The sequence below is a fragment of the Brachybacterium sp. AG952 genome (assembly GCF_004362645.1).
Classification (GTDB): Bacteria; Actinomycetota; Actinomycetes; order Actinomycetales; family Dermabacteraceae; genus Brachybacterium; species Brachybacterium conglomeratum.
Genome location: NZ_SNXV01000001.1, coordinates 57,234 through 168,067 on the forward strand (window position 1 = coordinate 57,234; position 110,834 = coordinate 168,067).

Here is a 110,834-nt window from a genome sequence, read left to right on the forward strand (position 1 = left end):
GCACCCTCGCCCGCGCCTACGACGAGCTCGAGGCCCGCATCGACCACCTCGCCGAGCAGGAGGAGATCGGGCGGATCCGTCCCGACCTCGACGGCAACCGGATCATGGAGATCCTCGACCTGCCGCCCGGCCGCGAGGTGGGCGAGGCGTACAAGCATCTGCTCGAGCTGCGGATGGAGCACGGTCCGCTCGGCGAGGAGCGCGCCGAGCAGGAGCTGCGTGCCTGGTGGGAGGCCCGGACCGAGGGGTAGGGGCCCTCGGCGCGTCGCTCGGGGACGGTGTGAGCGAGGCCGCACGGCTCGTGCACACCCTGTGTGTTTCGCCGCCGGATCGTTCCGTCGGGACCGGGGGCGTGCTCATACTGGGGAGCTGGACGCTGCGGCGCCCTCATCCGTCCATGCCCCCGAAGGACCAGGAGCAGCCATGAGCGAGTCCCGACGCCCGTCGAGCGGCGGCGGCAACCGCCGCGCCGCGGGTGTGCGCCGCACGCCCTCCGGGAAGTCCGCGAAGGGCGGCGCCGCCAAGGGCAGCAGTCGCAGCGGCTCCTCGAAGAGCACCGGCAGCGCCAAGGGCACCAGCCGCACTGCGTCGAAGGGGACCTCCGGCGCGAGGACAGGCGCCGCCGCCACCACGTCGGCCGCCTCCGCGAGCTCCGCGAAGCGCCCCACCTCCCGCACCTCCGTGAGCGCCCGCCACGCCGGCGCCGCCCCGAAGGGCGCGGGGACGGGCCGCGGGAAGAAGGTCGCGGCGACGAACTTCCTGAACTACCCCCGCGCCGGGCGGAAGAACCCCTGGCGCTGGATCCCCTCGCTGCGCATGATCGTCGGCGCCATGGCGCTGTTCGTGCTGGCCGGGCTCGGCTTCGCGGTGTGGCTGTACAACGACACCGAGGTGCCCGAGCCCTCCGACTTCGCCCTCGCCCAGACCTCCCGCGTCTACTTCGCCGACGGCGAGACAGAGATGGGGCAGTTCAGCGAGATCAACCGCACCGAGCTCCCGGCCGAGGAGATCCCCGACAACATCAAGCAGGCCGTCGTCGCGAGCGAGGACTCGAGCTTCTACGAGAACCGCGGCGTCTCCCCGCGCGGCATCGTCCGCGCCTTCGTCAACAACCTCCAGGGCGGGGCCCGCCAGGGCGGCTCCACCATCACCATGCAGTACGTCGAGCGGTACTACACCGGCACCGAGACCTCCTACGTCGGCAAGGCGAAGGAGGCGATCATGGCGCTGAAGGCGGACCAGGAGCTCTCCAAGGACGAGATCCTCTCCCGCTACCTCAACACCATCTACTTCGGCCGCGGCGCGTACGGCGTGCAGGAGGCCTCCCAGGCCTACTTCGACAAGGACGCCTCCGAGCTCACCGACGCGGAGGCCGCGCTGCTGGTCGCCGTGATCCCGAGCCCCTCGACCTACGACCCGGCGAACGATCCGGAGAAGTCCACGCAGCTGTGGGACCGGGTGATCACCCGACAGGTCGCCGAGGAGCAGATGACCCCCGCCGAGGCGGACGCCCTCGAGTTCCCCCAGACGGTCGAGCCGAACTCCGAGAACTCCCTCGGCGGCACCAACGGCTATCTCCTGTCGCAGGTGCGGGGCGAGCTGATCGCCGAGGGCTTCACCGAGGACGAGATCAACACCGGCGGCTTCACCATCGTCTCCACGATCGATCCGGCGATCCAGGAGAACACCGTGCAGGCCGTCGAGAACCTGCCCGAGGACCGGCCCGAGAACAACCGCGTGGGCACCGTGACGATGGACCCCTCCACCGGCGCGATCCGCGGCATGTACGGCGGCGCGGACTACGTCACCCAGGCGCAGAACGACGCGACCCAGTCCCGGATGCAGGCCGGCTCGATCTTCAAGACCTTCACCCTCATCGCCGCGCTCGAGGACGGCTACCCGCTGGACTCCCGCTGGGACGGCGACTCGCCGAAGACCTTCCGCGGCGGCTGGACGGTGAAGAACTTCAACGACGTCGACTACGGCCGGGTCACCCTCGAGAAGGCGACCACCAACTCGATCAACACCGCCTACGCGGAGGCGAACCTCGAGGTCGGCCCCGAGCGCACCATGGAGACGGCGATCTCCCTGGGCCTGCCGGAGAAGACCCCGGGCCTGTTCCCCGACGCCTCGAACGTGCTCGGCTCCGCCTCCCCGACGGTCGCGGAGATGGCCGAGGTGTACGGCTCGATCGCCTCCGGCGGCGTGCACCGCGACAGCTACGTCGTGCAGTCCGTGACCCGGCCCGACGGCTCCTCGCGCTACGAGCACGAGACCACGGACACCCAGGGCATGGACGAGGAGGTCGCGATCAACGCGACCGTCGCCCTGCAGGGCCCGCCCACCCAGGGCTCCGCACGCGACCTCCAGAACGTCATGGGCGGCCGCCCGGTCGCCGGCAAGACCGGCACCTCGGAGAGCTTCCGCTCGGCCTGGTTCGTGGGCTTCACCCCGCAGCTGGTCACCGCCGTGGGCATGTTCCAGCCCTCGGCCGACGGCACCTCCGAGGAGACCCTGACCCCCTTCGGCGGGGAGCAGAACATCACCGGCGGCACCTTCCCCACCCAGATCTGGGGCGACATCATGTCGACCTCCCTGGAGGGCGAGGAGTACCTCGAGTTCCCCGAGGAGGTGCAGCTGGACAACGAGACGCAGGAGCGCAGCTACGTCCCGCCGCCCACGCAGGAGCCCGAGCCGACCCGCGCCCCGGAGCCGACGCAGGAGGAGCCCAGCGAGGAGCCCACCACGGAGGAGCCGACCACCGAGGAGCCGACGACGGAGGAGCCGACGACGGAGGAGCCCGAGCCCACGGAGGAGCCGACGACGGAGGAGCCCGAGCCCACCGAGCAGCCCCCGTCGGAGGAGCCGCCCGCGGACGAGGAGCCTCCCGCGGACCAGCCCACCGAGGAGCCGCCGGCCGACGAGCAGGGCGGCGAGGAGGAGGCCGACGCGGGTCTCCCCGAGGTCGAGGACCTGCTGCCCGGCGAGGGCCAGGGGCTCGGCGGCGGCCGTGAGGGCCGCGGCGGCGGCCGAGGAGGGGACTGACCATGGCCGCCCGCTGCGAGCAGTGCCGCAACCGGATCCGCGGGACGGTGCATCGCTCGTTCACGGGACGCCGGCTGTGCGAGAGCTGCCACACCCGCCTGATGGGGCAGACCGCCGGCTTCATGGCCGGTGGCGGGGTCCCGAACGCGATCTCGACCGGCGGCTGGTTCGCCCGCGCCAAGCGCGCCATGCGCGGGAACCGGTCGGAGGGCTGATCTGGAGCCGGCCAGGGAGCGCCCCTACGCGGAGGCGGATCTCGAGGTCGGCCCCGAGCGCACGATGGAGACCGCGATCTCGCTCGGCCTGCCGGAGAGGACCCCAGGCCTGGCTGCGGACGCCTCGAACGTCCTCGGCTCCGCCTCTCCGACGGTCGCGGAGATGGCCGAGGTGTACGGCTCGACCGCTTCCGGCGGCGTGCACCGCGACAGCTACGTCGTGCAGTCCGTGACCCGGCCCGACGGCTCCCGTGGCGCTGCAGGGCCCGCCCACCCAGGGCTCCGCGCGCGATCTGCAGAACGTCATGGGCGGCCGCCTGGTCGCCGGCAGGACCGGCACCACCGAGGAGCCCGCCGCCGAGGAGGAGAACGGCGAGGACGCCGAGCAGCCCACCGAGGAGTCCGTGGCCGAGGAGCAGGGCGACGGGGAGGCCGACGCCGCAGGACCGCCGACGGGCGACGGCGAGCAGGGCGCGGCCGGGCAGGGAGCCGCCATCGGGCGCGAGGGGAACCGCCGCGGCTGACCGCCGGAGCCGACCGGTCGACCCGTGACCCGGGGTCGACCCCGCGCGTAGCCTCCCTGCACCCGAGCAAGGAGGACGAATGCTCACCCCTGATGTGGCCCCCGGCGTCCATCGTCTCGCCCATGCGCACGTCAACTGCTATCTGATCGAGAGCAAGGACGGGCTGACGCTCGTCGACGCCGGCCTCCCCGGCCTCTGGCACGAGCTCGGGATGGCGCTGCGCCACCTCGGGCACCGCCCCGAGGACGTCCGAGCGCTCGTGCTCACCCACGCCCACTTCGACCACGTAGGCGTCGCCCGACGGCTCGTCGAGCGGCTCGGCATCCCGGTGCTCGTCCACCCGCTCGACGCCGAGCTGGCCGCCCACCCCTACCGCTACGCGCATGAGAACCCGCGAGCGCTCTACCCCCTGCGGCACCCGCGCGCCCTCCCCGTCCTGGCACGGATGCTCGGGGCCGGCGCGGCATGGGTGAAGGGGGTGGAGCACACGGGCGCGCTCACCCCCGGCGAGACCGTCGACGTGCCGGGCTCCCCCCGCGTGATCTCGACCCCCGGCCACACCTTCGGGCACGTCGCCCTGCACCTGCCGCAGCGGGATGCCGTGCTCTCCGGCGACGCGCTGGTCACCCTCGACCCGTACACCGGGCGCACGGGACCGCGGATCATCGCCGGGGCCGCCACGGCCGACAGCGCGCTGGCCCTGCGCTCCCTGGACCCGATCGCCGACACCGGTGCCTCGACGGTGTTGCCCGGCCACGGGGACGTGTGGACGCGCGGTGCCGGCGAGGCCGCCGAGCTCGCCCGTGGGGAGGGCCCCTCCTGATCTCCTCGGACCGCTCGGACGGTTTGGTTGCCGCCTCGGGGCACGCGATCTAGCTTGCGATCAGGAGCGGGACGGAGTCGTCGTGACCAGCGTCGACCGTCCGCTGCGGAAGGAGACCATCATGCTGAGCCGACGACGCGCCCTGCAGGCCGGGGCCGCGGCCACCGTCATGGGACTGGCAGCCTGCGACCGCGGCGGCGAGACCCCCGGCGCGGGAGGCGGTCAGGAGCAGCACGAGTTCGCCGACGCCGCGACCGGGCAGCTCGCGACGATGGGTTTCAACCCCTCGGACGAGGTGGGTCAGTCGCGCGCGGACCACGCCGCTGCGCAGCTGCCGGACCTCCAGGTCTCGATGGACACCGCGAACTTCGACTCCCAGAAGTTCACCGCCCAGGCCGCCGCCGGACAGGTCCCCGATCTCATCCAGCTCGATCGCTCCCTGGTCGCGACCTTCGCTGCGAACGGCCTCATTATGCCGCTGGACCAGGGCTTCGAGGTGCACGGCGTCGACCCGGCGACGCAGTACTACGAGGCCGCCCTGGGTGATGTCACCCAGGCCGGGGCGGCCTACGCCGTCCCCCAGTTCTTCCAGCCCAGCGCGCTCCTGATCAACGTGCGGACCGCCGAGGCCGCGGGGATCGCCCCGGAGGACTTCGACACCTCTGTCCCCGACGCGCTGCTGCAGGTCGCCGAGAAGGGCACCTCCATGGAGGGCTCCGCCCCCACCGCCCTCGGCCTCGACGGCGACATCCCCGGCTCGGCGGAGATGTGGCTCCAGGTGTTCGGCGGCGGCAGCATCGGCGAGGACGGCGCACCCACGCTCGACAGCTCCGAGAACGTGGACGCCCTGACCTGGATGAAGGAGCTGATGGACCTCCAGGGCGGCTACGCGGAGGTCACCTCGCTGAAGAACGCCATGGACGTCTTCGGAGAGCAGAACCAGTACGTCAGCGACCAGGTCGTCGCACAGTCCTGGGCGCAGTGGTACCTCAACGTCCTCACGGACTTCGCCGACGGCGTGGACCTCCATGCCGTGCCGATCCTCGGCCTCGACGGCGCCCCGATCGGCTTCGCCGGGGGGTCGGCCTTCGCGGTCCCCGCCGGTGCCGCGAACCCGGACGGCGCCCTCGCCTGGGCGCTCGCCGCGACCTCCACCGAGGCGTGGCTCGAGGCCGGCAAGGCCCGGGCGGCCACCGTCGCGGAGGGCAGCGGGATCAACACCGGGCTCTTCACCGGGTCGCCCGAGGCCGACCAGCAGGTGCGCGAGCAGTACGTCGAGGAGTCCGGGGACGCGGACTTCGACCAGTCGATCTCCGTCTACTACGACGTCCTGTCCGCTCCGCGGTCCACGGGCCCCTCGCCCGTCGGGGAGCAGGTCAAGCAGGCCCTGCTCGACGCCGTCACGGCCGCGCTCAACGGGGAGAAGGAACCCGCCCAGGCGCTGGGCGACGCGCAGGAGAGCGCGCAGCGGGAGTTCGACAGCGCCTCGTGAGCGCGGCGGGCGCCCCGTGCCCTGCTGGGCGCCCCTCTCAGCCCTTGACGCCGACCCCGGCGAGGCCGCCGACGAAGTACCGCTGCCCCACCGCGAACAGCAGCAGCATCGGCAGGGTCACGACGACGGAGGCGACCATGACGTACTGGTAGTCGCCGTGTCCGCCCGCGGTCGGGGAGAACAGGGTCATCGCGTAGTTGATCCCGAGCGGCACCGTGTACTCCTCGGGGGTGCCGAAGTTCAGGTAGATCAGCGCCCCCTGGAAGTTGTTCCACGACGCCTGGAACTCGAACAGCCAGACGATCACGGCCGAGGGCAGCGCCAGGGGGAACGCGATGCGGCGGAAGAGGCCGAGATAGGTGCAGCCGTCCACGCGGGCGGCCTCGAACAGCTCGCGCGGGATGCCGCGGTAGAACTGGCGCATGAGGAAGATGTAGAACGCCGAGCCGAACAGGGCCGCGCCCCACAGGGGAACGGTGGTCCCCAGGAACCCCAGGTGCTTCCAGATCAGGTAGTTGGGCACCAGGGTCACGGCGCCGGGAAGCATCATCGTCGCCAGGACCAGCCCGAACAGCAGGTTCCGGCCCGGGAAGCGGAAGTAGGCGAAGCCGAAGGCGACCATCGAGCTCGACAGGGTCATGAGCGTGGCCCCGGCCACGGCGATGAACACGGAGTTCATGAACCAGCTCGCCAGCGGCAGCTGCGCCCACACCTCGGTGTAGTTCTCCAGGGACCAGGTCCGCGGGATCAGGCGGTTGTCGAACACCTCGCCGCGCGGCTTGAGGCTCGCCGCCAGCAGCCACACCAGCGGGTAGAGGAACATCCCGCCGATGGCGAGGATCAGCGCCCAGCGCAGCGCGGTGCCCACCCGTCGCAGCGCGCGGCGGGGGCCGTCCGCATGACCGGTGACCGCGCCCGCGAGCGCGCCCGTGCGGCCGGTGCCGGTCGGCGCGATGCGGGACGCGACAGCGCCGGTGCCGGTCTGCTCGAGGGTCTGCTTCGCGGTGCTCATCGGGGCTCCCCCTGGTAGTGCACGAGACGCTTCGAGACCTGGACCTGGATCACGGTGATCACCATGATGATCATGAAGAGCACCCAGGCCATCGCGGCGGCGAGGCCGAAGTTGAACTGCTGGAACGCCTGCTGGTAGAGGTGGATGCCGTAGAACAGCGAGGCGGAGGGCGCCGAGCTGCTCGCGTCGCGGTAGAAGAGCAGGTACGCCTGGTCGAACACCTGCAGCGACGAGATGGTGTTGGTGACCACCAGGAAGAACGTGGTCGGCGAGATCAGGGGGACGGTGATCCGCCAGAACCTGCGGATCGGTCCCGCGCCGTCCAGCGCCGCCGCCTCGTAGAGATCCACCGGGACGCCCTGCAGCGCCGCCATGTAGATGATCATCGAGCCCGCCACCGCCCACGCGGACATCAGCACGATCGAGGGGATGATCCAGTCCGGATCGATCAGCCATTGCGGACCCTGGATGCCGAGGACGCCGAGGAACTGGTTGACCGCGCCACGGTTGCCGTTGAGCAGGAGCAGGAACACCGCGGCGGTCGCGACGGCAGGGGTCATCTTGGGCAGGTAGTAGAGCACCCGGAAGAAGCCCTGCCCTCGCGGGATCGACGTCAGCAGAAGGGCCAGCAGCAGCGCGAACGCCGTCTCCAGCGGCACCGACATCAGCGCGTAGGTGAACGTGTTCCCGAGGGACTGCAGGACCTTCGGGTCCTCGACGAGCTCTGCGTAGTTCGCGCCGCCCACCCACGGAGCCGTGTTCGTGGCCAGGTCGTAGTCGGTGGCCGAGAGATACGCGCTGTAGCCCATCGAGATCACGGTGAAAACGAGGAACCCGAGGATCCAGGGCGAGATGAAGGCGTAGCCGGCGAGCGCCTCCCGGTCGAGCCGTCGCCGCCGGCGTCGGCGCACGGGCGCCGTCGTCGGCGCCGACGCGGTGCGATCAGCAACAGTCATCCCGACTCCTCCCGAGCGGCGGCCCCGCCGTCGGGTGCCTCTCGGCGAACACTAGGAGCGCTTCCGCGCAACGCCAACCTGCACGACCGATCGGTCAAGGCCGGGAGCGGCTCCCGAGGCCGGTCCGTAGGGTGGGCGGACGGCCCCGAGATCGCCGGGGGCGCTGCGAGACGCGTGGAGGTCCCCTGATGCGTTCGTTCTGGCTCGACACCCATGACCCCGCGCGGATCCCCACCGCGGAGCTCCCCGTCGGCATCTCCTACGACGTCGCGATCGCCGGCGCGGGACTGACGGGGCTGGCGACCGCCGTGATGCTCGCCCGAGCCGGGAAGCGGGTGATCGTGCTGGAAGCACGGTCCGCAGGGGCGGTCGCGACCGGCCACACCACGGCGAAGGTCACGCTCCTGCAGGGGACCCGGCTCTCCGAGCTGCGCTCCCGCCATTCCCTCGGGACCGCCCGCGCCCATCTCGCGTCCCACACGGAGGCACGGCGCTGGCTGCTCGAGGCGTGCGCGCTCCACGAGGTGCCCGTCCAGCAGCGACCCGCGACCACCTTCGCCACCACGGCCGAGGGCGCCGAGTCGGTGCGCGAGGAATGGCTGACGGCCCGCGAGCTCGGGCTCGCGGTCACGCACTCCGCGACCACCGAGCTGCCCTTCCCGGTGACCGGTGCGGTCACCCTCGAGGGCCAGACCCAGTTCCATCCGCTCGAGGTCCTCACCGCCCTCGCCCGCGAGCTGCACGCGCTCGGCGGGATCCTGGTCGAGGGCGCCCGCGTGACAAGGGTGGGCCGCGCCGGCCCCCTCACCCTCCGCACCACGCGCGGCGAGGTCCGTGCGGAGCGGCTCGTCCTCGCCACCGGCAGCACCGTCCTGGACCGCAGCGGGCACGCCGAGCGCGTCACGGCGCGCCGTTCCTACGCGATGACCTACCGGCTGCCGCCCGGCGCCTGGCGGCCCCGCGGCATGCACATCTCGGCCGACGCCCCGGACCGGACCCTGCGCTCCGTGCCGCTCGGGGACGAGGAGCTGCTGCTGGTGGGCGGCGGAGACCACGTCACGGGCCGCGCCGAGTCACCGCGCCGGATCCTCCGGGAGATCGACGACTGGACCCGGGGCCTCGTCCCCGGCGCCGAGCGCACCCACAGCTGGGCCGCGCAGGACTACCACAGCGCCTCGGGCCTGCCGCTCGTCGGCGCGCTCCCCGGCAGCGGGGGCACGATCCTCGCCGCGACCGGGTTCGCGAAGTGGGGGATGACGGGCGGTGTCGCCGCCGCCCTGGCCATGAGCGGTCTGCTCGAGGAGGCGCCGCCCGCGTGGTACCCCGCGCTGCGGCGCGGCGCGGGGGCGAGTGCGCTCGCCGCCGGGATCTCGATGACGGCGCAGGTCGGTGCGCACCTCGCCGCCGGGTGGGCGCAGGCGGAGCTGCACGCGCTGCCCGAGCGGGCCCCGGGCGAGGGCGAGGGCGTCGTCGGCCGGTCGGGCGGCGCCCCGGTCGCCGTGTCCACGGTCGGGGGCCGCACCTGCGCGGTCTCCGGGGTGTGCACCCATCTGGGCGGTGCGCTGCGATGGAACGATGCGGAGCGCTCCTGGGACTGCCCGCTGCACGGCTCCCGCTTCGCGCCGGACGGCACGCTGCTCGAGGGGCCCGCCGTGAGGGACCTGGAGCGGCGCCGGCCGTCCTGAGAGCGGTTCAGCGGTCGTCCTCGCCCTGCGGGCGCCGCGCGATCTCCCGCTGCCCATGGGTGAGCCGGCGCAGGTCCGTCGACCCGTCGAAGCTCGTGCCGAGTCCGCCCGCGACCACCCCCATCGCCGCGCTGAGCCAGGCGATGTCCATGTAGCTGGAGAGCTCCGTCGGCTTCTCCACGATCTGCTCCATGAAGTCCGGATCGATCACCACCAGGCCGGCGGCGAGGATGAGCACGAACAGTGCGAGGTACAGCGCGAGTACGCACAGGAACAGCGTGAGCACGGTGGAGAGGTTGTAGTACACGAGGACCTCGGCGGGCTCCGTATGGCGTGCGCGCTCCCAGAGCCCGTTGCTCAGCAGCAGCCACAGCACCATCAGCGTGATCGCGAGCAGCCCGGTCATCATCAGCCGGCCTGTCGACAGCGCGGCGGACATCTGCCAGATGGAATTGTAGAAGACGCCGAACGCCCCGGCCGCGGAGGCGGCGGCAAGTGCCGAGGAGAGCTGGGGCGCCGTGCGCCAGGGGGCGTTCGTCGCCACCATCCCGAGCACGGTGCGGGGGACGCCGGTGAGCGTGTGCGCGTGCAGGTACCGGGGGGCGTCCTCCGCGGCATCCGGCTCCGACCAGCGGTTCCACCGCAGGTCGTACCGCTCCCGCTCCTCCTCGGGCGCGCCGTCCACGAGCCGGAGCACGCAGGACATGAACAGCGCGACCAGCCGCCGCCTCCCGGCGAGGACGCCGAGCGTGGGATAGGAGAGCGAGGCGGCGCGCTCGTCGGGGAACAGCTTCGCGATCTCCGGCCTGCCGTGGGAGAGGCGCGGCATCTCGGTCAGCAGCAGCACGGCGTCGACGCGGGTGAACTCCTCGCGCAGCGAGTCGATGGGGCGGAAGTCGAGCGTACGGGTGTCGCTGACCCCGAAGAACTGAGGGCGCACCTCCACGGTCGCACTGCCGAAGACGCGCGACAGCTCCTGCTCGAAGAGCTCTTGCACGGCGATGGCGCGGTCTGTGCACTGCCCGGGATCGCTGAGCACGAGCACGCAGATCCCGCGGTCCTCGACGGACGGTTCGGTCATGGTCGCTCCTCCGGGTGCGGATCACCGCCACCGTAGGCGCGGCCCGCGACGAGGGCACCATGCCGGACCGATCGGCCCGGCCGCACGGACCGATCGTTCTGCGCAATGCCCTGCACGGACGGTCGGGAGACTGTCGGTCCGCCGCCCGCGCGCCTACCGTGACCGGTGTCAGCGACGACCCGCGCAAATCCCCGAGGAGACACGTCATGACCCCTCCGAAGAAGACCCCCACCCCCGCTCCCGGCCGGCCCGGCAGCCGCCCGCCCCAGCTCGAGGAGCCGACCACACCGGACGGGCCCCTCCCGCCGAAGCCCGATCAGCAGGGTGCGCAGCCGCGCACGCCCACCGGCGCCGAGCCGGGCCCGGAGCACAGCAAGAACGCCCAGCAGGGCGCCTTCCTGACCACCTCGCAGGGAGCGCGGCTGCGCGACACCGACCACTCGCTGAAGGCGGGTCGCCGCGGCCCCGTGCTGCTCCAGGACCACCACCTGCGCGAGAAGATCACCCACTTCGACCACGAGCGGATCCCGGAACGGGTGGTCCACGCCCGCGGCGCCGCCGCCCACGGCGTCTTCGAGGGATACGGCACCGCGGAACCCGTGTGCCGGGCCGGATTCCTCGCCAAGGGGAAGCGCACCGAGGTGTTCACCCGCTTCTCCACCGTCGTCGGCTCGCGCGGCTCGATGGACACCGCCCGCGACACCCGCGGCTTCGCCACGAAGTTCTACACCGACGAGGGCACCTTCGACCTGGTCGCCAACAACATCCCGGTGTTCTTCATCCAGGACGGGATCAAGTTCCCCGACGTCGTCCACGCCGCCAAGCCCCATCCCGATCGGGAGATCCCCCAGGCCCAGAGCGCGCACGACACCTTCTGGGACTTCGTCTCCCTGCACACCGAGGCCCAGCATCACACCCTGTGGTTCATGGGCGACCGCGGCATCCCGCGGTCCTACCGGATGATGGAGGGCTTCGGGATCCACACCTTCCGGCTCGCGAACGCTGCCGGGGAGACCTCGCTGGTGAAGTTCCACTGGAAGCCTCAGCTCGGCGTGCACTCGCTGACCTGGGAGGAGGCGCAGCTCCTGGGCGGCAACGACCCGGATTTCCATCGCCGCGACCTCGCCGATGCGATCGAGTCCGGGGCCCACCCCAGCTGGGAGCTCGGGATTCAGGTGTTCCCCGACGACGAGGAGCAGAGCTTCGAGGGGATCGACCTGCTGGACCCCACGAAGTTCGTGCCCGAGGAGCTGGCGCCGGTGCAGCCCATCGGCCGGCTCACCCTGGATCGCAACCCCAGCAACTACTTCGCCGAGACCGAGCAGGTCGCCTTCAACCCCGGGCATCTGGTGCCGGGCATCGACGTCACCGATGATCCGCTGCTGCAGGTGCGGCTGTTCTCCTACGTCGACACCCAGCTCACCCGGCTCGGTGGGCCGAACTTCGCGCAGCTGCCGATCAACCGTGCGCACGCCCCGGTCAACGACATGCTCCGGGACGGCTACGGTCAGCAGGGCGACCACGCCGGTGTCGCGCCCTATCAGCCGAACTCCCTGGACGGGGGCTGCCCGTTCATGGCGGGCGAGATGGACGGCGCCTTCGAGGACCTGCCGGTCCGGGTGCCGGAGGGGGTGAAGGAGCGGGAGCTCTCGGCCACCTTCGAGGACCACTTCAGCCAGGCCCGCCTGTTCTGGCGCAGCATGACGCCGGTCGAGAGGGACCACATCGTCGACGCGTACTCCTTCGAGCTCGGCAAGTGTTACGAGAACACGATCAAGGAGCGCCAGCTGCAGAGCCTGGCGAACATCGACGGCGAGCTCTGCGCGCGGGTCGCCTCGGCCCTCGGCCTGCCCGCCCCGGAGCCGACGGTCCCGGCCGACGGGTCCGAGGAGGGGCCGGCCACCAGCGCACCGCTGTCCCAGCTCGGCGGCAGCTGGCCCGTCGACGGCAGGAAGATCGGCATCGTCGTCGACCCCGAGGCGGACAACGCGGACCTGCTGGAGCTGCACGAGGCGATCGTCGCCGCCTCGATGACCCCGTTGGTCATCGCACCGCGCGGCGGCGAGGTCGCCGGGGTGCCGGTGGCTCGCACGCTCGGCACCGCCGCCTCCGTCGAGGTGGACGCCCTGCTGCTCGCCGGCAATCCGCTCCTGGCCCCGGACTCCCGCCCCTCGGTGGACTCGAAGGCCGGCGCGCCCGGGAACGGCGAGGTCGAGCCGCGGGTGGGCAAGCTGATCGACGAGTGCTGGCGCCACGCGAAGGCGATCGGCGCCTGGGGCCCGGGCCGCGAGGCGCTCGAGGAGCGCACCGCCCCTGGCGGCGCAGGGCTCGTCGTCGGCGAGGACGGCGAGAGCGTGCTCGGCGAGATCATCGCCCTGCTCGGGAGCCACCGCGTCTGGGAGCGGTTCCCCGCGGGGGCCTGAGCCTCAGGCGGCGCCGGCGCCGGTGTGCTCACCGGCCCGGCGCCGCCGCCATGCGGCGAGGCCCGCGAGCAGCGCCGCCACGGCGAGGAACGGGAGCCCCAGCCGCCACACCGCCCACTCCACCTGCGTCATCAGCAGCAGGCACGAGACCAGGCCCCCGACCGGGAGCACGGCCGGGACGCGGAAGTGGCGGTGCTCCGGCCGGTCGCGGCGCAGCACCAGCACGGCCGCGTTCACGGAGAGGAAGACCACCAGCAGGAGCAGCACCATGGTGCCCGCGAGCACGTCGATGGTCCCGGTGAGGGCGAGGAGGATCGACAGCGCCGTGGTCACGAGGATCGCGACCCATGGGGTGCGGCGCCCGGGGAGGACCCGTGCGAGCACCCGCGGCAGCAGTCCGTCGGACGCCATGCCGTAGGCGAGGCGGGAGCTCATGATGCCCGTCAGCAGCGCCCCGTTCGCCACCGCGATCAGCGCGATCGCGCTGAACACGACCGGCGGCACGATGCCCGCCGCTTCGACCACGAGGGCCAGCGGTGCGGAGGAGCCCGCGAGCTCCTCGGTGGGCACGACGGCGGAGGCGACCACCCCGATCAGCGCATAGACCACACCGGTGACGATCAGCGCCCCGAACAGGGCGCGAGGGTAGGAGCGCGAGGGGTCCTTCGTCTCCTCGGCGATGTTCACGCTGGTCTCGAAGCCGACGTAGGAGTAGAACGCGAGGACGGTGCCGGCGAGCACCGCCGCGACAGGTCCGTTCTCGGGGGTCCCGAGCTCCGTGAGCCGGCCCAGGTCGCCCTCGCCCCGGCCGATCACGATCGCGCCCAGCACGATCACCAGCAGCAGGCCGCCCACCTCGATCAGGGTGGCCACGCGGTTCGCACCCAGCGACTCGGAGATGCCGCGGGTGTTCAGCGCCGCGAGCAGGACGAGGAACACGACCACCACGAGCACGGCGGGCAGGCTGACGAAGGCACCGAGATAGTCACCGGCGAAGCCCAGCGCGAGCGCGCCGACGGACACGATGCCGGCCGAGAGCATGCAGAACCCGACGAGGAACCCCGCGAAGGGGCCGAACGCGCGCGTGGCGTAGTGGGAGGAGCCTCCCGCACGGGGGTACTTGGTCGCGAGCTCGGCGTAGGAGCCGGCGGTCAGCAGGGCCAACAGCAGCGCCACCACGAGCGGCACCCACAGGGCGCCGCCGGCGATGCCTGCGATCTCCCCGGCCAGCACGTACACCCCCGCTCCGAGCACGTCCCCGAGGATGAACAGGAAGAGCCCGGTGGTGGTGACGGTGCGGCGCAGCGTGGGGCGCTCATCGGTGCTGGTCATCCCCCTACGGTAGGGCGAGGACGATCGCGCGGGCGGACCGATCGGTCGTGCCGCGCAGCCCGGCTCCGACGCCCCTGCCCTGTGATGCGCCGCGCACCGGCGGGTACTCCCTGGCCGATGCTCCTGGGCCCGGGTAGGCTGTTGCGGTCCGTGACGTGCATCGCCGATGCCCGCACGGGCGGCATGAACCCTCCTGCCACGGAGAGACCGTGGCCGCAGAGACCACAGGAGGTGGGTACCAGAACATGCGCAAGTACGAAATGGTCGTGATCCTCGACCCGTCCGTCGATGAGCGGACCGTCACCGGAACCTTCGAGAAGCTCGTCCAGGTCGTCCCGACCGAGGGCGGCACCATCGACAACGTCGACGTCTGGGGCAAGCGGAAGTTCGCCTACGAGATCGACAAGAAGTCCGAGGGCATCTACATCGTCCTGCAGTTCACCGCGAAGTCGTCGACCGCGCAGGAGCTGGACCGTCAGCTCGGGCTCAACGAGTCGGTCATGCGCACCAAGCTCATGCGTCTCGACGCCGAGTGACCTGCCGTCTCTGACCCCCGCACGATCCACCACACCCCCGGAGCAGAGGAGCACCCATGGCGAATGACACCGTCATCACGGTGATCGGCAACCTCACCGCGGACCCCGAGCTGCGCTTCACGCAGTCCGGCGTCGCGGTCGCGTCGTTCACCATCGCGTCCACCCCCCGCACCTTCGACCGCCAGTCGAACGAGTGGAAGGACGGCGAGGCGCTGTTCCTCCGCTGCTCCATCTGGCGCGACGCCGCGGAGAACGTGGCCGAGTCGCTCGAGAAGGGCTCCCGCGTGGTCGCACAGGGCCGCCTCAAGCAGCGCTCCTTCACCGACCGCGAGGGCAACAACCGCACCAGCATCGAGCTGGACGTCGACGAGATCGGCCCCTCCCTCCGCTACGCGACCGCGAAGGCCACCAAGGTCCAGCGCGGCGGCGGTGGCGGCGGCCGAGGCGGCTTCGGCGGCGGCCCGCAGGGCGGCGGCCAGGGCGGCTTCGGCGGCCAGGGCGGATACGGCAACCAGGGCGGTCAGGGCGGCTACAGCGCGCCCCAGGGCGCTCCCAACGCCGACCCGTGGGCCGGCGGAGGCAACCAGGGCGGGTACGACGACCCGCCCTTCTGATCGGCGCGCCGGATCCCGGCACCCCGCGCAGAGAACCCCACAGAACAACCCCATCCCGGGTGCATGCCCGGGCTCCCCTCAGAAAGAAGGAGCACCACGATGGCCAAGCCTGTTCTTCGCAAGCCGAAGAAGAAGCAGAACCCGCTGAAGGCCGCCGGTCTCGAGACCGTCGACTACAAGGACGCCGCGCTGCTGCGCAAGTTCATCTCCGACCGCGGAAAGATCCGCGCCCGTCGGGTCACCGGCGTCTCCGTCCAGGAGCAGCGCAAGATCGCGAAGGCCGTGAAGAACGCCCGCGAGATCGCCCTGCTGCCGTACTCGACCTCCGGTCGCTGAGCGAGGAAGGGAAGCACATGACCAGCAAGCTCATCCTCACCAACGAGGTCACCGGCCTCGGTGCCGCCGGCGATGTCGTCGAGGTCAAGGACGGCTACGCCCGCAACTTCCTCCTGCCCCGCGGTCTCGCGACCCCGTGGACCAAGGGCGGTCAGCGTCAGCTCGACCAGATCCGTGCGGCCCGCGGCAAGCGCGCCATCGCGAACATCGAGGAGGCGCAGGCCCTGAAGGCGTCGCTCGAGTCGAAGCCCGTCGTCATCGCCGAGCGCGCCGGCCAGAACGGCCGTCTGTTCGGTGCGGTCTCCTCCAAGGAGGTCGCCGAGGGCGTCAAGGCGATGTTCGACAAGGACATCGACCGTCGCACCGTCGAGTTCGCCACCCCGATCCGCTCGCTCGGCGAGCACAAGGCGACCGTGCGCCTGCACGACGAGATCTTCGCGAACCTCGTCGTCCAGGTCGTCGCCGCCAAGGGTGCCGCCAAGGCCTGATCCGGCCTGATCGACCCCGCAGCGCCCCGCACCCTCATGGTGCGGGGCGCTGCTGCGTTCCCGAGACCTTCGTCGAAGGCTCCTCGGGCCGCCTGCCGGATAGGTTGTCGCCATGTTCGGACGCACCAGGCAGCAGCAGACCATGTTCGAGAACCTCCAGGCGCAGAACGCACGGCTCGAGGGCCTCGTCGGCCTGCTCGCCGAGCGGGCCGGCGTCGGCGAGGCGGAGCTCGAGCGGCTCCGCGAGGAGTCGGGCGCTCCGCGCGTGCCGGAGGAGTGCCGTCGGCTCGTCGCGGAGGGGAAGGTCATCGAGGCGATCAAGGTGTACCGCGAGCGCACCGGCGCGAGCCTGAAGGACGCCAAGGACGCGATCGACCGGTTCCGCGGCATCGCCTGAGGGAGCCCGGGGGATCGCCCCCACGACCATCGTCGGACCGTCGCCCGACCATCCCCGCCGCCGGCTCCTCCCATCGCAGGATGTGCCCGTCGCCGGGATCCGGAAGAGTCAGGACATGACGACCTTCCAGAAGCCCACCCGCCCTCCGACCCGCCGCCCCCGCGACCCCCGCCCCCGCGGACCCTACGCGATGTGGCTCGTCGCCCTCGCCGTGCTCCTGCTCTCGGCCGGCTACGGCCTCACCCTCGTCCCCGAGATCGCCGACATCGGCCTTCTCGTCCTCGTCCCGGCCGGCGTGCTGCTGCTCGTCGGACTGAACGCCACCGTGCGCGACGACCTCGACACCGAGGGCTGACAGGTCCCGACCCCGGCCGCAGGTCGGGGCTACCCTCGACGGGTGACCACCCAGACCCCCTCCTCCGACGAGCGCGCCGACGGGCAGCTCGCCCGCTCGCTCGGCCACGGCCAGATGGCGATGATCGCCATGGGCTCCGCGCTCGGCACCGGCCTGTTCCTCGGCTCCGGCGAGGCGATCGGCATCGCCGGCCCCGCCGTGATCATCTCCTTCGCGCTCGGCGCCTTGATCGCCGCGACGATCGCGCTCGCGATGGGCGAGATGGCCTCCCGCCACCCCGTGCGCGGCGGCTTCGGCACCCTCGCCGCCCGCTACCTCTCCCCGTTCTGGGGCTATCTCAGCCGCTGGCTGTACTGGATCGTCACCGTCTGCGTGACCGGCGCGGAGCTGGTCGCCTGCGCCGCCTATCTCGCCTACTGGGTGCCCGCGGTGCCGATCTGGGCCGGGATCCTGCTGTTCGCGGCGCTGATCATCGCGATCAACCTCTCCAGCGTCGGCTCCTTCGGCGTGATCGAGTTCTTCCTGTCCTCGATCAAGGTGATCGCGGTGTTCGTGTTCATCCTGATCGGCGCCGTGCTGGTGTTCTTCGGGATGCCTGGCCAGGAGGCGCCCGGCTTCGTCGAGCTCACGGCCGACGGGGGCTTCGCCCCGATGGGCTGGTCCGCGGTGTGGGTCGCCCTGTCGGTGGTGATGTTCTCCTTCGGCGGCATCGAGCTGCTGTCGATCACGGCCGCGGAGGCGAAGGATCCCGCCCGCTCGATCCGCACCGCCGCCCGCACCACGATCGTGCGCCTGGCCTTCTTCTACGTGCTGTGCATCGGGATCGTGGTGTGCCTGGTGCCGTGGCAGCAGGCCGCCGGCACCGGCGAGGACGTCGCCACCTCACCCTTCGTCATGGTCTTCGACCGGATCGGCATCCCCGGCGCCGCGCACATCACGAACCTGCTGGTGCTGATCGCGGCGCTGTCGGCCGCGAACGCGAACCTCTACGCCGGCAGCCGGATCCTGCACTCCCTCGCCTCCGACGGGCTCGCGCCGCGCTTCGCCGCGCACGTCACGGCCCGCCGCGTCCCCGCCGTCGGCATCGCCCTGAGCTCGATCGGCCTGATCGGCGCGGCGCTGCTGGCCTTCAGCGGCGTGGGCGGGGTGTTCGGCTACATGATGAGCCTCGTGGTGTTCTCGGTGATCATGGTGTGGGCGCTGATCCTCGCGACCTACATCGCCTTCCGCCGACGCGGCGAGCGGGGCGGCACCTTCCGCATGCCGGGCGGCGTGGTCACCGCGGGCGTCGGCCTGGTGGGCCTCGCCGCCGTCTTCGCGACCGTGTTCGTGCGGCCCAGCATGCAGGTCGCCGCGATGGTCGGCATCCCCGCGGTGATCGTCGCGACCGTCCTCTACGTGGTGGTGGGCCGACGCCGCATCGATCCGGCCGACATCGACTCCGCCTTCGAGGAGGCCGAGTCGATGCGCTGAGCGTCGAGGCGTCGAACCGGCCCGGAGTGGCGTTCGTTACTGTGCAGGATGTCGGCTTGGGCTCAGGGTTCGGCGGGGGTAACCTAAGGGAACCTTCGGCCTCGGCGCCACGAGACCCGGTGCCGGAGATACGCGCAAGTGGCGGAATTGGTAGACGCGCACGGTTCAGGTCCGTGTGCTGGCAACAGCGTGGGGGTTCAAGTCCCCCCTTGCGCACCGCGAGAGATCCCCTCTGACCAGCAGGTCAGAGGGGATTCTTCATGTCCGGGTGCTGCGGCGGGCGGCGCGGCCCGCAGCGGCGGGCCGCGCCCCGTCTCAGTGCCCCGGCGCCGCCAGCAGCAGCTCGACGTTGCGGTCCCGACCCTCGCCCTCCTGCGCCCGCTCGGCGTGGAGGTCGTTGAAGGACAGCTCCCGGTACAGGCTCGCCAGGCCCTCGCCCTGGTACGGGGCCTTCGCCTCGATCAGGGTGCTGAGCAGAGAGAGCGTCCCGTCGCGGTTGTCGACCACCTCGAGCACCCGCGCCTGCTGCGGGAAGTCCACGTGCGAGGCGGTGGTGATCTTCCAGTAGCGGCGCTCGGCGACGTCGTCGCCGTGCAGCGCGATCGTGTTGGTGTGCGTGTGCCCGTTGACCCAGGCGAGCACGTTCGGGAAGCGGCCCAGCAGGTTCTCCACGTCCCAGCCGGCATGGCGCAGCTCGCCGACGCCGGGCTCGAGCAGCAGGTTGTTCATCGTGTCCGGGGTGTGGTGGCTGAAGACCACGAAGTACGTGTCCTCGGACTGCGTGCGCTGGAGGCGCCCGATCCCGTCGTAGTACCGGCTGGAGCCCTCCTCGAGGGTCTCCTCGAGCCAGCGGTACTGGGCGTGGCCCAGCGATCCCTGCGTGAAGCCGGCGCGGTTCGTGGAGTCCAGCGCGATGCCGACCACGCCCGGCGCGATCTCGAAGGTGTAGTAGCCGGTCGACTCCACCGCGTTCTCCTCGGTGAAGCCGTGCCCGGGGGCGCCGACGCGCGGGGTCTGGCCCAGATGGGCGCGGATGTACTCCTCGGGGGTGAAGGGCTCGCGGCGCTCGTCGGGGGTGACCTCGTACCGGCGCTCGGGGTCGAGGGAGCTGGAGAGGGTCTGGCGCTGCGCCTCGCCGGTGCCGCCGGCCTCCGCGGTGCGCACCTGCGCCTCGAGCTGCCGGTTCGCAGTCTCCGAGGCGAAGCCGGTGAACTTCCACGAGCCGGTGTACATCTCCCGCAGGACGTCCCAGTCCGTGGGGAGGGTGCCGCTGATCGAGTCGTCGTGGTTGCCGAAGACGCTGTACCAGGGGATGTCCAGGCCTGGGCTCGTGTGGGTGGTCATGGCACCGGCGAGCAGCTCGGGCAGCTGCGGGAACCCGGCCTCGGCGTAGCGGTCCTCGACCTCGCCGCCGGGATGCCAGTAGTGGGTCGAGCCGCCCGTCTGCACGCCCTCCCAGGTCCCGTCGGCCCCGGTGTTCGCGGTGATCTCCCCGCCGTTCATGAGGGCGAGGAACCAGTCGAGCTCCACGTGCTCGTGGTTGTCGGTGTTGTCGCCGGTGGTGACCACGCAGTCGAGGTCGCGCCCGGTGTGGGGGCCGCGGCGCAGATCGTTGACCCGTTCGATGAGGGAGACGGCGCCCTGGGTGGTCAGCGACTCCTGCGGGCGGAACGCCGAGCCGGTGATGTCGTGGAGGAACTCGAAGCGCATCGGGGACTGCGCGTCGAGCACGTGCAGGTCCGTGAACTGGACGAACGAGGCGAGTGGCACGCGGGTGTCCGCCCGGGAGGCCTGCGCGGCGTGGTCCAGCGCGTCCTCGCGCACCTCGAAGGCGTAGCCGGGCCCGGCGGTGAGGCGGCGGTAGGTGCCGCTCTCCCCGGCCTCGGGCACCGCGACCGCCTCGAGGGTGGTCCCGGTGGGGTCCAGCCCCGCGTCCTCCGCGAAGGCGCGCTGGGCGGGGAGGGTCGAGGCGGCGGTGCCGCCGAGCGCGAGGCCCGCCCCGATCAGGAGGGTGCGTCGGCCGAGGGGCGGGAGGGCGAGCGAGGAGTCGCGGCGGCGGGCGGGGGTCCGGGGTGCGTGGGACATGCGCTCCACCCCAGCACCGACAAGTGACCAGCGGGTGACGACGGGCTGAGCACTTGCCGTCGATCGCCGCGGAGCGCGTCCCCGGCCCTGCTCAGCGCACGGCGGTGCGGCGCAGGCGGACGTTGACGAACTCGCCCATGCCCCAGCGGCCGAGCTCGCGGCCGTAGCCGGAGCGCTTCACCCCGCCGAAGGGCAGCCCGGGCAGCGTCGTCCCGTGCTCGTTGACGTACGCCATCCCCACGTCCAGGCGGTCGGCGACCTCCTGCGCCCGGGCCAGGTCCTCGCTCCAGACGGAGCCGCTCAGCCCGAACGACACGTCGTTCGCCAGCTCCACGGCGTGATCGACGGACTCCGCACCGTAGATGACCGCCACCGGGCCGAAGATCTCCTCGGAGTAGGCGTCCATGTCGGGGGTGACGCCGGTCAGCACGGCGGGCCGCATGAATGCGCCCTCCCGGTCCAGCGCGTCGCCTCCCGTGTGCAGAGTCGCTCCCTGCTCGACGGCGCGGGCGACCTGCTCGACGACGCCGTCGCGCGCGCCGAGCGAGGAGAGCGGACCGACGTCGACGCTCTCGTCCAGCGGGTCCCCGAGCGTCGCGCCCTCGAACTCCTCGACGATCGCCGCGACGAACTCGTCGAGCCGTGCGCTCGGGACGATCATGCGCTTGGGGGAGTTGCAGGCCTGGCCCGCGTTCGACAGCCGCGCGGTGGCCGCCGCGCGGGCGACCCGGGCGATGTCGGCGTCCTCGAGCACGATCAGCGGGTCCGAGCCGCCCAGCTCCAGCACGGACTTCTTGAGGTGCTCCGCCGCGGTCCGGGCGACGGCGGCTCCTGCTCGCTCGCTGCCGGTGAGGGACACGCCGCGCACGCGCGGATCGGCGATCATCTCGGCGATCTGGTCGTGATCGGCGAAGACATTGACGTAGGCGTCGTCGGGGACCCCGGCGTCGTGCAGGATCTCGGCCATCACCTCGGCGGAGCCGGCGCAGATCTCCGCGTGCTTGAGGATGATCGTGTTGCCGGTCATCAGGTTGGGGGCCACGAAGCGGGCCACCTGGTAGTACGGGAAGTTCCAGGGCATGACGCCGACCAGCGGGCCGATCGGCTCGGTCTGCACGAGCGACTCCTGCGCTCCCTGCGGGTCCAGCAGCTCGTCCTGGAGCAGCTCGGGGCCGTGCGTCGCGTACCACCGGTAGATCGATCCGGCCAGCTCGGCCTCGCCGATCCCCTGCGCCAGGGGCTTGCCCATCTCGATGGCGATCAGTCGTCCCAGCTCCTCCGAGCGGGAGTCGTAGGCGTCGGCGACGCGCTCGAGGATCTCGGCGCGTCGCTCCGGAGGCGTCCCCCGCCAGTCCGGGAAGGCGGCGTGCGTCCGTCGGAGCACGTCCTCCACGCCCGCGGAGTCCAGAGCCGGGAACTGCTTGTCGGTTCGTCCCGTGGTCGGGTTGGTCGTGGTGTATCCAGCCATGCCCTCACCCTGGGCACCCACCCCGAGGTGTGTACAGTCCGACGACCGATCGGTCGTCGGCCAGTCAGAGGATGAACTCCAGCGGGTCGAACTCGTCGATGTCGATGATCCGCACGCGCGGCAGACGGCTCGTGAAGGCGTGCACGTCGTACTCGAGGTCGTGGAACTCGATCCCCGGGATGTCCTGCAGGTCCGTGGCCATGAACTCGCGGAACCCGACCAGCGCGGTGCGCCGGTCCGGCGTCGCCGCGAGGTCCGTCATCTGCGGGACGAAGTCCTTGTCGTGGCTGACCAGCATGACGTCCGCCGGGCGGTCCTGCAGCGCCTCGGCGGTGCGCTGGATCGCGATGTCCACGACCTTGCCCTCGCCGCGCAGCGGGATCGCCTTGTACCCCAGCGCGATCAGGGCCTGCACGAACCCGGAGGGGAGGCTGTCGCCGACGGCGAGGAAGAACAGGCCCCGCACCGGCTGGTGCCAGGCGTGCTCGGCGTGCTGGAGCAGCTTGTTCCAGCGGGGGCGCTCGTCGGACTGGGGTCGTCGGCCGAGCACCGAGACGCCGAGGGTGGCGTCGATGTTCTCACCGTCCACCAGGAGGTACGTGGTGCGTGCGGTCATGGGGATGACACTACTCGGTGCCGGGCGCGCGGTCGCCGGTGCGGGTGGTGCGTGCGGGCGCCCGCCGCGTGCGTCGATGAGCTCCGCACGACGCCGCCGTCGCCGCGAGAATCAATTCCGACGGCTCTTCCCAAGTCGCGCTTTTCCACATTCTTGAGCGTGCACTTGACAATTCGCAAAGAGCGGGGATGGCGACGATCTCGGTGTTCTCGGGTAAGGCCCTGTCCCGCGCCCGTCCTCTCCGGTGCCGTCACCGTTCGGGACCCGTTCCCGTCGGGCACGTGCTCCCGTCCCCGCGGCACCCCTGCTCGCGCCCACGCTCCGGCCCTCGGAGCACCCTGCTCCCATCCCCGCCCCTCCTCCCACCCCCACAGCGTGATGCTCCTGTCCCTGCCTCCGCTCCCACCTCCGCAGCGCCCTGCCCCTCCCTCGAGTGGCCGTCGCATAACGCGCCGGCCGCGACCTCTCCTCCCCACAGGTGGGTTACCCACAAATTCATCCCCACTACGCCTGAGCCCTTCTGGAATGTCCGTTTCGACGGTATTGTTTGAGGTGTTGGGAGTCTTGAAAGAGATTCTCTGTCGCGACAGCGGACGGCACCGAGGCCGTCCCGTCCACGGATCGGGGAAGGAGGGCGTGATGGGTGAGTTCGACGAGGGGTCGGGGGCCCCGCTCGAGTCCGAGTCCGACGCCGGCACGGGAACCGGCGCCGGCAGCGCTGTAGACGCGGCGACCGCCGACGAAGCCACCCAGGGCAGCATCGCCACAGCCGGGACACCCGCCGTGACCGACGGCGCGACGCAGTCTCCCGCCCCGCGCTGGAGAGTGCGAGCCCGTCGGCCGCTGGACCAGGAGCAGCTGCTCGCCGAGGTGGAGCCCGGCACGATCGAGGCGTCGCGGGTGCTCGCACTGCATCGCACCATGCAGACGAGGGCGCGGCTCTACGCTCACCAGCTGCGTCAGCTGGCGGTGTTCTTCCGCGAGGACCCCGAGACCGGCGGCATCCCCGAGAACGCGGACATGACCGGCGTGAAGGTCGCCGTGGGCCTGCGCACCTCCGCCGCCCGCGCCTGGTCGATGGTGCTGGACGCGCGCACCTCCGTGGATCTCATGCCGGCGACCTTCGTCCACCTCGCGCGCGGCGACATGCCCGAGGACTTCCACCGCTATCTGCTGCGCCAGGTGCGGAGGCTGGACGATGCGCAGAAGGAGGCCGTGGACCGCCACCTCGCCGGGGTGGAGATCCCCGCGGTCTCCAAGGCCACCTTCGAGGCGCAGGTCCGCCTCGCCGTGCGGCTCGCGACCGCGGGCACCGTCCCCGAGCCGCCGCGAGCCTCCCGCTCCGTCGAGCTGCTCGACGTCGACACGAAGGCCGGCACCGCCTCGCTCTACGTCACCGGCCCGATCCCCGAGATCCAGGGTCTCGCGCACCGGCTCGACGTCGCCGCGCGCACCGTCCAGAAGGCGCAGCGCGCCGCCCTGCGCGACGGCGAGGAGGGGCCGCTGCCCTTCGACATCGACGGCGACCTCGCCGAGCGGGGCCGCGCCCTCTCCCTCGCGACCCTGCGCTACGCGATCCTCACCCACTCCGTGCTGGACATCGACCCGGTCCAGGAGACCCGCAGCCCCTACAAGATCCTCGTCACCGTGCCGGTCACGACCCTGATGGGACTCGAGAACACCCCCGCGATGCTCGACGGGCTCACGCCGATCCCGGCCGAGCTCGCCCGGGACCTCGCCGCCGGGGAGCCGACCTGGCTGCGGATCCTCACCGACCCGATCATCGGGGCGCCCTGCGACGCGGTCGCCGAGACCTACCACCCCACCGCCCAGGCGAGGCTCCAGCTGCGGCTGCGCCATCCGCTCTGCGCGGTGCCGGGATGCGAACGGCCCACCCGCCTCGCCGCGGAGGACGACCACATCGTCGCGTACGACCACGACCACCCCGACGAGGGCGGCCCGACGTCACTCCAGAACCTGCACCGGCTGTGCTGGAGGCACCACCAGCTCAAGACCGCCGGGCTCCTCGACCCCACCCGCGAGCCCGACGACGCACCCGGCCCCGTCACCACCGACTGGGAGATCGACGGCGGCGTCCGTGCCCGTACCGTCGAGCACACCGACCTCGTCACCCCCGTCACCGCAGAGGCCCTCGAGGCCGCGTGGCGGATCCACCAGCGCCTCCACGCCGAGGCGGAGCGCCACGTCGCCGCGGAGAAGTCCAGGCCACGACGAGAACGGGTCGACGAGCAGCGTCGCGAGGCGATGGCCATCGCCCACCCCCACCTGCGCAGCCGGCTCCGGCCGCCGGACCCCGATGCGATCGCCGCGCTCGGCGACCCGCCGTTCTAGCTCACCGGCCCTCGCCGGCGACCTTCACCGTCATCCGCGCCGTCTCGCCGTTCACCGTGACCGTCACGGTCGCGGCGCCGCGGCGCAGCCCGGTCATCTCGCCGGTGCGCGGATCGACGCGGACGACGTCACGCCGGTCCGGCTGCTCGTCGCCCGCTCCGCCGGTCGCGATATGCACCCCGGTGCCGCCCCACTGGGCGGTGACCGGCCACGCGACCGGCACCTCCCGGCCGTCCTGCGTGAGCGTCGCCGAGACCTCCCCGACCTCGCCCACCGCCAGCTGGTCCCGGCCCCCGACCACGAGGGAGTCGACCCACGGGCGAGTCTCCGCCGCGAGCCAGTCGACCCGATCCTGCGTGGCGGGATTCCGGCCCACCACGCCCGAGGCCGGATCGATGCCCAGCATCGTCCAACCCGTGAAGCCGCCCGTCGCCGGCGTGCCCGCCGGGGACTTGCCCGAGTTGCCGTTCACCAGCGTGGTCACGCCCTCGACCGCGGCGCCGTGGAACACGCCCGCATGGGCGTTCACCAGCGCGACGGACTTGCCCGTCGTGCGCCGGAACTCGGCGAGCTGCTCCTCGATCGCCCGGGCCTCCCGCTGGTCGGACAGCTGGCTCGACTCGCTCGGCAGCGGATCGTCGGTCGGGTGGTGGAAGAACACGACCGCGCCAGTCAGCGCATCGGACTCCGCCACCGCGCCCAGCTGCTCCTCGAGCATCTCGAGCTGGCCCAGGCCGTCCCCGGCGAGCGTGCCGGGGGCGCTGTTCATCGTGATGACCTTCGTCGCGCCGAGATCCTGCGCGGTCGACGTCGGCCCGAACGCCTCCTCGAAGTTCGCGATGTCCCCGCCCATCACCTCGTGGTTGCCGGGCACGTAGACGTACGGGATGTCGCTCGTCCACTCCTCCTCGAGGATCCGCTGGGCCAGGGCGAAATCCTCCGGCGAGGCCTCGTCGACCAGGTCGCCGTTGATGACCAGCAGGTCCGGGGACGCCTCCCGGATCTCCCGCAGGGTGCGGCGCGCGCCCTCGACGGCGTCCGAGTCCGGGGAGGCGGCGACGAACTGGGCATCGCTCATCACCGCGATCCGCTGCGCACGGTCCGAGACGTCGCCGTTCGCCAGCAGCGCCGCGTCATGGATCCCCGGCTCCTCGGGCAGCTCGGCCTGCGGGGTGGTGGTCGCGCGGAGGTTCGCGACGGTGATGTCGCCCGTGTACTGCGCCTCCGGGCGGGTCTCCATGATCCGCAGGCGCTCGACGGTCAGCGGCTGCGGCAGCCCCTCCGGCACCGTGAAGCGCACGCTCTGCCAGCCCTCGCCGTCCAGGTTCTCGCCGTCGAGGTTCGTCACCGTGCCCTCGCCGTCGCGCACCTGCAGCCGGGGCCAGGCACCGCTGCCGTCGGAGAGCACGTCCATCGTCAGCGCCTGCGTCGAGCCGTCCACCGTCACCGGCTCGTCCGCGACCAGGTAGTAGCCGCGGGTCGCCGAGGAGGTGGTGAAGTCGTAGGTCATGCGCACGCCGGGCGTCGGCTCGCCGTCCTCGCCGGCCGGCCCCTCGGCCGCCTCGAAGGAGCCGGTCGCCCGAGCCGCGTCGTCGCTGAAGGCGGAGAGGTCCGAGAAGTCGAGGACCTGCTGCTCCTCGGTGCCGTGGGTGAGGGGGACCGTGGTCGACAGGCCCGCGGCGCGGAGGGTGAGCGTGCCGGTGGCGGCCTCGCCGGTCGCGCGCACGCTCCAGCTCCCCAGGCCGTCGTCGGTGACCTCGAAGCCGTCGGATACCGTGGCCTCGACATCCGCCGTCTCGATCCGGGCGCGACGTCCGTCGGCGTCGTAGCCGGTCAGGGCCACGGTGCGGGAGGTCTCGGCGTCCGGGAGGTTCAGCGAGCGCTCCGAGGCCTGCAGGCCGACGGGCTCGCCGAGCACGCGCAGCTCCTGCCGTGCCTCATGGCCTGCGGCGGTGTAGGTGACGGCGCCGCCGCCGGGACCTGTGCCGCGCACGGCGGCGCCGGCCTGGTCGGACTGCTCGAGCTCCACCGCGCCCTCCGCGGTGAAGGCGCCGTCGGCCATCACCGGGGAGAGGTCGGCGGCGAGACCGGTCGCCTCGAGAGATCGCTGCAGGCCGGGGAAGACGGCGTCCTCGCCCTCGAGGGCGAGGGAGGTCTGCACGTCGGCGAGCTCCTCGGCGGGGGCGTCGGAGTAGAACACCAGCGCATTGGGCACCTCGCGCACGACCCCGTCCGACGGGCTGTTCCAGATCGCCTCGCTCTCGCTGCCGGCGGTGCGGGCGGCCAGCGCCGAGGAGCCGCCGCCGTCGAGGTTGACGGCGTTGTGCGCGCCCATGTTCTCGAGGATCTGCCCCAGCTCCGGCAGGGTCATCCCCGTGGACGCGGTGCTGCGGCCGTCCAGGACCAGCACGAACAGCTCGCTGCCGTCCCGGCTGACGCCCACGGCGGTGCGGGGATGGGAGGTCGTGACCAGGGAGTCCTCGCCCATGTCCGGCACCTCGCCGCCCTCGAGGATCTGATGGCTGCCGGCGATGCCGAGGTCGACGTCCTGGTCGGGGCCGATCTCGATGTCGACCTCATCGCCCACCTCGAGGTCCGCGACCATGTCGGCGCCGTCCTCCCGGCCCAGCAGCACCTGTCCGTCCTCGGGGATCGCCGGGTCACCGGCGGAGCCCTGCACCTCCGTGACCTCGGTGACCGTGCCGTCGACGACGGTCGCCAGCGCGATCTCCTCGGACATCGCCTCGGGCGCGCCGACGGGCCGGTCCAGGGTGTAGTCGCCCCACGCCGGGGTGTACACCCCGATCCCGTCCTCGGGCAGGGAGGGGTTGTTGATCCCCTCGAGCTCGTGGACGGCGCCGTCGGCCGTGGTGAGCTCGCCGGAGGCGGAGAGGGCCTGGATCGCGGCCTTCCCGTCGGCGAGCGTGAGGGCGGGCATCGCCTCGGAGGTGCCCATGCGCACGCCGGCGGAGCTCATCGAGGTGCGCAGCGGCGCATCGGAGTGGTTGATGTCGAAGAAGGTGCCGTTGACCGCGGCGACGGCGCGGTCGCCGCGCTCGCCGGTGTGCATCACATCGGTCAGCGGGGAGCGGCCCGTGACGGTGCCGTCGTCGGTGACGTCGACCGAGAGGGTCGACTCGGTGAGGTCGGCGGTGAGGACGCTGCCCTCCTTCCAGCCGCCCTCCTCGAGGCGGGAGAAGGTAGTCAGGTCCAGGCCCGGCGCGACGCGGTAGTCCTGCGAGTCGCGCAGCACCCCGCCCTCGGCGAGCTGCTCGTCGGTGACCTCCGCCGCGGCGGGAGCGGCCGGCCAGGTCGGGAGCGCGGGGAGGAGTAGGGCGAAGGCCGCGAGGAGCGCGAGCCAGCGGGTCTGCGTGAGGGCGGGGGCGCGGGGCACGGAGGGCATCGAGGATCCTGCTCGCTGGAGGGGAGGGCCTCGAGCACCGTATGTGACCTGGGAGACACCTGGGTGGTGTCGGGGTGAACGTCGGGTGACCTGACATCCGTGTGAGGACTGCTCGTCCTCACACCGATGTCAGGTGTCGTGCCAGGTCAGGCTGCCTGGACCTTGCCGGTCACGCCGTGCGGGTCGATGACGTACTTCTTGGCGACGCCGGAGTCGAACTCGGCGTAGCCCTTCGGGGCGTCATCCAGCGAGATCGCGGTGGCGTTGACGGCGTCGGCGATCTGGACACGGTCGTGGAGGATCGCCTCCATGAGCTGGCGGTGGTAGCGCATCACCGGGCACTGGCCTGTGGTGAAGCTGAGCGCCTTCGCCCAGCCGAGCCCGAGTCGCATCGAGAGCGAGCCGACCTTCGCGTTCTCGTCGACGCCGCCCGGATCACCCGTGACGTACAGGCCCGGGATGCCGAGCGCACCGCCCGCGCGGGTGATATCCATGAGCGTGTTCAGCACCGTCGCCGGAGCCTCGGCCGCGTCCTTGCCGTGCCCGCGGGCCTCGAAGCCCACGGCGTCCACGCCCGCGTCGACCTCCTCGCGGCCGAGGATCCGGGCGATGCCCTCGCGCGGGTCCTCCTTCGAGACGTCGATCGTCTCGCAGCCGAACGTCGCGGCGTTCGCGAGGCGGTCCGCGTTCATGTCGGCCATGATCACGACCGACGCGCCGAGCAGCTGCGCTCCCACGGCGGCGGCGGTGCCGACGGGGCCTGCGCCCGCGATGTACACCGACTTGCCCGGGCCGACGCCCGCGGAGACCGCGCCGTGGAAGCCGGTGGGGAAGATGTCCGAGAGCATGGTCAGGTCCAGGATCTTCTCCATGGCCTGGTCCTTGTCCGGGAACCTCAGCAGGTTCCAGTCGGCATAGGGGACCACCACGTACTCGGCCTGCCCGCCCACCCAGCCGCCCATGTCGACATAGCCGTAGGCGCTGCCGGGACGGTCCGGGTTCACGTTCAGACAGATCTCGGTGCGGCCCGTCTTGCACATCTCGCAGCGGCCGCAGGAGATGTTGAAGGGGACCGAGACCAGGTCGCCTTCCTTGATGAACTCCACGCCCGGCCCGGTCTCGACGACCTCGCCGGTGATCTCGTGTCCGAGCACGAGGTCCTCGGGGGCGGTGGTGCGGCCGCGGACCATGTGCTGGTCCGAGCCGCAGATGTTGGTGGTGGGTAAGGCCCGACGGCGTAGCCTGGTGGGGAAGAGGTGAGCCGTGCCCGAGATCCATCAGACCTATGCCGCCGAGCTGCCCGAGCTCTCGACGCCGTGGCGGGCCGACGTCCCGCCGCGTCCGGAGCTCGTCTGGCTCGACGAGGAGCTCGCCCGCGAGCTGGGGCTGGATCCCGAGTGGCTGCAGGGCGAGGACGGGATGGCGCTGCTGACCGGGCAGATCGAGGGCACCGTCGCGCAGGCCTACGCCGGCCACCAGTTCGGCACCGCGAACCCGCAGCTCGGCGACGGGCGGGCGGTGCTGCTGGGGGAGATCGTCGACGCCCGGGGCAGAAGACGGGACCTGCACCTGAAGGGGGCGGGCAGGACGCCCTTCGCGCGGGGCGGGGACGGGAAGGCGCCGCTCGGTCCGATGCTGCGCGAGGCCGTGATCGGGCGCTGGCTGCACGCCTGCGGCGCCCCCACCACGCGCGCCCTCGCCGTGCTCACCACCGGGGAGAGGATCGCGCCGCGCCAGGGGGTCACCGACGAGCCGGGTGCGCTGCTGGTGCGGGTCGCCGCGAGCCACCTGCGGGTGGGGACCGTCGAGTACGCCTCCTGGCACCTGGGGCCCGAGGTGACGGGGCGGCTCGTCGACCACGCGATCGTCCGGCACCACCCGTCGGCCGACGGGCCGCTGGGACTGCTGCAGGCCGTGTCCGAGGCGCAGGCGGACCTGGTGGCGCAGTGGATGCTGCTCGGGTTCGTGCACGGGGTGATGAACACCGACAACATGACGCTGTCCGGCGAGGGCATCGACTACGGGCCCTGCGCCGTGCTGGACGTGCACCGCCGCGGCGCCGTGTTCAGCTCGATCGACCGCGGCGGCCGCTACGCCTACGGCAACCAGCCCGGCATCGCGCTGTGGAACCTCTCCCGCTTCGCCGAGGCGCTGCTGCCGGTGATCGAAGGGGAGCCGAATGCTGCGGTGACCAGGGCGACGGCGGTCCTCGAGGGGTTCGAGAGCAGGTATCTCGACGCGTACGCCGACGGGCTCGCGGCGAAGCTCGGCGTCCGCGGGGAGCGGGGCGAGGTGCGGGAGCTCGGGGAGGAGCTGTTCACCCTCCTCGAGGAGCAGCGGGTGGACCACACGGGGTTCTTCCGGGCGCTCGGCGGGGGCACGGCGGCGGGGCTGTTCGCGGAGCCGGCACCGTTCGAGGACTGGTCGCGGCGCTGGGAAACGCTGCGGGGCGACGGGGACTCGGCCGACGAGGCCCGTGCGGCGATGCGCCGCGCGAACCCCCTGTACGTCCCCCGCAACGTCCATCTCGAGGCGGCGCTGCGGGCCGCGCACCTGGGGGACATGGCACCGGTGCTGAGGTTGCTCGACGCCGTGGGGTCGCCCTTCGAGCGGCGGGAGGGGCTCGAGGATCTCGAGGGGCCGGGCGACGGGGGCGATGCCTTCATGACCTTCTGCGGCACCTGAGGGGCACCCCCGAACGGTCGGTCGAACGGGAGGGCGCGGCCCGCTCCGCGGTGCTAGCGTCGCAGGTGTCACCGACGGAAGGAGAGCCCCATGGCTGCCCTGAACGATCGACGCATCCTGGTCCTGACCACCAACTTCGGCACCGAGTCCGATGAGCTGACGAAGCCGATCGCCGCGCTGCGTGAGGCGGGAGCGACCGTGACGGTCGCGGCGACGGAGCCCGGTGTCGTCAAGACCCTCGCGGGCGACAGGGACCCCGGCCCCGAGGTCCCCGTGGACACCACCTACGAGCAGGTCAGGGCCGTCGACTTCGACGCCCTCGTGATCCCGGGCGGCACGCTCAACGCCGACCAGCTGCGCACCGACGAGGCCGCCCAGCAGCTCGTGCGGGCCTTCGGCGCCGACGGCAAGGTCGTCGCCGCGATCTGCCACGCTCCCTGGATGCTGGTCGAGACCGGGTTCGCCGCCGACCGCGACCTGACCTCCGTCCCCGCCATCCGCACCGACCTCGTCAACGCGGGTGCCCGCTGGGCGGACCGGGAGGTGGTCATCGACGACGAGGCCGGGTTCCGCCTCATCACCTCCCGCACACCCGATGATCTCGACGCCTTCAACGCGGCGATCATCGACGCCCTGAGCTGACCGCCCGAGCACCCTCCGGAGGAAAGACACATGACCGAGAGCTTCGACCCCGAGAGCACGACCCAGGGCGAGGACGGGCCGCTGGGAGAGGACCAGTGGCAGGACGTGGACCAGGTCCAGGGGCAGGATCCGGCGCCGGACTCCGACGAGGTCAGCATCGACGACACCCTGGAGTTCGATCGCGCCGCCGCCGAGGGCCCCGAGGAGCGCCTCGTGGACGCCCACGGCATCGACACGGACATGGCGCGTGGCGCCGACGGCGCGACCGCCGCCGAGCAGGGCAACCGCGACGAGGACCGCATGGAGGCCGACGTCGACGACGAGCAGCTTGACGAGATCGCCCGCGAGGACGGGGGACTGGACGAGATCCTCCCCGAGGAGGAACCGCCCCTGCCCTGACCTGCGGCGACGCCGTCCCCGTTTAATCCGTTGCTCGCGGGTGACGACGGGCCTACGGTGTGAGCACACAGGGAAGGAGGTGATCCGAGAAGTGATCTCTGATCGGACATGTGAGGTGGCTCGCCGCTGAGGCGACCGTTCCTACGGACGCGCAGCGAATACCACCGAGCTGCCGGGGCCCCCAGGGGTCGGACCTCGTCCTTCCGACCAGCGCACCGCGCGACCTGGGGGTTCTTCCCTGCCCTGACGCCTGCGGGTCGATAGCCTCGTGCCATGACGACCTCGCCCCAGTACGGCCCCGTGGAGCTGATCTCCCCGCACCTCGACCCCAGCGCCGTGGTGCGCGGCGGCGCGCAGGACGCCCCGATCGTGCTGCTGATGCACGGGCTCGGCAGCGACGAGCGCGACCTCGCGAGCCTCGTGGCCTTCCTCCCGCCCGTCTTCGAGTACGTCTCCGTGCGCGGGATCTTCCGGTACGTGCAGGGCTTCGCCTGGTTCGACATGCCCGTGGCCCCGGACCGGCCCGAGGCGATCGAGGCCTCCTCCGCGGCCGTCGAGGAGTGGATCGCCGCGCAGGACCGCCCCGTCGTCGGCGCGATCGGGTTCTCCCAGGGCGGCGCCGTCGCCCTCCAGCTGCTGCGCCGCGATCCGCATGCGCTCCGGTTCGTCGTGAACCTCTCCGGCTTCCCGTTCCCCGCTGCGATGCAGGGCGATGCCGCGCTCGCGGAGGTGCGTCCGCCTGCGCTGTGGGGCCACGGCGGGATGGACCCCCTCTACGATCCCGAGCGGGAGCAGGCGGTGCGCGAATTCATGGGCGCGCACACCGCGCTCGAGGAGGAGCGTCGCCCGCAGCTCGGCCACGCGGTCGACGAGATCGAGCTCCGGGCCGTCGCCGCCTTCCTGCAGCGTCGGGCCGCCGACGCGGACGGGCGCTGAGCGCTCCCCCGCGTTCCCTCCCGCCGTCCAGGGGGCGGGCTGTAGCATTCCTGCATTCCCCGCCGAGAGACGGCGCGGTTCCCTAGGAGCACCAGGAGATCATGAGCGCCGCCAGCGACGCCCCCAGTGACAGTCCCAGGCCTTCGGGCCTGCACTCATTCACTTCCCACGGGGGGATCCGTCCATGGATCTGATCGGCCCCCTCGTCTCGCTGGCGATCGGGCTCCTGCTCGTGCTGGCCTGCGGCGCCTTCGTCGCCGCGGAGTTCTCCCTGATCACGGTCAACCGCAATGACGTGGAGGCCGCCGCCGAGAGCGGCGACAAGCGCGCCGGCGGTGTCCTGCGGGGCATGAAGACGCTCTCCACGCAGCTCTCCGGAGCGCAGCTGGGGATCACGGTCACCAACCTCGGCATCGGCTTCCTCGCCGAGCCCGCGATCGCGGCCCTCGTCGGCCCCCCGCTCGTGGACGCCGGGCTCAGCGAGGTCGCGGCCCGCTCCGCGTCCGTCGCGCTCGCTCTAGTCCTCGCCACCGGCATGACCATGATCTTCGGCGAGCTGGTCCCCAAGAACATGGCGATCGCGCAGCCCCTGCGCACCGCGAAGCTGGTCGTCGGCTTCCAGCGCCTGTTCAGCACGATCTTCGGCCTCCCGATCCGCCTGTTCAACGGCAACGCGAACGCGGTCGTGCGTGCGCTCGGCGTCGAGCCGCAGGAGGAGCTGAGCTCCGCCCGCAGCGCCGACGAGCTGTCCGTCCTGGTCAAGCGCTCGGCCGACGAGGGCGCCCTCGCCGAGGAGACCGCCTCGCTGGTGCAGCGCACCCTCGCCTTCGGCGACCGGCGCGCGCACGACGCGATGGTGCCCCGCGGCCGGGTCGACTCCCTGGAGGTCGACCAGACCGTCGCCGACCTGCTGGAGCTCGCCCGCGAGACCGGGCACTCCCGCTTCCCCGTGCAGGACGACGAGAACGAGATCGCGGGCGTCGCGCACATCCGCCACGGCCTCGCCGTCCCCTTCGACGAGCGGCCCACCACGAGGGTGGACGCCGTGATGGGGCCGGCGACGTTCGTGCCCGACACGGTGCCGCTGGACGACCTGATGGACACCCTCCGCGCCGGTGGCCTGCAGATGGCCGTCGTCGTCGACGAGTTCGGCGACCACGCCGGCCTCATCACCCTCGAGGATCTCGTCGAGGAGATCGTCGGCGAGGTCCGCGACGAGCACGACGAGGAGACGGACGACACCCCCGAGCCCGACGGCTCCTGGGATCTCGATGCGCGCATGCGCCCCGACGAGGCGACCGAGCGGCTCGGCGTCACCGTGCCCGAGCACGAGGACTACGACACCCTCGGCGGCCTGGTCACGATGGAGCTCGGCCGTCTGGCCGAGGTCGGCGACGAGATCGTCGTGGACACCGACCCGGCGCCCGGCGAGGAGCCGGCGCGCCTGCGGATCGTCGTCGTCGAGATCGACGGGATGCGGATCGAGACCGTGCACGTGATCGTCGAGGCGGCGCCCGACGAGACGGATGTGCGGGCCGAGGACGAGGAGGTGTCCCGATGAGCGACTACGTCGGCCTGCTGGCCACCCTGGTCCTGCTGCTCCTGAACGCCTTCTTCGTCGGCGCGGAGTTCGCGCTGATCTCCGCGAGGCGCTCTGTCATCGAGCCGAAGGCGCTCGAGGGGAACTGGGCCGCGAAGGTGACGATCTCCGCGATGGAGCAGGTCTCCCTCATGATGGCGGGCGCCCAGATGGGCATCACCGTCTGCTCCCTCGCGCTCGGCGCGATCAGCGAGCCCGCGATCGCGCACCTGCTCGAGGGCCCCTTCGAGGCGATCGGCGTGCCGGGCGCGCTCACCCACCCGATCAGCTTCGTGATCGCGCTGTCCCTGGTCACCTACCTCCACGTCGTCTTCGGCGAGATGGTGCCCAAGAACATCGCGCTCGCCGGCCCCGAGCGGATGGCGCTGATCCTGGCGCCGGTGCTGATGGGCATCGTCACCGTGCTGCGGCCGCTGCTGTGGCTGCTGAACTCCATCGGCAACCTCGTGCTGCGGATGATGGGGATCGAGCCGAAGGACGAGGTCACCAGCGCCTTCACCCGCAACGAGGTCGCGGCGATGGTGAGCGAGTCCCGCGAGGGCGGGCTGCTCGAGGACAACGACGAGGCGCTGCTGCTGGGTGCCCTGCGCTTCGAGGCCCGCTCGGTCGCGAACCTGGTCATCCCGCTCGAGCAGGTCTCGACCCTGCCCGAGGGCGCCACCGCCGCACAGGCGGAGGCCGCGGCCGTCGAGGGCTACTCCCGCTTCCCCGTGAAGGCGGCCGACGGGCGCTTGACCGGCTACGTCCACATCAAGGACCTGCTCGACGCCGTCCAGGCCACGCGCGACGAGCCGATCCCCGCGGAGCGGATCCGGGCGCTGCCCCGGATCGGCGGCGACCAGCCGCTGCGCGACGCGCTCGCCGAGATGCAGGGCTCCGGCGCGCACCTCGGCGCCGCGACCGGTCCCGGCGGCGAGGTGATCGGCGTGGTCACCCTCGAGGACATGCTCGAGGAGCTCGTGGGCCAGATCCGGGACGACTCGCGCGCGTACGCCTGAGGACGGGCCCGACAATGGGGTCATGACGACCTCTGGCATCGGCCCTGACGAGAACCTGTGGACGGCCGCGGTGCGGCGCAACCCTGAGCATGCGGCCGGCTACGCCGCACGCTGGAAGCGCCTCGCCGCGGCCGGACAGGACCTGGACGGCGAGGCGCGGCTGATCGACGCCATGGCGCGGCGCGGCTCGCGGATCCTCGATGCCGGGTGCGGCACGGGGCGGGTCGGCGGGCGACTGGCGCGAGCCGGGCATGAGGTCGTCGGCGTCGACCTCGATCCGCACCTGATCGAGGTGGCGCGCGCCGAGCAGCCGGACGGGCGCTGGGAGGTGGGGAACCTCGCGGAGCTCGACCTGGTCGATGGCGACGGTGAGCGCGAGCTGTTCGACCTCGCGGTGTGTGCGGGCAACGTGCTGACCTTCCTCGCGGGGGCGGAGCGCCGGCCGGCGCTCACGGCGCTGGCCGCGCATCTCGCGCCGGAGGGTCGCCTGGTGGTCGGGTTCGGGCTCGACCGCGGCTACGCGATCGAGGACTTCACGGCCGACGCCGCCGCGGCCGGGCTCGAGCTCGCCCAGCGCTTCTCCACCTGGGACCTCCGCCCCGCCGAGGACGACTTCCTGGTGGGGGTGCTCCAGCATGGGTGAGCCCGCACCGATCGCGGAGTCGCGCTGGCGGGTGCTGCCCGTCGGCCTCGGACCGGCGCTGCAGCGCCAGGCCCTCCGGGCCTCCGTCCACGTGATGGTGGGCCTCGGGGTGCTCTTCGGGACCGTGGTCGTCGCCGGGATCGTCTCCGAGGAGCTGCTGTCCGACTCGGAGGCGGGGTCGACGATCGACCTGGCGGGCCGCGCCTCCCTCGCGGGGATGCTGATCCTGCTGGTGCTCGCGTTCCTCGCGCTCGGCGTGCTCGGCGCGCTCGAGGGACCGCTCATGGCCCGGGCCCTCGCCCGTCGGCTCGACGAGGGCGTCCCCGCCGCCGACGTGCCGGCCCCCGGCCAGTGGGCGGAGGCGACGGAGCCCAGCGCACGCGCGTACAGGATCATCGCGATCGTGCTGCTGTGCGTGCTCGGGCTCGTCCATCTCATCGTCATCGCCGCAATGCTCGAGAGCGGGATCGATGCCGTGGGGCTGGCGGTCATCGCCGCGGGCCTGCTGGTGCTGGGCCTGATCGGCGCCGGCATCCCGCTGTTCGAGAAGGTGCTGGGCGCCCGCCAGGAGCGCACGGCGCAGCGGCTGCGCGCCCACTGGACCGAACCGCACCGCATCATCGCCGCCGGCCGCGCGCTCACCGCCGAGGACGTGGCCGCGGCGCGCGGCGTCGACGGGCCCGAGGTGCTCCCCGGCGCCGGGGCGCGGCGTCTGGGCGGGGCGGCGCTCGGCGTGCTCGGCGCGAGCGCCGCCGTCGGCCTTCTCGCCCTCCAGCTGATGTTCGCCCTCGCCTATCCCGACCGCGAGCGCTGGTCCGGCGGGCGGGCGGGGGAGCGGGCCGAGCTCGACCCCCGCGGCGAGCAGCTGGTGGACCTGGTCGTGGCGGGCGTGGGGGTGTGCGGGGCGCTCGTGCTGCTGTGCCTGCTCCTCGCCCTGGCCTGCGAGGTGCTGGCCCGCCGCGCCGAGATGCGGGCGGTGCGCACCGCCCTCGCCGACCCTGCGGCGCCCCCGCCCGCCATCGCGCTCCTGCGGAGCCTGTTCGCCGCCGGTGCGCCCCGCCTGCTGCTCGCGATGCACTCCCTCGCCGGGGCCCTCGCCGCGATCGGCCTCGGGCTGTGGGTGGTGCCGATCGGGGAGGACGGCCCCTCCTGGGAGATCTACTCCTCCGCCGGTCCGACGCTGCGCTCCCTCGACGCGCAGGCGCCGCTCGTCCTCGTCGGCGCGATCATGGTGCTCGCCGCCGGGATCCTGCTCGCCGCGGTGCTGGACGTCCGCGAGCAGCGCCTGCGGGACGAGCTGGTGCGGCGCTGGCCGATGCGCGCGGACCCGTCACCGGCTGCGGAGGCCTGACCACCTCCGGACGTGCACGATCGCGCTCGAGTGCGCGCTCACCTCGGCGATCTCGCGCAGACGACGGGTGAGCCGCGCCACCTTCGTGGTCGCGAGCACGCGGCGACGGCGCTCGCGGTTACGGTGGCCCCAGCACACCGACGTGTCCCCGGCCCCGGCCGGGCCCACCGCAAGGGGCGCCGAATGAACGCATCGCTTCCGATCCCCCCGCCGCTGCCCGCCGCGCGGACGGCGCCTTCGAGCCGCCGGCCGCGCCCCGCCGACGACCGGCCCGCGGCCGAGGCGGTGCCCGTCTTCTTCATCTCCGACTCCACCGGCATCAGCGCCGAGACCATGGGCAACGCGCTGCTGCTGCAGTTCCCGTCGGTCCCCTTCGAACGTCGGCTGATCCCCTTCCTCCGCACCGTCGAGGAGGCGCGGGAGGTGCGCGAGGACCTCGACGCGGCGATGGACGGCGAGATCGCGCCGCTGGTGTTCCTCACCGTCGTCGACGAGTCGGTGCGCGAGGAGCTGCTGCGCACCCGCGCACCCGTGATCGACTTCGTCAGCGGCCATCTCGCCCAGCTCGAGGCGCAGCTCGGCGTCACCGGCGACCACGCCCCCGCCCGACTCCACGGCGTCGGCGACTCCCGCCGCTACAACCGCCGCATGCAGGCGGTCGAGTTCGCGATCGAGCACGACGACGGGCAGTCCGTGCGCGCCATCGAGAAAGCGGATGTCGTCCTCATCGCGCCGTCCCGCTGCGGGAAGACCCCCACCTCGATGTACCTCGCGCTGATGCACGGGATCTTCGTGGCGAACTACCCGCTGGTGGACGAGGACCTCGCCGGCGAGGTGCTGCCCGGCTCGATCTCCGCCGTCGCGGACCGCTGCTTCGGCCTGCTGACCTCTCCCGAGCGGCTGACCGCCGTGCGCTCCGAGCGCCGCGCCTCCTCCCGCTACGCCTCCCTCGAGCAGACCCGCTGGGAGCTGTCGAGGGCCCGCCGCGTGTACGACACGCACGGCATCGACTTCGTCGACTCCTCCAGCAAGTCGGTCGAGGAGATGTCCACCCTGATCCTCCAGTCCCTGGCTCGCCGCGGCACCACCGCCCGGTGAGCGTCCCCACCCCGAAGGAGCAGCAATGACGCAGAGCATCCGTTGGTTCTCCGAGCTCGGCATGGCCGATCTCGAGCAGGTCGGAGGCAAGAACGCCTCCCTGGGCGAGATGGTCTCGAACCTCTCCGCCCTCGGGGTCGCGGTGCCCGACGGCTTCGCGACCACCGCCGACGCCTATCGCGAGTTCCTCGGCGCGACGGGCCTTGCCGAGCGGATCGACCAGCGGCTGCAGGGTCTGGACACCGACGACACGATCGCGCTCGCCGAGGCGGGCCGCGAGATCCGGGCGCTGGTCATCGAGCAGCCCTTCCCCTCCGCTCTCGAGGAGGGGATCCGGGGCGCCTACGAGAAGCTCGCCGCCGGCAGCGGCGAGGAGGCGTCCTTCGCGGTGCGCTCCTCGGCGACGGCCGAGGACCTGCCGGACGCGTCCTTCGCCGGGCAGCAGGAGACCTTCCTGAACGTGCGCGGCATCGACGACGTGCTGCTCGCGATCCGGGAGGTGTTCGCCTCGCTCTACAACGACCGGGCGATCGCCTACCGCGTCCACCACGACTTTGAGCACGCCGCGGTCGCGCTCAGCGCCGGCGTGCAGAAGATGGTCCGCTCCGACATCGGCTCCTCCGGCGTCATGTTCACCGTCGACACCGAGTCCGGCTTCGACCAGGCCGTGTTCATCACCTCCGCCTTCGGGCTCGGCGAGGGCGTGGTCCAGGGCGCGGTGAACCCCGACGAGTTCTACGTCCACAAGCCCGGGCTGCGCGAGGGCCGGCCCGCGATCCTCAAGCGGCAGGTGGGCGAGAAGGCCACCAAGATGATCTACACGACCGACACGGCCGTCGGCCGCACCACCGCCTTCGTCGACGTCGACCCCGCCGAGCGGGTCCGGCTGTCGCTGACCGACGAGCAGGTCACCGAGCTCGCGACCCAGGCGCTGGTCATCGAGGAGCACTACGGGCGGCCGATGGACATCGAGTGGGGACTCGACGGGGCCGACGGGAGGCTCTACATCCTCCAGGCCCGCCCCGAGACCGTGCAGTCCCGCGCCGGGAACACCGTGGAGAAGTACCTGCTGGCCTCCCGAGGCCCCGTCCGGGTGGAGGGTCGTGCGATCGGCGCCCGGATCGGCGCCGGCCCCGTCCGGGTGCTCGACACGATCGACCGCATGCACGAGTTCCAGCCCGGCGAGGTGCTCGTCGCGGACATGACCGACCCCGACTGGGAGCCGATCATGAAGCGCGCCAGCGCCATCGTCACCGACCGCGGCGGGCGCACCTGCCACGCCGCGATCATCGCCCGCGAGCTGGGGATCCCGGCCGTGGTCGGCACCGGCACCGCCTCCCGCGACCTGGCCGACGGGGACGAGGTCACCGTCTCCGCAGCCGAGGGCGACACCGGCTACGTGTACGAGGGGATCCTCGACTACTCGGTCTCCTCCTCCGAGGTCGACTCGATGCCGGCGCTGCCCACGAAGATCATGATGAACGTCGGCAACCCCGAACAGGCGTTCTCCTTCTCCCGCCTGCCGAACGCGGGGGTGGGTCTGGCGCGGCTGGAGTTCATCGTGAACCGCCAGATCGGCATCCACCCCCGCGCCCTGCTCGAGCTGGACCGGCTGGAGAAGGACGAGCCGGAGATCGCCGCGCAGGTGACGGAGCGGATCAGCGCCTACGAGGGGCCGCGCGAGTTCTTCGTCCAGCGCGTCGCCGAGGGCGTGGCGACCATCGCCGCGGCCTTCCACCCCGAGCCCGTGATCGTGCGGATGAGCGACTTCAAGTCCAACGAGTACGCGAACCTCCTGGCCGGCACGCTGTTCGAGCCGGAGGAGGAGAACCCGATGATCGGCTATCGCGGCGCCTCGCGCTACCTCTCGGAGGACTTCGCCGACTGCTTCGCGATGGAGTGCGAGGCGCTGCGGTACGTGCGCGAGGACATGGGGCTGACCAACGTCAAGCTCATGATCCCCTTCGTGCGCACCCCCGCCGAAGGGAAGGGCGTGATCGACCTGCTCGCGAGCCACGGGCTGGTGCGCGGGGAGAACGGGCTCGAGGTGATCATGATGTGCGAGATCCCCTCGAACGCCGCGGTGCCGGAGCTGTTCCTCGAGCACTTCGACGGCTTCTCGATCGGCTCGAACGACATGACCCAGCTGACGCTGGGCCTGGACCGCGACTCGGCGCTGGTCGCGGACTCCTTCGACGAGCGGGACCCGGCGGTGAAGTTCATGCTGGGCCGCGCGATCGAGGCGTGCCGTGCGGCGGGGAAGTACGTCGGCATCTGCGGGCAGGGCCCGTCGGACCACCCGGATCTCGCCGAATGGCTGCTCGAGCAGGGCATCGCCTCGATGTCCCTGAACCCGGACACGGTGGTGGACACGTGGCTGCGGCTGGCGAAGATGAGCGGCGGGCAGGGCGGCGGCGAGGTGGGCTGACGCTCTGACGCGTCGCGAGCTCCCCGGCGATCCGTCGCGCGGGGAGCTCGCGGCATGGTGGGCTAGGAGCGTTGCCGGGCGCGGTCGGGCCCTGCTCCGTCAGGCCGCTCCGTCAGGCTCGGTCCTCGTCCTCCGTCACGGGCAGCTCCCCGGTGCGGGTGGCGTGGCTGCCGCCGCTGGGCTGCGAGGTGACGGTGGTGAGCAGGAAGGCGCAGTCCTCGAGCGCCTCGACGGCGTGGCGGAAGTGGGTGAGCGCGTCGAGGTCGCCGGCGCGCAGCTCCGCCTCCTCCTGACCCGTCACGCGCACGCTGCCGCGCACCACCTGGATCGACGCGGCGGGCGGGGAGTTGTGCTCGGGCAGGCGCACGCCGCGACGCAGCGCGATGACGCTCTGGCGCAGCGGGCCGTCGCTCACCAGGACCTCCGCGTGGCGTCCGTTCTCGGCAGTGCGGGCCATGGTCATGGCCTTGGTGATCGCGTCGGGCAGGGCAGGCATGGGTCCTCCTCCTCGGGAGCGTCGTCGGGTCCTTCCCAGTATCTCGCGGGGGTCGGGGTGCCGCTGTGGAACGGGGGAAGTCGAGCCGGGCGATCGGCCGGGCGCGGCCCGAGGGCCGCTGGTCGTGACCGTCGGCGGAACGGCGTGTCGGGAACGAGCAGCGGTGCCGTCGAAGAAATCGGCGTACGTGACGTACACGATGTACGTGCTTTTCTGCAGCAGCCCTGCTGGTCGCTGTGGTCGCTGCTGTCGTTGGTGCCGTTGTCGTCGCGTGGGCGCGGGAGAGCGTCGGCACGGGCCGTGTCAGCTGGTCGAGAGGCCGGAGGCGGCCTCCTTGGCGAGGTCGAGCATGGTGCGCTCGCTGATGCCGAGGACGCGGGCCGCGGCGGCGACGTCGCGGAACTCGGGCTCTCGGCGCACGACGGCGCCGTCCTGGTCGCGGGCGATCTTCACGGCGATGCGCTGGCCGCGCACCTCGACCTCGGTGAACTCGCGGGTGCGGATGATCCGCTCGACCCGGTGCATCCGCACGCCGAGGGTGCCGGTGCGGTCCATGAGCAGGGCCGCGGTCGTGCCCTGCGAGCCCTCGCGGACCAGCGCGTGGATGGTCACCGCAGGGCGGCCGTGCTTCATCGAGATCGGGACGAGCCAGGCGTCCAGAGCGCCCGCGTCCAGCAGCTCCTCGAGGACGCGAGGCCAGAGACGAGGGTCGAGGTCGTCGACGTTCGCCTCGAGCTGGAGGGCGGAGGCGGGGGTGGCGTGGGCGTCGGGCGGGAGATCGTCGGCAGGCAGCTCGTTCGCGGCGAGGGTGCTGGGGACGGGGGCGAGGTCTGATGCCGCGGGATCGGCCGAGGCGGGATCGATTGTCCGCGGCGCGGTCGACCGGGGTGCGGTCGTCGGGAGCGCTGCGGAGGGTTGCCCGGCGGCGTGCGGCTCGGCGGTGAACGGGCGGCCGACGAGGACGCGGACGACGTTCGGGCGGCCCGGGGTGTCCTTCGTGCCGGCGCCGACGCCGAGCGCCTCGGTGACCAGCATCGGCTGCGGCCCGGCGGAGGAGGCGAGGCCGCGCAGGAGGGCGACGCCGGTGGGGGTGGCGAGCTCGCCGATGCCGGGGGCGACACCGGAGGGGACGCGCCGGCCGCCGTGCTCGTGCGGACCGCCCTGGGCGTGGGCGGGCAGGGCTGCGTCGGAGTCGGGGACGGGGACCGGGTCGTCCGAGTGTGGGTGGGCATGGCCGTGGTCGTGCCCGCGGTCTGCGCCGTGATGCTCATCGTGGCTGTGCGTGCGCGCGTCGGCGTGCGAGTGGCTGAGATCGTGACCGTGTGAGAGCGCATGCCCGCGCGGGGGGAGGATCTCCCCGGCGACCGTCGGCCAGCCGAGCGCGAGGCGGGCGACCGCCGGGACCGGGACGGGGATGTCGCCGTGCGCGGCGCGGATCCGGCCCGAGCCGACGGCGAGGACGCTGCCGGTGGCCTCCTCGATGCCGAGCTGCCGCCACGCCTCGCAGGCCCCGATCACGTCGGCCAGGGAGTCCAGCGCCCCGACCTCGTGGAAGTGGACCTCGTCGGCCGGGACCCCGTGGGTCGCGCCCTCCGCGTCGGCGAGGCGGCCGAAGACCGCCAGCGCCAGGTCGATCGTGCGCCCGGGGACCTCCGCATGGCTGCGCGCGTTCTCGAGCATCGCCCGGATCGAGGCCCAGGTGCGGTGCGGCGGGTCGTCGACCAACACCTCCACGTCGACCTTCACCGCGCGCTGCCCGCCGCGGTCCACGTCGGTGCGGACGAAGCGCACCGAGTCCGGGACCAGCGCGTCGAGCACCCGCTGGACGCCCGCGAGGTCCGCGCCGGCGTCGACGAGCGCGGCCAGCAGCATGTCGCCGGCGATCCCGGCGGTCGCGTCGACATAGGCGTTGCGGGGCGTGGCGGGATCCATGACCGGATCGTATCGGCACCGCCTCCGAGGACGGCACCGACGACGGGTCGTGGATCGGGCAGAATGCGGGGATGACCTCCGCTTCCGCCCCTGCGCCGCGTGCCCGGCTCGACGACCTCGTCGCGGGCACGACGCTGCAGTTCGGCCGCTTCGCGCGGGAGATCCGGGCGGAGCGGCCCGAGGAGGTGCGGCCCGCGCTCGCCGAGATCGAGCAGGCCGTCGCCGACGGCGCCTGGGCGGTGGTGATGATCGCCTACGAGGCCGCCGCCGGGCTCGACCCCGACGCACAGGTCCACGCCGGGCAGGACGGTCTGCCGCTGGTGTGGGCGGGGATCGCGGAGGCCCCGGACCCCGCCCCCGCCCCGCTCACCCCCGCGGGCGGGTACGCGCTCGAGCCCTGGCAGCCCGACTGGACCCGGGCCGAGCACGCCGAGGCGATCGCGGCCGTGCGGGCGGCGATCGCCGAGGGCGACACCTACCAGACGAACCTCACCACCCGGCTCCGCTCGCGCCTCGTCGGGGACCCCTACGGCCTCTACGGCGATCTCGCCCACCGCCAGCGTGGCGCCCACCACGCCTATCTCGAGCTCGGCCGCCACACCGTCGTCTCGGCGAGTCCCGAGACCTTCCTGACCTGGGACGGGAACGAGATCACCACCGCGCCGATGAAGGGCACCGCCCCGCGCACCGGCGATCCCGCGACGGACGAGGCGGCGCGGGAGATGCTCGCGGCGGGGGAGAAGGACCGCGCCGAGAACGTCATGATCGTGGACCTGCTGCGCAACGACATGGCCCGGATCAGCGAGCCCGGCAGCGTCGAGGTCACCGAGCTGCTCGGCGTCGAGGAGTACCCGACCCTGTTCCAGCTCGTCTCCCGCCTGCGCTCCCGGCCCCTGCCCGGCACCGGCCTCGCGGGCGTGCTCGGCGCGATGTTCCCCTGCGGCTCGATCACCGGCGCCCCGAAGCTCTCCACGATGGAGCTGATCAGGCGCCTCGAGGACACCCCGCGCGGCGTGTACTGCGGCGCGATCGGCGTCATCGCCCCGGGCAGCGAGGGGGAGCCCCCGCGGGCGAGCCTCTCCGTCGCGATCCGCACCGTCGTCATCGACCACGAGGCCGGCGGCGCCGCCACCTACGGCGCAGGCGGCGGCGTGACCTGGGGATCCACGGCCGACGGGGAGTACGACGAGCTGCTGGTCAAGGCCGCCGTGCTGCCGACGGGACAGCGGGAGCCCTTCGCGCTGCTGGAGACCTTCGCCGTGAGGGACGGCCGTGCGCAGCACCTCGAGCCCCATCTCGAGCGACTGCGCGGCTCGGCCGCGCGCTTCGGGATCGGGATCGACGAGGAGGCGCTGCAGGCCGCGCTCGGGCAGGTCGCCGCGCTCGAGGGCGAGCAGCTGGTGCGGCTGCGGCTGCGGCGCGACGGGAGCCTCTCCGCCGAACCCCGCCCGCTCACCGCCGCGCCGGAGCCGGTGCGGCTCGTGCTGGACGCGCAGCCCACCGATTTCCCCGTCGGGCTCAGCGCCCATAAGACGTCCGTGCGCGATCACTTCGATGCCGCCCGGGCACGGCACCCGGAGGCCGATGCCGTCATCCTCCGCGGGGCTCACGGACGCCTCGTCGAGACCACCATCGCGAGCCTCGCCCTGCGCGTGGACGGCACCTGGTGCACCCCGCCGCTCGCCGACGGCTGCCTCGACGGGGTGGGGCGGCGCCTCGCGCTCGAGGCCGGGGAGCTCGTGGAGCGGGAGCTGACGGCCTCCGACCTGGAGAAGGCGGAGGAGATCGCGGTGATCAGCTCCGCGCGCGGGTGGCGTCGGGCGGTGCTGGCGGAGGGCTGAGACGGGCCGGGCCGGCGGCGACCGGTGCGCCGTCGGCCGGGCGGGGGTCGGACGGCTCGTCGGATGTCGACGCGTCGGACGCCTGCCCGCCGCCTGTCCATGGGGAGTCCTCCCCATTCCCACCCCCGTCGGCCGCACCTAGCGTGCCCGGAGGAGTGGTGTGACGACGGGCGAGGGGGACGGCCATGGGGAATCGGGACGAGGACGAGCAGTCGAGGACGCCAGGGGCGGGGCCGCGGGTGACCGCGCTGCCCGGACCCTCGCGCCTGGTGCGGATCAGCGAGGGAGCCTTCGACCGGGTGCGTGCGCTCGCGCTCGGGGAGGAGCCCGCCCCCGAGCTCACCGAGGAGCAGGTCGTCGAGCTCGAGCTCGCCGGGCTCCTCGTCGACTCCCCGGACGACGAGGACGCCCTCGTCCTCGACCAGCACTGGGAGCAGCTGCTGCGCAGCGGGCTGCGCTCGCCGGTCGGCGCCGAGCTCGTCTGCGTCGACGGGGACCGCGGCTGGACCACCACCCTGCGGATCGCCGGGCGGTTCGTGCTGGTCATCGACCAGGAGCGCGAGGTCAGCGCCGACGAGACGACGATGCGGCTCGGCCGCCGCTCGAACGGTGTGCTGCTGGGCCTCGCGACGATCGAGCATCTCGGTGCGCTCGTGCGGGCCCTGGTCCCGCAGCGCCCCGCCTTCACCGACGCGGAGCCCGCCCCCGCCCCCGAGCACCTCGCCGACGCCCCATCGATCGCGCAGGTGCAGATGGTCGTGGTCTCCTCCCCGACCCCGGAGGAGACCACCGTCAGCGGCGGCTCCTGGTACGCGCTCGGACAGCACGGCGAGCAGCTCGCCCTGCTGGTCCCCGGCGAGGACGGCGCCGAGGTGCGCGAAGCCGCACCGGGCTCCCTCGCCGATGCGCTGTGCGCGAAGGTCATCGGCGCGATCGACCACGTCACCGCCCACGCCGCGGGGAGGGCCGCCTGATGAGCTTCCAGGGGATGGACACCGAGCAGGTCACCGGACAGTCCGAGGCGCTCGCCCGGGCGGCGCAGCGCCTCGAGGGACTGCTCGGCGAGCTCGACGGCAGCGTCCGGTCGGTCGCCTGGGTCGGCCCCGACGCCGACGCCTTCCGCGAGCAGTGGGGGAGCACCCATCGCGAGGGCGAGTCGCTCGTGATGCCCGGGCTCGAGGACCGCTCCCGCGAGCTGCAGCAGCACGTCGAGGAGCAGGACCGCGCCTCCGAGGACGGCGACGGCGGCTGGTTCGGCGACATGATGGACTGGCTGGGGGACACCGCCGGCGACGTCGTCGACGCGATCGGCGACGGCATGGACTGGCTCGGGGACCGCATCTCCGACGGCGCGGACTGGGTCGGCGACCGGATCGGCGAGGGCCTGGACTGGTTGGGCGATCGCGTCCAGGACGGGAAGGACCTGGTCAGCACCGCGATCGACGCCGTGCGGGACTTCGAGTGGCCGCGCTTCACCGAGGTGCTGGTCGACGGGGCCACGGGGCTGGTCCGCGGCGCGAACGGACTGGTCGAACTCGTGACCGGGGTGGACCACCACTGGGGCGACGACGGCACCGGCTACGCGGACGCGCCCGTCCCGGTCACCGGCGAGGAGTCCGGCCTGGTGCCCCCGAGCGACCTCTCCCAGATCATCGCGAACACCCAGCAGACCTACGGCGACAAGGAGACCGGCGAGGTCTCGATGAGCGTGGTCGGCAACCCGCCCACCGGCGTGATCGTCAACATCCCCGGCACGGAGCAGTGGGGGCTGAGCGCCGGGGACAACCCGATGGACCTCACCGGCAATGCGCTGCAGGCGGGCTCCGGCGGCTGGTCCGCCGGCTCCCAGGCGACGGCCGACGCGATCGCGCAGCTCTATGCGGACAACGACATCCCGCCCGGCACCCCGCTGATGCTCAACGGCCATTCGCAGGGCGGCATGATCGCCTCGAGTCTCGCCGCGAACGAGGACTTCGCCTCGCAGTACAACGTCACCAACGTCATGACCTACGGTTCGCCGGTGGACAACTACTCGGTCCCCTCGTCCGTGAACCAGCTGAACATCCAGCACGGGTCGGACCTCGTGCCCCGCATCGACGCCGAGGGCTCGTACACGGGGCCGATCGTGCCGGGGCCCAAGGGCATCCCGATCCCGCTGCCGGTCCCGAACCCCTCCGAGCTGCTCGCGAACCAGAACATCGGCTCCGGCAGCACCACCACGGTGACGCTCGACAGCCCCGGCTCGAACATCTTCGACGTCGGCACCAACCACAGCGGCGCCGAGTACCAGAACTCCGTCCAGACCCAGCTGCAGGACCCGAACTCGGCGCTCTCCCAGTACAACCGGGACCCGAGCCTCGCACCCTTCCTCACCGGAGATCCCGGCAACGTCCAGCACTACAGCTCTGGCGTGCACCGTGAGAACTGAGGCGGCGCGCGGTGACGGTGGGGGATGATGGGCCGATGAGAGGCGTCGGCCGCAGAGGAGTGCTCGTGGGGATCGTGGGAAGCCTGCTCGCCGCCTGCGGACTCGGCGGGCGCAGCGACGTCGGCGCCGTGCAGGACGCGCTGCGCACCGCCGTCGAGGCGCTGCCCGAGCACCGGGGCGGGCTCGTGCAGTTCCAGGACTCCACCAGCGCCGGCACCACCATCGGCGGGGTGCTCGTGCTGGAGGGGGAGGACCGGGCCGGCGTCGAGAAGTCCCTGCTCACGGTGCTGGAGACCGTCTCCCGGACCTACCGCGAGCAGCCCGGGGTGCGACGGGCCTTCGTGCGGATCGAGGCGCATCCCGAGGGCGATGCCGCCCTGCGGGTGCTCGCCGCGGATGTGGTCGAGCCCTCCTCCGGCGCGAACGTCACCACCGACGACCTCGAGGCGCAGCTCGGCGGCTGAACGCCCTGCTCAGCGGGCGGTGCCGCTCAGAGACGGTGCCGATCAGCGGGCGACGTCGAGCCGGCCCACCCAGGAGATCGGGGAGACCCGGCCCTCCTCGAGCTGGTACTGGCAGCCGACGATCCCGAGCCGCCCCTCGGCGACCGCGTCGGAGATGACGGTGGACTGGCGCATGAGGGCGTTGACCGTCTCGTCGAGGTGGCGACGGCCCACGGCGTCCACGTCGATGAGCGAGGGGTCGACGTAGGGGCTGACCTGCTGGGTCGCGAACCACTCCTGCTGCACGGCCGGGCGGATCTCCTCGAGCTCCTTGCGGATCGCGGGGGTGACCTCGCTGGGGTTCGCGGTGGTCTGGTCGATCGCGGCCTTCACCGCGCCGCAGGAGCCGTGGGCGAGCACCACGATGACGGCGACGCCGAGCTCCGCGACCGCGAACTCCATGGTCGCGACCGTGTTCTCGTTCGCGATCTGGCCGATGTTGCGCACCACGAAGAGGTCGCCCAGGCCGCAGTCGAAGAGGATCTCCGCTGCGACGCGCGAGTCGGAGCAGCCCAGGAACGCCGCGTTCGGCGCCTGCGCCCCGGTCAGCTCGGAGCGACGGGCCGCGTTCTGCTGCGGGTGACGCAGCTCCCCGGCCATGAACCTCTCGTTCCCCTCGGCGAGGGCATCCCAGGCCTGCTGGACGGTGACGCGGGGAGTAGTCATGGGGGCGATCCTTCGTGGTGGGGTCCGCCGGGCGGGTCCGCTCGGCGCAGGGGCGCGACCTCGCGGGCTCACGCCCCGCCGCAGGATACTCCCGCGTCCGCTCCGGCTCCGTGGCGTCCGCCGTGAGGGCGTCGCCTCAGGCCTCTTGCAGCGGCGGGAGCGCGTCGGCCGCGGTGGGATAGCTGGGCTGGGCGCCCTCGCCGGTCGCGGCGAAGGCGCCGACGCGGGAGGCGAGGCGGGCGGCGGTGGCGAGATCGTCGCCGCGGGCGAGCCCGAGCGCGAGCGCGCCGATGAAGGCGTCGCCGGAGCCGGTGGTGTCCACGGCCTCGACCGGGGCGGGCGGGATGCGGCGCACGCCGGCCTGGTCGGCGACCAGCGAGCCGTCCGCGCCGAGGGTGAGGACGGCCGACGGGATCCCCGCCGCGCGCAGGGCGGCGACGACGGCCTCCGGGTCCTCGGGCGCCTCCTGGTCCGGGGCGAGCTGGGCGAGGACGAGCCCGGCCTCGTGCTGGTTCACGACCAGTGGGTCCGAGGCGCGCAGCACTGCCGGATCCAGCTCCATCACCGGTGCGGGGTTGTGGAGGAACCGGCCCCTGACCAGGGCGGGCAGCGCCTCGATGCCGTCCCGCGGGATCTCCCCCTGGCACACGACGATGCGCGCTGCGGAGATGACCTCGGCCGCGGCCCGCACTCGGCCGGCGCCCATGGCATCGTTCGCGCCCGCGATGACGACGATCGAGTTCTCGCCGTCCTCCGCGACCGTCACGATCGCCAGTCCCGTCGGCCCCTCGATCTCCGCGACATGGCCGAGGTCGACGCCGGCCTCGCGCATCGCGGACAGCGCCGCCTCCGCCTGGACGTCGGAGCCGACGGCACCCACCATCGCGACCCGTGCGCCGAGGCGCGCGGCGGCGACGGCCTGGTTCGCGCCCTTGCCGCCGGGGAGCATCTGCCCGCCCGTGCCATGCAGCGTCTCCCCGGGCCGGGGATGGCGCTGCACCTGCGCAAGGAGGTCGACGTTCACGGAGCCGACGACGACGATCGTGCCGTCGGGCGAGGAGGCGGTCGCAGCGGTCATGACGGGAAGCCTACGGTCAGGCGGCGTGGTCCACGCAGGTCCTCGCCGTCGGCCGGACCTCGAGGCGGGCGCGCGGGATCGGCCGGGCGCACACCTCGCAGATGCCGTAGCTGCCGTCCTCGAGCCGCTGCTCGGCGGCGTCGAGATCGACGAGGTGCTGCTCGGCACCGGCCAGCAGAGCCTCGGTGCGGGAGCGGTCCACGGCGGTGGTCTGCCCCTCGGGGTCGTGCTCGTCGTCGGTCGAGGTCAGCGCCATCCCGTCGAGGATCGCGGCGTGGTCGCGCCGCAGCGCCCCGATCCGCTCGTGGGTGCGGGTGCGTTCGGCCTCGAGCAGGGCGCGGAGGTCGTCGGAGACCGCTCAGCCCTCGCTGCCGGAGATGTTGACCTGCCACACGATGCCGAAGCGGTCGGTGAAGGCGCCGTAGACATCGCCCCACATCTGCTTCTCGAGCGGCATCGTGATCTCGCCGCCCACGGACAGCTTCTCGTATGCGCCGCGCAGCACCGCCTCGTCATCGCCCATCAGGGAGAGGGTGACGTTGGTGCCGCGGGTGTACTCGCCCATCCCCTCGATCACGTCGGAGGCGTACAGGCGGATCAGGTCGGTGACCTCGAGCGAGCCGTGCATGATCTTGTCGGCGGAGGGGTCGCCCTCGGGAACGGCCTGGAACTCCCCGAAGGTGGCGAACTGGGGCGTGGCCCCGAGGGCCTCGCCGTAGAACTCGAACGCCTCGCGGGCGTTGCCGTCGAAGTTGAGGTAGGGATGCAGTGCAGCGGGCATGGCGGACGTCCTCCTCGGCGTCGGCGCCGGATCGTTGCCGGGCGCTCGGGGAGAGCGTAGGCCTGCGGGCCGACAGTCCACCAGGGGCGATGCGACGGACGGCCCGTGACCTGCGGTCGCCCCCTGCGTACGCTCGTCCGCGTGCCCTCCTCGCCCACGCTCTCCCTGCGCCGACGCCGCTTCGCGCTCTACGCCCTGTTCCTGCTGCCGGGCCTGAGCATGTCCGGCTGGGTCACCCGCACCCCCGCGGTGCGTGACCTGCTGGACGCCTCGACCGCGCAGATGGGGCTGGTGCTCTTCGGACTCTCGATCGGGTCGATGCTCGGGATCCTCTCCTCCGGACCGCTCGTGATGCGGCTCGGCACCCGGCCCGTGGTGCTCGCGGGCTCGACGCTGGTGGTCGTCGCGCTGCCGACCATCGCGCTCGGCGCCTCGATAGGACAGCCGCTCCTCACCGCCTTCGGCCTCGCGCTGTTCGGCGGCGGGATGGGCGGGGGAGAGGTCGCGATGAACGTCGAGGGTGCGGACGTCGAGAGGCTCGGCGGGCGCTCCTTCCTCCCGTCCCTGCACGGCTGCTTCAGCCTCGGCACCGTGATCGGCGCGGTGCTCGGCATCCTCGCCAACGGCACGGGCTTCCCGGTGGTGCCGCATCTCGTCGCCACCGCCGCGGTCGGCGCGGGGCTGCTGCTGTGGGCGATGCGCGCGATCCCCGTCGGGACGGGGAGGGTCACCGCCGCCGAGCGCGCCGCGCAGGCCGCGACACCGCGGCCCGCGATCTGGAAGGACCTGCGGCTGGTGTGCATCGGCGGGGTCGTGCTCGCGATGGCGCTCGCCGAGGGCACCGCCAACGACTGGCTGCCGCTGATCATGGTCGACGGGCACGGCTTCGGCGCGACCATGGGCTCGCTCGTGTTCGCCCTGTTCGCGGCCTCGATGACGATCGGCCGCTTCTCCGGCGGGCCGATCGTGGAGCGCGTCGGCCGCTCCCGCGTGCTCCTGGTCAGTGCCCTGTTCGCCGCGACCGGCCTCGCGCTCATCGCCTATGTGGACAGCCAGGTCGTGGCCGTCGTCGCCGTCGTGCTGTGGGGGCTCGGCGCCTCCCTCGGCTTCCCGCTCGCGCTCTCCGCCGCCGGGGACTCCGGCCCGGACTCCGCCGCGCGCGTCGCCCTCGCCTCGGTGATCGGCTATCTCGCCTTCCTCGTCGGCCCGCCGACGCTCGGGTTCCTCGGCGAGGAGATCGGGCTGCGCGGCGCGCTCGTCGTCCCCCTCGCGGTCGCGCTCCTCGCGGCGGTGCTCAGCCCCGCCACCGCGTCCCGTCGGCCGACGGCGGAGGAGCAGCTGGGGAGCGTCGCGGACGTGCGCTGAGGGGCAGCGGTGTCGCCGGCGCTCTCACCGCTGCCGACGCACGCCCCTCCTCGCCTCAGCCCGCGAACAGCCCGCTGAGGTCGACCTCCGAGCCGATCCATCCGGCGCTGGCGGCCAGGAGGAGCCCACCGGCGAGGATCCAGCCCAGCATGGCCAGCAGGTTCAGGAGGATCCCCCAGCCGGCGCGGCCGCGGGCGAAGGGCTCGTCCCCGCGGGACATGAACCCGAGGACCAGCCCGAGGACCGGAGCGATCAGCGTCCATCCCGCCAGCAGCGAGCAGATCCCGAGCAGCAGGCTCGCGGTGCCCTTGCCGGTGCCGTGGTGGACGGCGGGTGCGTAGGTGGCGGTCATGGGATGCCCTCCTGGTGATCGATGCGCGCCCAGATCCCTGAGCGTGGTTGCCAGCGTAGGAACGGGGCGGGGGCCGACGGATCGGACCGCGGGATGGCGGAGGGTCCCCCTGCGGTCTGATCTGCGCGAGGGCCCTGGTCGCCGCAGGGTCGTCGGGCTACCGTGACGGGACCGACCAGTAGGCCGCTGCTCATGGATCGCACCCAGGTGCCGGACGAGCCGCTCTACGTCCTCGCCGACCCGGAGGGCCACCCGTTCTGCCTGCTGGTGGGGTGAGCCGTCGTCACCAGGCGTAGGCCTCCGGGGCCGGACCACCCGGGCCGGGGAGGATCTCGTCGAGAGCCGCGAGGTCGTCCTCGGACAGCGCGATGTCGACCGCCTCGATCGCGGAGTCCAGCTGCTCGATGGTGCGCGGGCCGATGATCGGACCGAGCACGCCCGGGCGGTGCAGCAGCCAGGCGAGCGCGACCTGGCCGGGGGCGAGATCCCGGTCCTCGCAGAAGGCCTCCCAGCGGTCCCGCTGCGCGGTGAGCGCCCCTTGTGGTCCTTCCCGCCGTACACGTCGGCGGTGTCGATGAAGGTCACGCCCTGCTCGAGGGCGCGGTCCAGGATCGCGAGCAGGATCCGCTGCGGGAGACCCTATTCCCGGCGGGTGGTGGAGGACCAGGGCCGCCCGGTCCGTGGAGTGCCGCTCAGCGCCAGGCCGCGGTGACCTCGTCGAGGTGGGCGCCCAGGGCCGCCTGCAGCAGCGGGCCGAAGCTGACGCGGCGCACGCCGAGCTCCGATAGTCGGGCGAGGGTCAGGCCGTCCGGGATCGCACCCTTCACCGGGTGCGCGGTGACGTTCAGCGGAGTGCTCACCGCCGCGAGCAGCGCCTCGAGCGTCGCGGTGTCCGGCACGCCCACCGGGTAGAGCGAGTCCGCCCCCGCCTTCTCGAGCAGGTTCAGCCGCGTGATCGCCTCGGCGAGCCGGTCCGGGATCTGCTCGTCGGTCGTGAACACGTCGGTGCGGGCGTTGATCACCAGGTGCACCCCGGCCTCGTCGGCCGCCCGGCGGATCCCCGCGATGTAGTCGGCGTGCTCCTGCGCTCCGCGCAGCCGACCCTCGGAGTGGACGGTGTCCTCGATGTTGACGCCGACGGCCCCCGCCTCCAGCACTCGCTCGACGAGCTCGGCGGGGGCGGTGTCGTAGCCGGACTCCATGTCCGCCGAGACGGGTGCGTCCACGGCCCGGGTGATGCGGGCGATGCCGGCGAGGGCCTCGTCGAGGCTCATCTGCTCGCCGTCGCCGGAGCCCAGCGAGTCGGCGAGGGGGTGGCTGCCGATGGTCAGCGCCTCGAAGCCGGCCTCGACGGCGGCACGGGCCGACCAGGCGTCCCACACGGTGGGGAGCACGACGGGGGCAGGCTGGTGATGGAGGGCGAGCAGGGTCTCGGCGCGTGCGCTCAGCTTTGTCATGCGGCCAGGACACTCCACCCGGGACGAGCGGTCAAGGGCCGTCGGCGCGTCGCGCTCGGGCGGTGCACGCCCGTCGGCCGCAGCATCGGCACCCGCCCTGCGCGGCGTCGCTCCGTGCGCCATGATGGGCGGATCCGCCCGACGCCGATCGCTGGAGATCCCATGGCCCTCGCCCTCGACCCCACGCCTGCTCTGCACACCTGGTCGCTGTTCCGCACGATGGGCCGCTACGTCGCCCCCGGATCGGCGCCCTCCGGAGCGCTCGCGGAGAACACCGACGGCGGGGGCCTGCCGCTGCTCGAACTGCCGGCGCAGCTCGCGGCGCACGGGTTCGCGAGCGCCCAGCTGTGCCACTTCTACCTCCCCACCACAGAGGCGTCCTATCTCGCGGAGCTGCGCGCCGCCTTCGACGCGGCGGGCGTCGACCTCGAGGTGCTGCTGGTGGACGACGGGGACGTGGTCCATCCCGAGCACGGTCGTGAGCAGCAGCGCTGGCTGGGCAGCTGGCTCGACGTCGCCGAGCAGCTCGGGACGCCGCGGGTGCGGGTGCCCGCCGGTGACCAGCTCCCGAGCGAGGAGACCCTCGCCCTCAGCGCCGCGCGGCTGCGGGAGCTCGCCGCCGAGCACCCGGACCTGCGCGTGCTCACCGAGAACTGGCGCGGCCTGCTCGTGGACGCGGCCGCGACACGGCGTCTGCTGGAGCTGCTCGAGGGCGAGGTGGGGCTGCTCGTCGACACCGGCAACTGGGACGGCGAGGACAAGTACCGCCAGATCGCGGCGGTCGCCGGCCAGGCGGAGTGCTCCCAGGTCAAGGCACGGGAATTCGCCCCCGGAGTGCTCGACGAGGCCGACCTCGAGCAGTCCTTGGAGGTGCTCGCCGAGGCCGGGTACGCCGGTCGGCTCTCCCTCGTCTACGCGGGCAGCGACGACGACGAGTGGGGTCGACTCGCGCAGATGCAGGAGATCGTCCGGCGCGCGCTCGACTGAGGGCTCGGGGCCTCGTCGGCCTCAGGCGTGCAGGGTGCGGGCCGCCTCGCGGGCGTGCACGTCGGGGCTCTCCATCTGGATGGTCGCGTGCTCGAAGGCGACGGGGAAGTGGGTGCGCACGCACTCGTGGACCTCCTCGAGGATCTCCATCGCATGCGAGGAGCCGAAGCACTCCTCGGCCACCACCACGTGCGCGGAGAGGATCGGCAGGCTGCTGCCGACGTTGGAGGCGTGCAGGTCGTGGACGTCCTGGACGTGCTCGAGGGCCAGCAGGTGCTCGCGCACCTCGTCGAGGTCCACGCCCTCGGGGGTGTACTCCATGAGGATCCGCAGGGTGTCGCGCAGGATCCGCACCGCGCGCGGCACGATCAGCGCCGCGATGAACAGGCCCGCGAGCGCGTCGGCCTGCTGGAAGCCGGTGCAGCGGATGACCAGCGCCGCGACGATCACGCCGAGGGAGCCGAGCGCATCGTTGGCGACCTCGAGGAAGGCGGCCTTCATGTTCAGGCTGGTGTCCTTGCCGCCGGCGAGCACGAGGATCGCCACCAGGTTCACCGCGAGCCCGACCGCGCCGAAGACGAGCAGCTCCGTCGAGGCGATCTCGGGCGGGGAGGCGAGGCGGCGCAGCCCCTCGATCGCGGTGTAGGTGCCGACGACGATCAGCAGCGTCGCCTGGGCGAGCGCGGCGAGCACCTCGATCCGGGCGAAGCCCCAGGTGCGGGCGGGGCTCGCGGGACGCAGCAGCATCGTCGCGGCGATCAGCGCGACCAGCAGCCCGGAGGCGTCCACGAGCGCGTGCGCCGTATCGGTCAGCAGGGCGAGGGAGCCCGTGACCACGCTGCCGACCGCCTGGGCGAGGACGATCAGGGCCGTCAGCCCGAAGGCGATCGCGAGGCGGATACGGCCGGTGGTCGGGGAGGCGTGGCTGTGACCATGGCCGTGAGTGTGCGAGGCGGTCATCGGGGGCCGGCCTCGCCGAGCGGGATGCCGTCGTCGGGCGGGCCGCTCGCGTCGAGCGGGTCGCCTTCGTCGGCCGGGCCGCCGCCGACGCGCGGGTCGTGCAGGTGCTCGTGGACCGTCGGTGCCGCGCCTGCGCCGGACAGCATCGTGGCGGCGAGGGCGAGCAGGGAGCGCAGCCGCTCCGGATCGGTGAGCGAGAACCAGGAGGCACGGCCCTCGCTGCGGCTGCTGATCAGCCCGCAGTCCCGCAGGCAGGCCAGGTGCTTGCTGACCGTCGACTGGGCCAGGTGCAGGTGGTCGACCAGGTCCCGCACCCGGTGCTCCCCGGTGGAGAGGTGCTGGAGCAGCGCGAGTCGGGTCGGCTCGGCCAGGGCGTGGAAGAGCGCGGCCTGGGACTCGTCCACGTCGAAGAGCGGGGGAGAGGATTCCATCGGCATCGCCATGCGGCGATCATATCGATGATTGACGATGAATGGGAGGGGTGCGGCACGGGGGGGGGGCTCGCGGCGACTTCCGTGTACGTCATGTGCTTCATGTACGTGATGTACGTGGATTTCTTCGACGACTCCCCGACTCGGGGACGGACGGTCGGCGTTCGGTGGAGAGTGGTGGGTGACGTCGGGCCCCCACACTTGGCCAATACCCCCTAGGGGTATAGGGTCGCGGTATGAGCACACAGCACGAGGGGCACGGACGGCAGGACTCCCACGTCGCTCTCGGCGTCGGAGGCGGCGATCGGGGCACGCACCAGCACGAGGGCCGCGGGAGCCACGATGGACATGACGCGCACGTCGGGCGCGACATGGATGCCGGGCATCACGGGAGCGGGGCTCACCGCGATCACGGCGGCCACGACATGCACGCCGGGCACCACGGGCACGGGGGTCACGGCGATCACGTCGCGCAGTTCCGTCGGCTGTTCTGGATCATGCTGGTGGTCGCGGTGCCTGTCGTCGGCCTCTCGCCGATGTTCGCGGACCTGATCGGCTACACGATCCCGGACGTGCCGGGCCTTCGCTGGGTCGCGCCGCTGCTCGGCACCGTCATGTACGTGTGGGGCGGAAAGCCGTTCCTCAGCGGCGGACTCTCCGAGCTCCGCTCCCGCGCCCCGGGGATGATGCTGCTGATCAGCCTCGGTATCACCGTCGCCTTCCTCGCCTCCTGGGGTGCGACCCTCGGCCTGCTCCACCACTCGCTCGAGTTCTGGTGGGAGCTCGCGCTGCTGATCGTGATCATGCTGCTCGGGCACTGGATCGAGATGCGCTCCCTCGCGCAGACCTCCTCCGCGCTCGACTCCCTCGCGGCGCTGCTGCCCGATGAGGCCGAGCGGATCGAGGGTGAGGATATCGTCCCCGTCGCCCCTGCCGACCTGCGCACCGGCGACCTCGTGCTGGTCCGCCCCGGCGCCTCCATCCCGGCCGACGGCACCGTCGTCGAGGGCCGCGCCGACGTCGACGAGTCGATGATCACCGGCGAGTCCCGGACCGTGGAGCGCACGACGGGGGACCGCGTGGTCGCCGGCACCGTCGCGACCGACTCGAACCTGCGCATCGAGGTCACCGAGACCGGCGAGGGCACCGCGCTCGCCGGCATCCAGCGCCTTGTCTCCGAGGCCCAGAGCTCCTCCTCCCGCGCCCAGCGCATCGCCGACCGGGCCGCCGCCTGGCTGTTCTGGTTCGCGCTCGGCGCCGCGGTCATCACCGCGCTCGTCTGGGCGCTGCTGGGCATGCCCGACGACGCGGTCATCCGCACCGTCACCGTGCTGGTCATCGCCTGCCCGCACGCCCTGGGCCTGGCGATCCCACTGGTGGTCTCGCTCGCGACCGAGCGCGCCGCCCGCGCCGGCGTGCTCGTCACCGACCGGCTCGCCCTCGAGGGCATGCGCACCGTCGACACCGTCCTGTTCGACAAGACCGGCACCCTCACCCGCGGTGAGCCCGAGCTCTCCGAGATCGCCGTCGCCCCCGGCAGCGGGCTCGACGCGCCGACGCTCCTGGGGCTGGCCGCCGCGGCCGAGTCCGAGAGCGAGCACCCGCTCGCCGGCGCGATCCGCGAGCGCGCCGAGGCCGACGGGGTGAGCGTCCCCGCCGCCTCGGACGTCACCTCCGCCCCGGCGCTCGGCGTGAGCGCGCAGGTCGACGGGCACGAGATCCGCGTCGGCGGGCCGCGCCTGCTCGAGGAGACCGGCGCCGCGGAGCTCGAGGAGGCCCCGGCCTGGCGCGAGGAGGGCGCGATCGTGCTGCACGTGCTGCGCGACGGCGAGGCCGTCGGCGCCCTGAAGCTCGCCGACGCGGTGCGGGAGGAGTCCCGCGAGGCGATCGACGCCCTCCACGCCCGCGACATCCAGGTCGTCATGATCACCGGCGATGCGCGGGACGTCGCCGAGCACGTCGGCGCTGAGCTCGGCATCGACCGGATCTTCGCCGGGGTGCGCCCCGAGGACAAGGCGAGCCGCGTCGCCGCGCTGCAGGACGAGGGCCGCAAGGTCGCGATGGTCGGCGACGGCGTCAACGACGCCCCCGCCCTCGCCCGGGCCGACGTCGGCCTCGCGATCGGCGCCGGCACCGACGTCGCGATCGGCTCCGCCGGGGTGGTGCTCGCCTCCTCCGACCCGCGCTCGGTGCTCTCGGTGATCGAGCTGTCGACCGCCGCCTATCGCAAGATGCGGCAGAACCTCTGGTGGGCGGCCGGGTACAACCTGCTGTCCGTCCCGCTCGCCGCCGGGGTGCTCGCCCCGATCGGGTTCGTCATGCCGATGAGCGTCGGCGCGCTGCTGATGAGCGCCTCGACCGTCGTGGTCGCACTGAACGCACAGCTGCTGCGCCGCCTGGACCTGCGGCCCGAGGCGGTCGCCGTCCGGCGCTGAGGCGCTGCCTTGCTCAGGCCCCCAGCTGCATCGTGGTGATGCAGGTGGGGGCCTCGGCGTCGGTGCGCAGCGTCGTCGTGGCCTCACCGGCCTCTCCGGCGAGGGTGAGCGTGAGCTCCGCGTCCCGGGGCAGCCACAGGCCCAGGAAGCCGTTCGGCGCGGTGGTGCGTTCCTCGTCGATCAGCACCGCCCCGGAGGCGTCCTGGCCCCGCACCGCGAGCTCCTCCTCCGCCAGCTCGCCGAGGCACGTGGTGAGGCTGTGGAGGAAGCACTCATGGGTGCCGGACACGAACGGCGCGACCGAGACGTACAGCTCCTCCGCGGGCAGCTCGAGGGTCGCCTCCCGCCCGGCGGCGTCGGAGAGGGTGAGCACGTCGGTGCCGACGGAGGCGAGCAGCTCCGAGGGCCGCTCGTCGAGCGGCAGCGCTTCGAGCGCGTCGATCACCTCGCGGGCCGTGCCGGCGGGCAGGTCGTGGGCGGAGAGCAGATCCTCCGCGGCCGAAGGGCCGGCGGAGCAACCGGCGAGCACCAGCGGGGTCGTGGCGAGGGCGGCGAGCAGGGTGCGACGCGGCAGGTCGACAGTCATCGGAGGATCCTTCGGGACGACGGCGAGGACGCCCCGACCATACCCGGGCAGGGTATGCGCGAGCTGGGACCGCGGTCCCGCGGCCTCACCCCTCGACGCGCGCCCGCATCTCGGCCAGCCACGCCACGCCGATCGCTCGGCCGTCCGGGAAGGTGTCCTCCCGATCCCAGCGCCAGGTCGTCGCGAGCGCGAGCGAGAGGGTGCGGCACTCCTCGAGCAGCGCCGGTTCGTGGCCCGGATAGTGTGCGGCAACCTCGGCGGGAGCGTGGGCGAGGTCGAATTCGACCGGCCCGCGGCAGAAGGTCTCCAGGTCGATGAACCGCGGCCCGGCGGGGGTGTCCAGCAGGTTCCCGGGGTGCGGCTCGCCGTGCAGGATCTGCTGCGGGCCGCCGGTCGCGGCGCGGCCTGCGAGGCGGGTGAGGGTCTCCTGCAGCAGCGTCCGGTCCGCGGGCGCGAGCGACGGGGTGCGCGCAGGGTCCCGCAGCAGGTCCAGGGCGTGCCCCACCCGGTCCGCGAGGGGTGCGACGGGCAGGTCGAGCGCCCGCATGCCGGCGTGCAGCGCCGCGAGTGCGGCCGCGTACTCCGCCGGCGGCAGCTCCGCTCGGTCGCGCGAGGGGTGGTGCTCCCACAGCGTGATCGCGTGCTCCCCGCGCACATGCACAGATGGCGCGAGGCGCGGGTCGGGAGGGCCGACGGGCGCGCCGACGGCCTGCAGCGCCTCGGCCCGCTCGAGCTCGACCGCGAGATCTCCGGCGCGGTCGCGCGGGGCGATGCGGGCCACCACGTCGGCCGGCCGGAGGCGCAGCGTGAGCGTGTTCGAGGCATGCAGCACCACCGCCTCCTCGGCGGGCAGGCCGAGGTCCGTGAGCAGCGCAAGGGCGGTCGGCACGCGGGGGTCGTCCAAGGGGGTGATGTCCATGGAGGCACGGTACGGCCAGGGAGTCGGCGTGCAGAGGACTATGCTCTGCGGGTCCACAGCGCCCTGGGAGGCCCCGATGCAGATCCTCGACGCGACCGCGCAGCATGCCGGCGGCATCGCCGAGATCTACAACCATGCCGTCGAGCACACCACCGCGATCTGGAACGAGCGCCTCGTCGACGCGGCCGACCGCGCCGAGTGGATCGCCGAGCGGCAGGCGGGCGGCTTCCCGGTGCTCGTCGCGCTCGAGGACGACGGGACCGTGCTCGGCTACGCGACCTACGGGCCGTGGCGGCCGCACGACGGCTACCGCCACACCGTCGAGCACTCGCTCTACGTGCGCGAGGGACTGCGCGGCCGGGGCATCGGTTCGGCGCTGCTGGAGGGGCTGATCGGGCGCGCGCGGGCACAGGGCCTGCACGTCATGGTCGCCGGCATCGATGCGGAGAACCAGGGCTCCGTGCGCCTGCACGAGCGCTTCGGCTTCGACCGCGTGGGCGTGCTGCCGCAGGTGGGGACCAAGTTCGGGCGCTGGCTCGACCTGGCCTTCCTCCAGCTCGTGCTCGATCAGGCTCCGGCCGCGGCCGACGGGTCCTCCAGCAGCCGCTGACAGGTCGAGCGGCCCAGCTCGGCCATCGTCGGGTTCGAGTCCGGGCAGCAGGTCCGTGATCTGCCGGGTCGCGTCCTGCGCGGTGAGCACGAGCTGGCCCGGGTGCATCGGCCCTCGTCCCCGCGGCCCGGTTCCCCTCGGCCCGGTCACCGCAGCAGCACGAGCGCCTCGCCCTGCCCGCCTCCGCCGCAGAGGCCCACGGCGGCCGTGCCGGTGCCGCGTCGGGCCAGCTCATGTGCCATGTGCACCACGAGCCGGGCCCCGGAGGCGCCGATCGGGTGGCCGAGCGCGATCCCGCCGCCGTGCACGTTGACGATCTCCTCGGAGACGCCGAGCGCGCGCTGCGAATGGGCGACGACGGCGCCGAAGGCCTCGTTGATCTCGACCAGGTCGAGGTCCGCGGCGGTGATCCCCTGCTTCGTCAGCGCCCGGGCGATCGCGTCGGCCGGCTGGGCCTGCAGGGAGCTGTCCGGCCCCGCGGTCTGCCCGTTCGCGCCGATCCGGGCCATGACCTGCCAGCCCTCCGCGTCGGCGCGGGCGGAGGTGGTGAGCACGAGCGCGGCGGCGCCGTCGGAGATCTGGGAGGAGCTCCCGGCCGTGATCGTGCCGTCCTTCGCGAAGGCGGGGCGCAGACGGGCGAGGGACTCGGCGGTGGTGTCGGGGCGGATGCCCTCGTCGGCCGTGACCTCGACCGGCTCCCCGCGGCGCTGCGGCACCGAGGCCGGCACGATCTCCTCGGCGAGGACGTCGGCCGCGGCCGCGGCGCGCTGATGGGACAGCGCCGCGACCCGGTCCTGGTCCTCGCGCGTGACCTCGAAGCGGGGATTGTGCCGCTCGGTGGACTCGCCCATGCTCACCCGGTCGTGGGCGTCGGTGAGGCCGTCGTGCGCCATATGGTCCAGCGCCTCGACCGCCCCGTACTTCCAGCCGGCGCGGGAGCCCATCAGCAGGTGCGGCGCCTGGGACATCGACTCCATGCCGCCGGCCACCACGACCTCCGCGTCCCCGGACGCGATCATCCGCGCCGCGTCGATCACGGCGGTCAGGCCCGAGAGGCACACCTTGTTCACGCTGCTGGCGGGGGTGGACCACGGGATGCCCGCGCCGAGCGCGGCCTGTCGGGCGGGGTTCTGGCCGGAGCCGGCCGGCAGCACCTGCCCCATGACCACGGCGTCGACCGCGGCGGGTTCCACGCCTCCGCGCTCGAGCGACCCGGCGATCGCGGCGGAGCCGAGCTGCGGGGCGGAGAAGCAGGACAGCGCCCCCTGGAGCCGGCCCTGCGCGGTGCGGGCGGCGGCGACGATGACGATCTCGGACATGGGGTGCCTCCCGGCGGCGACGACGGTGTCTGCCGTCATTGTGCCGCACCTGCCCGCGGCGTCGCGGGTCAGGAGGCCGAGCGCGACCGCCTCGGCAGAGCACGCGCGGCGGGGACCGCGGCGACCGCGCCGCTCAGCGGTCGTCGAGCCGGTCGGCGACCCGTTCGAGCAGGCCGGCCAGGGTGGTCAGCTCCTCGTCGGAGAGGTCCCCGAGGATCGTGTCGCGGGCGAGCGCGATGTGCGGAGGGGTGGCGCGGAGATAGGTGCGCAGTCCCTCGCGCGTGAGGCGGACGTTGATGGCGCGACCGTCGCCCGCGCAGGAGGTCCGTTCGACGAGTCCGCGCTTCTGCAGCCGCGTGACCCGCCGTCGTGCTGGTCGCCGGCGACGACGAGTCCGCGAAGTCCGCGCTGATCGAGCTGGTCACTGCTGGCGGCGTGAAGGGCGTCGACGCGGGCTCCCTCAAGCGCGCCCGCGAGATGGAGGCCGTCGGCTTCCTGCAGATGACCCTTGCCGCCCGCGAGATCATCGACTGGACCGGCGGGTTCGCGCTGCGCGGGTGACGCAGGCCTGAGCAGCCGGCCGCCTCGGCCGTGCCGAGATCTCGACGCTGCCCGGGTCCCCGTGTGGGGAGCCGGGCAGTGCCGCGTCAGGACCGGACCGGGCGCCGCTGCCGTCCTGTCGCCGCGTAGAGCAGCGACATCACCGCGAGGAACCCGACGCCCACCAGCAGGGCCGTGTGGTACTCGGACTGCCACACCATGATCCCGAAGGTGAACAGGATGAACGCGATCGCGAACGCCTGCCCGTAGGGCCACAGCGGCACGGGGAACGCGAGCGCCGCGCGCTCCTCGCGGCTCATGCCGCGGCGGGAGGCGACCTGCGCGAGCAGGATCATCAGCCACACGAACACGGTCGCGAAGGTCGCCAGCGACGCGACGATCGTGAACACCTCGTCCGGCAGCGCCCAGTTCAGCAGCACGCCCACGACGAGCACGCCGAGCATCGCGAGGGTGGTCACGACCGGCACGCCGCGCATCGTGCGGGACAGGGCTGCAGGGGCCAGGCGCTGGCGGGCCATGCCGGCGACCACGCGGCCCGCGCCGAAGAGGTCCGCGTTGATCGCGGAGAGCGCCGCGGTGATCACCACGATGTTCAGCAGCGCCGCCGCCCAGTTCACGCCGAGGGTGTCGAAGATCTGCACGAACGGGGACTCCTCGCCGGTGATCTGCTGCCACGGGGTGAGCAGCAGGATCACGCCGATCGCGAGGACGTAGAACAGCAGGATCCGCACCGGGACCGTGTTCACGGCCTTCGGGATGGCCTTGGCGGGGTCCTCCGCCTCGGTGCCGGCCACGCCGATGATCTCGGTGCCGCCGAAGGCGAAGAGCACCAGGATGAACGCGCTGATCATGCCGCCGGGCCCGTGCGGGAAGAAGCCCCCGTCGGCGGTGAGGTTCGAAAGCCCCGTGGGCGTCGCGGGATCCCCGAGCCCGAAGGCGAGGATCGCCGCGCCGCCGAGGATCATCGCGACCACCGCGGCGACCTTCACGATCGTGAAGGCGAACTCCAGCTCCCCGAACCAGCGGACGCTGGCGAGGTTCGCCGCGCCGACGATCAGCAGCGTGAGCGCCACCCAGATCCACTGGGCGGTGTCAGGGAACCAGAAGCGCATGTAGATCGCGATCGCGGTGAGGTCCGCGAGGCACACGATCAGCATCTCGAAGGCGAACATCCAGCCGGTGATGTACCCGGCCCAGCGGCCCAGGAAGCGACGCGTGTACTCCGCGAAGGAGCCGGAGATCGGCATCCGCACCGCCATCTCGCCCAGCGCGCGCAGCATGAAGTACACGACCGCGCCGCCGAGCAGGTACACCAGCAGCACGGAGGGGCCCGCGGCCTGGATCGCGCCGGCCGAGCCGTAGAACAGGCCCGTCCCGATCGCGGAGCCGAGGGCGATGAAGTGCAGGTGTCGCGCCGAGAGGCCGGGACGGCGACGCGTGGTCGCGGGGGTGTCGGTCGGCTGCGTGGACGTGCTCATCGAGGGGTGGCTCCGGGGGGGGGAAGGGAGGCGGCGCAGGCGGGGCAGGCGCTTCTTGTGCTTCTGACACGGTACGGCGCGGCATGGCGCGCGGCCACGTGTGTCCGGCCACGTCCGGCGGTCGAGCGGCTACGGCAGACCGGACGTCCTCGACCAAGCCCCAGCGGCGCAGTGTCAGGCGGGAGCGATACGCAGACCGCCTCGGGCCTGCTGCCGCCAGGCCCGGCCAGCGAGCTCGGTCGCGCCGACCGGCGCGCCCCTGGGGGCCGCGCGGCTGCGCAGCTGTACGCCGCGGAGCAGCTCGTCCCGCAGGAGCCCTGGTGATCGGGCAGAGACCTGGCATGCACGATGCGGACGGGCTCGCCCACGTCCCCGCCCATCGGGGTCGGTCAGGTCGCCGACGACGCCGCCCGCGCAACCCGGGGGGCGGACGGCGGGCGCCGAGGGAACCTCAGCGGTGGGCAGCACGTGCCGGCGGACAGCGGCTCAGCGGCCGGGCCGCTTCCGCAGCGTCTTGTGGGTGCCGTCGCACCAGGGCTTGATGCCCGAGGCGCCGCAGCGGCACACGGCGCTCACCGGCCGCGTGGTCGGGTGCTCGCCCCCGTCCTCGTCCTCGATCACGTGCTCCCCGCGCAGCAGCATCGGGCCATCCGGGCAGAGGATCACGTCGGGATGGTCGTCAGGTGACTGTCGGTTCATGCCGACCACTCCGCCAGCATGCGCTCGCCGTAGAGGTCTTCCACGTGCAGGCACGCCCAGGCACCGAACCAGACGTTCTCGTACTGCTCCGGCTCCTCCCCGATCAGGGTGCCGCACACGGTCCGGACCGCGAGCTGTTCGTGGACGGCGTCGGCCTCGACGTGCTCGGTGTAGTACTCGACCATCTCGGGCGGGAAGCCGAGCCGGGTGAGGCCGCGGGCGATCCTGCGCGAGGGCGCGGAGCTGGTGGCCTCGAAGGCGGCGAGGAAGCCGAGCGAGGCGGCACGCAGCCGGCGGTTCAGGCCGAACAGGCTCATCACGTTGTTCTGCACGAGCACCTCGACCGGCGCCTCGTCGAGATAGGCGCCGTACTCGGCGTCCAGCCCGCTCGCCGCGAGCCCCTTCGCGAAGAGGTTCGCGTGCAGGCGGTGCGGGTTCCCGCCGCCGTACTCGTCGTACTGGAGCTCCACCACCGCGGCCTTCACCGGATAGCTCAGGCGAGGGATCGTCCACGTCGTGTGGTCGGACTCCTTGAGCGTGTAGACCGACTTGTGGCGCAGGAACTGCCTGGCCTCCTCCTCGGTCGCCGCGCGGTGGATGTGCTCGGCGGCCGACGGGCCGTCGTGCGCGGCGATGGCGGCGAAGAACTCCGTGGCGAAGTCACCGCCGGGGGCGGGCGGCTCCGGCGCCCGCTCGCGCAGCTGCTGCTCGAGGTCCGCCTCGAGCCGCTGCCGCAGCGCGATCAGCTGCGGGTCCCACTCGTGCTCGTCGGCGACGTCGTCGAAGCCGCGGTGGTGCAGCTCGTACAGGCACCACAGGGTGAGCTGGGCGTCGTCGGCATCCTCGGGGGGAGGCAGCTCCGCGACACCTGCCGTCTCCCCGGAGCGCATGGCCTCCAGGACGGCCTCGCTCAGCGGGCCGCGCGCAGTGGGGGTCAGCATCCGAGGCCTCCGCGGGGAAGGAAGGGCATGCGGTCCTCTTCTCGTGGTCGGGGCCGGGCGGGGAGCGCCCGGGCTCTCGAACCTACTGGGCACGAGCGGGTGGGACGACTCCGCCGACCGCTCGGACGGACCGGCTCCCTCACCTGGACCCCCTGCCCAGGAGCTGGTTCGACGAGTTCGCCGGGGCGCGCGACGCGCTCGCCGGACAGCTCGCCGACCCGCGGGAGGAGGGCCTCGGTGCCTGGGCGGCGCGGGAGGACGGCGCCGTGGTGGGGCGCGGCGGCTGTGCGGTCCGCCAGAGCGCGTCCTGGAAACTCGGCGATGCGGTGTGAGCGGCTCAGGACGCCGCGACCGCGGCGGCCTCCGGCTCGACGGGCTGGCCGGCCGGTGACGCCTCCGCGGGTCGGGGCTGCGGGCGGCGCAGCCCCCAGGTGACCGCCGCCAGGCACAGGACGCACACCGCGGCGACGATCGCGAGCCCGCCCGTGTACGGCAGCACCGGGGTGAGCGCCGCGAGGATCGTCGGCAGCAGGAAACCGAGATAGGCGAGGGAGTAGTAGACGCCGGTGATCCCGGCGAGCTCGCGCGGAGAGGCGAGGGACTGGGCGATGACCAGCCCCGCCACCACGCACACCCCGTAGGACGCGCCGAGCAGTGCCGCGACGCCCACCACCAGCACCGGGCGGCGCAGATCCGCGGCGACGGCGGCGAGGATCATCCCCGCGCTCATGCCGCTCAGGCCCACGATCAGCGCGCGGCCGCGGGTGAGGCGGTCGATCAGGCCCACGGTGCCCTGTGCGATCGCGCCGATGCCCAGGGTGAGCACGGTCAGGCCCGTCGCGTAGATCGTCGCGGAGTCCCCGATCTGCGCCTCGACCGTCGCAGGCAGGATGGCGTAGGCGACCCCGGCGGCGGCGAACACCCACGGCGCGGCCGGCAGCACGATCCGCGCGAAGACGGGATGCCTCACCGAGGAGACCCTCAGGTCATCGCGCAGCGCGCCGCGGGCCCGCAGCTCGCGTGGCAGGCTCTCCGGCGCCGCGAGCAGCGCGATCCCGGCGAGCAGGCACAGCCCGAGATGGACGAGGAAGGGCAGCTGCCCCGGCAGCGGCGCCCACTGGGCGAGCGAGCCCGTCACGCCCGCGCCGAGCGCGAAGCCGAGGGTGAGGATCATCGAGGAGCGTCGGGCCCCGGCGGTCGGCGTCGCGCCCGGGTCGTGCGGGGCGCAGGAGAGCTCCTTGATCCAGGTCGAGCAGACCGACATGCCCACACCCACTCCGATCCCGGCGAGGACGCGGCCGGCGCACAGCAGCACGAAGCTCGACATGCTCGCCGCGAGCACCACGCTGCCGAGCGCCCCGGCAAGCAGGCCCGCGATCGCGATCGGCCGACGGCCGTGATGGTCCGAGAGCCCCGCGGCCAGCAGCATCCCGGGGACGAGGCCGGCGACGTACATCCCCAGCAGCAGGTTCGCCTGCCAGGGCGCATAGCCGCCGACGGTCTCGTACACGTGCAGCAGCGGCGTGAAGTGGTTGCCGCCCCAGGCGAGGAGGAAGCCCGTCGGGGCGACGGCGAGCCAGGCCGGGATCCGTGCGCGCCTCACTCGGACACCACCGAGTAGGCATCGTGGCCGGTGTGCAGGTGGCCCTCGATCATCTCGCGGAAGCCGGCGACGTCCCCGCGCGCCACCGCATCGGTGAGCTCGACGTGCTCGCGGTGCAGGGCGGGCAGGTCCGCGGCGGGGGAGAGGACTGCCAGATGCGTGAGGCGGAACAGTCGCGGTCCGAGCGCGCGCAGCACCTCCTCGACCACGCGGTTGCCATCGTGGGAGGCGAGGGTGAGGTGGAAGGCGTAGTCGTGGACGGCGAAGTCCGCGGGACGATCGGTCGCGGCCTCCTGCGCCGCGAGCACCGGCGCGAGCGCCTCGACGAGGGAGGACCGACGGGTCTCGTCGGGCGCGATGCGGGAGACGGCGTGCCCCTCGAGCATCGCGCGGACAGAGAGCAGCTCCTCCCGCTCCCGGGCGGTCGGGGTCGTGACCTGGGCGCCCTTCTTCGGCAGGAGGCGCACCAGCCCCCAGGTCTCCAGCTGCAGCATCGCCTCGCGCGCCGGGGTGCGGCTCGCGCCGTGCTCCTCGGCGACGTCGACCTCACGCAGCAAGGCGCCCGGCTCGATATCGCCGGTGGCGATCTGTCGGGCCGTCCTCGCGGCGATCTGCGTCGCGATCGGCCGGTTCTCGCGGTCATCGAGCCAGGGGAGGGTGGGGGAACGCATGGAGGCGATCCTAATGCATGCATCAATGGATGCAAGGCGGGGGCCGTGATGCGGTGCGCCGATCTGCCCGACGGGGAGCTGCTCGACGTCGGATGCGGCACCGGGCACCTGGCCGAGCGGGCCGAGCGCGCGGGGCGGACGGTGACGGCGCTGGATGCCGACGAGTCCATGGTCGAGGCCGCCCGCCGTCGCCTGCGAGGGCAGGTGCTACGGACGACCTGCTCGGAGGAGTGTTGGAAAGCGGAACTGTCCAGATCGTGGAGGTGAACTGTGGTGCCGCTGACCAGCGATGTCACCTGCCCTAGCTACCCGGAGCACCGGAAAGTCGTGAGAGGCGCGTCGGCGGATGGCCGTGTCGCGCTTTCATGGGACGCGGCAATCATCAGGGCAGGGGCCGACATGACGGATCACCAGCAGGCACGCGCGACCGCCACGATCGCGGGCGCCACGACGCGAGCGATCTCGGAGGGCAGCCTGTTCGGCACCGTCCTGCAGCGCCTCGACGTACTCGACCGACGCCGCTGAGGCGCCGCGGGCGTCAGCGCACCGCATCGTCGACGAGCTTCATCACGCCGCCGGCGTGAATGGCGGACGCGCGCGAGTGCGGCGCACCGGCAACAGCGGCGTGCGAAGGGGTGGGGCGTTGTGCCGAGCATCGGGAGAGCCGGATCAGTCCTGTCGATCCTTGCGCGTCGGCTCCGTCTCTCGCTGCGCCCGTCGTGCGCCGGAGACGGCGGCCGCACGGACGACCGCGAAGAGCACGGCGAGGACCACCACCGCGGCGGCGACCACTGCCAGCAGAATGATGATCTCCCAGCCCCCGAGTCCCATGAATCCCGTGATTCCCATGGTTCGACCCTACGCGTCTGCGGAACAGAGATGCAGGGGGACAGGAGAGCTCGGTGGTGGCTCTGAGGAGGAGCTTCCGAGATGAGGAGGTGCTTCGTGGGGCGCTGTTGAAGAGCCGTCGAGCTCACGACCTCACTCGATCGTCTGAAGGCTTCACTTCATGGAGTGAGAGCGTCACTTCATAGACCGAGGACCTCAGTGCATAGGGTGACGCGCTCAGTGATCGAGTGATGGGGCGCTCGGTGTCGAGTGAGCCACGGGCTCACGCGGCGGAGCCGGGCCGTCGGTCGGAGCGAGCAGCTCCTCGAGAAGCGGTGCGTACGACGGATGTGCGAGCCGCAGGGTGGGCAGCTCCTCGTGAGTGAACCATCGCAGGTCGTCGCGCTCCTCCGGCGCGAGGTTGCGCGGGTTGCCCGCCCCGGTGGTGAGGACCCACAGTCGTAGATCGAGGCCGCCGTCCGCCGCAGACTCCTCGACATGCAGTCGCGACACCCCGCTCACCTCGACCTCCACCCCGATCTCCTCGAGCTGCTCCCGCCGCGGCGCTGCGGACGCGCCGCCTCCCGGCTCGGCGTGGCCGCCGGGGAAGTCTCAGCACTCCGCGCAGTAGCGCCGATGTGGTGAGCTGAGGGCGTGGAGCACCTCGCCCGGCCCGGGCAGCGCACCCGCGCAGTCGCTTGGGATCACGGCCGTCCCGTCTCGACGGGGGCTCGCAGCATCGAATGGACGACCGGGCCGTCGGGGATCCGCGTGGTCGCGGTGACGGAGAAGCCGTGGCGAGAGTACAGCTCCACGTTGCGGGGGTCCGAGGTCTCCAGCGTGCAGCTCCCACCGGCCGCATCGACGCGGCGCAGGCCCTCGGCGAGCAGTGCGGAGCCGAGGCCCCGCCCCCGTGCCGAGGGGCGGACTCCGAGGGTCGCAAGCTCCCACGCCTCGGTCGGCCGTGGCGGCAGCTCGGCGGCGAGGAAGACGTCGAGACGGTCGCCCAGCAGGTCGGCGATCCGTGCCTGCGCCGCGTCCGCCGGGGCGGGGGAATGCGGGCGGAGCAGGGCGGCCACCCCGTCCAGGTGCTCACTCACGAGAACGATGCCACTGCTCAGGGCGTGCTCGAGGTAGATCGACTGCAGTTCCTCGAGTCGCTCGGCATGGTGGTCCTCGGGGATCGACCACCGTGTCCACGAGTAGTCGTCGAAGGCCGTGGCGAGAGTGTGCGCAGCGGCGGGCAGGTCGGCGGGGCGGGCATCGCGGAGAGAGTTCGGCACTCCGGCACGGTAGCCCAGCTCGTCCGGGGCACGGACGGCCGCTGCGTTCACGACGACTCCCGCATCTGTGCGCGCAGCACGTCGAACTCGCATCCGGAGCGTCCAGGTCGAGACCGTGCTCGAGCAGCCAGCGCGCCGCGGTGAGGCTCCGCACCGACCACCAGACGCGGATGACGTCGCGGTCCACGTCGGTGCCGTAGCCCGTGAGCAGGTCCTCCAGGTGCTCCTCGTGGCCGAGGGTGAGGATCGCGAGGTCGAACATCGCGTCCCCCCGGGGCACCCTCGGACCAGTCGATGATGCCGGTGACCTCGTCGGCCTCGACGAAACGTGGGTGATCGGCAGGTCGCCGTGGAGGGAGGTCCACGCCCGCGCGCCGGTGCTTCCGCAGCACGAAGAACTCGGCCATGTGGAGCCGCTCCGCTTTCCCGCACCAGGGCGAATCCTGCGGGGCGGCCCTCGACCCGGATCACGTAGGCGTGACGGCCCGGCTCCTCGTGGTAGGCATCGAGCCAGCTGTGGTGGAAGAGGCCATCCTCGCCGACGTCCCAGCCCGTGTGCTCGGAGAAGTCGTGGAGGTAGAGCTGCAGCAGCCTGCCGAGCACGTCGAAGTCCTCTCACGCGCCGGGTGGGTCGTGGGAGCCGTGGTCGAGCCCGCACGCGACACCGTGTCGTCCAGGTTCTCCGACTCATCGCCTCGTGGCATGGCAGCAACAGCAGTCGGGCGTCATCAGCAGCGGTGCATGAGGCATTGCCTGCATCAGGAAGTGCTTCACAATGTGCTGCAGGCCCTCTCCGCGCTGTTGGCCGTCGCCCGACATTCCGTGAGCGACTGGGTCACCGCCGCTGGCTACGCCGCCTATGGCGAGGCGCTCGATGAGGAGGATCGTGCGTTCGCCGCCTCGACTCGCGCGCGCCGAGGCGAGCGTGCGCGGAGGCGTGTTGAGGCCGGCCACGAGTGAGGTTCGTGCGTGGGAACGTCTACTGGGCGGATCTCGGCCACGGTGAGAAGCCCTGGGTCGTGGTCTCGAACAACGCCCGAAACAACGCCCTGGGCAGTGCGCTGGTCGCAAGCATGACGACCAGCGTCAAGCCGCCGCTCGACAGCATCGTCGTGCTCGACACTGCCGATTCGCCGTTCACGGGCAGGATCCTGTGCGATGACATCGAGACGCTCTACGACGATGATCCGGTCAGGCATGGAGGCGCTCTCCGGCCGGCGACGATCATGCGCATCGACCGAGCCCTGCGGGTGGCATTCGCGCTGCGCTGAGCGCTACGGCCCAGATAGCCTCTGCCGACGCCCCGGGCCGGCAGCCGATGGACGACGCGGCCCCCATGGCAACTGCCTGGCGGTCCTTGTCCTGGTCAGGCCCGACGGCGCATAGTGGAGCGATGAGCCAGACGACGACGGCGACCCAGCAGCCCACGATCCACCCGATCCCCGAGGGCCTGGCCGAACGGGCCGCCCTCCTCGGCGGCCCGGGAGGCAACCTCACCGACGAGCAGATCGCCGGCTTCGTCGCCGAGCAGCTCGCCGGGCAGGACCTCGACGGCAAGAGCGTCTGCCTGATCATCCCGGACGGCACCCGCTCCGTGCCCCTGCCCAAGGTGCTGCCCGCGATCCACGACGCGCTCGCCGGCCGCGCCTCCTCCGTCACCGTGCTCATCGCGCTCGGCACCCACGCCGCCATGAGCGAGCAGGCCATCGACCAGCTGCTCGGCTCCACCGAGCGCGGCGCGAAGGCGACCTACCCGGAGTGGACGGTCCTGAACCATGCCTGGGACGACCCCTCCCAGATCGCGGACCTCGGCGTCATCCCCGCCGAGCAGATCGCCGAGCTCACCGGCGGGCTGCTCACCGACATCCCCATGAACGTGCAGATCAACAAGCTCTGCGTCGAGTCCGACGTGAACCTGATCGTCGGCCCCGTCTTCCCCCACGAGGTCGTCGGCTTCTCCGGCGGCAACAAGTACTTCTTCCCCGGCTGCTCGGTGCACGACGTCATCGACATCTCCCACTGGGTGGGTGCGCTGATCACCGCCAGCCGCATCATCGGCACCCTCGGCATCACCCCCGTGCGCCAGCTCATCGACGCCGCGAGCGAGCTCATCCCCACCGAGAAGCTCGCCTTCACCATGGACGTCGCCGAGGGCGGAGCGGACCTCGGCGCGATCGCGTTCGGCGACCCGCAGGCCGCCTGGGCGGCGATGGCGAACATCTCCGCACAGACCCACATCACCTACGTCGAGAAGCCCTATAAGCGGATCGTCGCCCTCGTCCCGGAGATGTACGAGGACATGTGGACCGGGGCGAAGGGCTTCTACAAGTCCGAGCCCGTCTGCGCCGACGGCGGCGACGTGATCATCTACGCCCCGCACATCACCGCGGTCGCCGAGATGCATCCCGGCATCCGCGAGATCGGGTACCACAACATCGAGTACTTCACGAAGCAGTGGGACCGCTTCAAGGACCACCCCTGGGGCGAGCTCGCCCACTCCACCCACGTCACGGGCCTGGGCACCTACGACCCCGAGACCGGGGAGGAGAAGCAGCGTGTGAACCGCTACTTCGCCACCTCCATCTCCAAGGAGGAGACCGAGGCGTACAACGTGCTGTACATGGACCCCGCCTCCCTCGACATCGAGGCGCTGCGCGACGACCCCGACACCCTCGTGATCGACCGCGCGGGCGAGGTCCTCTTCCGCCTCGCCTCCGAGCGCGACGGCGCCGCGGAGCAGAGCAGGTGACCTCCGTCCGCCAGCCCGTCCCGCTCACCCTCGGCACCGCCCCGCAGGCCCCCACCTCGCTGTTCGCGCCCGGCCATCCCGGCTTCGAGGTCGAGGAGATGACCCCCGACGCCCTGCAGGGCGAGGCGCTCGAGCTCGCCGACGCGGTCTCCGCCGAACTCGCGGGCGTGAGGAAGCTCGGCGTCGCCTACTCCGGCGGCGTCGACTCCGCGACCCTGCTCGCGCTCGCCGTCCGGGCCCTCGGCGCAGAGAACGTCGTCGCGCTGCTGGGCGTCTCCCCGTCCCTCGCCCGGCGCGAGCGGCGCCTGGCCCACCAGGTCGCGCGCGTGATCGGCGCCGAGGTCGTCGAGGTCCCCACCCACGAGGGCGAGAACCCCGACTACCAGAAGAATGACGCTGCTAGGTGTTTTCATTGCAAGGACGAGCTGTTCACCCGCATCGGCGAGGACGTCGTCGGCGAGCAGCAGCTCGACGCGGTCGCCTACGGCGAGAACGCCGACGACGCCACCCGCCACGACCGCCCCGGCGCCGGCGCCGCGACCCGGCACCGGGTGCTGCGGCCGCTGTCCGTCGTCGGCATGGCGAAGTCGCAGGTCCGCGAGGTGGCGCGGCAGCTGTCCCTGCCCGTCGCGGACAAGCCCGCCGCCCCCTGCCTCGCCTCCCGCATCCCCTTCGGGCAGGAGGTCACCCCCGAGAAGCTGCGCCAGATCGACGACCTCGAGGACGCCGTCTACGAGCAGGGCTTCAGCGACTGCCGGGTGCGCCACCACGGCGCCGTCGGCCGCATCGAGCTGCCCACCGAGGAGCTGCCCCGCGCGATGGAGCCCGAGATCCGCGAGGCGCTCGTCGCCGCGGGCAAGGGGACCGGGTTCCAGCACGTCACCATCGACCTCGACGGCATCCGCTCGGGACTGTTCTCCCTGCAGATCGTCGGGAAGTCCGCGCGTGGCTGAGGCGCCGGCCGACGGGACAGGACCGGCCGACGGGGCCGGGAGGGTCGAGGGCTTCCTCGACCTGGACCTCGACCGAGCCTCCCGCCGCGGTGCGCCCGAGGCCGTGCTCTGCGACGCGAAGAGCGTCGAGCAAGTGCACGAGATCGCCGCGACCTACGCGCGCCTCGCCGCCGAGGGCCGCGAGGACCTCGGACCGGTGCTGTTCACGCGCGCCGACGAGGCCCGCGCCGAGGCCGTGCTCGCCGCCCTGCCGGACGCCTCGCACGATCCGTCGGCCCGCTTCCTCGCCTGGCCCGCCGCGCCGCCCGCGCCGAGCGGCGGCCTCGTGATCGTGGCCTGCGCCGGCACGAGCGATCTGCCCGTGGCGCGCGAGGCGGAGCTCACCGCCCGTCACCTCGGCCGGCCCACGAAGCTCATCGCCGACATCGGCATCGCGGGGCTGCACCGCCTGCAGTCCCGACTGCCCGAGCTGCGGGAGGCGGCCTGTGTGGTCGTCGCCGCCGGGATGGACGGGGCGCTGCCCACCGTGGTCGCCGGGCAGATCCCCGCACCCGTGGTCGCGCTGCCCACCTCCGTCGGCTACGGCGTCGCCGCCGGCGGCGTCACCGCGGCGCTCACCATGCTCTCGGCCTGCGCGCCGGGCATCGGCGTGGTCAACATCGACAACGGCTACGGCGCCGGGCACCTCGCCGCGCAGATCGCCCGCTGGGCCCCCGCGCCGGAATGATCCGGCTCTGAGGGAGTGCACGATGGTTCAGTGCCAGGCCGCGAGCGCCTCCGCTGCCTCCTCGAGGGGCATCTGTCCTGTGGATACGGCGATGACCAGCTCATAGGCCGCATCATCGGGCGCGTCGAGGTCGACACCGTTCAGGCCGAAGAAGACCACGATGGCCAGCCATCCGAGGCGCTTGTTGCCGTCGAGGAGCGTGTGGTTGCGGACGAGGGACTCGAGGAGCGCCGCGGCCTTCAGATCGAGCCCGTCATAGGCCTCCGCGCCCCAGAGGGTGGTCGTGGGGCGATGCGCTGCGGACTCGAGGAGGCCCAGATCACGCACCGGACCGACCCGGAGGTCGTCGACCAGAGTCAGCAGGTCCTCGAGGGTCAGATAGCGGACCGGGGTCACTGCGCGAGGCGGTCGAGGAGATCGGCGTAGCGGGTGCGTGCACGCAGGGACAGGTCCTGCACCGCCTTTTCGTGGCCTCGTCGTGCCGCCGCCTCGCGGATCGCGCGGACCGTCGCCTCCTGCCGACTGACGCCCTCCTCGCGGGCGAGCTCGGCGAGGATCTTCTCGTCGTCATCGGTGAGTCGCAGAGTCATGGCCATGACTGGATGATACCGCTCTGGTATCACGCAGAGAAGCCTTCGTGCGCCGCCCGGATCGCCCGCAGGCCCTGCGCCGGGGGAGTGAGCGGCCGTGCGTCGAGCATGCTCCGTGGCCAAGAGGCGTGCTCGGGACGCACGCCGAGGCTGATGACACGGCCCATGTGGTGCCGCGCGGGCAGGCTGCACGCCGCGCGATGCGAGCACTTCGACGCCCGGCGACGCTTGCGTCACTTGGCCATCCGGTCAGTAAAGTAACGGGCGTTCCCCTCGACCTCGGAGGTCCCATGGCACCCGCGCGCTCCACGCCGCCCTCACGCCCCGCGCACCGCCCCTCAGCCCGCGAGGCGATGCTCGACGCCGCCGAGGCCCACCTCGGCGCCGATGGCACGCTGACCCTGGACTCCGCCGCTCGCGCCGCCGGGGTCACCAAGCCCGGGCTGATGTACCACTTCTCCACCAAGGAGCAGCTGCTCGGCGCGATCCTCGATCGGATGGCGGCGCGCTACGAGCGGGAGCTGCTCGCACAGGTCGCCGCCCGCCACCCGGGGGCCGCGGACGACCTGGCCGACGCGCCGGCCGGCCTGGCAGAGGCGCCCGCGGACCAGCGCCACCTCGCCTATCTCGACTGGGCCTGCACGGCCGCCCTCTCCGCCGCGGACCTGGTGATCTTCGCTGACCCGCACCTGCGCGTGACGCTCACCGAGCGCTGGCAGGAGCAGGTCGAGACCTGGCTGCACGTGCCCGCCGGTGTCGCCGCGGACCGCCGCGCACGGCTGCTCGCCGTGCGGCTCATGGCCGACGGGCTCTGGTTCGACCGCGCCGCCGGCCTGCTCGACGAGGTGGGGGAGGAGGCGGAGCGCCTGCGCTCCCTCGCCGCCGCGCTGCTGGAGGAGGCGACGGCCGGAGGGGAGGCGCGATGACGACCTGGCTGCTGCTCGCCGCCGCGATCCTCGCCGAGGTCACGGCGACGCTCTCCCTGCGCGGCGCCCTCGACCGGCCTGCGCTGTACGTCGTCGTGGTCGTCGGCTACGTGCTCACCTTCGCCCTGCTCGCCCAGGTGCTCCGCCGCGGCATGGGCCTCGGCGTCGCCTACGGGCTCTGGGGCGCGATCGGGGTGGTGCTCACCGCCGGCGCGTCGGCCGTGCTGTTCGGGGAATCGCTGGGCGCCCTGAAGGTCAGCGGGATCCTGCTCATCGCGGCCGGCGTCGCCGTCGTCGAGCTCGGCTCCCAGCGGGCCCGCCGCGCCGAGGCCGCCACCGCCGCCGACGCCGGAGCGGGGGAGCGGCCGCACGGCGGACCCGGCCCGGTGCCGGTCGCCGCCGCCGACACGGCGGAGATCCCCGTCGAGGAGTGGCTCGCCGGCGCCACTGCCTACGGCTCCCGCGGCGAGGTCGAGCTGCTGCGGGAGCTCGAGATCCACGCGATCCCCGACGAGTCCGAGGACGAGCACGAGGGGAAGGAAGCATGACGAGCTGGCTGCTGCTCCTGGGCGCGATCGTCACCGAGGTCGGCGCGGCCCTCTCCCTGCGGATGTCCGCGACGGGCGACCGCCGCTGGTACCTGCCGGTCGTCGTCGGCTACCTGCTCGCCTTCGCACTGCTCTCGGGCGCGCTCGCCGCCGGCATGCCGCTCGGCGTGGCCTACGGGATCTGGAGCGCCGTCGGGATCGTCGCCACCGCCGTGCTCTCCCGGATACTCTTCCGCGAGCCGCTGACGAAGCTGATGCTCGGCGGGATGGGGCTGATCGTCGTGGGCGTCCTGCTCGTCGAGCTCGGCGGGGTGCACTGACCTAGGGGGCACTGGCGGGGCGCGGCTCGTCAGCGACGTCGTCTTCGCCGCTGGCGCCGTCGTCATCAAGGACGTCCCCGACCGCTGCGTCGTCGGCGGCGTGCCCGCGACCGTGATCAGGCAGCTGGACCCCTCGGAGTGACGGGCGGACGGTTGCCGCCGGTTGCCTTCGGCTCGGGGTAAGCTCTGCCGAGGACAGCGGGCGCGCAGCGCCCGCGAGGACAGCGCCCGGAGGGTGCGGGACGGAGCCGGCCGAGTGGCGGACGCGCGCGTGACGATCTACGACGTCGCCAAGGAGGCAGGTGTCGCCCCCTCCACCGTCTCGCGTGCCTTCTCTCGCCCCGGCCGGGTCAGCGCCGCGACCCATGCCAAGGTCATGGCGGCCGCGAAGGTCCTGGACTACCGCACCTCCGCCCCGCCCTCGCAGGAGCGCGCCCACCGCCACCAGCGCCTCGGCATCGAGGTCCCGGACCTCACCAACCCCTACTTCGCCGAGCTCGTCTCCGGCATGCAGGAGGCCGCCCAGGAGCAGGACTTCCTGCTGCTCCTGCTGGACGCCGTCGAAGACGAGGCGCGCGAGCGCGCGAGCCTCGAGAGTGCCGTCAACGTCGTCGACGGGATCGTGCTCTCGGGCACCCGGCAGTCCGACGCGATGCTCAACCACCTGTCGAAGCGCATCCCCGTCGTCGTGATGAACCGGCGCGTGGCAGGCCTGGATTCCGTCACCCCCGAGTTCGAGCACGGCATGGGCCAGGCGATCGCCCACCTGGCCGAGAACGGCCTGCGCACCGTCACCTACGTCGCCGGGCCCGTGAACTCGTGGTCCGACGGGGAGCGCTGGCGCGCCGTCCGCGTCGCCGCCCGCCGGGACGGGATGCAGATCCAGCGCCACGGCCCCTTCGCCCCCACCATCGCGGGCGGCGAGCAGGCCTTCGAGGAGATGCGCGACTCCCTGCCCCATGCGGTGATCTGCTACAACGACCTGGTCGCCTTCGGCTTCCTGGTCTCCGCACTGCGCGCCGGCATCCGCGTGCCCGAGGAGCTGTCGGTGATGGGGCACGATGACATCCAGCTCTCCCGGCTCGTCGGCGGCGGGCTCACCACCATCGTCAGCCCCAAGCGCGCCCAGGGCCGTGCCGCCGTCGAGCGCCTCATCCGCCGCATCGAGAACCCTTCCGCCCACCGCACCCCGGTCGAGGGGTCGCTGCCCGTGCGGCTCGTGCCCCGCGGCAGCACGGGACCGCGCGAGACCCCCTGAGGCGGCGCGCCCGACGCGGTCCCCGGCCGCTTGCCGGGGCGCCGATCAGCCTGACGGAGGGCGCTTTCCCCGGCAACCCGTGACAACCGTCCGACGCTCTCACGAAAGGTTGCGAGGATGGCCGCATGAGCAACGACGCCTTCGTCCCGCACCCCGACCGCCTCCTGCCCGCGGACCCCGCCGTCCGCGAGATCGCGCGCAGCCTCTACGAGCTCGAGAAGGATCAGCCGATCGTCTCGCCCCACGGGCACGTCGATCCTCGCCTCCTGCTCGACGACGAGCCCTTCCGCGATCCGACCTCGTTGTTCATCACCCCGGACCACTACGTCAACCGTCTGATGCACGCCCGCGGCGTGGACCTCGCCGATCTCGGCGTGGGACAGGGGCCGCTGGACGAGAAGGCCTCCCGCAGGGCGTGGCACCTGCTGGCCGAGCATTGGCACGCCTACGCCGGCACCCCCTCCCGCTACTGGATGGAGCACGAGTTCTCCGAGGTCTTCGGCCTGGAGACCGTGCTGAACCCGCGCACGGCCGACGCGATGTACGACGAGATCGCGGACAAGCTCACCCGCCCCGAGTTCCGCCCGCGCGCCCTGTTCGACCAGTTCAGGATCGAGGTCCTGGCGACCACGGACGACCCGGTCGACGACCTCGCGCCGCACGACGCGCTCACCGCCGACGCCTCCTTCACCGGCCGCGTGATCCCCACCTTCCGGCCCGACAAGTACCTCGAGCCCGCCCGCGCCGACTTCCCCGAGCTGGTCGCCGCCCTCGGCGAGTCCGCCGGCGTCGACACCGGCACCTACGACGGCCACCTCGAGGCGATGCGCACCCGCCGCCTCTACTTCCGCGACCACGGCGCTGTCTCCTCCGACCACGCCCACATCGATCCCGGCACCGAGCGGCTCGCGATCGAGGACGCCCGCCGCCTCTATTCCGCCGCGCTCGAGGGCACGATCGGGGCCGACGAGGCCGTGGCGCTGCGCCGCCACCTGCTCGCCGACCAGGCCCGGCTGGCCGCCGAGGACGGGCTCGTCTTGACCCTCCACCCGGCCGTCTCCCGCAACCACTCCGATGTGATGTTCGAGAAGTTCGGGGCGGACGTCGGCTTCGACATCCCCGTCGCCGTCGACTTCGTCCACCACCTCCGCCCCCTGCTCAACGACGTGGGCCACGCGGAGAACTTCCGCACCGTGCTGTTCACGATCGACGAGACCGTGTTCTCCCGCGAGATCGCGCCGCTGGCCGGCGTGTACCCCTCGGTCTACGCAGGGGCGCCGTGGTGGTTCATCGATTCGCCCGATGCGATCCTGCGCTTCCGCCGCGCCGTCTCCGAGACCCTCGGCTACACGCGCACCAGCGGCTTCATCGACGACACCCGCGCCTTCTGCTCGATCCCGGCGCGCCACGACATGTCGCGCCGCATCGACGCGACTCACCTGGCCGGCCTCGTCGCCGAGCACCGTATGCGCCTCGAGGACGCCGTCGAGCTCGTCGCCACCCTGCCCAGCCAGCAGCCTCGCGAGGTCTTCCGCCTCGGCGAGCCCGCGTGAGAGGAAACGCCCTGATGAACGCACCCGCCCCCTCCGACGTCGGCCGTCTGGTCCACCTCGGCATCGGCAACTTCGCCCGCGCCCACACCCTGCAGGCCACCGCCGTGGCCGGCGGCTGGTCCGTCGTCGCCTTCACCGGACGCTCCGCCGCGATGGCCGATGCGCTGAACGCCCAGGGCGGCAAGTACGGCCTGATCGTGCGCGGCCCCGAGGCCGACGAGGTCGGCGTCCTCGACGTGATCGACGAGGTCCACCCCGCCGCCGACGTCGACGCCCTGGTCGCCCTGCTCGCCGACCCCTTCACCACCGTGGTCACCCTGACCATCACCGAGAAGGGCTACTCCGCCGGCTCCGACCCCGCGACCTCCGCCCCGGCCCGCATCGCGCTCGGCCTCAAGGCCCGCCGCGAGGCCGGCGTCACCGAGCCGATCGCGCTGGTCTCCTGCGACAACCTCACCGGCAACGGCGAGGTGCTCGGCCAGGCCGTCCGCGCCGAGCTCGACGAGGAGACCGCCGTCTGGTTCGAGGACCACGTCGACGTCATCTCCTCCATGGTCGACCGCATCACCCCCTCGGCCGACGACGGCGCCGCGGACACCGTGCGCGAGCAGACCGGCTTCGCCGACGCCGTCCCGGTGGTCACCGAGCCCTTCACCGAGTGGGTCATCGAGGACCGCTTCCGCGGCCGCCGCCCCGAGTGGGAGAAGGCCGGGGTGCAGTTCACCGACGACATCGAGGTGCACGAGCGCCGCAAGCTGCGCCTGCTCAACGGCGCCCACACCCTCATGGCCTACGCCGGCCAGGTCGCTGGCGTCACGCGCGTGGACGAGGCGATCGGCCACCGCGAGGTGCGCGCCCTGGTCGAGCAGCTGTGGAGCGAGGCTCGGGAGACGCTGCCGCTGCCGGCCGACGAGCTCGACGCCTACACCTCCGCCCTCGAGGAGCGCTTCCGCAACCCGCGCCTTGCCGACAACCTGATCCGCATCGCCGCCGACGGCACTGCGAAGCTGCCCGTGCGGGCGCTGCCCGTGATCGCCGAGCTCGGCGGCCCGGACAAGGCCCCGGGCGAGGTCGCGGCCGTCGCCGCCTGGACCGCCTGGGTCACCGACCGGGTGCGCGCCGGGCACGAGGTGCAGGACCCGAAGAGCGCCGAGATCGCCTCGGCGGCCGGGATCCAGGACGCGACCGAGCGGGTCACCGCCCTGCTCGCCCTGCTCGACGTGGCCGCCCGCGACCCGCTGGTCGCGGCTGTCGTCGCCGAGGAGCAGCGCCTGCCCCGCCCCTGAGGTCCGGGTGTTTCGGCTCCGGCCGAACCTGACGCCCCGCGGACCTGTTCCGCGGGGCGTCGTGCTGTCCGTGCGGTGCGCCTGAGACTCAGCGCTCCTGTTCCTCGGGGCATCAGGTCCCCGCCGCGGCAGGGCTCTCTCCGGCACCGCGGCCCTCCCACGTCCGTGATCTGATCCACGCCGCGCCAGGCGATGGTGCGGTGATGGCGCATGGCGTGCCTCTGTGCCTCTATAGGCATAGAGGCACGCCATGCGCCATCTGCAGACCATGCACCGCGGCCAGCGCATGCGGTGCCCGTGCGAGCGAGCCGCCTCGCTTCAGGCCAGGTCGGCGAGCTTCTCGAAGCGCTCGAGGCGCTCGCGGTAGTAGTCCTGGTGGGCGAGCACCGGCTCGACCCGGGCGAGCACCGGCGCCTCGGCGACGCGGATCTCGGGCGCGGCCTGCTCGAGGGCCATCACGGCCGCGCCGCGCATGGTCGAGCGGGAGACGGCGACGTGGTCGATCGGCATGGCGAGCGCGTCGGAGAGCAGGTGCAGCCAGCCGGGGATCGCCCCGGTCATGCCGCCCGAGAGCACGATCCGCTCGGGCTCGCCGCCGGCCTCGCGCATCTGGTCGGCGATGCGCAGGAACGACAGGGCCACGCCCTCCATCGCGCCGAGCAGCATGTCCTTCCAGGTGGTGGAGGCGCCGACGTTCGCGAACATCGCCCGGGAGGAGCCGCGCCACTTCGTGCCGCGCTCTCCGGAGAAGAACGGGATCACCAGCGGGGTGCCGGCCGAGGGCGGGCCGGAGAACAGGGTCGCGGTGTCGGTCGCGTCGATGTCGAAGGGCATCGCGAGCTCGTTGCGGCACCAGTCCAGCACGCGCCCGCAGTCGCTCATCGCGGAGCCGACGAGGGTGCGACGCTGGTCCACGCGGTACGCCCACAGCCCGGAGGGGAGGGCGGGGATGTCGGTGTCCAGGAGCTGGCGGATCGCACCGGAGGTCGCGGTGGAGATGCCCCAGGTGCCGGTCCCGAGCGCGCCGATGCCGAGGTTCGCAGCGAGGCCGTCGCCGATCACGGGCAGCCACACGGCTTCTGCCAGCTGCGGGAACTCGGCGGCCAGCGGGGTGCCGGCGACGGGCAGCGCGTCGTCGGGGTCGATCGCGAGGCCCATCGCGGCCTCGTCCACGCCCACGGCGTCGAGCAGCTCGGGCACGTACTGCCCGGTGCGCCTGTCGATCATGCCGGACCAGGCTGCGGAGGCGGTGCCGAGCGCGGGCGTGCCCAGCAGCTTGAAGGCCACGTACTCGCCGAGCGCCATGAACCGCTCGGTGCGGGCGAAGACCTCGGGGTGCTCCTTGCGCAGCCACAGCAGCCGCGGCGCGGTGTAGGAGGAGTGGAGGCGGGCGCCGGTGCGCTCGTGCAGGGCGTCGACGTCGACGCGGGAGGCGAGCTCGCCCACCTGGGCGTGGCAGCGGGTGTCTGCGTAGGTGATGCACGGGGTCAACGCGTTGCCGGCCGTGTCGACCGCGATCAGCGAGGAGGCGAAGGTGTCGAAGCCGATCGCGCGCACGTCGCCGGGCAGCTCGCCGTGGCCGAGCACGGCGGAGAGCGCGGTGCGGATCTCCGCGACGATCTGGTCGGCGTCGATCGTGCTGGTGCCGTCGTCGTCGACCGTGAAGGCGTGGATCTCCTTGTGCTGGAGCTTGCCGACCTCGCGGCCCGAGACGTCGTACACGGCGGCGCGGGTGCCGCCCGAGCCGATGTCGATCCCGACGACCAGGGGTCCCTGGGCGTCCTCGGCCGGGATGTTGAAGCGGGGCATGGATGATCTCCTGCGGTCGTCGGGGCCTGCGCGTGCGAGCACGACGGTCCGGGCGGTCGTGCCGGGGCGCAGGGGGTTCCGGCCAGCATACGAGGACCTCGCACAAGGCCGACGGGCTCGCCACGGGTTGCCACCTGCCGGCTGTCGATCTCCCGCACTCGCCGCCCTCCTCGTCGGTTCGTCGTGGAGGGCCCGGTAGAAAGGGGACTCCAGCGGCACGGTGAGGAGCTCAGCTCCGCACCGTGCCGCTGGAGTCCCTTCTGTGCAGACGGCGCTCGGTTGCGGCCGGACGGGACGGCGGCGGCTCGGCTACTCCAGCACGGACTGCCCCAGGAACTCGCCCTCGGCGCAGCCGGGCGGGATCGCGAACACGGCCGAGCCGATCGGGGTGGTCCACTGGTTCAGCAGGTCCAGCTCGTCCAGGCGGCGCTGGATCGGCAGGAACTGCGTGAGCGGATCGGCCTGGAAGGACACGAACACCTGCCCCGCCTCGGACAGCAGCCCCGAGCCTGGCGCCGGCGCGTGCTCGTAGTTGTACGGCCGACGGTAGATCTCCTGGTGCTCGCCGTCGTCGACCCCGCGGGCCCGACGCATGTGCGAGAACTCCCCGATCACCGGGAAGCCGTTCGCGGAGACCTTCTCGAAGTCCGGCGGGGTGCTCTCGTCCCCGCCCGACAGCGGCGCGCCGTCGTCCTGTCGGGTGCCGGTCGCGGCGTCCCGCGCCCCGCGGTCGGCCTCGTCCCAGCCGTCGAGGTCCATGCGGATCCGACGCACCACCATCGAGGTGCCGCCCGCGAAGGGGCCGTCCTCGATCCAGACCACCTTCGCGAAGTGCTCGCTGCCGGGGGCGGGGTTCGCGGTGCCGTCGAGCTGGCCGAAGAGGTTCCGCAGGGTGCTGCCGGGCCTCACGACGCCGGGGGAGCGGCGGAAGCCCGTCTGCCCCCACCGGGGAGTCGTGAAGGCGCGGGCGTCCTTCAGCAGCATCCGTGCGGCGTGGGAGGCCGTCAGCGGATCGTCGGCCGCGACCTGCAGCAGCAGGTCCCCGCCCGACCACTGCTCCTCGAGCTCGTCGATGCCGAAGGCGGGCAGGGGCGCGAGCCAGTCCGGCGCCGGGCGCTCGGCCCGGGACATCAGCCCCGGGCCGAAGCCGGCGGTGATCGTGAGGGAGGCGGGCTCGGTCGCGAGCTCCGGCTCGGTGTCCGCGAGCGCCGGCTCGCCCCGGGTGAGGCGGGCGGCGTCGTCGGTGAGCAGGCGCAGCATCCGCAGCACGCCGTCCCGGTCCACGTCCTCACGCAGGTCCAGGGCCAGCAGCGTGGCCGACGCCGGGGCGGGCGTCTCGACCCCGGCTTGGTGCACGCCGTGGAAGGGGACGGTCGGGCCGCCGTAGGGCGCCTGGCCGGGCGCCGACTCCTCGGCAGGGGCGGCGGGGTCGCCGAAGGAGCGGCCGAGCCCGACCCCCGCGGCGCCGATGCCGAGCGCGCCGGCGCCGAGGGTGCCGGCCCGCAGCAGGTGGCGCCGGCCGGGGCGGGCGGGGGTGCGGTCGTCGGGGGAGGTCACTCTGCACCGTCCTCGGACTCGGAGCCCTCCGCGGGCTCGTCGGCGCTGTGGCCGCCGTGGTCGCCGTGTCCGTCGGCGTCGTGCCCGTCGTGCTCGCCGCCGCCGTCGGAGGCGCCGGAGCCGGACGAGCCCTCGGGCTCGTAGTGCTCCTGCGCTCCGGCGAAGTCCTTCACGGTGGCGGTGACGACCAGCTCGGTGCCGTCCTCGCACTGCAGCGTCAGCTCCACCTCGTCGCCGGGCTGCAGCGGCGTGGCGAGGTCCATGAGCATGAGGTGGTTCCCGCCCGGCTCGAGCACCAGCTCGCCGCCGTCGGGGACGGGGAAGCCGCCCTCCTTCTCCCGCATGCTCATGCCGCCGGAGCCGTCGCCCATGGTCTCGTGCAGCTCGACCATCCCGGCCGACGGGGTGCTCGCTGCGATCAGCTGCAGATCGCGGCCGGTGTCGTTGGTGAGGGTGCCGAAGGCGGAGGTCATGCCCTCCTCGGCGGCCTTCACCCACGGGTCGACGAGGGTGAGCCCTTCGGCGCTCGTGCCGCCGCCGTCCGAGGCGCCGCCCGAGGAAGGTGCGGAGGGGTCGGAGCTGCAGGAGGCGAGCGGCAGGAGCAGCGCCGCGGCCAGGGCGGCCCGGCGGGTGGGACGGGCGAGGGAGGGCAGGAAGGAACGCTGGGACAGGGAATGCTGAGACATGGAAGGTCCTCTCGAAGGGCCGACGGTCCGCGGCGCAGGGGCGTGCGGGCAGCGGTCGGCGCGGACCCGTGCGGCAGGCGTGCCGGACGGGTGATGGTCGATCGGGGAGGGCCCGAGCGGGCGCGTCGGTGCGCGGTCGTCACGCGCGGGGCGGTCGGCATCGGACGCCGTGCCGCCGGGCGCGAGGGCACCGGGCATCGTGCCGCGGGGAGGCGAGGTCCCGGGCGCTTGGGCGCCGGGCGCTGCCGGACGACGAAGGGCGTCGTCCCTGCTCAGGCCGCGAGGACCACCGGAGGGCCCCGGCGCAGCTGCGGGGTGAGGACGGCACGCTGGGCGTGCAGGAGATGGGGTGCCGCGGGCAGGGGCCGGGCCGGCCGCTCGGGCACCAGCAGCGTGATCAGCAGCAGCAGCGGCGGATGCGCGAGCACCGCGAGGACCGTCAGCGCCAGGCGTGCGCAGCGCATCAGCACCGACTCACCGTGCTGCAGTAGCACCGCGGTCACCATCGCGGCGAGCACGTGCAGCAGGAGCATCCGGAGATCGGAGTGGCTGCCGTGCAGGGCATGGTCGGCGACCGACGCGACCCCCTCGCCGCCGTCGCCGTGAGCGTCGTGCCCGACGACGCCCCCGGCGCCGTGCCCTGCGCGGCCCGCGCCGTGGCCCAGATGGGAGCCCGGCGGGTCCACGAGGGCCCGCCCCGGGTCACCGGGCGTGCCCGCGCTGAACAGTCCGTGGAACAGCGCCTGGCTGGCCAGTACCGCGACGCCCATCCGGGCCAGGGAGAAGTGCGTGCCCGCCAGCAGCGTGCACACGGCGACCGCGAGCCACCAGGGCACGAGGATCCCGAGCCAGGCCGGCATCGCCCCGCCGCCCGCGAGGTGGCCGCCGAGCGCGACGGCGGTCGCGATCGAGGCGGCGGTGCCTCCGCGCACGAGGCGCAGCGGCGAGCGGGAGGCGGACATGTCGCCATTCTGCCCCGTCGGGCCGCGCAGCGCGGCGCGAGATGCCCCTCGTCGGTGCGACCGGCCGGGGTCCGCGCGTACTACGTGGCGTGGGACGGCACCACCATCACCGGCCCCTCGGCGTGCTGGAGCAGGCCACGGGAGACCGAGCCGAGCAGGGTGCTGGTCACGCGCCCGTGCCCGCGGGTGCCGACGACGGTGAGCTGCGCATCGGTCGACTCCGCGATCAGCAGCCGTACGGGGTCGCCGACCAGGACCTCGCTGGTGATCCTGAGCTCGGGCTGCTTCCGGCGACGCTGCTCGAGGCCTCGTTCGAGCCGGGCCGCGGCCCGTGAGCGATGGGTCCGGACGACATCGGGGTCCGGGCGCCAGGCCGCATAGGAGCCGCCCCAGTCCTCCAGGGACGGGATCACCATGAGCACGCGCAGCGAGGTGCCGCGGGACAGCGCCGCCTGCGCGGCCACGTCCAGCGCCGCCTCGGCCCGGGCGGAGCCGTCGGTGCCCACGGTCACGGGGGCGTCCTCCTCGATGGGCTCGAAGCGGTGCGCGCCCTCGCCGAGCTCGTAGCCGCGATGCACCACGACGGTGGGGCAGTGCGCATGGGCGGGGAGCGCGGCGGAGACCGAGCCGAGCAGCCGGCCGAGGAAGCCGCCGCGTCCGCGCGCGCCGACGACGGCCACAGCGGCCTGGGCCGACAGCTTCACGAGCACGCCCGCGGCATCGCCCCATTCGGCGCGCAGGTCGACGGCTCCGCTGTAGTCGCGCAGGTGCTCCCGCGCCTCGTCGAGCAGCTCGCGGGCGGCGTTCAGCCGCGCGACCTCGGCCGGGACGACCGGGGTGAGCGCCGCCTCGGCGTAGGCCATGGTCGGCACGGTGTAGGCGGTGACCACGGTGAGCGGCAGATCCTGGCGCAGCGCGGCGCGGGCGGCGTAGTGCAGCGCCTGGACGGCCTGCTCGGAGCCGTCGTAGCCGATGAGCACACCGAGCGGCCGGTCCCCGTCCAGCGAGGTGCCGGGCGCGTCGGAGGCGCCGGGCGCCGGGGCGGCGTCGGTCGGTGCAGAGGTGTCGGCGGGGCTGGTCCGGGCGGGCTGGGCGGTGACGTCGTCGTCGGGCATCTCGACCTCCTGGGCCGGGGGCTCCCTGGGCCGACGGGGCCGCCCCCGTGGGTCTCCTCCGCCGGTGCGTCGATCCTAGTCGCGGCCGGACCCGCCCGCGCGGGGCCGAGGTCCCGCGGCGGGGGCGAGCGCCGCGGTCGGGCATCTTCGGGTCCGCCCCCCCGGGGGAGGGACGGCCGGACTTCTCGACCGACGAGAACCCTCGTTGCCGCGCAACCGGGACGGGACGAGGCTGGAGCGCGGGCTCGTGGTCGCGGGCCCGCCCGCCGGCCCGAAGGAGCGCCACGCCATGTCCGAGCTCACCGTCCTCGCCAGCCCGAGCCGCTATGTCCAGGGGAAGGGGGCGCTCGACGCGCTCGGCACCCATCTCGCCCCCCTCGGGAGCAGCCCACTGCTCGTTGCCGATGACACCGTCTGGGGGCTCTTCTCCGAGCAGGTCACCGCCTCGTTCGCCGCGGCGGGCCTGCCCGTGGTGCGCGTCGGCTTCGAGCGCTTCGCGACGCCGGATGCCGTCGACGCGCTGGTCGTCGCGATCGCCGCCGGCGGCCATGATGTGATCGTGGGCCTCGGCGGCGGATCGAGCATCGACGCCGCGAAGGCGGCCGGGCACCTCGCCGGGATCCGCTGGGCGAGCGTGCCCACGGCGGCCTCCTCCGATGCGCCGACCTCCGCGCTCGCGGTGATCTACACGGCCGAGGGCGAGTTCCACGAGTACCGCTTCTTCCCCCGCAACCCGGACCTCGTCCTCATCGACACCCAGGTCGTGGCCGAGGCGCCGGCGCGCTTCCTCGCCGCCGGGATCGGCGACGCGCTGGCCACCTGGCTCGAGGCGCGCGCCACCCGCCGCGGCACCGCCACGGCGATGGCCGGCGGTCGCCCCACCCTCGCCGGCACCGCGCTGGCGGAGCTGAGCTGGGACATCCTGTGGGAGAACGCGCTGCCGGCGCTCGATGCGGTCGCCGCGCGCGTGGTCACTCCCGCCCTGGAGGCCGTGGTCGAGGCGAACACGCTGCTGTCCGGGCTGGGCTTCGAGTCCGGGGGTCTCGCCGCCGCGCACGCGATCCACAACGGGCTGACCGCCGCCCCGCAGACGCACGGGCTCACCCATGGCCAGAAGGTCAACATCGGCTCCCTCGCCCAGCTCGTCCTCGAGGGCGCCCCCGCCCAGGAGATCGAGGACTTCATCGTGTTCACGACGAAGGTGGGCCTGCCGAACACCCTCACCGAGATCGGGCTGTCCCCCGAGGACGGGACGGAGCTCCGCGCTGTCGCCGAGGCCGCGACGGCGGAGGGCGAGACGATCCACGCGATGCCCTTCCCGGTGACGGCCGACGACGTCCTGGCCGCGCTCACCGCCCTCGAGGGGCTGTCGCGACGCGTGCGCCGGGAGCACGGCCTTCCCGAGCCCGAGCTGTACACCGGCGGAGGTCACTGACCCCGGCTCGTCGGAGCCCGGGGCCGCGTCGGGCCATGTGGGGTGCGGGGTCCGCCCGGGAGGGGTGTCGGGCGGCCCACGAGGAGTTACCGCCGAGTCATGTGCAGTGGTGTTCCGTGGGCGGAACACAGCGACGCATGACTTCTCGGTAACCCCTGGGGGTGGGGCGAAGGCCGGTCGCTCCCGGCATGGTCCTCCGCTTCCGGGCCCCGACGATCGAGTGGCGCGGCCCCGCCCCGTTCGTCTTCGCGCGCGTGCCGGAGGAGGAGGCCGACGCGATCGCCGCGATCTCGGGCAGCACCAGCTACGGCTGGGGCTGCATCGCGGTCGAGGCCCGGATCGGCGACACCGACTTCACCACCTCGCTGTTCCCGCGCGAGGGCGGCTATCTCGTGCCGGTGAAGGTCGCGGTGCAGCGCGCTGAGGGGGTCGAGGTGGGCGACGAGGTCGAGGTCGCCCTCCACATCGAGGAGCGCTGAGCGCGTCGGGTCAGGCGTCCTGGCCGGGCGTGGGGCCGTGCGGGTGGCCGAACTCGTCGGCGTAGCGGGCCCGCAGCTCCTCCCAGCCGTGCTCGAGGGCGTCCATCCCCACGAGCCTCTGCTGGTCCAGGCCCTCGAGCCGGGCGTCGAGCACCGCCAGGCACACATGCCACCCGGCCGCGAAGTACTGCGCCTGCTGCGGGTCCGGCAGGGTGACCTGCAGGTCGAGCTGCCCCTCGTCGACCATCCAGCCGAGGGTCGACTCGCCCCAGCGATGGGTGAGCGCGTGTTCGCCGGCGATCGCGAGCACGTCGGCGGTGACCGGGTCCTCCCCGGGGTTCTCGCGCGAGAGGGCCGGGCCCGGCGAGGTCAGGGCGCGGTCCGGCACGACGGGCGACCAGCGTGCGAGCTGGGCGGGGTCCGTGAGCGCCTCCCACAGCTGCGCGGCGGTGCCGGCCAGGTCGACCTCCATCACCAGGGAGCCGTCGGCGAGCTCGGCGCGCACGGGCAGATCACGGATGCGGGCGTCGATGTCGGGATTCCCGGCGATGGTGGGGTTCTCAGCGGGGGCGGGGTGCTCGGCGGTCATGGATCCTCCTCGGTGTCGGTGTCGGTGTCGGTGTCGGTGTCGGTGTCGGTGTCGTGCGGGCCGGGTCGGTGCAGTGCGGGGCGAGCCCTCAGAGCACGGCGGCGGGCATCCCCGCATCGGCGTCGACGGGGCCGTCCGTCGCGCCGGAGGGGGCGGCCGACGTGCCGGTAGGACTGCCCGGCGCGCCCGAGTGGTCGCCCGTCGCGCCGGAGGAGGGGTCGCCCGTCGGGGCCGCGCGGCGAGCGCCCGAGGCCAGGTGCACCACGCCCGGGATGGTGCGCGCCCTGTGCTCGGACCGGTCGTGGAGTCGGTCGAGGATGAACCGCGTCGCCGGGCTGCGGGAGACCGCGCAGCGCACCTGCACGCGCAGCCGGCGGCGCGGGCCCGGTCCGGCGAGGGGCACCGCGACCACGTCCGGACGGAGGTCCTCCGCGATCAGCGAGGGCTGGACGGTCACGTAGTCCCCGGTCGCGACGAAGCCGAGCACGGTGGGGAAGTCCCGCGGGTTCACCGCGACGGCAGGGCTGAAACCGGCCGCGCGGCACGCCGCCGCGATGCGCTCGAACCAGGAGGAGTCCAGCGGGTCGTCGGTCGCCCAGGGCTCGTCGGCCAGCTCCTTGAGCGTCACCTCGGAGCGCGACGCGAGCGGGTGGTCGAGGCCGACGATGACGACGTACCCCTCCTCGAGCAGGTCCTGGCACTCCCACTCCTCGGCCCTCTCCAGGGGGAGCCCCTCGCCGACGACGATGTCGAAGCCGTCCGCGCCCACATCGGCATCGGTGCACTCGCGCACGCGGAAGTCGAGGCCCAGCTCGGGGAAGCGTCGGCGCACGTCGAGGGTGAGCTGCGGGATCCAGGTGGCGGCGAAGGAGCCCGCATAGCCGAGCCGGAGCGTGCCGGTGCGCCCGGAGCGCAGGTCCTGCACGGTGCGGTCGAGCGCGGCGAGCGCCTCGAGGGCGGGGCCTGCCTGCTCGGCCAGCGCCCTCCCGTGCGCCGTGACCACGATCCCTCGGCCCGAGCGCTCCACGAGCTCCAGACTCGTCTCGCGCCGCAGGCTGGACAGGTGCTGGCTCACGGCCGACGGGGTGTAGCCGAGCGCCTCCGCGCTCGCGCGGATGCTGCCGGTCTCGACGACGGAGCGGAGGACGCGGAGCTTGAGCGGATCGAGCATGCCGCGACCCTACCTCTGTTCAGTCCGACTGAACAGAGGGGTGCAGATCATCGCTTGTGCTGAAGAGTGCAGGGGCGAAGGATCGAGCCATGACCGCAGCACTCCTCGGACTCCTGTTCATCGTCCTCATCGCCCTCCTCGCCGTCGCCCTCGGATCCCTCACCCGCCTGATCGCCGCCCGGATCGTCACCCCGCGCGAGGAGCACGAGCGCCTCTCCGTCGCCGGGCGGATCGCGCGCGGGAATGCGCTCATCGCCCGCGAGCTCCGGCCCGACGGGACCCATCCCGTCGCTCGCACCGCCGAGCGCACGGACGGGGCCGCCGCGGAGCCCGGGCGGGAGCCGCGGCAGGACCTCGCCGTGCGCTTCCCGGAGATCGCCGCCCACTCGCTGCGCTGAGCGGGTGGGGCGCCGGGCACGGCCCGACTCAGCGGGGGCGTCGCCGGTCGTGGCCGATCCGCGAGATGTCCAGGTCCGGCACCACCATCACCGGGCCCTGCGCCCGCTCCAGCAGGCCGCGGGAGACCGAGCCGAGCAGGGCGCTCATCATGCGGCCCCGTCCACGGGTCCCCACCACCGTCAGTCGCGCGTCGCGCGAGCGCTCCACCAGCAGAGCGACGGGATCGCCGACCTCGACCGAGGCGGTGACCGCCACCTCGGGGTTCCGGTCGCGCAGCGCCCGGGCCTCGCCCTCGAGCAGGGCGAGGAGCTCCTCCCGCTGTCGGTCCAGGAACTGCTGGTCGGGCACCGCGGCGAGCGCGGAGCTGGACCAGGTGTCCAGCGGCGGGATCGCCTGCAGCAGGTGCAGCGGCGCCCCGGCAGCCGCCGCCGCCCGCTGCGCGAGGGTGGTCAGCGTGCTGTCCTCGCTGCCGTCCAGCCCCACCACCACGGGCTCCGTGCCCGGCACCTGGGTGAAGCGTTCGCGACCGGTGGTCTCGGGCACCACGTAGCCGGCGGGGACCACCACCGTCGGGCAGTGCGCATGGGCGGGCAGCGCCTCGGAGACCGAGCCCAGCAGGCGCCCCAGGAAGCCGCCCCGGCCGCGAGAGCCGACCACGGCGAGGCGGGCGAGCGCGGAGAGCTCGACGAGCACGCCGGCCGCATCGCCCTGGACGGACTCGAGCGCGACCTCGCCCGGATAGCCCTCCAGGTGCGGGAGGGCGCCCGCGGCGACCTGCCGGGACGCGGCCGCACGGGCCTCGTCCTCGGGCACCGGCGGCAGCGAGGCCATGTTCGGGTAGACCATCACGGGCACCGTGAACGCGGAGACCACCGTGAGACGGCAGCCGATCCCCAGCGCCATCGTCGCCGCATAGTGGAGGGCCTGGATCGCCTGGTCGGAGCCGTCGTAGCCGACGAGCACCCCGACCGGACGGGACTCGGGATCGAAGAGCAGGGGAGTGGAGCTGTCGTCGGCGGGCATCGGGGCCTCCGTTCCGGGGGCGCGGCGCGACCGTCGACGGGATGCCCCCATCGGTCGAGCCCGCCGTCGGTACCTCCGAGGGTACGACCGTCCGGCCTGCGCGGCCAGGGCCGAAGTCCCTGGCCTTGCCCCGGACGCGCCCTGACCTCGTCCCGGACGCACCTCGCCCGACCGCTGATGCGCGCGGCCGGGCGAGACGCGGCGGAGCGACCGCCGGGAGGCTCAGCCCCTCGGCGTGCCGAAGCGCGGGGCGGGCAGAGGCGGCGGGACCGCGGCGGGCGTCTGCTCCAGCAGCGCGAGCGCCTCCGTCACGCCGCGGGCGAGCTGCGGATCCTCGCCCGCCACCCAGGCGCTGGGCGGAAGCGGCACCTCGATGTCGGGCTCGACGCCGTAGTTCTCGATCGCCCAGTCCTCGCCCTCGAACCAGCTGGCGTACTTCGGCTGGGTCACGCCGGTGCCGTCGACCAGGTCGTAGCGGCCGTCGATCCCGATCACACCGCCCCAGGTGCGGGTGCCGATGATCGGCCCGACCTCCAGGGCGCGGGAGACGGCGTTGACGATGTCGCCGTCGGAGCCGGCCTCCTGGTTCGTCACCAGCACCACGGCGCCGCGCGGCGCGAAGGCGGGGTAGGTGCCCGGCCGCTCGTGGCGCGGGTAGTCCCAGGACAGCACCCGACGCGCGATCCGGTCGGTGACCAGCTGGGAGGTGTGGCCGCCGCTGTTGTAGCGCACGTCCACGACCAGGCCCTCCTTCGTGGTCGCCTCGCGCAGGTCGCGGTGCATCTGCGCCCAGCCGGAGGAGACCATGTCGGGGATGTGCAGATAGCCGAGCCGGCCGCCGGAGAGCTCCGCGACCAGGGCGCGACGCGACTCGACCCACGCCTGGTAGCGCAGCTCCGAGTCGTCGCCCAGCGGCGTGACCGCCACCCGGTGCTCGTCGCCGTCGCGTCCCAGGACCAGCTCGGTCGCCTTCCCGGCGGAGCCGACGAGCGCCGCCTCGATCCCCTCGGGGCCGACGTCCCGGCCGTCCACGCGCAGCACCGCATCGCCCACGCGGGCATCGACGCCGGGGGCGAGCAGCGGCGAGCGGGCGTCCGGGTCGGAGGAGTCGCCCGGCAGGATCCGGGTGATCACCCAGCGCCCGTCCCGACGTTCGAGGTCCGCGCCGAGATGGGCCGGCAGCATCGGCGGATCGGCCTTGTACACCCCGCCCTGCACGTAGGCGTGCGAGGTGCCGAGCTCGCCCTGGACCTCCCACATCATGTCCTGGAAGTCGTCCTCGGTGACCAGGCGCTCGATGACCGGGTCGTACCAGGAGGTCATCGCGTGCCAGTCCATGCCGTCCATGTCCGCGCGCCAGTACTGCTGGGCCATGATCCGGTAGTTGTCCCAGAGCATGCCGCGCCGCTCCTTGACCGGGTCGACGGTCAGGCGCAGGCGCCCCGTGTCGATGACGATGCGGGCGGGGTCCTCGTCCTCGGCCTTGCGGGTCGCGGGGAGCTGCACCCAGTGCTCGCCCTGCCGGATCACCAGGGTCTCGCCGTCGCCGGAGACGGCCAGGTCGGTGACGTCCTCGGCGAGGACGGTGAGCTTGCGGTCCGCGAGCGACCAGTGCTCGAGGGCCGGCGAGGGGGCCTCGCCCTCGACACCGGCGCGGGCCGAGCCCAGCACCCCCTGCTGGGGGTGGCGGAGCCAGACGAAGCCGCCGGTCACGGCGGTGAGATGCGAGTAGTAGCCGGAGACGACGGGGAAGGGCACCAGGCGCGACTCGACCTGCTCGAGGTCGATGCGGGTGGCCGGCGGACGGTGCGCGTCCTCCGCCCCGGCGGCGGAGTGCGAGGTCGCGGGGTGGGAGGAGGCCTCGGCCGTGGCGGCGCTCGCCGACGGGCCGGAGGCCGCGCCCGACGGGGTCCGAGATCCCGCGCCGCCCGCCGGGCCGCGGCCGGTGCCGTCGTCCGCGGAGCCGGAGGCGGCGTCGGCCGCGGGCTTCTCCGGGGCGGGGCCCCAGCCGTCGGGGTGCGGGCCGAAGGGGTCGGGGGTGGTGCGCTCGAGGGGAAGCAGGAAAGGCCGCTCGGCGTTGACGAACCCGAGGTCGAAGACCATGTCGTCGTAGACCGTCTCGAAGGTGCGCAGGCTCAGCAGCGCCAGGTGCTTGCCGTCGGCGCTGAACGCGGGGGCGGAGTCCTGGAACTTCCCGGAGGTGAGCGCGCGACCCGTCGGCTCCTGGTCCTCGGTGTCCGAGATCATCAGGCGCGAGAGCTGCCACGAGTTCGGCTCGGCCCACACCAGCCAGCGGCCGTCCGGCGACCAGGCCAGGTCGCTGACCTCGCCGCCGCTGCTGCGGCCGATCTCGCGCACATGGTCCAGGCGCGGCGCCGCGACGGAGCTGTCGGCGTCGGACTCCCAACCGGCGTCCGCGGCCGTCGTAGCGTGGGCGCCCTTCCCGTGCGCCTCCTTGGCGGGGTCCTCGAGGCCGCGCAGGGTCACCAGGCGCACCACGTTGTCGTGGCTGACGATCGCGATGCGGGAGCCGTCGGGCGAGGGGATGGCGTGCAGGATCCGGCCCACCTCGCCCACGGCCAGGCGGATCTCCTCGCCGCCGCCGTCCAGCCGCGCCAGCGCCAGCACGTCGGAGCCGACGCCGCCCTGCTCACGATCCGAGAGGGCCTCCGCATCGGAGACGAACAGGGCGAAGGGCGAGCGGCCGAGCGGTCGCACCTCCCGCAGCCGCAGACCGCAGGCCCCGGCGAGCAGCCGCGCCGGTCCGCCGCGATGGGTGAGGGCGTGCGCGGAGCCGCGCCACTCGACGACGCTCGCGCGCGCGTCGTGCAGCGGCCGCATGGCCAGCAGGTTCTCGCTCGCCGAGGCGGGGCGCGGCAGCCGGGCGGCGCCGACGCCGGAGGCGAGCACCTCGATCTCCCGCGGCGCGGCCTCGAGGGAGTCCATCGCGAACAGGCGCCCGCGGGAGCTGAACACGATCGCGCTTCCGTCGGTCGCGGGCTCGCGCAGGTAGCCCTCCTCCGAGGTGAGGGAGGTGTGGGAGCGCAGGTCCGTGCCGTCGGCGGCGACGGACCACAGGTTCGCCGAGGCGCGATCGGTGAGGGCCGCGCCGGGGCCGGGGGTGTCGGAGGCGAACAGCAGCCGGTCCCCGTACCAGGCGATCCGCAGCTTGGAGGCGAGGATCTCGTCGAGCAGCGGCTCCCAGGAGCGGGCCGCATGCGTCTCGGCGGGCGCGTCCAGCGGCACGTCTTCGCGCGAGAGCCACAGCTTCACGGCCGTGCCGCCCTGGTAGTGCTTCCAGGAGGCCTGGTCGCGGCGCCACGGCGTCGCGACCACCGTGGTGCCGGAGGGGTGGATCGCGACCTCGCCGCTGCGGCCCAGCGGCAGCAGCGTGGTGGTGCCCTCGAGGTCGACGGCCCACAGCTGGGCATCACGTGCGACCGGCGCGGCATAGCTGGTGGTCGCGACGATGCGGCCGTCGGGCAGCCAGCCGACGACCTTCGTGGCGGGGCGGCCCCAGAAGGTCAGGCGGCGCGGCGCGGACTCGCCGGCGACGTCCGCGACCCACACCTCCGGCCCGCCCGAGGTGCGGGAGGTGAAGGCGATGTGGGCGCCGTCGGGGGAGAAGCGCGGGTGGGAGACGGGGGCGCCCTCGTCGGTGAGGCGCCAGGCACGGCCTCCCTCGAGCGGGGCGAGCCACACGTCGTTCGCGGCGGTGAAGGTGATCAGCTCGCCCCGGACGTCGGGGTGGCGGAGATAAGCGGCATGAGCGGGCGTCGTCGGCATGGTTTCCACTCTATGCCGCGGGGCCGACGTCGCCGGGTGGGAACTTGCGGCGCGGGCGGGCCGCTCAGCCGAGCGCGCTCGCGATGACGCCGTCGGCGCGGTGCAGCACGGCCGCGAGCTCGGCGCGGGTCACCGACTGCTCGCCCTGCCAGTGCGTCGACCCGTCGGGAGCCATCCCGGCGCTGGTCAGCCAGGCCGCATCCTGTGACAGCCCTGCGGGGAGGTCCCTCCCCTCGGCTCCGCCGGACCCGTCGGCGCCGCCGGAGGGCCAGACCGCGCCGATCCCCGCGAGGGCGGGACGCAGCAGCGCGGCGAGCATCCCCGAGGCGCCCTCCCGGGTCGCGGGATCCTCGGGATGGACCTTCAACTCGGCATCGCCCCAGAGCGCGCCGCGGCCGTGCAGCCACAGCAGCGCGGAGGCCTGCTCCGGGTCCTCGCCGAGGTCGACGATGAGCACCGGCACGTCCTCGAGCGGCACCGCCGGGGTGCCTGCGAAGCGGTGCAGGGCCGCGGCGACCTCGCCCCGGGTCACGACCGCGTCCGGAGAGAAGGCGCCGCCGGCCGCGGGCAGCACGCCGGTGTCGTCCGCCCAGAGCATCGCCTCGAGCCCGGCATCGCCGTCGGCCACATCGGAGAACGGGTTGCTGGCGGGGCCGAGCACTCGGGGGAGCACGACCCCGGCGGAGACCGCGCCGACCACGGCGGCGGCCGCGGCACCCGCGAGCAGCAGGGTGCGGCGCGGCGGCGTGGGGCGGGCCGGGCCGACGGGCACCACGGCGACGGGCTCCGGTGCGGAGGCGGCCGAGGTCACGAGCACGGCTCGGGCGGCGGCCGGGGCCGGTGCGCCGGGCCGGTCGGGGCGCACGCGAGGCGCCGCAGGTCGTCTCAGAGCCACCGCAGTTCCTGCATCCTTCGCACGATCGCCCAGCTCAGCACCAGGTTCCCCCAGCCGTTGAGGTGGATGCCGTCGGAGGCGATCAGCAGCGGCGGCACCACGGCCCGGGCGAGGGCGTCGTGGGTGGTGCCCTGCTCGAGCAGCTGCAGCGGCGCGAGCGGGGAGCTGGCCAGGCCCTCCTCCCCGGTCAGCAGATGCTGCACGTCCAGGAAGTGATCGCGATGAGCTTCCGCGAGCCCGGCGTTGACCTCCGCGACCGCCGCTCCCGTCGCCGAGCCGGCCTCGTCGTGCTCCGTGCACCAGTGGCCGAGGACGAGCGTGTCACCGGGCGCGGCGGCCTCGGCCATCCGGGCGGTGTGCTCGAGCACCCCCTCGACGTCGCGGATGTTGTTCTTCCCCATCCACAGCACCTGCCGCGACCCCTCCGCGATCTCGGCGAGCGAGGAGACGAACACGCCGCCGGTGACCGCTTCCGCCGGGTCCGACGGGGTGAAGTACCAGGTCCCCGAGCTGCCGTCGAGGATCCCGTCGACGTCGTCGACCCGGCCCGGCACCCTGATCGGACCGGACGGGGCGAGGTCGGAGTCGAGCGTGACCTCGAGGCGGGAGGTGCCCGGCTCGGGATCGCCCCGGCCGATCAGCGTCGGGGTGTCCAGGCCGCGCTGGAGCAGGGTGTGCCGGGACCAGGACGCGCCCACGCCGAAGGGGTGCACGGGAGCGGGGGCCGCCGCGAGCGCGAGGTGCTCGTGGATCCGCACCGGCACGGCGGTCGCCTCGTCGCCGCCCTCGGAGCTCATCGAGGAGGAGCCCCACAGCGTCAGTGCGGGGGCCTCGGACTCCGGATGCAGCAGGCGGCGCGAGGCCTCGGTGCCGGTCAGGGCGGAGGACGGGAAGAGGGGTGCAGCAGGCGCGGCCGGGGCGGCGGCATGCTGCGGCATCACGGTCCTCCGTGGTGGTGTGTGGGGCGAGCGCCCCACCGACGCTCACGGCGCCCAGCTTACTCGACGGGAACCTCCGCGGAAGGGGTGCCGGTGCAGATCACCGAGGGTGGTCGGCGAGCCTGTCGGACCCGGCCCCGTCGGCCGACGGACGGCCTGCGCGCGGCGTCGTGCGGCGCGCGGCCGACGGGGCTCGGGTCGCCGTTCACGCCCGGTGCAGCGCCGGCGCCCCGGCGGGCACCACGTAGGTGCGGTCCACCTGGATCTCGGCGCCCGGCCGGGTCACCTCCGCGAGCGTCTTGTAATCCACGCGCAGCTCCTCGGTCGAGTACTCCGAGAGGATGTAGCCGCGCCGACTCTTGATGTACTTGATGTGCGGGTTCTCGGCGAGCACGTCGTCCTCGCCCTTGGCCTTGTCGCTGCCGTCGCCGCCCGAGGTCACCGCGGTGGTCACCAGCTCCACGCCGAGCGTGGCGGAGTCCGGCTCCCAGAAGTCGGCCTTGAGCTCGTTGGCGAAGTGGACGTGCACGTCGCCGGTGAGCACGACGGGGGTCGCGACCTCGTGCTCGTCCCAGGTGCGCACGATCTGGTCGCGGTCGGCGCGATAGCCGTCCCAGCCGTCCGAGCCGAGCGTCGTCGTGGGGCCGGGGGCGTTGTCGCGCTTGGCGAAGAAGACGCTCTGGGCGAGCAGCTGCCAGGTCGTCCCCGCCTCGATCATCCCGTCCTGCAGCCACTGCATCTGATCCGCGCCGAGGATCGTGCGCTCGGGGTCCTCCTGCTCCGCGCAGTCGGTGAACCACCAGGTCTTCCCGCCGTCGTGGCAAGCCTGGAGGTCGCGGTACTGGCGGGTGTCCAGCACGTGGAAGGTCGCCAGGTCGCCCCAGTGCAGGCGGCGGAACAGCTGGATGGAGGAGCCGACGGGGGCGCTGCTGCGCCGCAGCGGCATGTTCTCGTAGTAGGCCTGCTGGGCGGCGATCCGCCGCGCCATCCAGGCGTCGGTGGGCACGCCGTTCTTCGGGTGCACGCCGGCCCAGTTGTCCTGGATCTCGTGATCGTCCCAGGTCACGATCCATGGCGCGGTGGCGTGCAACTCCTGCAGGTCAGGATCGGTCTTGTAGGTCGCGTAGCGCAGGCGATAGTCCTCCAGCGTGGTGCACAGCCGGTGGGGGTGCTTGCGGATCGTGGAGGAGCCCGGCCCGCCCTCGTAGATGTAGTCGCCCAGCGCGAAGACGAGGTCGGGACGGTCCTCGGCCGCACGACGGTAGGCGGTGAACCAGCCGCCCTCCCAGTGGGAGCAGGACAGGTGCACCATGCGCAGGTTCCGGCTGCTGCCGGCGGCGGGAGTGGTCAGCGTGCGGCCGGTGCGGGAGACGTGGCGGCCGGTGCGGAAGCGGTAGAAGAACTCGGAGTCCGCAGGGAGGTCCTCGAGCTCGACGTGCAGGCTGTGGCCCTCCTCGGGCAGGGCGATCTCGGTGCCGCGGCGCACGATGTCGCGGAAGCGCTCGTCGCGGGCCAGCTCCCAGCGCACCTCGACCGGCGCCGAGGGCATGCCGCCGCGGCCGTCCAGCACGTGCGGGTCCACGGCCAGGCGGGTCCACAGCACCACGGAGCTCGAGGTCGGATCGCCCGAGGCGACGCCGAGGGTGAAGGGATCCTGGCGACGCCACGCGCCGTCGTCGGCGAGGGCCGGCGCCGTGCCGAGCACCCCGGCGGCGGTCAGCGTGGTCAGCGACGCGGCGGTGAAGTGGCGCCGGGTCATTCGGCGCCGACGGGCGAGGTTCGCGCCGCGGTCAGGGGCGACGAAGCGGGTGGGCGTGGCGGGCTCGGCGGGGCGGAGATCGGAGGAGAGATCCATGGTCGTCCTTGTCCGGGAGGGGGAGGGCGACGCCCATGCTGGCTCGGATGGAAAGAATTCGCGAGAGCGGCGGAGGCGAAGATAAAGATGTCCATCCAGTGCTCACCGGAGCGTGCGCGGGGGTTCACCGGCCCGTCATGGTCGCCCCGGCGCCTCCGCGCCCCTCCCTGGCCGCGCGTGGCCGGTTCAGCCCAGGTCGTAGTCGACGACGACGGGGGAGTGGTCCGACAGGCGCATGCCCTCGTGCTCCCGGTCCACGGCCGCGCGCACCGCCGAACGCGCCAGGCGCGGCGTGGCCAGGTGGTAGTCGATCCGCCAGCCGGCGTCCTTCGCGAAGGACTGCCCGAGCCAGGACCACCACGAGTAGGGGCCGTCCTCGTCCGGGTGCAGGCGTCGCACCACGTCCACGAGCGTGCGCGGGGAGAGCTGCTGTCCGAGCCACTCCCGCTCCTCGGGCAGGAATCCGTCGGTCTGCTGGTTGCGGCGCCAGGCGGCGAGGTCCTGCCGGGTGTGGGCGATGTTCAGGTCGCCCATCAGTAGGAACTCTCGCCCCGCGGCCGCGGCGGCACGGCGCGTGCGGGTCAGGTAGCGGGCGAATCCGTCCATGAACTGCATCTTCCGCGCGTACTTCGCGCCCCCGTCGGGCGCCTCCCGCATCCGCTCGGGCCGCTGCAGGTGCGCGGGCAGCCCGCCCTTGGGGAGGTAGAGGCAGGCGATGGTGACCGGGGCGTCCCCGAGGTCCACCTCGAGGTAGCGACCCTCGGCGACGAAGTGCGAGAGTCCGCGGGAGAGCGGCACCCGGTCCTCGGCGGGGATCGGGGTGAGCGCCTCGTCGGGCGCGCCGAGCAGCGCCGCCCCGGACCAGGTGCGCACCGCCGCGGGCGGCCGACGGGTCAGCACCGCGACCCCGTTCCGACCCGGCAGCGTCCCGGTCTCGAGGGCGACGTGGAAGTCGCCGAAGGCGCCGTCGGGGAGCTTCGAGGCCTGTGCCCGCACCTCCTGCAGCGCGATCACGTCGCAGCCGCGCGTGGCGAGCCAGTCGCCGAAGCCCCGACGATGAGCGGCGCGGATCCCGTTGACGTTGGCCGAGGCGATGCGGAGCATCCCCGCAGGCTACGCGGTCCCGTCTCCGTCGGTCTCGTCGTCGCGGGCCGGTCTGCGCGGGCGCTATGCAGCACGCAGTGGCGATATCGCCACTGCGTGCTGCATAACGCCCGTTCGCTGGGGCCGCCCGTTCGCTGGGGCCGCCCGTCCGCACCGGGGCCGCCCGTCCGCACCGGGGCCGCCCGTCCGCACCGGGGCCGCCCGTCCGCACCGGGGCCGCGCGGTCCCGGACCGTCGCGTCAGGCGGTGACGGGGTCGCCGACGACGGGGCCCTCGGTGTTGGGCTTCCAGCCGAGCGCGGGCGCGACGTGTGTCGCGAAGTTCTGGAGGATCTCGAGGTTCAGGTCGACGCCGGCCTGGCTCGGGATCGTCAGCAGCAGGGTGTCGGCGGACATCACGGCGGCGTCGGCCTTCAGCTCCTCGATCAGTCGGTCGGGCTCGCCCACGTAGGTGCGGCCGAAGGTGGAGCGGGTGCCGTCGATGATCCCGATCTGGTCGCCGTCGCCGCCCCGGCCTGCGCCGAAGAGCACCCGGTCGCGGTCGGTGAGGACCGGGAAGACGCTGCGGGAGACGGAGACGCGCGGGACGTGGGTGTGCCCGGCCTCGCGGAACGCCTCGCGGAAGACGTCGATCTGCTCGGCCTGGAGATCGCCGAAGGAGGAGCCGTTCGCCTCGGTGAGCAGGGTCGAGCTCATCATGTTCAGGCCCTGCTGCCCGGTGCGCTCGGCGGTCGCGCGGGAGCCCGAGCCCCACCAGATGTGCCGGATGAGCTCCTCGGACTGCGGCTCGATCGCGAGCGGGGCGTGCGGGGCGGCGTCGGACATGTAGGGCTGCGCCGCCGCGCGGGTCATCGGATGGCCCTGGATGGCCTGCAGGAAGGTCTCGAACTTCGCCGCGGCGATGTCCGCGCCGCGCGGGTCGGTCGAGCCGGTGTAGCCGAAGGACTCCCAGCCGCGGTCCGCCGCCTCGGGCGCACCGCGGGAGACGCCCAGCGCCACGCGGCCGTCGGCGATGTGGTCGAGGGCCGCGGCCTCCTCGGCGAGGTAGAGCGGGTTCTCGTACGAGCACTTAGCTTCATGACGGTCGCTGCACAAGGGTCGCCGCCGGCGACCCGGGGGCTGTGCTGACCGCATACAGCTACTCGGAGGTACCCATGTCCTGGACGACCATCAGCGACACCGTGACCGTGCACTATCCGCAGTTCGAGATGACCGGCCCGCTCGTGTACGACACGGCCTGCGCGCTGCTCGTGCACCTTGATGAGGCCACGGGCGACGAAGAGGTCCTCTCGACCGATCTCGGTGCTTACGGGCTCGTGTGCGCCCCTGGAGAGGCGTACATCAAGGATTGGAGCGAGCACTCGGGCTTCACCAGAGCTCTCACAGCGGCCGGACTCGTCGAGGTCCTCGAGGAGAGCACTGTGGGGCCGTTCGCATCCAGGGCCTACCGAGTCCGCGTGCTCGCCCCTGGTGCTACTTATCTTCCTTGAAGCTCTTCGCCACCGCCGCGAGGTCCTCGAACTCCTGAGTGCGCAAGGATCGGTCGCTGCCGAGCGCCCAGACTGAGAAGCCCTCCTTGCCATCCGGCGTGCCGTTCGCCTTGAAGGTGCCCTCGGTCACGAACTTCACCTCGACGGTGGTGGAGACGTCCTTGTGCGGCTGGATCGATAGGAGCTTCCTGCGCGCATCGCTCTCGACCAGGTGGTTGCCCTTCGTGTCGACACACAGGACTCTGTCGCCGGACCACACCAGGAAGTCTGGGAAGAACCACACCGTCTGCCCGAGCGAGACGAGTTGGATCTTGTAACCCGTCTGAGAGCGGTTCCTCGCCCACGGCAGGCCGGTCTCATCGAGTGCCCGGGCGAACCTCAGCTCGAACGGCCGCAGATCGTCGTAGCCCTCGTGCAGAGCGTTTTTGAATGTCTCCATCGATCCGCGACGCACCAGCGTGCTGCCGATTTCGTACGGCTTCGGTTTCAGTTGTTTCACCACAGCGTGGCGGAGGTACTCGTCGACCGCCTCAGCGGCGTAGTCGGTCAAGCTGGCGTACGCCGTGCTGCCGACCCCGACCTTGGCGTCAAACTTCTGCGAGTCCGTCTCCATGATCGAGAGCGACGGGCGGTACCTCCTGGCGACCTCACGGCGGAACACCCAGCGCGCGTTCACCCGGTTCGACTGCTCGAAGTCGACCCACTCCGAGTCCTTCGCCTCGCCTGCGCCGATCGCCTGCTGCACGGTCCTGCGCCGTCCGACACCGCGGGTGTTCACGGTGTCCTGGCTGTAGTCGTGGACCTTCGCGAGCACCTTCGAGACCGGCTCGACCGTGGGTCCGTTGTCGATCGCCGTACGGGGCACGGATCGCGACTCCTTGGCATCGAGGCTCACCGGCAGCTCGGACCCCGGAGGAGATGTGAGGATGCGAACCTCGGGTGCATCCCCGCCGAGCCCCTTGCGGACGTCCTCAACGACTTGCGCGAAGGTGTCGTTGCGGTCGACGCGGACGTAGAAGTGGGCGGTGTTCAACCGGTCGGACTCGTAGTGGGTCGCACCCGGCTGGCGCAGCACGCGGCCGACAACCTGCGTGATCTGGATCGACGACTCCATCGTCTTGTCGACGTAGGCGAAGTAGACGCTCGGGTCGTCCCAGCCCTCCTGGAGCGTCCTATTGAAGATGATGTGTCGATAGTCGCCCGCCATGAAGTCGTCGTAGTCGCTCTCACCACCGGTGAAAAGCACGAAATCAGGCGGCAGGGGGAAATCGCGATCGGTCTTGAGGTCGGCGTAGACGGCCACCTCGTCGGCCGGGACTCCGCACTGCTCGGTGAGGTACCGCCAGATCAGGATCGGGGGTGCCTGACGCTGGTCAAACGGCTGCTTGGGATCGTCCGTCTGCCCTGCGTCGTCGGCGAGGATGTTGGTGTTGCAGACGTAGATCGCCTTCGGCCGGAAGCTCAGTCTCTCCGCCCTCGCCGCCGCTTCAGCGTCCTCCATGTCGGCGAGCAGCTCAGAGACCGTCTCCTGCATCGGAGCGTTGAGCCCGTCGAGCGAGATCATGCCCTTCACGAGCCCTGAGGACACCACGGTGGAGGACTTGACGGAGGTGATCAGATCCTCGTCCTGGTAGTCGGCCTGCGTCCGGAGCTGCTGGATGACCTCGGTGTCGAACCGGGCCGGGAACTGAAGCGTCGCGCTGGCCAGGAGGAACACCGACGGCTGCTGTTCCAGGAGCAGGGTCGTCTGTTGGTCACTGAGGTTCTGAGCCTCGTCGTAGACCACCACAAGCGGGCGCCGTGTGCCGTCCGCCGTCTCGCGCGTCTTGAGCGCCTCCCAACGAGTCGACTCGATCGCGTCGGTGTCGAGTGCGTAGATCCTGAGCTTGCTCTCTTCCTTGTCCTTCTGGTTGAAGGTGCCGACCGTCGCGAAGTAGAGGAGCGCCTCACTCGAATCGGCGACATCCTCCGGGTTGTACTCACTGAGCAGACGCACCGCGACATCCGTGAGCAGGTGGTCGTATTTTCCGCCCTCGGCGAGGTTGGCGTAGCTCTGTTGCACCACCACCTTGCCCTTCGACAGCCAGAGGATCACCGGAGGCACCTCTGACATCGCGACGATCTCACTCACCGCCTGAGCGAGGATTGCCGTCTTGCCCGATCCCGTGATGGACGAGAGCGCTTGGTAGAACGGCACCTCACGGCGCTTCGCGCCCCGCCCGAAGCTGAGCGGCTCATCGCTGTACTTGATGTAGCGGTCGGCCATCTGGGAGGCCGCGTCCTGCTGGAACTGAAAAAGTTCAAGTGCCATGGATCATCCCTCCTCGGTGAACGACTCGGTGCGGACGTCGAGCCCGAAGTCGGACAAGATTCGATCAGGTATCTGGTACCAGATCACGTCATCGGTCACGAGGAGGTTCCGGCGACTGTAGACGTGGTAGACGTCAGCCAGCTCGGCTCGCTCGGCTTCCTCGGTGATCGCCTCGTAGACGTCCTCAGTCAGGTCCGTGTTGGAGCCAGCCCCCGACCACACGAGGAAGATCCCCTCATTGGCCGCATTCTTCGCCACCAGGTAGCTGTACGGCTCGTTGTCCTCGTCCACCACGGGGATGAGTACCGCCGCTCTGCGGCTGCCGGTGCTCGAATGCGAGGCGATGACAGTATCGATCATCTCGTCGCGTTCCATGAGTAGAAGGGTCTGTGCGTCGACCTTCTTCTCCAGCACCTTGAAGGTGAACCCGCCGTCCAGCGAGGAACCCTCGCCGTTGGCCCACGTGCCCTCTATGACTCGCTTCAGGCGATCAGCGGTGAGCGCCCGGGCGTAGGAGTCGCCTCGCTCCGGTCGTCCCTGCTCGACGAGAATGAATCGTCGGTCACCTCCCGATAGTGAATTCAGTGCCAGCACGGCATGTCCAGTCGTTCCAGACCCGGCGAACGGATCGAGCACCGTTCCGTCGGTGGGGACCCAGAGCTGGAGCAGCTTCATCATCAGCTTCAACGGCTTCACAGTCGTGAAACCGTGCCCCTTGCCGACGATCGATGTCAGTTCACTCGCGCCGTCACTACTTCGGCCCGACTCCTCGAAGTCCCATGAGGTCGATCCCAGTTCCACGGGGAGACCGAGGTCGTCATCTGCCCAGTATGTGACGGGGACCTTGCCCTTCTTAATCTGCTCTAGATAGGTCTTCGTGCGTGGTCGGCCCTGTCCGTCGCGACCGAACCAGATGAATGGCCACCTAGGCTGTGCCAGGCGTTCCTCAGCACGGGTTGCCGTATCAGACGAGAAACCGTCCTTTAAAACTAGAGCCTTCACCTTGCCGTCGTCGAGGGCCCTTTCCACATAAGGCGAACCCCACTGGTTCAGCCACTCCTTGATGTTCCTCTTCGGGTGTCGCCATGCTCCCTCCCCAGCGGGGTAGTGGTACTCGCCAGTGAACGGGGACTGGATGGCGTAGTCGCCACTCTTGGACCACGTTCGCGCCGTAAGATTCCCCTCGCGCCATAGCCCTCCCGGATCACTGTCGGGATTCCCGTAGCGCCGATTGTCGGCGTCTGTCCGTTCGAGAGAGGCCGTCTTGGCGCGGACAATGTTCCGCGCATAGACGAGAACGTACTCGGTTGTGGCGGTGACACCGCCCTTGTCGGAACGTGGGGCAGCGGTCTTCTGCCAGTTGATGATCGCCAAGCGGTTCTCTTCGCCGAACAGCTCGTCGAGCATCTGTCCGAGGTGGAAGAGCTCACGGCTGTCGATGCAGATCGCCAGGACGCCGGACGGCTTCAGCATGGCCCGCATCATCTGAAGGCGCGGGTACATGAACTTCATCCACTTGGTGTGCTTCGCGGGGTCGTCGCTGCCCACGAACTCGCCCATGTCGGGATCGTTCGGGTCCTTGTCCCACTTGTCGTTATACCGGAAGTCACCGCCGGTGTTGTAGGGCGGATCCGTCAGGATCATGTCGATCTGGCCCCGCTCGCGGTACAGCGACGCGAGCGCTTGGAGGTTGTCACCCTCGATCAGGAGGTTCCGCGAGCGACCGTGCTCGTCACCCGCGCTCAGGGACTTCACCGTCCGCTGGTTGCGAGGCCGTACCCGACGGCCCAGCTGGCGAGCGAGGACCTTGCCGGGGAACGAGAGGTTGACGCCAGCGCCAGTCTTCTCCCTGATCATCTCGATCAGCTGCTCAACTGGTAGCTCTTCGAGCGCGGTGGCATCGTCCATCTCTAGTCCCTCTGTCTCGTTGGCATTCCGTCAGCGTGCCCCGCTCGTCGCGCCTGCACCCTCCAGATTCTATTCGAGGGGTAGGACATAGCTCTGGGCCGGGCGCGTCGGATCGTAGGGCACAAGGCCGCCGCGGCGGCCCGGGAGACCTCCTGAGGAGTAGGTGATCAGCCTGCTCATGGACGAGGAGGACCCCATGACGACCAGCGCCCGCATCATCCGCCACACCGAGCCCCGCGCGTGGCTTGGCTGTCTCGCGTGCCATAACGAAGGTGATCTCGTCGGGCAGTGGTACGACGCCGAGGACTGCGACGAGGTCACCCCTGCCCAGCTGCACGGTCACGCGACCGACCACGAGGAACTCTGGGTGATGGACCACGAGGGCATCCCTGTCGCCGGCGAGATGGACCCCATGACCGCGGCCCAGTGGGGCCGCGTCCTCACCTCGGTGCCCGAGCACCAGCAGGAGGCGCTGTTCGCCTGGGTCCGGTCCGGCAGCTACGTCGCCGAGGGCGAGGGCGACTTCCCGTCGCTCGAGGCGTTCGAGGACCGCTACGAAGGCGAGTGGTGCTCCTGGCGGGAGTACGCCGATCACCTGCTCGAGGAGGGCGGCCTGCTCGAGGGTGTCTCCGACGAGGTCCGGCGCTACATCGACTACGACCAGTGGGCACGCGACCTGCTGATGGACTACACGGTCGAGCACAGCGAGGACGGCGGCGTGATCGTCTTCCGCAACCTCTGAGCTATAGGCGCGTTTACTGCACTGTCACGTAAACGCGCCTATAGCATGTCTGACCGATCCCTGCCTCCCATAGGAGCCCCACCATGCGCCGCCACCTGATCACCGCCACCACACTCGCCATCGCCACCACCGCCCTGCTCACCGGCTGCAGCGGCAACAACCTCGAGGGCACGTACCTCGACGCCAAGGAGGGGCGATACATGCTGATCCTCGGCGAGGGCGGCACCTGCGGCTCCGCAGAGCGCACCAACCCGCAGGCCGAGATCGAGGACGACTGCTCCTGGTCCCGTAACGGCGACGAGCTGACCTTCGTCGGCCTGATGAGCTACAACGTCTACGGCACGGTGAACGACGACGGCTCGATCACCATCCCGCACCAGAACCACGTCACCTCGAAGCTCTTGCAGAAGCAGGACTGAGCGCCAGAACGAGATCCCCGCGGGCTACGGCCTGCGGGGATCTTTTTTCAGCCGGGGGCGCCCGTCGATCCTCCTGCGTCGGATCGCCGGGCATCGGGGAGTGTGGTCATCTGCCAGCTGAGCACCTGTCCAGCGAGGTGTACCCGTTGAACACAGGTCGAGTCCCTGCCTGCGAGCTGTTCAATATGGTCCCGATTGGGTATGGTGGACACATCTGCACAGGAGGTCTAGACGATATGAACACCACAGGCAAGCTCGTCGGCTACGCGCGGGTCAGCTCGGCCGACCAGAACCTCGACCGGCAGCTCGAGGTGCTCAGCCGGGCCGACAAGATCTTCACGGAGAAGATCTCCGGCAGCAGTCGGGAGCGGCCCGAGCTGACCCGGATGCTCGAGTACGTCCGCGAGGGCGACACCGTGCTCGTGAAGTCGCCCGACCGCCTCGCCCGGTCGACGACCGACCTGCTCGCCCTCGTCGAGCAGCTGCGCGACAAGGACGTGGCCGTGGAGTTCATCGACAATCCTGCGTTGAACACGGACACCCCGCAGGGGGAGTTCATGCTCACCGTGCTGGCAGCGATGGCACAGCTCGAGCGGGCGACCATCAGGGAGCGGCAAGCCGAGGGCATCGCGATCGCCAAGAAGAAGGGCACCTATGCCAAGACGGTGCGCCTGACCCCCGAGCAGATCGCCGAGGCCCGTGAGCGGGTCGAGGCGGGCGTCGCCCATGCTCGAGTAGCCCGAGAGCTGGGCGTGTCCCGCACGACCCTCTACGCCGCCCTGAGCGGCTCCGGGGCCTACGCGACCACCTGAGCCCCCACGACACACAGAAGCGCCCCGGACATCTCGTCCGGGGCGCTTGCCGTGTGGGAGGTAACGGGGTGCGGGTCTCACGCAGACTGCCTCCAGTCGCTGTCGTCCTCAGGGACCTCAGGGATGAACCCTGCCTCGTCGGCCGGCGACGGCTTCACACCCTCGTCCCGGCGCACATGCTCGACATCGCGGTCGCTCTTGTCCTTCGTGACCTTCACGCCCGTCTTGGAGCCGACCCCCTTGATGAGGTTGCTGATGAGCGTCGGGGCGACGATCACCGAGGCGACGAGCGCCGAGATGCCGCCTGCGATCCAGACGTTCTGGAAGACCCCCATCGCCTGCGTCAGCAGCAGCCGCACGACCATGAAGCCGACCGTGTACAGCACGGCCATGAGCGCAAGCCGCCAGATGGGCGAGCGGGCCTGGAACGCCTGGAACTCCCGCCATGCCGTGCGCAGGGCACCCTTCGTCTCGCGGAAGTCCGGGCCGTCATCCTCCGGCAGCACCAGCAGCCCCGCCTTGAGCATGAGGCCGACGAACTGGAACCCGAAGACCGTCAGCCCCGTCGCCGCGAGGTCGAGCATGCCGGCGTTCGACATCGCCCAGGCGAGCATGCCGACACCGCCGATGCCGATGATCGTGCCGGCGACCTGCCAGCCATGGGCGTTGGCACCCCGGTCGAGGTTGATGTTGATGTTCTGATCAGGCATTTTCCTGCTCCTTGTCCTTGTCGATGTGGGCGAAGATCTCGCCCATCATCCAGTTCTTCTCGTTGATGCCCTGCTCGATGAGCCGAGCCCTCCCGGGCGAGCCAGGCTCGACGAACGCCGGGTCGGGCTCGAGGTCGTCCTCGTCGTCCATCTCGTCCGGCTCGAAGGCGGCCTCGAGGGCCGCCAGCTCCTCCTCGTCGTCCTCCGGGATCTCCGGCAGCTCAACGTCCTCCTCGTCCCTCACGGGCACGCTCACAGGCTCAGGGACCGCAGGGACGTACTCGCTCGTCGCCTCGGTCGCCGCGAGCATCTCGGTGCTCAGCCGCGCACTCGTACTCCCGACCTGCGCACCCGGCCAGCCGTGCCGACGCACATGCCAGCCGGTCAGCAGGCAGGCCAGCACGCCCTGCATCCACAGGTACGCCCCGCCGATCTGCTCGTCCGCCACGTGCACGTTGAAGAACGGGATGACCTCTACCCGCACGAGCGAGCCCCACTGGACGACGAACACGCTGGCCGCTGCCAGCGCCGCTGCGAGGGCGAGCCACGGCCAGCCCAGGGGCCGACGCCCCGCCTTGAGCATGGCCGTGCTGTACCCGGCGTACGCAGCCTGCGAGACCAGCAGTGCCGGCCCGACGACCACCAGGAAGATCGGCGCGGTGATCAGCACCGCCAGCAGCCGCCAGATCGCCTCACCGCCCTCGTCCGAACGGGAGAGGAACCGGCTGATGATCGGCTTGATCCGCGCCTGGTGGTGGATCGTCCCGGTCGAGCCGGACTCCTTCTGCGCCGTGCGTGCAGCACGACGACGCAGGCCGTCGGCCATGCGCCGATCGCTCATGTGCCAGCTGGCCTCGTGCTCGAGCAGCCAGGCTGCCCGCTCGCTCTCGTACCGTCCTGCCATGGCTCAGCCCTCCTCCGGGGTGAAGACCCAGCGCTCGTCGCCGTAGTCGAAGTCCCACGAGCCCGTGGGCTCACGGTCGGGCTCACCCGCGGCATGCACGCCCGCGTAGATGCCCTCGACCTGGA

Annotated in this window: 106 protein-coding genes, 1 tRNA gene and 2 pseudogenes (2 of these 109 cut by a window edge); 56 read left to right on the top strand and 53 right to left on the bottom strand. The window is 72.5% G+C overall.

Annotation, left to right across the window (positions count from 1 at the left end):
• The 6 genes from DEU31_RS00250 to DEU31_RS00275 all read left to right on the top strand — a co-directional run.
• A protein-coding gene (locus tag DEU31_RS00250) for a CCA tRNA nucleotidyltransferase (protein ID WP_133676245.1) crosses the window boundary here: on the top strand, positions 1-251 show its 3' end. The gene continues 1,165 nt to the left of window position 1, outside the view; 251 of the gene's 1,416 nt are visible here — the last part of the coding sequence; the start codon falls outside the window, past its left edge; its stop codon occupies positions 249-251.
• A 172-nt stretch (positions 252-423) separates the two neighbouring features.
• Positions 424-3,045 (top strand): transglycosylase domain-containing protein, encoded by a 2,622-nt coding sequence (locus tag DEU31_RS00255; protein ID WP_133674942.1) that lies wholly within the window; start codon positions 424-426, stop codon positions 3,043-3,045.
• A gap of 2 nt (positions 3,046-3,047) precedes the next feature.
• The gene (locus DEU31_RS00260; RefSeq protein ID WP_133674944.1) at positions 3,048-3,260 is read left to right on the top strand and encodes a hypothetical protein; all 213 of its coding nucleotides are present in this window, start codon (positions 3,048-3,050) and stop codon (positions 3,258-3,260) included.
• A gap of 251 nt (positions 3,261-3,511) precedes the next feature.
• Positions 3,512-3,784: a hypothetical protein gene (locus DEU31_RS16975; RefSeq protein ID WP_010552039.1), complete on the top strand. Its 273-nt coding sequence runs from the start codon at positions 3,512-3,514 to the stop codon at positions 3,782-3,784.
• A gap of 79 nt (positions 3,785-3,863) precedes the next feature.
• Positions 3,864-4,607, top strand: a complete 744-nt coding sequence (locus DEU31_RS00270) for an MBL fold metallo-hydrolase (RefSeq protein ID WP_010552040.1) — start codon at positions 3,864-3,866, stop codon at positions 4,605-4,607.
• 82 nt (positions 4,608-4,689) lie between these two features.
• Positions 4,690-6,099 (top strand): extracellular solute-binding protein, encoded by a 1,410-nt coding sequence (locus tag DEU31_RS00275; RefSeq protein WP_133674946.1) that lies wholly within the window; start codon positions 4,690-4,692, stop codon positions 6,097-6,099.
• 37 nt (positions 6,100-6,136) lie between these two features.
• Here DEU31_RS00275 and DEU31_RS00280 read toward each other — a convergent pair whose 3' ends face one another.
• Together DEU31_RS00280 and DEU31_RS00285 are read right to left on the bottom strand one after the other, a co-directional pair.
• A complete protein-coding gene (locus DEU31_RS00280; RefSeq protein ID WP_010552042.1) occupies positions 6,137-7,111 on the bottom strand; it encodes a carbohydrate ABC transporter permease in 975 nt (324 codons plus the stop codon).
• Positions 7,108-8,067, bottom strand: a complete 960-nt coding sequence (locus tag DEU31_RS00285; protein WP_029360903.1) for a sugar ABC transporter permease — start codon at positions 8,065-8,067, stop codon at positions 7,108-7,110. The genes DEU31_RS00280 and DEU31_RS00285 overlap by 4 nt, the downstream gene beginning before the upstream one ends.
• A 188-nt stretch (positions 8,068-8,255) precedes the next feature.
• Here DEU31_RS00285 and DEU31_RS00290 point away from each other — a divergent pair, with 188 nt between their 5' ends.
• Positions 8,256-9,752 (top strand): FAD-dependent oxidoreductase, encoded by a 1,497-nt coding sequence (locus DEU31_RS00290; protein WP_010552044.1) that lies wholly within the window; start codon positions 8,256-8,258, stop codon positions 9,750-9,752.
• 7 nt (positions 9,753-9,759) lie between these two features.
• On the opposite strand, the gene DEU31_RS00295 is transcribed toward DEU31_RS00290, so the two are convergent.
• Positions 9,760-10,833 (bottom strand): hypothetical protein, encoded by a 1,074-nt coding sequence (locus DEU31_RS00295; RefSeq protein WP_010552045.1) that lies wholly within the window; start codon positions 10,831-10,833, stop codon positions 9,760-9,762.
• 206 nt (positions 10,834-11,039) lie between these two features.
• Here DEU31_RS00295 and DEU31_RS00300 point away from each other — a divergent pair, with 206 nt between their 5' ends.
• Positions 11,040-13,256 (top strand): catalase, encoded by a 2,217-nt coding sequence (locus DEU31_RS00300; protein WP_133674948.1) that lies wholly within the window; start codon positions 11,040-11,042, stop codon positions 13,254-13,256.
• A 3-nt stretch (positions 13,257-13,259) separates the two neighbouring features.
• On the opposite strand, the gene DEU31_RS00305 is transcribed toward DEU31_RS00300, so the two are convergent.
• Positions 13,260-14,588 carry an APC family permease gene (locus DEU31_RS00305; protein ID WP_133674950.1) on the bottom strand — a complete coding sequence of 443 codons (1,329 nt, stop codon included), beginning with the start codon at positions 14,586-14,588 and terminating at the stop codon, positions 13,260-13,262.
• 245 nt (positions 14,589-14,833) lie between these two features.
• On the opposite strand from DEU31_RS00305, the gene rpsF reads away from it, so the two are divergent.
• The 8 genes from rpsF (at position 14,834) to DEU31_RS00345 (ending at position 19,003) form a co-directional block, all read left to right on the top strand.
• Positions 14,834-15,124 carry a 30S ribosomal protein S6 gene (rpsF, locus tag DEU31_RS00310; RefSeq protein WP_010552048.1) on the top strand — a complete coding sequence of 97 codons (291 nt, stop codon included), beginning with the start codon at positions 14,834-14,836 and terminating at the stop codon, positions 15,122-15,124.
• A 56-nt stretch (positions 15,125-15,180) separates the two neighbouring features.
• Positions 15,181-15,738, top strand: coding sequence for a single-stranded DNA-binding protein (locus tag DEU31_RS00315; protein WP_010552049.1), 558 nt, complete (start codon positions 15,181-15,183; stop codon positions 15,736-15,738).
• Positions 15,739-15,837: 99 nt separating this feature from the next.
• Positions 15,838-16,074, top strand: a complete 237-nt coding sequence (gene rpsR / locus DEU31_RS00320) for a 30S ribosomal protein S18 (protein ID WP_010533203.1) — start codon at positions 15,838-15,840, stop codon at positions 16,072-16,074.
• A gap of 17 nt (positions 16,075-16,091) precedes the next feature.
• Positions 16,092-16,562, top strand: coding sequence for a 50S ribosomal protein L9 (gene rplI, locus DEU31_RS00325; RefSeq protein WP_010552050.1), 471 nt, complete (start codon positions 16,092-16,094; stop codon positions 16,560-16,562).
• A 112-nt stretch (positions 16,563-16,674) separates the two neighbouring features.
• A complete protein-coding gene (locus DEU31_RS00330; protein ID WP_010552051.1) occupies positions 16,675-16,959 on the top strand; it encodes a hypothetical protein in 285 nt (94 codons plus the stop codon).
• 115 nt (positions 16,960-17,074) lie between these two features.
• A complete protein-coding gene (locus DEU31_RS00335; protein WP_010552052.1) occupies positions 17,075-17,314 on the top strand; it encodes a hypothetical protein in 240 nt (79 codons plus the stop codon).
• A 42-nt stretch (positions 17,315-17,356) separates the two neighbouring features.
• The gene (locus DEU31_RS00340; protein WP_133674952.1) at positions 17,357-18,787 is read left to right on the top strand and encodes an amino acid permease; all 1,431 of its coding nucleotides are present in this window, start codon (positions 17,357-17,359) and stop codon (positions 18,785-18,787) included.
• Positions 18,788-18,919: 132 nt separating this feature from the next.
• Positions 18,920-19,003: transfer RNA gene (locus DEU31_RS00345), tRNA-Leu, on the top strand.
• Positions 19,004-19,102: 99 nt separating this feature from the next.
• On the opposite strand, the gene DEU31_RS00350 is transcribed toward DEU31_RS00345, so the two are convergent.
• The 3 genes from DEU31_RS00350 to DEU31_RS00360 all read right to left on the bottom strand — a co-directional run bounded on the left by DEU31_RS00350 (position 19,103) and on the right by DEU31_RS00360 (position 22,956).
• Positions 19,103-20,872, bottom strand: coding sequence for a TIGR03767 family metallophosphoesterase (locus DEU31_RS00350; RefSeq protein WP_133674954.1), 1,770 nt, complete (start codon positions 20,870-20,872; stop codon positions 19,103-19,105).
• A gap of 91 nt (positions 20,873-20,963) precedes the next feature.
• A complete protein-coding gene (locus DEU31_RS00355) occupies positions 20,964-22,340 on the bottom strand; it encodes an NAD-dependent succinate-semialdehyde dehydrogenase (protein WP_133674956.1) in 1,377 nt (458 codons plus the stop codon).
• Between the two features lie 64 nt (positions 22,341-22,404).
• Entirely contained in the window at positions 22,405-22,956 is a 552-nt protein-coding gene (locus DEU31_RS00360) for an NYN domain-containing protein (RefSeq protein ID WP_010552056.1), read from the bottom strand.
• Between the two features lie 639 nt (positions 22,957-23,595).
• Between DEU31_RS00360 and DEU31_RS00365 the strand changes: the two genes are divergently transcribed.
• Complete coding sequence (locus DEU31_RS00365; protein ID WP_133674958.1) at positions 23,596-25,308, top strand: HNH endonuclease signature motif containing protein; 1,713 nt, start codon at positions 23,596-23,598, stop codon at positions 25,306-25,308.
• A 1-nt stretch (position 25,309) separates the two neighbouring features.
• Here DEU31_RS00365 and DEU31_RS00370 read toward each other — a convergent pair whose 3' ends face one another.
• Positions 25,310-28,711, bottom strand: a complete 3,402-nt coding sequence (locus DEU31_RS00370; RefSeq protein ID WP_133674960.1) for a phosphodiester glycosidase family protein — start codon at positions 28,709-28,711, stop codon at positions 25,310-25,312.
• A 146-nt stretch (positions 28,712-28,857) separates the two neighbouring features.
• Positions 28,858-29,931, bottom strand: a pseudogene (gene fdhA, locus DEU31_RS00375) (formaldehyde dehydrogenase, glutathione-independent); the annotation flags it as partial.
• Positions 29,932-29,974: 43 nt separating this feature from the next.
• Here fdhA and DEU31_RS00380 point away from each other — a divergent pair.
• The 10 genes from DEU31_RS00380 to ppsA all read left to right on the top strand — a co-directional run bounded on the left by DEU31_RS00380 (position 29,975) and on the right by ppsA (position 41,491).
• Positions 29,975-31,396: a protein adenylyltransferase SelO family protein gene (locus DEU31_RS00380; protein WP_133674964.1), complete on the top strand. Its 1,422-nt coding sequence runs from the start codon at positions 29,975-29,977 to the stop codon at positions 31,394-31,396.
• A 90-nt stretch (positions 31,397-31,486) separates the two neighbouring features.
• Positions 31,487-32,038, top strand: coding sequence for a type 1 glutamine amidotransferase domain-containing protein (locus DEU31_RS00385; protein WP_010552060.1), 552 nt, complete (start codon positions 31,487-31,489; stop codon positions 32,036-32,038).
• 30 nt (positions 32,039-32,068) lie between these two features.
• Positions 32,069-32,437 (top strand): hypothetical protein, encoded by a 369-nt coding sequence (locus tag DEU31_RS00390; RefSeq protein WP_166649333.1) that lies wholly within the window; start codon positions 32,069-32,071, stop codon positions 32,435-32,437.
• A gap of 273 nt (positions 32,438-32,710) precedes the next feature.
• Positions 32,711-33,373, top strand: a complete 663-nt coding sequence (locus DEU31_RS00395; RefSeq protein ID WP_133674966.1) for an esterase — start codon at positions 32,711-32,713, stop codon at positions 33,371-33,373.
• Positions 33,374-33,557: 184 nt separating this feature from the next.
• Complete coding sequence (locus DEU31_RS00400) at positions 33,558-34,934, top strand: hemolysin family protein (RefSeq protein ID WP_133674968.1); 1,377 nt, start codon at positions 33,558-33,560, stop codon at positions 34,932-34,934.
• A complete protein-coding gene (locus DEU31_RS00405; protein WP_010552064.1) occupies positions 34,931-35,971 on the top strand; it encodes a hemolysin family protein in 1,041 nt (346 codons plus the stop codon). The genes DEU31_RS00400 and DEU31_RS00405 overlap by 4 nt, the downstream gene beginning before the upstream one ends.
• Positions 35,972-35,993: 22 nt before the next feature.
• Positions 35,994-36,614, top strand: a complete 621-nt coding sequence (locus tag DEU31_RS00410) for a class I SAM-dependent methyltransferase (RefSeq protein WP_133674969.1) — start codon at positions 35,994-35,996, stop codon at positions 36,612-36,614.
• The gene (locus tag DEU31_RS00415; protein ID WP_133674971.1) at positions 36,607-37,965 is read left to right on the top strand and encodes a hypothetical protein; all 1,359 of its coding nucleotides are present in this window, start codon (positions 36,607-36,609) and stop codon (positions 37,963-37,965) included. The genes DEU31_RS00410 and DEU31_RS00415 overlap by 8 nt, the downstream gene beginning before the upstream one ends.
• Before the next feature lie 183 nt (positions 37,966-38,148).
• The gene (gene ppsR / locus DEU31_RS00420; protein ID WP_133674973.1) at positions 38,149-39,063 is read left to right on the top strand and encodes a pyruvate, phosphate dikinase/phosphoenolpyruvate synthase regulator; all 915 of its coding nucleotides are present in this window, start codon (positions 38,149-38,151) and stop codon (positions 39,061-39,063) included.
• Positions 39,064-39,088: 25 nt separating this feature from the next.
• Complete coding sequence (gene ppsA, locus DEU31_RS00425) at positions 39,089-41,491, top strand: phosphoenolpyruvate synthase (protein WP_133674975.1); 2,403 nt, start codon at positions 39,089-39,091, stop codon at positions 41,489-41,491.
• Between the two features lie 112 nt (positions 41,492-41,603).
• Here the strand turns inward: ppsA and DEU31_RS00430 are convergent, their stop codons facing one another.
• The gene (locus tag DEU31_RS00430) at positions 41,604-41,987 is read right to left on the bottom strand and encodes a hypothetical protein (protein WP_133674977.1); all 384 of its coding nucleotides are present in this window, start codon (positions 41,985-41,987) and stop codon (positions 41,604-41,606) included.
• A gap of 303 nt (positions 41,988-42,290) precedes the next feature.
• A complete protein-coding gene (gene larC / locus DEU31_RS17235; RefSeq protein WP_133674979.1) occupies positions 42,291-43,919 on the bottom strand; it encodes a nickel insertion protein in 1,629 nt (542 codons plus the stop codon).
• 71 nt (positions 43,920-43,990) lie between these two features.
• Between larC and DEU31_RS00440 the strand changes: the two genes are divergently transcribed.
• From DEU31_RS00440 to DEU31_RS00455, 4 genes are all read left to right on the top strand, one after another.
• Positions 43,991-45,760 carry a bifunctional chorismate-binding protein/class IV aminotransferase gene (locus tag DEU31_RS00440; protein WP_133674981.1) on the top strand — a complete coding sequence of 590 codons (1,770 nt, stop codon included), beginning with the start codon at positions 43,991-43,993 and terminating at the stop codon, positions 45,758-45,760.
• Between the two features lie 185 nt (positions 45,761-45,945).
• Positions 45,946-46,734, top strand: coding sequence for a hypothetical protein (locus DEU31_RS00445; protein ID WP_243733655.1), 789 nt, complete (start codon positions 45,946-45,948; stop codon positions 46,732-46,734).
• Complete coding sequence (locus tag DEU31_RS00450) at positions 46,734-48,188, top strand: hypothetical protein (protein ID WP_133674983.1); 1,455 nt, start codon at positions 46,734-46,736, stop codon at positions 48,186-48,188. Before DEU31_RS00445 ends, DEU31_RS00450 begins: the two co-directional genes overlap by 1 nt.
• 65 nt (positions 48,189-48,253) lie before the next feature.
• The gene (locus DEU31_RS00455) at positions 48,254-48,652 is read left to right on the top strand and encodes a hypothetical protein (RefSeq protein ID WP_133674985.1); all 399 of its coding nucleotides are present in this window, start codon (positions 48,254-48,256) and stop codon (positions 48,650-48,652) included.
• 42 nt (positions 48,653-48,694) lie between these two features.
• On the opposite strand, the gene DEU31_RS00460 is transcribed toward DEU31_RS00455, so the two are convergent.
• The 4 genes from DEU31_RS00460 to DEU31_RS00475 form a co-directional block, all read right to left on the bottom strand.
• Positions 48,695-49,357 (bottom strand): carbonic anhydrase, encoded by a 663-nt coding sequence (locus DEU31_RS00460; protein WP_133674987.1) that lies wholly within the window; start codon positions 49,355-49,357, stop codon positions 48,695-48,697.
• A 136-nt stretch (positions 49,358-49,493) separates the two neighbouring features.
• Positions 49,494-50,435, bottom strand: a complete 942-nt coding sequence (locus DEU31_RS00465) for a ribokinase (protein ID WP_133674989.1) — start codon at positions 50,433-50,435, stop codon at positions 49,494-49,496.
• A 16-nt stretch (positions 50,436-50,451) separates the two neighbouring features.
• Positions 50,452-50,691 carry a TraR/DksA C4-type zinc finger protein gene (locus DEU31_RS00470; RefSeq protein WP_269365062.1) on the bottom strand — a complete coding sequence of 80 codons (240 nt, stop codon included), beginning with the start codon at positions 50,689-50,691 and terminating at the stop codon, positions 50,452-50,454.
• 102 nt (positions 50,692-50,793) lie between these two features.
• Entirely contained in the window at positions 50,794-51,216 is a 423-nt protein-coding gene (locus tag DEU31_RS00475; RefSeq protein ID WP_133674993.1) for a VOC family protein, read from the bottom strand.
• A 141-nt stretch (positions 51,217-51,357) separates the two neighbouring features.
• Here DEU31_RS00475 and DEU31_RS00480 point away from each other — a divergent pair, with 141 nt between their 5' ends.
• Complete coding sequence (locus tag DEU31_RS00480; RefSeq protein ID WP_166649334.1) at positions 51,358-52,581, top strand: MFS transporter; 1,224 nt, start codon at positions 51,358-51,360, stop codon at positions 52,579-52,581.
• 55 nt (positions 52,582-52,636) lie between these two features.
• Here the strand turns inward: DEU31_RS00480 and DEU31_RS00485 are convergent, their stop codons facing one another.
• The 3 genes from DEU31_RS00485 to DEU31_RS00500 form a co-directional block, all read right to left on the bottom strand.
• Positions 52,637-52,933, bottom strand: a complete 297-nt coding sequence (locus DEU31_RS00485) for a hypothetical protein (protein WP_133674995.1) — start codon at positions 52,931-52,933, stop codon at positions 52,637-52,639.
• Positions 52,934-53,216: 283 nt separating this feature from the next.
• Complete coding sequence (locus tag DEU31_RS00495) at positions 53,217-53,600, bottom strand: aldo/keto reductase (protein WP_133674997.1); 384 nt, start codon at positions 53,598-53,600, stop codon at positions 53,217-53,219.
• Positions 53,601-53,625: 25 nt separating this feature from the next.
• The gene (locus tag DEU31_RS00500; protein ID WP_133674999.1) at positions 53,626-54,390 is read right to left on the bottom strand and encodes an isocitrate lyase/phosphoenolpyruvate mutase family protein; all 765 of its coding nucleotides are present in this window, start codon (positions 54,388-54,390) and stop codon (positions 53,626-53,628) included.
• A gap of 162 nt (positions 54,391-54,552) precedes the next feature.
• Here DEU31_RS00500 and DEU31_RS00505 point away from each other — a divergent pair, with 162 nt between their 5' ends.
• Positions 54,553-55,377 (top strand): TIM barrel protein, encoded by an 825-nt coding sequence (locus tag DEU31_RS00505; RefSeq protein ID WP_133675001.1) that lies wholly within the window; start codon positions 54,553-54,555, stop codon positions 55,375-55,377.
• Positions 55,378-55,398: 21 nt separating this feature from the next.
• Here the strand turns inward: DEU31_RS00505 and DEU31_RS00510 are convergent, their stop codons facing one another.
• From DEU31_RS00510 to DEU31_RS16995, 3 genes are all read right to left on the bottom strand, one after another.
• Positions 55,399-56,337: a cation diffusion facilitator family transporter gene (locus DEU31_RS00510; protein ID WP_010552084.1), complete on the bottom strand. Its 939-nt coding sequence runs from the start codon at positions 56,335-56,337 to the stop codon at positions 55,399-55,401.
• The gene (locus tag DEU31_RS00515; protein WP_133675003.1) at positions 56,334-56,780 is read right to left on the bottom strand and encodes a metalloregulator ArsR/SmtB family transcription factor; all 447 of its coding nucleotides are present in this window, start codon (positions 56,778-56,780) and stop codon (positions 56,334-56,336) included. The genes DEU31_RS00510 and DEU31_RS00515 overlap by 4 nt, the downstream gene beginning before the upstream one ends.
• A 203-nt stretch (positions 56,781-56,983) precedes the next feature.
• Positions 56,984-57,199, bottom strand: a complete 216-nt coding sequence (locus DEU31_RS16995; protein ID WP_133675005.1) for a hypothetical protein — start codon at positions 57,197-57,199, stop codon at positions 56,984-56,986.
• Between DEU31_RS16995 and DEU31_RS00525 the strand changes: the two genes are divergently transcribed.
• A complete protein-coding gene (locus DEU31_RS00525) occupies positions 57,194-59,203 on the top strand; it encodes a heavy metal translocating P-type ATPase (RefSeq protein WP_279535623.1) in 2,010 nt (669 codons plus the stop codon). The two genes, DEU31_RS16995 and DEU31_RS00525, sit on opposite strands and share 6 nt — an antisense overlap.
• A gap of 13 nt (positions 59,204-59,216) precedes the next feature.
• Here DEU31_RS00525 and DEU31_RS00530 read toward each other — a convergent pair whose 3' ends face one another.
• Positions 59,217-59,789, bottom strand: coding sequence for a CueP family metal-binding protein (locus tag DEU31_RS00530; protein ID WP_133675007.1), 573 nt, complete (start codon positions 59,787-59,789; stop codon positions 59,217-59,219).
• 85 nt (positions 59,790-59,874) lie between these two features.
• On the bottom strand, positions 59,875-60,708 hold the full coding sequence (locus DEU31_RS00535; RefSeq protein ID WP_133675009.1) for a phosphotransferase: 834 nt from the start codon (positions 60,706-60,708) through the stop codon (positions 59,875-59,877).
• A gap of 76 nt (positions 60,709-60,784) precedes the next feature.
• Between DEU31_RS00535 and DEU31_RS00540 the strand changes: the two genes are divergently transcribed.
• On the top strand, positions 60,785-61,318 hold the full coding sequence (locus DEU31_RS00540; protein WP_010552090.1) for a GNAT family N-acetyltransferase: 534 nt from the start codon (positions 60,785-60,787) through the stop codon (positions 61,316-61,318).
• Between the two features lie 146 nt (positions 61,319-61,464).
• Here DEU31_RS00540 and DEU31_RS00545 read toward each other — a convergent pair whose 3' ends face one another.
• Positions 61,465-62,637 (bottom strand): acetyl-CoA C-acetyltransferase, encoded by a 1,173-nt coding sequence (locus tag DEU31_RS00545; RefSeq protein WP_133676255.1) that lies wholly within the window; start codon positions 62,635-62,637, stop codon positions 61,465-61,467.
• Between the two features lie 369 nt (positions 62,638-63,006).
• Between DEU31_RS00545 and DEU31_RS00550 the strand changes: the two genes are divergently transcribed.
• On the top strand, positions 63,007-63,198 hold the full coding sequence (locus DEU31_RS00550; RefSeq protein ID WP_010552092.1) for a dinucleotide-binding protein: 192 nt from the start codon (positions 63,007-63,009) through the stop codon (positions 63,196-63,198).
• Positions 63,199-63,284: 86 nt separating this feature from the next.
• Here DEU31_RS00550 and DEU31_RS00555 read toward each other — a convergent pair whose 3' ends face one another.
• From DEU31_RS00555 to DEU31_RS00575, 5 genes are all read right to left on the bottom strand, one after another.
• Entirely contained in the window at positions 63,285-64,676 is a 1,392-nt protein-coding gene (locus DEU31_RS00555; RefSeq protein WP_010552093.1) for an amino acid permease, read from the bottom strand.
• Between the two features lie 486 nt (positions 64,677-65,162).
• Positions 65,163-65,375, bottom strand: a complete 213-nt coding sequence (locus tag DEU31_RS00560) for a CDGSH iron-sulfur domain-containing protein (protein WP_133675011.1) — start codon at positions 65,373-65,375, stop codon at positions 65,163-65,165.
• Positions 65,372-66,316 (bottom strand): iron-containing redox enzyme family protein, encoded by a 945-nt coding sequence (locus DEU31_RS00565; RefSeq protein WP_133675013.1) that lies wholly within the window; start codon positions 66,314-66,316, stop codon positions 65,372-65,374. Before DEU31_RS00565 ends, DEU31_RS00560 begins: the two co-directional genes overlap by 4 nt.
• Positions 66,317-66,653: 337 nt before the next feature.
• Entirely contained in the window at positions 66,654-67,919 is a 1,266-nt protein-coding gene (locus DEU31_RS00570; protein WP_133675015.1) for an MFS transporter, read from the bottom strand.
• Positions 67,916-68,590, bottom strand: a complete 675-nt coding sequence (locus DEU31_RS00575; protein WP_133675017.1) for a GntR family transcriptional regulator — start codon at positions 68,588-68,590, stop codon at positions 67,916-67,918. The genes DEU31_RS00570 and DEU31_RS00575 overlap by 4 nt, the downstream gene beginning before the upstream one ends.
• Before the next feature lie 48 nt (positions 68,591-68,638).
• Between DEU31_RS00575 and DEU31_RS00580 the strand changes: the two genes are divergently transcribed.
• Entirely contained in the window at positions 68,639-68,857 is a 219-nt protein-coding gene (locus DEU31_RS00580; RefSeq protein WP_133676257.1) for a methyltransferase domain-containing protein, read from the top strand.
• A 6-nt stretch (positions 68,858-68,863) separates the two neighbouring features.
• Positions 68,864-69,115 (top strand): hypothetical protein, encoded by a 252-nt coding sequence (locus DEU31_RS00585; protein ID WP_133675018.1) that lies wholly within the window; start codon positions 68,864-68,866, stop codon positions 69,113-69,115.
• A 144-nt stretch (positions 69,116-69,259) separates the two neighbouring features.
• Here the strand turns inward: DEU31_RS00585 and DEU31_RS00590 are convergent, their stop codons facing one another.
• From DEU31_RS00590 to DEU31_RS00600, 3 genes and pseudogenes are all read right to left on the bottom strand, one after another.
• A complete protein-coding gene (locus DEU31_RS00590) occupies positions 69,260-69,439 on the bottom strand; it encodes a hypothetical protein (RefSeq protein WP_133675020.1) in 180 nt (59 codons plus the stop codon).
• A 216-nt stretch (positions 69,440-69,655) separates the two neighbouring features.
• Positions 69,656-70,015 (bottom strand): annotated as a pseudogene (locus tag DEU31_RS00595) (NUDIX domain-containing protein); the annotation flags it as partial.
• A 107-nt stretch (positions 70,016-70,122) separates the two neighbouring features.
• Positions 70,123-70,701: a GNAT family N-acetyltransferase gene (locus DEU31_RS00600; protein ID WP_166649336.1), complete on the bottom strand. Its 579-nt coding sequence runs from the start codon at positions 70,699-70,701 to the stop codon at positions 70,123-70,125.
• A 405-nt stretch (positions 70,702-71,106) separates the two neighbouring features.
• On the opposite strand from DEU31_RS00600, the gene DEU31_RS16655 reads away from it, so the two are divergent.
• From DEU31_RS16655 to larB, 5 genes are all read left to right on the top strand, one after another.
• Positions 71,107-71,661: a hypothetical protein gene (locus DEU31_RS16655; RefSeq protein ID WP_166649331.1), complete on the top strand. Its 555-nt coding sequence runs from the start codon at positions 71,107-71,109 to the stop codon at positions 71,659-71,661.
• 5 nt (positions 71,662-71,666) lie between these two features.
• Positions 71,667-71,972 (top strand): type II toxin-antitoxin system PemK/MazF family toxin, encoded by a 306-nt coding sequence (locus tag DEU31_RS00615; protein WP_029360922.1) that lies wholly within the window; start codon positions 71,667-71,669, stop codon positions 71,970-71,972.
• Positions 71,973-72,094: 122 nt separating this feature from the next.
• Positions 72,095-73,450, top strand: coding sequence for a lactate racemase domain-containing protein (locus DEU31_RS00620; RefSeq protein ID WP_133675028.1), 1,356 nt, complete (start codon positions 72,095-72,097; stop codon positions 73,448-73,450).
• Complete coding sequence (gene larE, locus DEU31_RS00625) at positions 73,447-74,403, top strand: ATP-dependent sacrificial sulfur transferase LarE (protein WP_133675029.1); 957 nt, start codon at positions 73,447-73,449, stop codon at positions 74,401-74,403. The genes DEU31_RS00620 and larE overlap by 4 nt, the downstream gene beginning before the upstream one ends.
• A complete protein-coding gene (gene larB / locus DEU31_RS00630) occupies positions 74,396-75,130 on the top strand; it encodes a nickel pincer cofactor biosynthesis protein LarB (protein ID WP_010552103.1) in 735 nt (244 codons plus the stop codon). Before larE ends, larB begins: the two co-directional genes overlap by 8 nt.
• 27 nt (positions 75,131-75,157) lie before the next feature.
• Here the strand turns inward: larB and DEU31_RS00635 are convergent, their stop codons facing one another.
• Positions 75,158-75,526, bottom strand: coding sequence for a Fic family protein (locus DEU31_RS00635; RefSeq protein ID WP_133675031.1), 369 nt, complete (start codon positions 75,524-75,526; stop codon positions 75,158-75,160).
• Entirely contained in the window at positions 75,523-75,726 is a 204-nt protein-coding gene (locus tag DEU31_RS00640) for a CopG family transcriptional regulator (RefSeq protein WP_010552105.1), read from the bottom strand. The genes DEU31_RS00635 and DEU31_RS00640 overlap by 4 nt, the downstream gene beginning before the upstream one ends.
• Positions 75,727-76,010: 284 nt before the next feature.
• On the opposite strand from DEU31_RS00640, the gene DEU31_RS00645 reads away from it, so the two are divergent.
• The 6 genes from DEU31_RS00645 (at position 76,011) to DEU31_RS00675 (ending at position 81,611) form a co-directional block, all read left to right on the top strand.
• Positions 76,011-76,646: a TetR/AcrR family transcriptional regulator gene (locus DEU31_RS00645; RefSeq protein ID WP_010552106.1), complete on the top strand. Its 636-nt coding sequence runs from the start codon at positions 76,011-76,013 to the stop codon at positions 76,644-76,646.
• Positions 76,643-77,194 (top strand): SMR family transporter, encoded by a 552-nt coding sequence (locus DEU31_RS17350; RefSeq protein ID WP_133675033.1) that lies wholly within the window; start codon positions 76,643-76,645, stop codon positions 77,192-77,194. Before DEU31_RS00645 ends, DEU31_RS17350 begins: the two co-directional genes overlap by 4 nt.
• The gene (locus DEU31_RS00655) at positions 77,191-77,514 is read left to right on the top strand and encodes an SMR family transporter (protein WP_133675035.1); all 324 of its coding nucleotides are present in this window, start codon (positions 77,191-77,193) and stop codon (positions 77,512-77,514) included. Before DEU31_RS17350 ends, DEU31_RS00655 begins: the two co-directional genes overlap by 4 nt.
• Positions 77,515-77,785: 271 nt before the next feature.
• The gene (locus tag DEU31_RS00665; protein WP_239639386.1) at positions 77,786-78,772 is read left to right on the top strand and encodes a LacI family DNA-binding transcriptional regulator; all 987 of its coding nucleotides are present in this window, start codon (positions 77,786-77,788) and stop codon (positions 78,770-78,772) included.
• Between the two features lie 125 nt (positions 78,773-78,897).
• Positions 78,898-80,325, top strand: a complete 1,428-nt coding sequence (gene uxaC / locus DEU31_RS00670; protein WP_133675037.1) for a glucuronate isomerase — start codon at positions 78,898-78,900, stop codon at positions 80,323-80,325.
• Between the two features lie 14 nt (positions 80,326-80,339).
• Positions 80,340-81,611, top strand: a complete 1,272-nt coding sequence (locus tag DEU31_RS00675) for a mannitol dehydrogenase family protein (protein WP_133675039.1) — start codon at positions 80,340-80,342, stop codon at positions 81,609-81,611.
• A 318-nt stretch (positions 81,612-81,929) separates the two neighbouring features.
• On the opposite strand, the gene DEU31_RS00680 is transcribed toward DEU31_RS00675, so the two are convergent.
• From DEU31_RS00680 to DEU31_RS00700, 5 genes are all read right to left on the bottom strand, one after another.
• The gene (locus DEU31_RS00680) at positions 81,930-83,420 is read right to left on the bottom strand and encodes a gluconokinase (RefSeq protein ID WP_010552112.1); all 1,491 of its coding nucleotides are present in this window, start codon (positions 83,418-83,420) and stop codon (positions 81,930-81,932) included.
• Positions 83,421-83,729: 309 nt separating this feature from the next.
• Entirely contained in the window at positions 83,730-84,977 is a 1,248-nt protein-coding gene (locus DEU31_RS00685) for a Dyp-type peroxidase (protein ID WP_133675041.1), read from the bottom strand.
• A complete protein-coding gene (locus DEU31_RS00690) occupies positions 84,974-85,663 on the bottom strand; it encodes a copper chaperone PCu(A)C (RefSeq protein ID WP_133675044.1) in 690 nt (229 codons plus the stop codon). The genes DEU31_RS00685 and DEU31_RS00690 overlap by 4 nt, the downstream gene beginning before the upstream one ends.
• Positions 85,664-85,935: 272 nt before the next feature.
• A complete protein-coding gene (locus tag DEU31_RS00695) occupies positions 85,936-86,625 on the bottom strand; it encodes a hypothetical protein (protein WP_010552115.1) in 690 nt (229 codons plus the stop codon).
• A gap of 80 nt (positions 86,626-86,705) precedes the next feature.
• On the bottom strand, positions 86,706-87,740 hold the full coding sequence (locus DEU31_RS00700) for a universal stress protein (RefSeq protein ID WP_010552116.1): 1,035 nt from the start codon (positions 87,738-87,740) through the stop codon (positions 86,706-86,708).
• Between the two features lie 289 nt (positions 87,741-88,029).
• Here DEU31_RS00700 and DEU31_RS00705 point away from each other — a divergent pair, with 289 nt between their 5' ends.
• Positions 88,030-89,175 (top strand): glycerol dehydrogenase, encoded by a 1,146-nt coding sequence (locus tag DEU31_RS00705; RefSeq protein ID WP_133675046.1) that lies wholly within the window; start codon positions 88,030-88,032, stop codon positions 89,173-89,175.
• 188 nt (positions 89,176-89,363) lie between these two features.
• The gene (locus DEU31_RS00710) at positions 89,364-89,654 is read left to right on the top strand and encodes a DUF1905 domain-containing protein (RefSeq protein WP_133675048.1); all 291 of its coding nucleotides are present in this window, start codon (positions 89,364-89,366) and stop codon (positions 89,652-89,654) included.
• 10 nt (positions 89,655-89,664) lie between these two features.
• Here DEU31_RS00710 and DEU31_RS00715 read toward each other — a convergent pair whose 3' ends face one another.
• A complete protein-coding gene (locus DEU31_RS00715) occupies positions 89,665-90,243 on the bottom strand; it encodes an SRPBCC domain-containing protein (RefSeq protein WP_133675050.1) in 579 nt (192 codons plus the stop codon).
• Positions 90,244-90,331: 88 nt separating this feature from the next.
• Positions 90,332-91,414, bottom strand: coding sequence for a LysR family transcriptional regulator (locus DEU31_RS00720; RefSeq protein ID WP_133675051.1), 1,083 nt, complete (start codon positions 91,412-91,414; stop codon positions 90,332-90,334).
• An 89-nt stretch (positions 91,415-91,503) separates the two neighbouring features.
• On the opposite strand from DEU31_RS00720, the gene DEU31_RS00725 reads away from it, so the two are divergent.
• The gene (locus DEU31_RS00725; RefSeq protein ID WP_010552120.1) at positions 91,504-91,812 is read left to right on the top strand and encodes a hypothetical protein; all 309 of its coding nucleotides are present in this window, start codon (positions 91,504-91,506) and stop codon (positions 91,810-91,812) included.
• A gap of 28 nt (positions 91,813-91,840) precedes the next feature.
• Here the strand turns inward: DEU31_RS00725 and DEU31_RS00730 are convergent, their stop codons facing one another.
• The 7 genes from DEU31_RS00730 to DEU31_RS00760 all read right to left on the bottom strand — a co-directional run bounded on the left by DEU31_RS00730 (position 91,841) and on the right by DEU31_RS00760 (position 102,508).
• A complete protein-coding gene (locus tag DEU31_RS00730; RefSeq protein ID WP_010552121.1) occupies positions 91,841-92,836 on the bottom strand; it encodes a universal stress protein in 996 nt (331 codons plus the stop codon).
• Between the two features lie 222 nt (positions 92,837-93,058).
• Complete coding sequence (locus DEU31_RS00735; protein ID WP_133675053.1) at positions 93,059-96,622, bottom strand: S41 family peptidase; 3,564 nt, start codon at positions 96,620-96,622, stop codon at positions 93,059-93,061.
• 64 nt (positions 96,623-96,686) lie between these two features.
• Positions 96,687-97,517, bottom strand: coding sequence for an S-layer homology domain-containing protein (locus DEU31_RS00740; protein WP_133675055.1), 831 nt, complete (start codon positions 97,515-97,517; stop codon positions 96,687-96,689).
• Entirely contained in the window at positions 97,508-98,455 is a 948-nt protein-coding gene (locus DEU31_RS00745; RefSeq protein WP_133675057.1) for a hypothetical protein, read from the bottom strand. The genes DEU31_RS00740 and DEU31_RS00745 overlap by 10 nt, the downstream gene beginning before the upstream one ends.
• 205 nt (positions 98,456-98,660) lie before the next feature.
• Positions 98,661-100,310: an alkaline phosphatase D family protein gene (locus DEU31_RS00750; protein WP_208109947.1), complete on the bottom strand. Its 1,650-nt coding sequence runs from the start codon at positions 100,308-100,310 to the stop codon at positions 98,661-98,663.
• A gap of 186 nt (positions 100,311-100,496) precedes the next feature.
• Entirely contained in the window at positions 100,497-101,414 is a 918-nt protein-coding gene (locus DEU31_RS00755; RefSeq protein WP_133675059.1) for an exodeoxyribonuclease III, read from the bottom strand.
• A 239-nt stretch (positions 101,415-101,653) separates the two neighbouring features.
• Positions 101,654-102,508 carry an LLM class flavin-dependent oxidoreductase gene (locus DEU31_RS00760; RefSeq protein ID WP_133675061.1) on the bottom strand — a complete coding sequence of 285 codons (855 nt, stop codon included), beginning with the start codon at positions 102,506-102,508 and terminating at the stop codon, positions 101,654-101,656.
• A 59-nt stretch (positions 102,509-102,567) separates the two neighbouring features.
• Here DEU31_RS00760 and DEU31_RS00765 point away from each other — a divergent pair, with 59 nt between their 5' ends.
• Positions 102,568-102,903, top strand: a complete 336-nt coding sequence (locus DEU31_RS00765) for a hypothetical protein (RefSeq protein ID WP_133675063.1) — start codon at positions 102,568-102,570, stop codon at positions 102,901-102,903.
• Here DEU31_RS00765 and DEU31_RS00770 read toward each other — a convergent pair.
• Positions 102,887-105,214, bottom strand: coding sequence for a DEAD/DEAH box helicase family protein (locus DEU31_RS00770; protein ID WP_133675065.1), 2,328 nt, complete (start codon positions 105,212-105,214; stop codon positions 102,887-102,889). The genes DEU31_RS00765 and DEU31_RS00770 overlap by 17 nt on opposite strands.
• Positions 105,215-105,217: 3 nt before the next feature.
• Positions 105,218-107,122 carry a site-specific DNA-methyltransferase gene (locus DEU31_RS00775; RefSeq protein ID WP_133675067.1) on the bottom strand — a complete coding sequence of 635 codons (1,905 nt, stop codon included), beginning with the start codon at positions 107,120-107,122 and terminating at the stop codon, positions 105,218-105,220.
• Positions 107,123-107,285: 163 nt separating this feature from the next.
• Here DEU31_RS00775 and DEU31_RS00780 point away from each other — a divergent pair, with 163 nt between their 5' ends.
• The 3 genes from DEU31_RS00780 to DEU31_RS00790 all read left to right on the top strand — a co-directional run bounded on the left by DEU31_RS00780 (position 107,286) and on the right by DEU31_RS00790 (position 109,095).
• A complete protein-coding gene (locus tag DEU31_RS00780; protein WP_243733657.1) occupies positions 107,286-107,864 on the top strand; it encodes an antirestriction protein ArdA in 579 nt (192 codons plus the stop codon).
• Positions 107,865-107,947: 83 nt separating this feature from the next.
• The gene (locus DEU31_RS00785; RefSeq protein ID WP_133675069.1) at positions 107,948-108,283 is read left to right on the top strand and encodes a hypothetical protein; all 336 of its coding nucleotides are present in this window, start codon (positions 107,948-107,950) and stop codon (positions 108,281-108,283) included.
• Positions 108,284-108,519: 236 nt separating this feature from the next.
• Positions 108,520-109,095, top strand: coding sequence for a recombinase family protein (locus DEU31_RS00790; protein ID WP_133675071.1), 576 nt, complete (start codon positions 108,520-108,522; stop codon positions 109,093-109,095).
• A gap of 77 nt (positions 109,096-109,172) precedes the next feature.
• Here the strand turns inward: DEU31_RS00790 and DEU31_RS00795 are convergent, their stop codons facing one another.
• The 3 genes in view from DEU31_RS00795 to DEU31_RS00805 are tightly spaced (at most 3 nt apart) and all read right to left on the bottom strand, a layout consistent with a single transcriptional unit that may run on beyond the window.
• Positions 109,173-109,805: a hypothetical protein gene (locus DEU31_RS00795; protein WP_133675073.1), complete on the bottom strand. Its 633-nt coding sequence runs from the start codon at positions 109,803-109,805 to the stop codon at positions 109,173-109,175.
• Positions 109,798-110,709, bottom strand: a complete 912-nt coding sequence (locus DEU31_RS00800) for a hypothetical protein (protein ID WP_133675075.1) — start codon at positions 110,707-110,709, stop codon at positions 109,798-109,800. Before DEU31_RS00800 ends, DEU31_RS00795 begins: the two co-directional genes overlap by 8 nt.
• A 3-nt stretch (positions 110,710-110,712) precedes the next feature.
• Positions 110,713-110,834, bottom strand: partial view of a hypothetical protein gene (locus tag DEU31_RS00805; protein ID WP_133675077.1) — the 3' end only. The gene runs 412 nt beyond the window's last position; the window shows 122 of its 534 coding nt (coding positions 413-534); its start codon lies beyond the right edge, outside the window; its stop codon occupies positions 110,713-110,715.

Coding starts and splice junctions, on each gene's coding strand:
- DEU31_RS00390 (WP_166649333.1), top strand. CDS start 32,069: ATGACCGAGAGCTTCGACCCCGAGAGCACGACCCAGGGCGAGGACGGG.
- DEU31_RS00785 (WP_133675069.1), top strand. CDS start 107,948: ATGCGCCGCCACCTGATCACCGCCACCACACTCGCCATCGCCACCACC.
- DEU31_RS17350 (WP_133675033.1), top strand. CDS start 76,643: ATGACGACCTGGCTGCTGCTCGCCGCCGCGATCCTCGCCGAGGTCACG.
- rpsF (WP_010552048.1), top strand. CDS start 14,834: ATGCGCAAGTACGAAATGGTCGTGATCCTCGACCCGTCCGTCGATGAG.
- DEU31_RS00505 (WP_133675001.1), top strand. CDS start 54,553: ATGGCCCTCGCCCTCGACCCCACGCCTGCTCTGCACACCTGGTCGCTG.
- DEU31_RS00450 (WP_133674983.1), top strand. CDS start 46,734: ATGAGCTTCCAGGGGATGGACACCGAGCAGGTCACCGGACAGTCCGAG.
- DEU31_RS00360 (WP_010552056.1), bottom strand. CDS start 22,956: ATGACCGCACGCACCACGTACCTCCTGGTGGACGGTGAGAACATCGAC.
- DEU31_RS00565 (WP_133675013.1), bottom strand. CDS start 66,316: ATGCTGACCCCCACTGCGCGCGGCCCGCTGAGCGAGGCCGTCCTGGAG.
- DEU31_RS00580 (WP_133676257.1), top strand. CDS start 68,639: ATGCGGTGCGCCGATCTGCCCGACGGGGAGCTGCTCGACGTCGGATGC.
- DEU31_RS00500 (WP_133674999.1), bottom strand. CDS start 54,390: ATGACAAAGCTGAGCGCACGCGCCGAGACCCTGCTCGCCCTCCATCAC.
- larC (WP_133674979.1), bottom strand. CDS start 43,919: ATGGATCCCGCCACGCCCCGCAACGCCTATGTCGACGCGACCGCCGGG.
- DEU31_RS00395 (WP_133674966.1), top strand. CDS start 32,711: ATGACGACCTCGCCCCAGTACGGCCCCGTGGAGCTGATCTCCCCGCAC.
- DEU31_RS16655 (WP_166649331.1), top strand. CDS start 71,107: ATGTGGAGCCGCTCCGCTTTCCCGCACCAGGGCGAATCCTGCGGGGCG.
- DEU31_RS00720 (WP_133675051.1), bottom strand. CDS start 91,414: ATGCTCGATCCGCTCAAGCTCCGCGTCCTCCGCTCCGTCGTCGAGACC.
- DEU31_RS00255 (WP_133674942.1), top strand. CDS start 424: ATGAGCGAGTCCCGACGCCCGTCGAGCGGCGGCGGCAACCGCCGCGCC.
- DEU31_RS00545 (WP_133676255.1), bottom strand. CDS start 62,637: ATGTCCGAGATCGTCATCGTCGCCGCCGCCCGCACCGCGCAGGGCCGG.
- DEU31_RS00770 (WP_133675065.1), bottom strand. CDS start 105,214: ATGGCACTTGAACTTTTTCAGTTCCAGCAGGACGCGGCCTCCCAGATG.
- DEU31_RS00510 (WP_010552084.1), bottom strand. CDS start 56,337: ATGACCGCCTCGCACACTCACGGCCATGGTCACAGCCACGCCTCCCCG.
- ppsR (WP_133674973.1), top strand. CDS start 38,149: ATGAACGCATCGCTTCCGATCCCCCCGCCGCTGCCCGCCGCGCGGACG.
- DEU31_RS00705 (WP_133675046.1), top strand. CDS start 88,030: ATGTCCGAGCTCACCGTCCTCGCCAGCCCGAGCCGCTATGTCCAGGGG.
- DEU31_RS00460 (WP_133674987.1), bottom strand. CDS start 49,357: ATGACTACTCCCCGCGTCACCGTCCAGCAGGCCTGGGATGCCCTCGCC.
- DEU31_RS00355 (WP_133674956.1), bottom strand. CDS start 22,340: ATGGCTGGATACACCACGACCAACCCGACCACGGGACGAACCGACAAG.
- DEU31_RS00690 (WP_133675044.1), bottom strand. CDS start 85,663: ATGTCTCAGCATTCCCTGTCCCAGCGTTCCTTCCTGCCCTCCCTCGCC.
- DEU31_RS00765 (WP_133675063.1), top strand. CDS start 102,568: ATGTCCTGGACGACCATCAGCGACACCGTGACCGTGCACTATCCGCAG.
- DEU31_RS00370 (WP_133674960.1), bottom strand. CDS start 28,711: ATGCCCTCCGTGCCCCGCGCCCCCGCCCTCACGCAGACCCGCTGGCTC.
- DEU31_RS00775 (WP_133675067.1), bottom strand. CDS start 107,122: ATGGACGATGCCACCGCGCTCGAAGAGCTACCAGTTGAGCAGCTGATC.
- DEU31_RS00525 (WP_279535623.1), top strand. CDS start 57,194: ATGCACGCCGGGCACCACGGGCACGGGGGTCACGGCGATCACGTCGCG.
- ppsA (WP_133674975.1), top strand. CDS start 39,089: ATGACGCAGAGCATCCGTTGGTTCTCCGAGCTCGGCATGGCCGATCTC.
- DEU31_RS00700 (WP_010552116.1), bottom strand. CDS start 87,740: ATGCCCGACGACGACGTCACCGCCCAGCCCGCCCGGACCAGCCCCGCC.
- DEU31_RS00695 (WP_010552115.1), bottom strand. CDS start 86,625: ATGTCCGCCTCCCGCTCGCCGCTGCGCCTCGTGCGCGGAGGCACCGCC.
- DEU31_RS00260 (WP_133674944.1), top strand. CDS start 3,048: ATGGCCGCCCGCTGCGAGCAGTGCCGCAACCGGATCCGCGGGACGGTG.
- DEU31_RS00535 (WP_133675009.1), bottom strand. CDS start 60,708: ATGGACATCACCCCCTTGGACGACCCCCGCGTGCCGACCGCCCTTGCG.
- DEU31_RS00410 (WP_133674969.1), top strand. CDS start 35,994: ATGACGACCTCTGGCATCGGCCCTGACGAGAACCTGTGGACGGCCGCG.
- DEU31_RS00365 (WP_133674958.1), top strand. CDS start 23,596: ATGGGTGAGTTCGACGAGGGGTCGGGGGCCCCGCTCGAGTCCGAGTCC.
- DEU31_RS00675 (WP_133675039.1), top strand. CDS start 80,340: ATGAACGCACCCGCCCCCTCCGACGTCGGCCGTCTGGTCCACCTCGGC.
- DEU31_RS00385 (WP_010552060.1), top strand. CDS start 31,487: ATGGCTGCCCTGAACGATCGACGCATCCTGGTCCTGACCACCAACTTC.
- DEU31_RS00300 (WP_133674948.1), top strand. CDS start 11,040: ATGACCCCTCCGAAGAAGACCCCCACCCCCGCTCCCGGCCGGCCCGGC.
- rplI (WP_010552050.1), top strand. CDS start 16,092: ATGACCAGCAAGCTCATCCTCACCAACGAGGTCACCGGCCTCGGTGCC.
- DEU31_RS00415 (WP_133674971.1), top strand. CDS start 36,607: ATGGGTGAGCCCGCACCGATCGCGGAGTCGCGCTGGCGGGTGCTGCCC.
- DEU31_RS00640 (WP_010552105.1), bottom strand. CDS start 75,726: ATGGCCATGACTCTGCGACTCACCGATGACGACGAGAAGATCCTCGCC.
- DEU31_RS00470 (WP_269365062.1), bottom strand. CDS start 50,691: ATGGCGCTGACCTCGACCGACGACGAGCACGACCCCGAGGGGCAGACC.
- DEU31_RS00430 (WP_133674977.1), bottom strand. CDS start 41,987: ATGCCTGCCCTGCCCGACGCGATCACCAAGGCCATGACCATGGCCCGC.
- DEU31_RS00465 (WP_133674989.1), bottom strand. CDS start 50,435: ATGACCGCTGCGACCGCCTCCTCGCCCGACGGCACGATCGTCGTCGTC.
- DEU31_RS00295 (WP_010552045.1), bottom strand. CDS start 10,833: ATGACCGAACCGTCCGTCGAGGACCGCGGGATCTGCGTGCTCGTGCTC.
- DEU31_RS00440 (WP_133674981.1), top strand. CDS start 43,991: ATGACCTCCGCTTCCGCCCCTGCGCCGCGTGCCCGGCTCGACGACCTC.
- uxaC (WP_133675037.1), top strand. CDS start 78,898: ATGAGCAACGACGCCTTCGTCCCGCACCCCGACCGCCTCCTGCCCGCG.
- DEU31_RS00735 (WP_133675053.1), bottom strand. CDS start 96,622: ATGCCGACGACGCCCGCTCATGCCGCTTATCTCCGCCACCCCGACGTC.
- DEU31_RS00590 (WP_133675020.1), bottom strand. CDS start 69,439: ATGGGAATCACGGGATTCATGGGACTCGGGGGCTGGGAGATCATCATT.
- DEU31_RS00795 (WP_133675073.1), bottom strand. CDS start 109,805: ATGCCTGATCAGAACATCAACATCAACCTCGACCGGGGTGCCAACGCC.
- DEU31_RS00305 (WP_133674950.1), bottom strand. CDS start 14,588: ATGACCAGCACCGATGAGCGCCCCACGCTGCGCCGCACCGTCACCACC.
- DEU31_RS00285 (WP_029360903.1), bottom strand. CDS start 8,067: ATGACTGTTGCTGATCGCACCGCGTCGGCGCCGACGACGGCGCCCGTG.
- DEU31_RS00620 (WP_133675028.1), top strand. CDS start 72,095: ATGAGCCAGACGACGACGGCGACCCAGCAGCCCACGATCCACCCGATC.
- DEU31_RS00530 (WP_133675007.1), bottom strand. CDS start 59,789: ATGACTGTCGACCTGCCGCGTCGCACCCTGCTCGCCGCCCTCGCCACG.
- DEU31_RS00290 (WP_010552044.1), top strand. CDS start 8,256: ATGCGTTCGTTCTGGCTCGACACCCATGACCCCGCGCGGATCCCCACC.
- DEU31_RS00655 (WP_133675035.1), top strand. CDS start 77,191: ATGACGAGCTGGCTGCTGCTCCTGGGCGCGATCGTCACCGAGGTCGGC.
- DEU31_RS00315 (WP_010552049.1), top strand. CDS start 15,181: ATGGCGAATGACACCGTCATCACGGTGATCGGCAACCTCACCGCGGAC.
- DEU31_RS00350 (WP_133674954.1), bottom strand. CDS start 20,872: ATGTCCCACGCACCCCGGACCCCCGCCCGCCGCCGCGACTCCTCGCTC.
- DEU31_RS00555 (WP_010552093.1), bottom strand. CDS start 64,676: ATGAGCACGTCCACGCAGCCGACCGACACCCCCGCGACCACGCGTCGC.
- DEU31_RS00475 (WP_133674993.1), bottom strand. CDS start 51,216: ATGCCCGCTGCACTGCATCCCTACCTCAACTTCGACGGCAACGCCCGC.
- rpsR (WP_010533203.1), top strand. CDS start 15,838: ATGGCCAAGCCTGTTCTTCGCAAGCCGAAGAAGAAGCAGAACCCGCTG.
- DEU31_RS00755 (WP_133675059.1), bottom strand. CDS start 101,414: ATGCTCCGCATCGCCTCGGCCAACGTCAACGGGATCCGCGCCGCTCAT.
- DEU31_RS00730 (WP_010552121.1), bottom strand. CDS start 92,836: ATGCCCGCCGACGACAGCTCCACTCCCCTGCTCTTCGATCCCGAGTCC.
- DEU31_RS00405 (WP_010552064.1), top strand. CDS start 34,931: ATGAGCGACTACGTCGGCCTGCTGGCCACCCTGGTCCTGCTGCTCCTG.
- DEU31_RS00710 (WP_133675048.1), top strand. CDS start 89,364: ATGGTCCTCCGCTTCCGGGCCCCGACGATCGAGTGGCGCGGCCCCGCC.
- DEU31_RS00800 (WP_133675075.1), bottom strand. CDS start 110,709: ATGGCAGGACGGTACGAGAGCGAGCGGGCAGCCTGGCTGCTCGAGCAC.
- DEU31_RS00715 (WP_133675050.1), bottom strand. CDS start 90,243: ATGACCGCCGAGCACCCCGCCCCCGCTGAGAACCCCACCATCGCCGGG.
- DEU31_RS00280 (WP_010552042.1), bottom strand. CDS start 7,111: ATGAGCACCGCGAAGCAGACCCTCGAGCAGACCGGCACCGGCGCTGTC.
- DEU31_RS00270 (WP_010552040.1), top strand. CDS start 3,864: ATGCTCACCCCTGATGTGGCCCCCGGCGTCCATCGTCTCGCCCATGCG.
- DEU31_RS00725 (WP_010552120.1), top strand. CDS start 91,504: ATGACCGCAGCACTCCTCGGACTCCTGTTCATCGTCCTCATCGCCCTC.
- DEU31_RS00680 (WP_010552112.1), bottom strand. CDS start 83,420: ATGCCCCGCTTCAACATCCCGGCCGAGGACGCCCAGGGACCCCTGGTC.
- DEU31_RS00560 (WP_133675011.1), bottom strand. CDS start 65,375: ATGAACCGACAGTCACCTGACGACCATCCCGACGTGATCCTCTGCCCG.
- DEU31_RS00750 (WP_208109947.1), bottom strand. CDS start 100,310: ATGGATCTCTCCTCCGATCTCCGCCCCGCCGAGCCCGCCACGCCCACC.
- DEU31_RS00645 (WP_010552106.1), top strand. CDS start 76,011: ATGGCACCCGCGCGCTCCACGCCGCCCTCACGCCCCGCGCACCGCCCC.
- DEU31_RS00485 (WP_133674995.1), bottom strand. CDS start 52,933: ATGACCGCCACCTACGCACCCGCCGTCCACCACGGCACCGGCAAGGGC.
- DEU31_RS00790 (WP_133675071.1), top strand. CDS start 108,520: ATGAACACCACAGGCAAGCTCGTCGGCTACGCGCGGGTCAGCTCGGCC.
- DEU31_RS00330 (WP_010552051.1), top strand. CDS start 16,675: ATGTTCGGACGCACCAGGCAGCAGCAGACCATGTTCGAGAACCTCCAG.
- DEU31_RS00515 (WP_133675003.1), bottom strand. CDS start 56,780: ATGGCGATGCCGATGGAATCCTCTCCCCCGCTCTTCGACGTGGACGAG.
- DEU31_RS00445 (WP_243733655.1), top strand. CDS start 45,946: ATGGGGAATCGGGACGAGGACGAGCAGTCGAGGACGCCAGGGGCGGGG.
- DEU31_RS00540 (WP_010552090.1), top strand. CDS start 60,785: ATGCAGATCCTCGACGCGACCGCGCAGCATGCCGGCGGCATCGCCGAG.
- DEU31_RS00575 (WP_133675017.1), bottom strand. CDS start 68,590: ATGCGTTCCCCCACCCTCCCCTGGCTCGATGACCGCGAGAACCGGCCG.
- DEU31_RS00400 (WP_133674968.1), top strand. CDS start 33,558: ATGGATCTGATCGGCCCCCTCGTCTCGCTGGCGATCGGGCTCCTGCTC.
- DEU31_RS00335 (WP_010552052.1), top strand. CDS start 17,075: ATGACGACCTTCCAGAAGCCCACCCGCCCTCCGACCCGCCGCCCCCGC.
- DEU31_RS00745 (WP_133675057.1), bottom strand. CDS start 98,455: ATGCCGCAGCATGCCGCCGCCCCGGCCGCGCCTGCTGCACCCCTCTTC.